This window comes from Bradyrhizobium tropiciagri, from assembly GCF_018130545.1.
Taxonomy (GTDB): domain Bacteria; phylum Pseudomonadota; class Alphaproteobacteria; order Rhizobiales; family Xanthobacteraceae; genus Bradyrhizobium; species Bradyrhizobium tropiciagri_A.
In genome coordinates this window covers 114,162-212,693 of record NZ_JAFCKF010000011.1, presented here as the reverse complement: position 1 = coordinate 212,693, position 98,532 = coordinate 114,162, and the positions used below count along the sequence as shown (strand labels likewise).

88 protein-coding genes (1 of these 88 cut by a window edge) are annotated in these 98,532 nt (G+C 64.7%); 35 read left to right on the top strand and 53 right to left on the bottom strand.

What is annotated here, in order from left to right; genetic code table 11:
* The coding region (locus JQ616_RS36150) for a CorA family divalent cation transporter (protein WP_283812711.1) at positions 1–560 on the bottom strand (560 nt) is incomplete at its 3' end.
* A gap of 338 nt (positions 561–898) precedes the next feature.
* Between JQ616_RS36150 and JQ616_RS36145 the strand changes: the two genes are divergently transcribed.
* Positions 899–1,576, top strand: a complete 678-nt coding sequence (locus JQ616_RS36145) for a L,D-transpeptidase (protein ID WP_212022937.1) — start codon at positions 899–901, stop codon at positions 1,574–1,576.
* Between the two features lie 24 nt (positions 1,577–1,600).
* Here the strand turns inward: JQ616_RS36145 and JQ616_RS36140 are convergent, their stop codons facing one another.
* Positions 1,601–2,788 carry an extensin family protein gene (locus tag JQ616_RS36140; protein ID WP_433996034.1) on the bottom strand — a complete coding sequence of 396 codons (1,188 nt, stop codon included), beginning with the start codon at positions 2,786–2,788 and terminating at the stop codon, positions 1,601–1,603.
* Between the two features lie 76 nt (positions 2,789–2,864).
* Between JQ616_RS36140 and JQ616_RS36135 the strand changes: the two genes are divergently transcribed.
* Positions 2,865–4,493, top strand: coding sequence for a fatty-acid--CoA ligase (locus tag JQ616_RS36135; protein ID WP_212022936.1), 1,629 nt, complete (start codon positions 2,865–2,867; stop codon positions 4,491–4,493).
* 463 nt (positions 4,494–4,956) lie between these two features.
* The gene (locus tag JQ616_RS36130; RefSeq protein ID WP_212022935.1) at positions 4,957–5,814 is read left to right on the top strand and encodes a DUF1499 domain-containing protein; all 858 of its coding nucleotides are present in this window, start codon (positions 4,957–4,959) and stop codon (positions 5,812–5,814) included.
* 150 nt (positions 5,815–5,964) lie between these two features.
* Here the strand turns inward: JQ616_RS36130 and JQ616_RS36125 are convergent, their stop codons facing one another.
* The 4 genes from JQ616_RS36125 to JQ616_RS36110 form a co-directional block, all read right to left on the bottom strand.
* Entirely contained in the window at positions 5,965–6,882 is a 918-nt protein-coding gene (locus JQ616_RS36125) for an MBL fold metallo-hydrolase (protein WP_212022934.1), read from the bottom strand.
* Between the two features lie 141 nt (positions 6,883–7,023).
* Positions 7,024–8,238 (bottom strand): acyl-CoA dehydrogenase, encoded by a 1,215-nt coding sequence (locus tag JQ616_RS36120; protein ID WP_163156649.1) that lies wholly within the window; start codon positions 8,236–8,238, stop codon positions 7,024–7,026.
* Positions 8,239–8,368: 130 nt separating this feature from the next.
* Positions 8,369–9,445 (bottom strand): 3,4-dihydroxy-2-butanone-4-phosphate synthase, encoded by a 1,077-nt coding sequence (ribB, locus tag JQ616_RS36115; protein ID WP_212022933.1) that lies wholly within the window; start codon positions 9,443–9,445, stop codon positions 8,369–8,371.
* Positions 9,446–9,586: 141 nt separating this feature from the next.
* Complete coding sequence (locus tag JQ616_RS36110; RefSeq protein ID WP_212022932.1) at positions 9,587–11,332, bottom strand: cation:proton antiporter; 1,746 nt, start codon at positions 11,330–11,332, stop codon at positions 9,587–9,589.
* A 58-nt stretch (positions 11,333–11,390) separates the two neighbouring features.
* Between JQ616_RS36110 and JQ616_RS36105 the strand changes: the two genes are divergently transcribed.
* Both JQ616_RS36105 and JQ616_RS36100 read left to right on the top strand, forming a co-directional pair.
* Positions 11,391–11,933: a DUF3124 domain-containing protein gene (locus tag JQ616_RS36105; RefSeq protein ID WP_249137742.1), complete on the top strand. Its 543-nt coding sequence runs from the start codon at positions 11,391–11,393 to the stop codon at positions 11,931–11,933.
* A 60-nt stretch (positions 11,934–11,993) separates the two neighbouring features.
* Positions 11,994–13,232 carry a PLP-dependent aminotransferase family protein gene (locus tag JQ616_RS36100; protein WP_212022931.1) on the top strand — a complete coding sequence of 413 codons (1,239 nt, stop codon included), beginning with the start codon at positions 11,994–11,996 and terminating at the stop codon, positions 13,230–13,232.
* A gap of 115 nt (positions 13,233–13,347) precedes the next feature.
* Here JQ616_RS36100 and JQ616_RS36095 read toward each other — a convergent pair whose 3' ends face one another.
* Entirely contained in the window at positions 13,348–14,628 is a 1,281-nt protein-coding gene (locus tag JQ616_RS36095) for an amidohydrolase family protein (RefSeq protein ID WP_212022930.1), read from the bottom strand.
* 161 nt (positions 14,629–14,789) lie between these two features.
* On the opposite strand from JQ616_RS36095, the gene JQ616_RS36090 reads away from it, so the two are divergent.
* Complete coding sequence (locus tag JQ616_RS36090) at positions 14,790–15,008, top strand: hypothetical protein (RefSeq protein ID WP_212022929.1); 219 nt, start codon at positions 14,790–14,792, stop codon at positions 15,006–15,008.
* A 92-nt stretch (positions 15,009–15,100) separates the two neighbouring features.
* Here the strand turns inward: JQ616_RS36090 and JQ616_RS36085 are convergent, their stop codons facing one another.
* The 4 genes from JQ616_RS36085 to JQ616_RS36070 form a co-directional block, all read right to left on the bottom strand.
* Positions 15,101–15,919, bottom strand: a complete 819-nt coding sequence (locus JQ616_RS36085; protein WP_212022928.1) for an aldo/keto reductase — start codon at positions 15,917–15,919, stop codon at positions 15,101–15,103.
* Between the two features lie 217 nt (positions 15,920–16,136).
* Positions 16,137–17,717: an alkaline phosphatase D family protein gene (locus JQ616_RS36080; RefSeq protein ID WP_212022927.1), complete on the bottom strand. Its 1,581-nt coding sequence runs from the start codon at positions 17,715–17,717 to the stop codon at positions 16,137–16,139.
* 320 nt (positions 17,718–18,037) lie between these two features.
* The gene (locus JQ616_RS36075) at positions 18,038–18,409 is read right to left on the bottom strand and encodes a hypothetical protein (RefSeq protein ID WP_212022952.1); all 372 of its coding nucleotides are present in this window, start codon (positions 18,407–18,409) and stop codon (positions 18,038–18,040) included.
* A 181-nt stretch (positions 18,410–18,590) separates the two neighbouring features.
* Complete coding sequence (locus tag JQ616_RS36070) at positions 18,591–22,067, bottom strand: indolepyruvate ferredoxin oxidoreductase family protein (RefSeq protein ID WP_349630093.1); 3,477 nt, start codon at positions 22,065–22,067, stop codon at positions 18,591–18,593.
* Positions 22,068–22,282: 215 nt separating this feature from the next.
* On the opposite strand from JQ616_RS36070, the gene JQ616_RS36065 reads away from it, so the two are divergent.
* The 4 genes from JQ616_RS36065 to JQ616_RS36050 all read left to right on the top strand — a co-directional run bounded on the left by JQ616_RS36065 (position 22,283) and on the right by JQ616_RS36050 (position 25,094).
* A complete protein-coding gene (locus JQ616_RS36065) occupies positions 22,283–23,233 on the top strand; it encodes a hypothetical protein (RefSeq protein ID WP_212022925.1) in 951 nt (316 codons plus the stop codon).
* A gap of 47 nt (positions 23,234–23,280) precedes the next feature.
* On the top strand, positions 23,281–23,835 hold the full coding sequence (locus JQ616_RS36060; RefSeq protein WP_212022924.1) for a carboxymuconolactone decarboxylase family protein: 555 nt from the start codon (positions 23,281–23,283) through the stop codon (positions 23,833–23,835).
* A 1-nt stretch (position 23,836) separates the two neighbouring features.
* Complete coding sequence (locus JQ616_RS36055) at positions 23,837–24,637, top strand: SDR family NAD(P)-dependent oxidoreductase (protein WP_212022923.1); 801 nt, start codon at positions 23,837–23,839, stop codon at positions 24,635–24,637.
* A gap of 238 nt (positions 24,638–24,875) precedes the next feature.
* Positions 24,876–25,094 (top strand): hypothetical protein, encoded by a 219-nt coding sequence (locus JQ616_RS36050; RefSeq protein WP_028334528.1) that lies wholly within the window; start codon positions 24,876–24,878, stop codon positions 25,092–25,094.
* Between the two features lie 37 nt (positions 25,095–25,131).
* On the opposite strand, the gene JQ616_RS36045 is transcribed toward JQ616_RS36050, so the two are convergent.
* Both JQ616_RS36045 and JQ616_RS36040 read right to left on the bottom strand, forming a co-directional pair.
* On the bottom strand, positions 25,132–28,314 hold the full coding sequence (locus tag JQ616_RS36045; protein WP_212022922.1) for an efflux RND transporter permease subunit: 3,183 nt from the start codon (positions 28,312–28,314) through the stop codon (positions 25,132–25,134).
* A 23-nt stretch (positions 28,315–28,337) separates the two neighbouring features.
* A complete protein-coding gene (locus JQ616_RS36040) occupies positions 28,338–29,582 on the bottom strand; it encodes an efflux RND transporter periplasmic adaptor subunit (RefSeq protein ID WP_212022921.1) in 1,245 nt (414 codons plus the stop codon).
* A 204-nt stretch (positions 29,583–29,786) separates the two neighbouring features.
* On the opposite strand from JQ616_RS36040, the gene JQ616_RS36035 reads away from it, so the two are divergent.
* Positions 29,787–30,386 carry a TetR/AcrR family transcriptional regulator gene (locus tag JQ616_RS36035; protein WP_212022920.1) on the top strand — a complete coding sequence of 200 codons (600 nt, stop codon included), beginning with the start codon at positions 29,787–29,789 and terminating at the stop codon, positions 30,384–30,386.
* A 51-nt stretch (positions 30,387–30,437) separates the two neighbouring features.
* Positions 30,438–32,162 carry a SulP family inorganic anion transporter gene (locus tag JQ616_RS36030; protein ID WP_212022919.1) on the top strand — a complete coding sequence of 575 codons (1,725 nt, stop codon included), beginning with the start codon at positions 30,438–30,440 and terminating at the stop codon, positions 32,160–32,162.
* A 2-nt stretch (positions 32,163–32,164) separates the two neighbouring features.
* Here the strand turns inward: JQ616_RS36030 and JQ616_RS36025 are convergent, their stop codons facing one another.
* From JQ616_RS36025 to phnG, 9 genes are read right to left on the bottom strand one after another with little or no spacing between them, the layout of a single operon-like run.
* Positions 32,165–32,776, bottom strand: coding sequence for a pyridoxamine 5'-phosphate oxidase family protein (locus JQ616_RS36025; RefSeq protein WP_212022918.1), 612 nt, complete (start codon positions 32,774–32,776; stop codon positions 32,165–32,167).
* 22 nt (positions 32,777–32,798) lie between these two features.
* A complete protein-coding gene (gene phnN, locus JQ616_RS36020; RefSeq protein WP_212022917.1) occupies positions 32,799–33,395 on the bottom strand; it encodes a phosphonate metabolism protein/1,5-bisphosphokinase (PRPP-forming) PhnN in 597 nt (198 codons plus the stop codon).
* Complete coding sequence (locus JQ616_RS36015) at positions 33,392–34,546, bottom strand: alpha-D-ribose 1-methylphosphonate 5-triphosphate diphosphatase (RefSeq protein ID WP_212022916.1); 1,155 nt, start codon at positions 34,544–34,546, stop codon at positions 33,392–33,394. The genes phnN and JQ616_RS36015 overlap by 4 nt, the downstream gene beginning before the upstream one ends.
* 12 nt (positions 34,547–34,558) lie before the next feature.
* Entirely contained in the window at positions 34,559–35,257 is a 699-nt protein-coding gene (gene phnL, locus JQ616_RS36010) for a phosphonate C-P lyase system protein PhnL (protein WP_212022915.1), read from the bottom strand.
* A gap of 8 nt (positions 35,258–35,265) precedes the next feature.
* The gene (gene phnK / locus JQ616_RS36005) at positions 35,266–36,063 is read right to left on the bottom strand and encodes a phosphonate C-P lyase system protein PhnK (protein ID WP_212022914.1); all 798 of its coding nucleotides are present in this window, start codon (positions 36,061–36,063) and stop codon (positions 35,266–35,268) included.
* Complete coding sequence (locus tag JQ616_RS36000) at positions 36,056–36,940, bottom strand: alpha-D-ribose 1-methylphosphonate 5-phosphate C-P-lyase PhnJ (protein WP_212022913.1); 885 nt, start codon at positions 36,938–36,940, stop codon at positions 36,056–36,058. Before JQ616_RS36000 ends, phnK begins: the two co-directional genes overlap by 8 nt.
* Complete coding sequence (locus tag JQ616_RS35995) at positions 36,937–38,040, bottom strand: carbon-phosphorus lyase complex subunit PhnI (RefSeq protein WP_212022912.1); 1,104 nt, start codon at positions 38,038–38,040, stop codon at positions 36,937–36,939. Before JQ616_RS35995 ends, JQ616_RS36000 begins: the two co-directional genes overlap by 4 nt.
* A 3-nt stretch (positions 38,041–38,043) precedes the next feature.
* Complete coding sequence (gene phnH / locus JQ616_RS35990) at positions 38,044–38,652, bottom strand: phosphonate C-P lyase system protein PhnH (protein ID WP_212022911.1); 609 nt, start codon at positions 38,650–38,652, stop codon at positions 38,044–38,046.
* 4 nt (positions 38,653–38,656) lie between these two features.
* Complete coding sequence (gene phnG, locus JQ616_RS35985) at positions 38,657–39,118, bottom strand: phosphonate C-P lyase system protein PhnG (protein WP_212022910.1); 462 nt, start codon at positions 39,116–39,118, stop codon at positions 38,657–38,659.
* 104 nt (positions 39,119–39,222) lie between these two features.
* Between phnG and phnF the strand changes: the two genes are divergently transcribed.
* A complete protein-coding gene (gene phnF, locus JQ616_RS35980; RefSeq protein ID WP_212022909.1) occupies positions 39,223–39,948 on the top strand; it encodes a phosphonate metabolism transcriptional regulator PhnF in 726 nt (241 codons plus the stop codon).
* A gap of 146 nt (positions 39,949–40,094) precedes the next feature.
* On the opposite strand, the gene JQ616_RS35975 is transcribed toward phnF, so the two are convergent.
* The 3 genes from JQ616_RS35975 to JQ616_RS35965 form a co-directional block, all read right to left on the bottom strand.
* Complete coding sequence (locus JQ616_RS35975; protein ID WP_212022908.1) at positions 40,095–41,549, bottom strand: GntP family permease; 1,455 nt, start codon at positions 41,547–41,549, stop codon at positions 40,095–40,097.
* Positions 41,550–41,553: 4 nt separating this feature from the next.
* Positions 41,554–42,606 carry a patatin-like phospholipase family protein gene (locus JQ616_RS35970; RefSeq protein WP_212022907.1) on the bottom strand — a complete coding sequence of 351 codons (1,053 nt, stop codon included), beginning with the start codon at positions 42,604–42,606 and terminating at the stop codon, positions 41,554–41,556.
* 628 nt (positions 42,607–43,234) lie between these two features.
* On the bottom strand, positions 43,235–43,735 hold the full coding sequence (locus JQ616_RS35965; protein WP_212022906.1) for a DUF1269 domain-containing protein: 501 nt from the start codon (positions 43,733–43,735) through the stop codon (positions 43,235–43,237).
* A gap of 414 nt (positions 43,736–44,149) precedes the next feature.
* Between JQ616_RS35965 and JQ616_RS35960 the strand changes: the two genes are divergently transcribed.
* On the top strand, positions 44,150–45,856 hold the full coding sequence (locus JQ616_RS35960) for a Na/Pi cotransporter family protein (RefSeq protein ID WP_212022905.1): 1,707 nt from the start codon (positions 44,150–44,152) through the stop codon (positions 45,854–45,856).
* Between the two features lie 39 nt (positions 45,857–45,895).
* Here JQ616_RS35960 and phnE (JQ616_RS35955) read toward each other — a convergent pair whose 3' ends face one another.
* The 4 genes from phnE (JQ616_RS35955) to phnC all read right to left on the bottom strand — a co-directional run bounded on the left by phnE (JQ616_RS35955) (position 45,896) and on the right by phnC (position 49,527).
* Positions 45,896–46,744 (bottom strand): phosphonate ABC transporter, permease protein PhnE, encoded by an 849-nt coding sequence (phnE, locus tag JQ616_RS35955; protein ID WP_212022904.1) that lies wholly within the window; start codon positions 46,742–46,744, stop codon positions 45,896–45,898.
* Positions 46,741–47,625, bottom strand: coding sequence for a phosphonate ABC transporter, permease protein PhnE (gene phnE / locus JQ616_RS35950; RefSeq protein WP_212022903.1), 885 nt, complete (start codon positions 47,623–47,625; stop codon positions 46,741–46,743). The genes phnE (JQ616_RS35955) and phnE (JQ616_RS35950) overlap by 4 nt, the downstream gene beginning before the upstream one ends.
* A 79-nt stretch (positions 47,626–47,704) precedes the next feature.
* Positions 47,705–48,634 (bottom strand): phosphonate ABC transporter substrate-binding protein, encoded by a 930-nt coding sequence (gene phnD, locus JQ616_RS35945; RefSeq protein WP_212022902.1) that lies wholly within the window; start codon positions 48,632–48,634, stop codon positions 47,705–47,707.
* Positions 48,635–48,711: 77 nt separating this feature from the next.
* The gene (gene phnC / locus JQ616_RS35940; RefSeq protein WP_137477271.1) at positions 48,712–49,527 is read right to left on the bottom strand and encodes a phosphonate ABC transporter ATP-binding protein; all 816 of its coding nucleotides are present in this window, start codon (positions 49,525–49,527) and stop codon (positions 48,712–48,714) included.
* A gap of 201 nt (positions 49,528–49,728) precedes the next feature.
* On the opposite strand from phnC, the gene JQ616_RS35935 reads away from it, so the two are divergent.
* The 3 genes from JQ616_RS35935 to JQ616_RS35925 are packed head-to-tail and all read left to right on the top strand — an operon-like array spanning position 49,729 to position 52,276.
* On the top strand, positions 49,729–50,394 hold the full coding sequence (locus JQ616_RS35935) for a chloramphenicol acetyltransferase (RefSeq protein WP_212022901.1): 666 nt from the start codon (positions 49,729–49,731) through the stop codon (positions 50,392–50,394).
* Positions 50,391–51,563: an alpha-D-ribose 1-methylphosphonate 5-triphosphate diphosphatase gene (locus JQ616_RS35930; RefSeq protein WP_212022900.1), complete on the top strand. Its 1,173-nt coding sequence runs from the start codon at positions 50,391–50,393 to the stop codon at positions 51,561–51,563. Before JQ616_RS35935 ends, JQ616_RS35930 begins: the two co-directional genes overlap by 4 nt.
* Positions 51,564–51,583: 20 nt before the next feature.
* Positions 51,584–52,276 (top strand): DUF1045 domain-containing protein, encoded by a 693-nt coding sequence (locus JQ616_RS35925; RefSeq protein WP_212022899.1) that lies wholly within the window; start codon positions 51,584–51,586, stop codon positions 52,274–52,276.
* A gap of 6 nt (positions 52,277–52,282) precedes the next feature.
* On the opposite strand, the gene hemC is transcribed toward JQ616_RS35925, so the two are convergent.
* The 14 genes from hemC to JQ616_RS35855 form a co-directional block, all read right to left on the bottom strand.
* Positions 52,283–53,254: a hydroxymethylbilane synthase gene (gene hemC / locus JQ616_RS35920; RefSeq protein WP_212022951.1), complete on the bottom strand. Its 972-nt coding sequence runs from the start codon at positions 53,252–53,254 to the stop codon at positions 52,283–52,285.
* A 103-nt stretch (positions 53,255–53,357) separates the two neighbouring features.
* Positions 53,358–53,978 (bottom strand): bifunctional nicotinamidase/pyrazinamidase, encoded by a 621-nt coding sequence (gene pncA / locus JQ616_RS35915; protein WP_212022898.1) that lies wholly within the window; start codon positions 53,976–53,978, stop codon positions 53,358–53,360.
* A complete protein-coding gene (locus tag JQ616_RS35910) occupies positions 53,978–54,796 on the bottom strand; it encodes an aspartate dehydrogenase (protein WP_212022897.1) in 819 nt (272 codons plus the stop codon). Before JQ616_RS35910 ends, pncA begins: the two co-directional genes overlap by 1 nt.
* Complete coding sequence (locus JQ616_RS35905; RefSeq protein ID WP_212022896.1) at positions 54,796–56,214, bottom strand: M20/M25/M40 family metallo-hydrolase; 1,419 nt, start codon at positions 56,212–56,214, stop codon at positions 54,796–54,798. The genes JQ616_RS35910 and JQ616_RS35905 overlap by 1 nt, the downstream gene beginning before the upstream one ends.
* A gap of 130 nt (positions 56,215–56,344) precedes the next feature.
* Positions 56,345–56,833 carry a Rid family hydrolase gene (locus JQ616_RS35900; protein ID WP_249137737.1) on the bottom strand — a complete coding sequence of 163 codons (489 nt, stop codon included), beginning with the start codon at positions 56,831–56,833 and terminating at the stop codon, positions 56,345–56,347.
* Positions 56,834–56,861: 28 nt separating this feature from the next.
* Positions 56,862–57,248, bottom strand: a complete 387-nt coding sequence (locus JQ616_RS35895) for a c-type cytochrome (RefSeq protein WP_349630090.1) — start codon at positions 57,246–57,248, stop codon at positions 56,862–56,864.
* A 20-nt stretch (positions 57,249–57,268) separates the two neighbouring features.
* Positions 57,269–58,861, bottom strand: a complete 1,593-nt coding sequence (locus tag JQ616_RS35890; protein WP_212022895.1) for an NAD(P)/FAD-dependent oxidoreductase — start codon at positions 58,859–58,861, stop codon at positions 57,269–57,271.
* A 124-nt stretch (positions 58,862–58,985) separates the two neighbouring features.
* Positions 58,986–59,738, bottom strand: a complete 753-nt coding sequence (cnbZ, locus tag JQ616_RS35885) for a 2-amino-5-chloromuconate deaminase CnbZ (RefSeq protein ID WP_212022894.1) — start codon at positions 59,736–59,738, stop codon at positions 58,986–58,988.
* An 892-nt stretch (positions 59,739–60,630) separates the two neighbouring features.
* The gene (locus JQ616_RS35880) at positions 60,631–61,851 is read right to left on the bottom strand and encodes an ABC transporter substrate-binding protein (protein WP_212022893.1); all 1,221 of its coding nucleotides are present in this window, start codon (positions 61,849–61,851) and stop codon (positions 60,631–60,633) included.
* A 232-nt stretch (positions 61,852–62,083) separates the two neighbouring features.
* On the bottom strand, positions 62,084–63,511 hold the full coding sequence (locus tag JQ616_RS35875; protein WP_212022892.1) for an amidase family protein: 1,428 nt from the start codon (positions 63,509–63,511) through the stop codon (positions 62,084–62,086).
* A 38-nt stretch (positions 63,512–63,549) separates the two neighbouring features.
* A complete protein-coding gene (locus tag JQ616_RS35870; protein ID WP_249137736.1) occupies positions 63,550–64,968 on the bottom strand; it encodes an amidase family protein in 1,419 nt (472 codons plus the stop codon).
* Positions 64,969–64,993: 25 nt separating this feature from the next.
* The gene (locus tag JQ616_RS35865; RefSeq protein WP_212022890.1) at positions 64,994–65,788 is read right to left on the bottom strand and encodes a FadR/GntR family transcriptional regulator; all 795 of its coding nucleotides are present in this window, start codon (positions 65,786–65,788) and stop codon (positions 64,994–64,996) included.
* A gap of 125 nt (positions 65,789–65,913) precedes the next feature.
* On the bottom strand, positions 65,914–67,035 hold the full coding sequence (locus tag JQ616_RS35860; RefSeq protein WP_212022889.1) for an amino acid ABC transporter permease: 1,122 nt from the start codon (positions 67,033–67,035) through the stop codon (positions 65,914–65,916).
* A gap of 1 nt (position 67,036) precedes the next feature.
* Positions 67,037–68,224, bottom strand: a complete 1,188-nt coding sequence (locus JQ616_RS35855) for an amino acid ABC transporter permease (protein WP_212022888.1) — start codon at positions 68,222–68,224, stop codon at positions 67,037–67,039.
* Between the two features lie 98 nt (positions 68,225–68,322).
* Between JQ616_RS35855 and JQ616_RS35850 the strand changes: the two genes are divergently transcribed.
* The 4 genes from JQ616_RS35850 to JQ616_RS35835 all read left to right on the top strand — a co-directional run bounded on the left by JQ616_RS35850 (position 68,323) and on the right by JQ616_RS35835 (position 72,395).
* Positions 68,323–69,198 (top strand): MurR/RpiR family transcriptional regulator, encoded by an 876-nt coding sequence (locus tag JQ616_RS35850; protein WP_212022887.1) that lies wholly within the window; start codon positions 68,323–68,325, stop codon positions 69,196–69,198.
* A 5-nt stretch (positions 69,199–69,203) separates the two neighbouring features.
* A complete protein-coding gene (locus JQ616_RS35845; RefSeq protein ID WP_212022886.1) occupies positions 69,204–70,553 on the top strand; it encodes an aspartate aminotransferase family protein in 1,350 nt (449 codons plus the stop codon).
* Positions 70,554–70,565: 12 nt separating this feature from the next.
* A complete protein-coding gene (locus JQ616_RS35840) occupies positions 70,566–71,576 on the top strand; it encodes an amino acid ABC transporter substrate-binding protein (protein WP_212022885.1) in 1,011 nt (336 codons plus the stop codon).
* Positions 71,577–71,759: 183 nt separating this feature from the next.
* Positions 71,760–72,395, top strand: coding sequence for an aspartate/glutamate racemase family protein (locus tag JQ616_RS35835; protein WP_212022884.1), 636 nt, complete (start codon positions 71,760–71,762; stop codon positions 72,393–72,395).
* Between the two features lie 113 nt (positions 72,396–72,508).
* Here the strand turns inward: JQ616_RS35835 and JQ616_RS35830 are convergent, their stop codons facing one another.
* Complete coding sequence (locus tag JQ616_RS35830) at positions 72,509–72,913, bottom strand: DUF1330 domain-containing protein (RefSeq protein WP_249137733.1); 405 nt, start codon at positions 72,911–72,913, stop codon at positions 72,509–72,511.
* Between the two features lie 125 nt (positions 72,914–73,038).
* Here JQ616_RS35830 and JQ616_RS35825 point away from each other — a divergent pair, with 125 nt between their 5' ends.
* Together JQ616_RS35825 and JQ616_RS35820 are read left to right on the top strand one after the other, a co-directional pair.
* Entirely contained in the window at positions 73,039–74,019 is a 981-nt protein-coding gene (locus JQ616_RS35825; protein ID WP_212022883.1) for a LysR family transcriptional regulator, read from the top strand.
* A gap of 145 nt (positions 74,020–74,164) precedes the next feature.
* Entirely contained in the window at positions 74,165–75,115 is a 951-nt protein-coding gene (locus JQ616_RS35820; RefSeq protein ID WP_433996033.1) for a YiiG family protein, read from the top strand.
* A 198-nt stretch (positions 75,116–75,313) separates the two neighbouring features.
* Here JQ616_RS35820 and JQ616_RS35815 read toward each other — a convergent pair whose 3' ends face one another.
* Together JQ616_RS35815 and JQ616_RS35810 are read right to left on the bottom strand one after the other, a co-directional pair.
* Positions 75,314–76,054: a metallophosphoesterase family protein gene (locus tag JQ616_RS35815; RefSeq protein WP_212022882.1), complete on the bottom strand. Its 741-nt coding sequence runs from the start codon at positions 76,052–76,054 to the stop codon at positions 75,314–75,316.
* 282 nt (positions 76,055–76,336) lie between these two features.
* Positions 76,337–77,671 (bottom strand): MFS transporter, encoded by a 1,335-nt coding sequence (locus tag JQ616_RS35810; RefSeq protein WP_212022881.1) that lies wholly within the window; start codon positions 77,669–77,671, stop codon positions 76,337–76,339.
* A 306-nt stretch (positions 77,672–77,977) separates the two neighbouring features.
* Here JQ616_RS35810 and JQ616_RS35805 point away from each other — a divergent pair, with 306 nt between their 5' ends.
* Positions 77,978–79,177 (top strand): multidrug effflux MFS transporter, encoded by a 1,200-nt coding sequence (locus JQ616_RS35805; RefSeq protein ID WP_249137762.1) that lies wholly within the window; start codon positions 77,978–77,980, stop codon positions 79,175–79,177.
* A gap of 62 nt (positions 79,178–79,239) precedes the next feature.
* Here the strand turns inward: JQ616_RS35805 and JQ616_RS35800 are convergent, their stop codons facing one another.
* Positions 79,240–79,701: a DUF983 domain-containing protein gene (locus tag JQ616_RS35800; protein WP_212022879.1), complete on the bottom strand. Its 462-nt coding sequence runs from the start codon at positions 79,699–79,701 to the stop codon at positions 79,240–79,242.
* Between the two features lie 94 nt (positions 79,702–79,795).
* Here JQ616_RS35800 and JQ616_RS35795 point away from each other — a divergent pair, with 94 nt between their 5' ends.
* The 3 genes from JQ616_RS35795 (at position 79,796) to JQ616_RS35785 (ending at position 84,058) form a co-directional block, all read left to right on the top strand.
* Positions 79,796–81,172, top strand: coding sequence for a PLP-dependent aminotransferase family protein (locus tag JQ616_RS35795; RefSeq protein ID WP_212022878.1), 1,377 nt, complete (start codon positions 79,796–79,798; stop codon positions 81,170–81,172).
* A gap of 108 nt (positions 81,173–81,280) precedes the next feature.
* A complete protein-coding gene (locus JQ616_RS35790) occupies positions 81,281–82,579 on the top strand; it encodes a serine hydrolase domain-containing protein (protein ID WP_433996032.1) in 1,299 nt (432 codons plus the stop codon).
* A gap of 411 nt (positions 82,580–82,990) precedes the next feature.
* Positions 82,991–84,058, top strand: a complete 1,068-nt coding sequence (locus JQ616_RS35785) for a hypothetical protein (RefSeq protein ID WP_212022877.1) — start codon at positions 82,991–82,993, stop codon at positions 84,056–84,058.
* A gap of 196 nt (positions 84,059–84,254) precedes the next feature.
* On the opposite strand, the gene JQ616_RS35780 is transcribed toward JQ616_RS35785, so the two are convergent.
* Positions 84,255–85,487: a rhodanese-like domain-containing protein gene (locus JQ616_RS35780; protein WP_212022876.1), complete on the bottom strand. Its 1,233-nt coding sequence runs from the start codon at positions 85,485–85,487 to the stop codon at positions 84,255–84,257.
* Positions 85,488–85,732: 245 nt separating this feature from the next.
* On the opposite strand from JQ616_RS35780, the gene glgC reads away from it, so the two are divergent.
* Together glgC and glgA are read left to right on the top strand one after the other, a co-directional pair.
* Positions 85,733–86,995, top strand: a complete 1,263-nt coding sequence (gene glgC / locus JQ616_RS35775; RefSeq protein WP_212022875.1) for a glucose-1-phosphate adenylyltransferase — start codon at positions 85,733–85,735, stop codon at positions 86,993–86,995.
* Entirely contained in the window at positions 86,992–88,446 is a 1,455-nt protein-coding gene (gene glgA / locus JQ616_RS35770) for a glycogen synthase GlgA (RefSeq protein ID WP_212022874.1), read from the top strand. The genes glgC and glgA overlap by 4 nt, the downstream gene beginning before the upstream one ends.
* A 12-nt stretch (positions 88,447–88,458) precedes the next feature.
* Here glgA and JQ616_RS35765 read toward each other — a convergent pair whose 3' ends face one another.
* From JQ616_RS35765 to JQ616_RS35745, 5 genes are all read right to left on the bottom strand, one after another.
* A complete protein-coding gene (locus tag JQ616_RS35765; protein WP_212022873.1) occupies positions 88,459–88,776 on the bottom strand; it encodes a hypothetical protein in 318 nt (105 codons plus the stop codon).
* A 151-nt stretch (positions 88,777–88,927) separates the two neighbouring features.
* A complete protein-coding gene (locus tag JQ616_RS35760) occupies positions 88,928–90,058 on the bottom strand; it encodes a serine hydrolase (protein WP_212022872.1) in 1,131 nt (376 codons plus the stop codon).
* Positions 90,059–90,237: 179 nt separating this feature from the next.
* Positions 90,238–90,405, bottom strand: a complete 168-nt coding sequence (locus JQ616_RS35755; protein ID WP_212022871.1) for a hypothetical protein — start codon at positions 90,403–90,405, stop codon at positions 90,238–90,240.
* A gap of 182 nt (positions 90,406–90,587) precedes the next feature.
* Positions 90,588–91,076 carry a YkgB family protein gene (locus JQ616_RS35750; protein WP_212022870.1) on the bottom strand — a complete coding sequence of 163 codons (489 nt, stop codon included), beginning with the start codon at positions 91,074–91,076 and terminating at the stop codon, positions 90,588–90,590.
* Positions 91,077–91,243: 167 nt separating this feature from the next.
* Positions 91,244–91,879: a TetR/AcrR family transcriptional regulator gene (locus JQ616_RS35745; RefSeq protein WP_212022869.1), complete on the bottom strand. Its 636-nt coding sequence runs from the start codon at positions 91,877–91,879 to the stop codon at positions 91,244–91,246.
* A gap of 249 nt (positions 91,880–92,128) precedes the next feature.
* Between JQ616_RS35745 and JQ616_RS35740 the strand changes: the two genes are divergently transcribed.
* The 6 genes in view from JQ616_RS35740 to JQ616_RS35715 are tightly spaced (at most 5 nt apart) and all read left to right on the top strand, a layout consistent with a single transcriptional unit that may run on beyond the window.
* Positions 92,129–93,439 (top strand): phytoene desaturase family protein, encoded by a 1,311-nt coding sequence (locus JQ616_RS35740; RefSeq protein WP_349630089.1) that lies wholly within the window; start codon positions 92,129–92,131, stop codon positions 93,437–93,439.
* A 5-nt stretch (positions 93,440–93,444) separates the two neighbouring features.
* Positions 93,445–94,299 (top strand): ABC transporter ATP-binding protein, encoded by an 855-nt coding sequence (locus JQ616_RS35735; RefSeq protein ID WP_212022867.1) that lies wholly within the window; start codon positions 93,445–93,447, stop codon positions 94,297–94,299.
* Positions 94,296–95,090 (top strand): ABC transporter ATP-binding protein, encoded by a 795-nt coding sequence (locus JQ616_RS35730; protein WP_212022866.1) that lies wholly within the window; start codon positions 94,296–94,298, stop codon positions 95,088–95,090. Before JQ616_RS35735 ends, JQ616_RS35730 begins: the two co-directional genes overlap by 4 nt.
* Positions 95,090–97,024, top strand: a complete 1,935-nt coding sequence (locus JQ616_RS35725; RefSeq protein ID WP_212022865.1) for an AMP-dependent synthetase/ligase — start codon at positions 95,090–95,092, stop codon at positions 97,022–97,024. The genes JQ616_RS35730 and JQ616_RS35725 overlap by 1 nt, the downstream gene beginning before the upstream one ends.
* Positions 97,025–97,897 carry a branched-chain amino acid ABC transporter permease gene (locus tag JQ616_RS35720; RefSeq protein ID WP_212022864.1) on the top strand — a complete coding sequence of 291 codons (873 nt, stop codon included), beginning with the start codon at positions 97,025–97,027 and terminating at the stop codon, positions 97,895–97,897.
* Positions 97,897–98,532, top strand: the 5' portion of a protein-coding gene (locus tag JQ616_RS35715) for a branched-chain amino acid ABC transporter permease (protein WP_212022863.1). It continues 411 nt past the right edge of the window; 636 of the gene's 1,047 nt are visible here — the first part of the coding sequence; the start codon lies at positions 97,897–97,899; its stop codon lies off the right edge, out of view. Before JQ616_RS35720 ends, JQ616_RS35715 begins: the two co-directional genes overlap by 1 nt.

Genomic DNA, 98,532 nt, shown 5'->3' with positions numbered 1-98,532 from the left:
TTGCGGCCGATCGTGATCAGGATTTGCGAATATTGCTTGGCGTGGCCGTGGCGTTCGCTCTCGGGCTCGAAGATGTCGTGGGAGACCTGGTCGATGTCGGCCCCGCAACGCTCCAGCAGGTCGGCACAGCGATCGATCACGGCGTCCAGCAGTTCCATCAGCACCTGCTCGCCGGTGATGCCGGGGGAACAGGCGCGGGCCAGCTTGTTCTCGACCAATGCGAAAGGCTTCGGCAGGTCGTAGCGCACCGTGACCAGCCGATGGCTGGTCAGGATGAAGGTGACCGCCGTGGTGCGCGGCATGTCGGTGTCGGATTGGCACATCAGCGTCGCAGTCATGTAGCGCGCGCTGTTCTCGATATAGAGGCGGCTGGAGATTTCGATCTCCTGCATGTCTTCCCGGGTCGGAACCGCGATCCCCGCGAGCTTCTCGACGGCCCGGTCCTCCTCCACGGTCGGGTTCACCAGGTCGACCCAGACCGCGCCCTCGGGCAGCGCGCCGAGGTCGGTGGCGGCGGCCTTCTTGAGGGAGAAATCGGAGGGAACGAACACCGACAGCATCACGAACTCCACAAAACAGGGCTGGCAGGACCCGTCGCCTTAGCGCGATTCTGGGTGGCGCTTCATGACCGGGGCATTAACCGGGCGTCCATATTTGTGGCAGCCGGGTGGCAGTGAGGTAGCTCCGACTCGACGACCGTTGCCTGTTTGCACAAAAAATCGACCCACGCCAGAACAGTTGCGGCAAAAAAGCCACAGATCACGTCCCGCGATGCGGGAAAGCCATCTAAAGTCTGGGAAGAATGGCGGGTTTCAGCGATAATGCCCTTCATGGAATCGTGGCGTTTGGGGCGTAATGTTGGCGCTTTCGGGCGCGGATTTTCGATTGGAATGTAATCATGTCGTCGCTCAAAGTTACTTTCGGGATCCTGGCCGCTGGCCTGATGTTGTCGGGCTGCATGCAGGCCACGACCTATGAGGCAACCAATACCGCTGCCTTCAAGCCGCATGACAAGGAACTGCTGGCCAAGACCACCTACGTCAAGACGCCGGTCGCCGAACCGTTCCGCCGCGCCATCGTCGAGTACCACCGCAAGGAAGCCCCCGGCTCCATCGTGGTCGATTCCGACAACCATTACCTCTATTATGTGATGAACGACGGCAAGGCGATCCGCTACGGCATCACCGTCGGCGAAGAAGCCATGGCCTGGTCCGGCATCGCCAAGGTCGGCAGCATGACCGAATGGCCGGCCTGGCATCCGACCCCCGGCGAGATCTCGCGCCTCGGCGTGCCGAGCTTCGTGGCCCCGGGCCCGGACAATCCGATGGGCTCGCGCGCGATGTACCTCTACTCGGGCGGCAAGGACACGCTGTTCCGCATCCACGGCACCAACCAGCCGGAATACATCGGTTCGTCGATCTCCTCGGGCTGCATCCGCATGACCAACGAGGACGTCATCGACCTCTACAACCGCGTCAAGCTCGGCACCATCGTCGTGGTGCTGGAGCCGAAGCATGGCGACTCGCCCTACAAGCCGCAGATGGCGCTGCAGGGCGGCAGCATGGCCACCTACTGAACCGCACCTGATACGCGGACGAGATCAAAGGCGCCGGCTCTGCCGGCGCTTTTTTGTTGGCTGCGGTTGCGGCTTGGTCTCGGCAGCACCATCGGACCCGGCCGCATCGTCTGATTTCGCCGCATCCGGCTCATCGGCCGTGCCGCGGTCGGCCTTGGATCCGTCCGGCTTAGATACGTCCGGCTTGGACACGTCCGATTTTGCGGCGACCTCGCGCGGGGGCGCCTGTTCGGGCCGCTCGGCCGGCAACAGCGGCGCGACCTGCGGCAGCGGGTCATACACGTTCCACTGGCAGATCCGGAAATTGTTGCGACGCTCGATCAGATCGAGATGGATGTGATCCTCGTGGTACCAGTCCGAGCCCGGACCGAGCACGGTGGAGAAGCGGGCGCAGACCGAATGCAGCACGGTCTCACGCAAGGTCCGCGGTACGCTGCGGTCGGTCAGCGAGATCGACTTGCCATTGGCGAGACCGAATGCGCGCACGTCGAGGGCATTGGCGCGGCCGTGCTCGGAGAGCTGCGCGCCGACGATGCGATTGCGGCCGCGGCATTCGAACGAGTCGAAATTGTCGAGATTGCTGATCCCGCCGCCGAGGCTCTGCGCCAGCGGCGCGATATCGGTGCGGACCCAGTCCGCGACCGCGGCTGCCATCTTGCAGCGGAGGATCGCCGCGGGTTTGACCGCGACCTTGCGCTTGTCCGCCAGCACGACGGCCTCGAGCCGCACCAGATCCTCGCCACCGCAGCCGCCGGCGCCGTGAATATCCGGAATGCTCGGCGCGATCGCGATCTCCTCGGTGAGCGCCTGCCGGCAGGCTGAGAGCTGCGGCCTGGGCGGCTCGGCCGGCTTGGGCGCTTCAGCCGGCTTGGCGGCTTCGGCAGGCCGCTGCGTCGCGGCCGCGGGCGGTTCAGGCTCGGTGGTCGCCGGCGCCACGGACGCCGCCGGTGCCTCGTTTGCCGTCGGCGCCTCGGCAGGGCGCGGCTTCGGCAGCGGCACCGCGGAGCGGCGCACGGTCTTGTGCGGTCGGTGCGGCCGGGTGCCGAACAAATCGTCCCACGGGAAGCTCGGCGCGCCTCGGGCGGCCTCCGCGGGGCCTGCCTGCATGCCAAGGCAAAGCAGCGCGGCGGCAGCGGTAACCATTGCCGCGCAGGCGCGACGAAACGCGCCATCAGGCCATTTTCGGCTTGCTTTCTCCGCGCTACAGTTCATGTCAGTTCCATGATTTTACTGCCGGCCGTCCAAGATGCCGGCAGATCATGCGTGAGGATCGAGGAGGGATTTGCGTATGCTTGGCTTGATGCAAGATTGGCCCTTGCTGTGCCACAAGATTATTGAGCACGCCGCGAAATATCACGGCACGCAGGAAGTCGTGACGCGGTCGGTCGAAGGCCCGATCCATCGCACCACCTACGCCCAGATCCATGCGCGCGCGCTGAAGGTGTCGCAGAGCCTGGAGCGCGACGGCATCAAGCTCGGCGACCGCGTCGCCACCATCGCCTGGAACACCTGGCGCCACCTCGAGGTCTGGTACGGCGTGATGGGGATCGGCGCGATCTGCCACACGGTCAACCCACGACTGTTTCCGGAACAGATCGCCTGGATCGTCAACCACGCCCAGGACCGCATCGTCATCACCGACCTCACCTTCGTTCCGGTGCTGGAGAAGATCGCCGGCCAGCTGCCGAGCGTCGAGCGCTACGTGGTGCTGACCGACAAGGCGCACATGCCGCAGACCACGCTGAAGAACGCGGTCGCCTATGAGGACTGGATCGCGGCATCCGACGGCAAGTTCGAGTGGAAGACCTTCGACGAGAACACCGCGGCGGCGATGTGCTACACCTCCGGCACGACGGGCGATCCCAAGGGTGTACTTTATTCGCACCGGTCCAACGTGTTGCACGCGCTGATGGCCAACTCGAAGGACGCGCTGGGCACCTCCGCCTCCGACACAATGCTTCCGGTGGTCCCCTTGTTCCATGCCAACAGCTGGGGCATCGCCTTCTCCGCGCCGTCGATGGGCACCAAGCTGGTGATGCCGGGTCCGAAGCTCGATGGCGCCTCGGTGTACGAGCTGCTGTCGACTGAGAAGGTCACCCATACCGCGGGCGTCCCGACGGTGTGGCTGATGCTGCTGCAATACATGGCCGCCAACAATCTGAAGCTGCCGGACCTCCAGATGGTGATCTGCGGCGGTTCGGCGATGCCGCGCTCGATGATCAAGGCGTTCCTCGACATGGGCAGCCAGGTGCGCCACGCCTGGGGCATGACCGAGATGAGTCCGCTCGGCACGCTGGCAACGCTGAAGCCGCCGTTCACCGATCGCAGCGGCGAGGAGCGGCTCGACATCCTGCAGACCCAGGGCTATCCGCCGTTCGGCGTCGAGATGAAGATCACCGACGATGCCGGCAAGGAGCTGCCGTGGGACGGCAAGACCTTCGGCCGCCTCAAGGTCTCGGGTCCCGCGATCGCCAAGGCCTATTTCCGGGTCGATGCCAACATCCTCGACGATGCCGGCTTCTTCGACACCGGCGACGTCTCGACGATGGACGAGCACGGTTACATGCGGATCACCGACCGCTCCAAGGACGTGATCAAGTCCGGCGGCGAATGGATCTCCTCGATCGATCTGGAAAACCTCGCGGTCGGCCATCCGGCGGTGGCGGAAGCCGCGGTGATCGGCGTCCATCACCCGAAATGGGATGAGCGGCCGCTCCTGATCGTGCAGCTCAAACAGGGCCAGAGCGCCACCCGCGAGGACATCCTGAAGTTCATGGATGGCAAGATCGCCAAATGGTGGATGCCCGACGACGTCGCCTTCGTCGACGGCATTCCCCACACCGCGACCGGCAAGATCCTGAAGACGGCGCTGCGCGACCAGTTCAAGGACTACACCTTCCCGACCGCCGCGGCGTGATGCTTCACCCTCCCCTGAAAGGGGAGGGTCGGCTCACAGCGAGCAAAGCGAGATGTGAGGCGGGGTAGGTGATCTCTCCACCCCACCTCGGTTCGCATGTCCTGCGAACCGATCCCAAGAGCGAGCTTCGCTCGTCTCACCCCCTCCAGGGGAGGGAAATCGCAGATGGCTACAGCCACGCCTGCTTTATTTCTGAATAATAGAATTTCACCCCTGATTTGCCCGACATGTCATGTTGCCGTGTCGAATGTCGGCACGCCGCCGGCTACTGTGCATGGGGTTGTTTTCGATGTTTTGACAGTGCGCCCCTGCGGAGGCTGGCCATTTGCGATAGCCCTCCCCTCCAGGGGAGGGTGAATAGCACCGCCCAAATCCCTTGAATTCGCCGCAGGTCCGTGGTCTCACACGATGATTGGCGGCGGCTGAGGTCGCCGGGGACATCCAACCGGCAGATTTTTCGACGATGGCGCGCAGGTTTTCCGCTCCCTACCAGCAGGAGCCCGTGTCCGGTCTTGCCACCTGGTCGCGCAACCTTGCGATCTTCTCCGTCGTCGCGGTGGTGGTCTCGATCCTGATCGTTCGCTTCGGGTTCCTGGAGGTTAAACCGGCGCTGGCGACCTTCTTCGGCGCGCTGGGCCTGGCCGGCCTGTCGATCCTGCTTGGGCTCGCCGCCTTCGCCGCGATCTGGCAGAACGGCACCCGCGGCATGGGCCGGATCCTGCTTGCATTCGTGATCAACGCGGCCGTGCTCGCCTACCCGGCCTACCTCACCTATCAGTACCGCAAGCTGCCGCGGCTCTACGACGTCACAACCGACCCGATCGACCCGCCGAAATTCGAGGCGCTGGCGCGGCTGCGCACCGGGGAAGGCACCAATCCCGCCGCCTACGCCGGCCTCGCTTCGGCCGAGCGGCAGCGCACCGCCTATCCAGACATTGAGACTGTCGAGCTTGAGGTCCCGGCCGACCGCGCCTACGAGATGACCTTGCGGCTGGTGAACCGGCGCAAATGGCTGGTCATCGACGCCCGCGCGCCGCAGCCGCCGCGCCGCATCGGCCGCATCGAGGCGGTGGCGCGCACGCCGATCATGGGCTTTCGCGAGGACGTCTCGATCCGGGTCACACCCGACGACGAGGATTCGCGGGTCGATATCCGCTCGGCCTCGCGCTATTTCGACACCGATCTCGGCAGCAACGCCGCGCGGGTCAAGAGGCTGATCGAGGACCTCAACACAGCCGCGGAGAACGACAACTCCAAGCCCGCGAAGAAGGCGGCCCCGGTCGCGCCGAAGACGCCGCCGGCGAAGACGGTGAAGAAATAATCTCTCGCCGTCATTCCGGGGCGTGCGTAAGCACGAGCCCGGAATCTATCGGGCGGCAAGCTCCACGGTGAGATGGATTCCGGGCTCTCGCAGAGCCTGTCATCGGGCCGCGCCTTGCGCGGGCCCGTTGGCGAGCCCCGGAATGACAGGTCAGGCCATCCGGTAGGTGCCGCCGATCACGGGATCGCCGTCGGTCGCCACGACACCGCGCGCGACCAGGTCCTCCAGATGCGCCAGTACCGAATAGCCGGCGGCGTTGGCGAGGCGCGGATCGAGCCCGATATAGATCGCCCGCACCATGGTCGGGATGTCGGCCTCGCCCTTGCCGAGCCGATGCAGGATCGACGCCTCGCGCGCCCGGCGATGCCGCGCCAGGAAGCGGACGTAGCGCGGGCCTTCCGGGATCTCGGGGCCATGGCCGGAGAAATAGAGCTGCTCGGGCCGCTGCTCCAGCCGCTCCAGCGAGGCCATGTAGTCGATCATCGAACCGTCCGGCGGCGCCACGATCGAGGTCGACCAGCCCATCACATGGTCGCCGACGAAATTGATGCTGCGCTCGGCCCATGCGAACGCCAGATGGTTGGCGGTGTGGCCGGGGGTGGCGACCGCTTCCAGCGCGAAGCCACTGCCCTCGATGACGTCGCCGTGCTTGACCTCGATGTCGGGCCGGAAATCGCGGTCGGCGCCGGATTCCGGATTGTGCTTCTCGCTCTCGAAGCGCGGCCGCGAGGCGCGGTGCGGCCCCTCGGCATAAACCGGCGCGCCGGTCGCGGCCTTGATGCGCGGCGTGTTCGGCGAATGGTCGCGGTGGGTATGGGTGACCAGGATGTGGGTCACGGTCTCGCCCTTGACCGCATCGAGCAGCGCTTTGGCATGCGCCTCGTCGTCAGGACCGGGATCGATGATCGCGACCTTGCCCTCGCCCACGATGTAGCTGACCGTGCCGGTGAAGGTGAACGGGCTCGGATTGTTGCAGAGGACGCGGCGGACGCCGGGGCGGACCTGCTCGACCACGCCGGGCTTCAGCGGAAAGTCGCGGTTGAACGGGATGTCGTCGTTGTCGGCCATGGCTTCTGTCCGTGATATCCGGCTTCTCTTTGACCTCGTCATGCCCGGGCTTGTCCCAGGCATCAACGTCTTCCTTTGCGAGCCCAACACGTGGATGGCCGGGACAAGCCCGGCCATGACAGCGTTTTGGGTGAGCACTCGTTAAGAGAACGCCTGGATGCCGGTGATCGCGCGGCCGAGAATCAGCGCGTGGACGTCGTGCGTGCCCTCATAGGTGTTCACCGTCTCGAGGTTCGCGGCGTGACGCATCACGTGATATTCGATCTGGATGCCGTTGCCGCCGTGCATGTCGCGCGCCATGCGGGCGATGTCGAGCGACTTGCCGCAATTGTTGCGTTTGACGATCGAGATCATCTCGGGCGCCATCTTGCCTTCGTCCATCAGGCGGCCGACGCGCAGTGAGGCCTGCAGGCCGAGCGCGATCTCGGTCTCCATGTCGGCGAGCTTCTTCTGCACCAGCTGGGTGGCGGCGAGCGGCCGGTTGAACTGCTTGCGGTCGAGCGTGTATTGCCGCGCGCGATGCATGCAGTCCTCGGCGGCGCCGAGCGCGCCCCAGGAGATGCCGTAGCGGGCACGGTTGAGGCAGCCGAACGGGCCCTTGAGGCCGGAGACGTTGGGCAGCAGCGCGCTTTCCGGCACCACGACATTGTCGAGCACGATTTCGCCGGTGATCGAGGCACGCAAGCTGAGCTTGCCGCCGACCTTCGGTGCCGACAGGCCCTTCATGCCCTTCTCGAGGATGAAGCCGCGGATCTGGTTGTCATGCGCTGCCGACTTCGCCCACACCACGAACACGTCGGCGATCGGCGCATTCGAGATCCACATCTTGGCGCCGTTCAGCTTGTAGCCGTCGGCGACCTTCTCGGCGCGGGTCTTCATGCCACCGGGATCGGAACCGGCGTCCGGCTCGGTCAGGCCGAAACAGCCGACCCATTCTCCAGTGGCGAGCTTGGGGAGATATTTCTTGCGCTGGTTCTCGTCGCCATAGGCGTAGATCGGATACATCACCAGCGAGGTCTGCACCGAGTTCATCGAGCGGTAGCCGCTATCGACGCGCTCGATCTCGCGTGCGACGAGGCCATAGGCCACGTAGCTCGCATTAGCGCAGCCATACTCTTCCGGCAGTGTCACACCGATCAGGCCGAGCTCGCCCATCTCGTTGAAGATCTCGCGGTCGGTCTTCTCTTCCAGATATGCCTTGGTGACCCGCGGCAGCAGCTTGTCCTGCGCATAGGCTCGCGCGGTGTCGCGGATCAGGCGCTCGTCTTCAGTGAGCTGATCGTCAAGCAGGAAGGGATCATCCCACTGGAAGCTGGCGGCAGCCGGCTTGTCCTTGGACTGGGGGCGCACGCTCATGAAACATCCTTTCGCATCGTCACTCGGAAATTGGCGGATAAATTAAAGCGCTATGCTGCGAAGCGCAATTGAATTGGGCGGATGCCGGGCCCGGGGCGATGCGCTGGTATCGCGCCCGGAATGACCCGCATCAGCCGTCGAACTTCTCGTTCGACACGATCTCGATGCCGAAACCGGACAACCCCTTGTAGTCGTGCACCGACGAGGTCAGGTGCCGGATCGAGGTGACGCCGAGATCGCGCAGGATCTGGGCGCCGACGCCGACCTCGCGCCATTGCTTGTTGCGATCGGCCTCCGCCGACTTCTGCTCACCCACCGGCTGGACCGGAACACCGGCGGCACCGTCGCGCAGATATACCAGCACGCCGCGGTCGGCAGCCTTGAAGTGCCGCAGCACGGCTTCCATCCGCGCCGGCCCGGTGAAGAGGTCTTTCACGATGTTCGGCTTGTGCAGCCGGGTCAGCACGTCCCGGCCGTCACCGATGCCGTTATAGACGAAGGCGGCATGCATGATCTCGTCGAACGGCGAGCGATAGGCGTAGCCCTGCAGCGGACCGATCGGGCTCTCGGTGGTGAAGGTCGCGACCCGCTCGATCAGCTTCTCGCGCGCCTGGCGGTAGGCGATCATATCGGCGATCGTGACGTGCTTGAGGTTGTGTCGGGCGGCGAATTTCGCGACCTGCTCGCCCTTCATCACGGTTCCATCGTCGTTCATCAGCTCGCTGATGACGCCGACCGGCGGCAGGCCCGAGAGCCGGCACAGATCGACCGCGGCTTCGGTATGGCCGGAACGCAGCAGCACGCCACCGTCGCGCGCGATCAGCGGAAAGATGTGGCCGGGGCGCGCGAAGTCGTTGGCGCCGGCATTGGGATTGGCGAGCGCGCGGCAGCAGGAGGCGCGTTCCTCGGCCGAGATGCCGGTGCCGCCATCGGGCTTGTAGTCGATCGAGACGGTGAAGGCCGTGGTGTGGTTGGACTCGTTGTGTGCCACCATCGGGTCGAGCCGCAACCGGCGGGCGTCCTCGGTGGTGATCGGCGCGCAGACGATGCCGGAGGTGTGGCGGATGATGAAGGCCATCTTTTCCGCTGTGCAGAACGACGCCGCGACGATCAGATCGCCTTCGCCTTCCCGATCGTCATCGTCGGTGACGACGACGAGTTCACCCTTCGCAAAGGCTTGCAGCACTTCCTGGATCGTATCGGCCATTGTCCTGACATCTCGCTTTATGCAGGCAGTGGATTAGCCGGGTTCCGATGGCAGCGCCAGTATCATTATGCAACCCGCCATGCGTTTGGCAGGCATCGTCGTCAGGCATGCCAGGACGGTGACAGCTCCCATAGCCGGCTTCTACGGCAGTACCTCGCGCCGGTCGCTGAGCTGGGCATCGAGCTCGGCGCGCTTGTCGTCGAGCAGGCCGGCATCGGCAGCCTCGATCACCGAATAGAGCTCGCCGGCGTCACTGAGCCGGGTCACCGTCACGTAATTGGCGCCGGCCGTGTAGAGGTCGTCGACGCCGCTCAGGAGATCCGCGGTGGCGACGATTTGCGCGGTCGGATTGAGCGCGCGAACGTGGCGCACCAGCTTCTCATTGTCGGCGCCGACCAGGAGGAAATCCGGCACGCTCAGGATGATGATCTCGGCCTTGCCGATGCCGGCGTGCACCAGCGTGTCGACATTGCTGATGTCGCCATAGATCACGTGCATGCCGCGGTCGGACAGCGTGCGGAACACCAGCGGATTGAAGTCGACGACGCTGATCTGCTCGAGCAGCGACTGGTTCTGCCGCTCGATCTGGCTGATCAGCGCGCTCGCGGCGCGGAAAAAGCCGAGGATCACGATGCGCCGGATCTCGCCGTGTCCCCCCTCCTGGCCTCCATCATGCCCGGCCTCGCCGCGGCCCTGACCTTCCTGGTCGAGGTCGCGCAGCCCGATCCGCTTCAACGGACCGATCAGGCCGCGCACGATCTGGTCGCTGCGGCCCATCGCGAAGGTCGAGAGCACCGCCAGCACCACGAAGGCGAACGAGGCCGCGTTCGCGGTTTCGGTCCCGATATGGTTGGCGGCGATGCCCGTCTGGATCACCACCAGCGAGAACTCGGAGATCTGCGCCAGATTGATCGCCGGCAGCAGGCTGGCGCGCAGGCCCTGCTTCATCAGATAGAGCGGCGTGAAGGTCGTGACCAGACGGCTCGCCACCGTGAAGGCCGCGATGACAAGCGCCAGCCCGATCACCTGTAGGCCCGGGATCGGGATCGTCATGCCGAGCGCGACGAAGAACAGCGTGATGAAGAAATCCCTGAGCGTCGTGACCTTGGCGGTGACGTCGAGCGCGTAGGGAAAGGTCGAGATCGAGACGCCGGCAACCAGCGAGCCCATCTCGCGCGACAGATGCAGCCGCTCGGCGATCTCGCCGATCAGGAAACACCAGGCAAGCGCGCCGAGCAGCACGAGCTCAGGCCGCCGCGCGATCTGGTGGAACAGCCGCGGCAGCACGTAGCGGCTCAGCACCAGCGCGGTCGCGACCAGCACCGCAACGCGGGCGACCGACAGCAGCACGACGCTGATCTGCAAATTATCGAGGCTCGGCTGCACCGCGAGGAACAGGATCGCGAAGATGTCCTGCAGCACCAGCACGCCGAGCGTGATGCGGCCCGGCAGCGTATCGAGCTCGCGCTTCTCGTAGAGCACCTTGACGATGATGACGGTCGAGGACAGTGCACAGGCGACGCAGAGATAGACCGCATCGAACTTGCCGCCGCCGATCGCAAGGCCGATTCCGGCAAAGAACGCCACGCCGATCAGGCAGCCGCCGATCAGCTCGCCGGCGCCAGCGAACAGGATGACCTTGCCGGCGCGGATGATCTTCTTGAGGTCGATTTCGAGCCCGATCATGAACAACATGAAGATCAGGCCGAGCTCGGAGATGACGCTGATCGATTCCTGGGACTTGACCCAGCCCATGCCGAATGGACCAATGAAAAAGCCGGCGATAAGGTAGGCCAGTATCAGCGGTTGCCGGGAGAAATGGGCAAGCAGCCCGATTCCCCAGGCAAACAGGATACAGAGCGTGATATCGCGAATGAGTTCATGCATGCGTCAACGACTTCCTTTGCCGCAACCTAGAGGGCCGGGCGTGAGGATCAACCTAGCAATGTGTCACATCCGCGCAGGCGGCATTTTTCTGGCAGTTCTGCTCTGCCTGCTCACCGTGCGCGCGACGGTGGCGCTAGCACAATCCCCGGCGAGTATTGAACAAAATTTTGCGAACTCGCTGACCGCGGTACCATCCGAAGGCCTCACCGCCTCCGGCGCATTCTATGTGCCGGTGTATTCCAGCGTGTCGATGAGCCACGGCAAGCTCAGGGCCGATTTCTCGGTGACGCTCAGCGTGCACAACGCCTCCGAGACCAAGCCGCTGGTGCTGAAGCGGATCGCCTATTTCGACACATCAGGCAAGATGGTGGAGAGCTACCTCAAATCGCCGATCGCGCTAAAACCGTTTGCGACCATCGAGGTCGCGATCGCCACCACCGATACCCGCGGCGGCACCGGCGCGAATTTCGTGGTCGATTGGGCGGCCGCCGGCGAGATCGCGGAACCGGCAGTCGAGGCCTTAATGGTCGGCAGCGTCGGTGCCGGGCACTATGCCTTCATCAGCCAGGGCCGCCCGATTCGGCTGACCGGCAAGAACTGACTTCACGGATGGCCGCTTCCGGCGGCCCTCTCAACGAAAACAACACGGAGCGAAACGTCCATGTCCACCTCAGCCCAGTTCGATTTTGCACCGCTGCTCCCGGCCGGCCTGCCTGCGCCCGCCGCGCGCTGGACCGGGCTCGCCAAATACAGCTTCGTCGGCGGCAACAACGATCCCGACCAGGTCCCGGTCGACGGGCTGCTGGAGGCCATGAACGCGGTGCTGAAGCGCGAGGGCAGGAATCTCGCGACCTACAACCTCGCGCACGGGCCGCAGGGCTATCTGCCGCTGCGCCAGTTCCTGACCGAGAAGCTGAACCGCGATGCCGGAATTGCCTGCACGCCGGACGAGATCATGATCGTCTCCGGCTCGCTGCAGGCGCTCGATCTGGTCAATCACACCCTGCTCGCCAAGGGCGACACGGTGCTGATCGAGCAGGAGACCTATCAGGGCTCGCTGAACCGGCTGACACGGCTCGGCGTCAATGCCGTCGGCATTCCCCTCGATGGCGAGGGCATCCGGATCGACGCGCTGGCCGCGGCACTCGCCGATCACAAGCGGCGCGGCATCACGCCGAAATACATCTACACCATCCCGACCGTGCAGAACCCGACCGGCTCGATCCTGCCGGAGAGCCGCCGCGCCGAGATGCTGAAGCTGTCGAAGGAATACGGCGTGCCGATCTTCGAGGACGATTGCTATGCCGATCTGATCTGGAACGGCAAGCGGCCACCCGCGATCTACGCCATGAGCACGCATGGCGGCGTCATCCATATCGGCTCGTTCTCGAAGTCGATCGCGCCGGCGCTGCGAGTCGGCTTCATCGTCGCGCCCTGGGCAATCATGTCGCGGATGCTGCCGCTGAAGACCGACGCCGGCTCCGGCGCGCTGGAGCAGATGGTGCTATCAGAATATTGCGCGCCGCATTTCGCGACCCACGTGCCGCGACTGACCAAGGGCCTGCGCGCAAAACTCGACACGCTGATGGAGGCGCTGAACGAGCAGTTCGGCACCGCAGCCGAATTCGAGGCGCCGAAGGGCGGCATCTTCCTCTGGGTCAAGCTGCCGGACAATGTCGATACGTTGAAGCTCTACCAAGCGGCGCTCGCCGCCGGCGTCTCGATCAATCCGGGACCGGAATGGTCGACCAGCAAGGCGCATTCCGGCAGCCGGCTGCGGCTCTGCTTCGCGAGCCCTTCGCACGACCAGATCCGCGAGGGCGTCGCGGTGCTGGCCGAGGTGTGCCGCAAGGAATTCGGCGTGCCCGCGCGCAGCAGCAATGTGGAGAAGCGCGGCTAGTCCTCGCTATGCCGCGCGATGGATTGCTTCGTCGCTATGCTCCTCGAAATGACAGCCAGTTACCTCGTCATTGCGAGCGAAGCGAAGCAATCCATGTCTCCGCTTGCCCGGAGGCTCACCGCACCGAAAATGGCGCCTGGTACGGCCGCCCGAACGGCACGCCGTTGATGACGGTCTGCACCGGCTTCAGCTGCAGATTGCCGTCGCGCTTGTTGTTGCGGGTGTCGACGAAGGTGACCGGGCCCTCGACGAGATCCATGATGGCGACGTCGCCGGGTGCGCCGCGCTGCAGCGTGCCGATCTTCGGTGTGCGGTTGATGATCCGCGCCGGCACCGAGGTCGCCATCGCCACCACCTGATCCAGCGAGGAGCCCATCGCAAGGAACTTGCTCATCACGTTCGGCAAGAACGGGATGCCCGGCGAATTGCCGGAGAAGACGTGGATGTCGGAAGAGATCGTATCCGGCGTGCAGCCCGCCGGAATTGCGATCTCCGCCACCGTGAAATCGAAGCTGCCGCCGCCATGGCCGACGTCGAACAGCACGCCGCGCTGCTTGGCCGCGAGCGCCGCCGGGAGCAGCTTGCCCTCCTGCACGATGTTGGTGAACGCGCCCGACATGTTCGGCGCGCCGGAATAGGCATGGGTGAGGATATCGCCCGGCCGCAACAGGTCGAGGATGTCGGACATCAGCTCCTTGGTCTCGACGCCACCGATATGCACCATCATCCGCGCCGGCCAGCCGCACATCTCGCAGGCCTGGATGCCGCGTTTCAGCGGTTCGACGCCGTGCTTGAAGATCACGTTCTCCGACATCCGCACCTTGACCCCGATCAGGAAGTCCGGGTTCTCGGCCAGCGCCGTCGCGCAGGCTTCGACCTGGGCATTGTCGATGTTGTAGAGCTCGGCCACCGGGAATGCCGACAGGCCGTTATTGGCGATGTGGACGAAAGCGTAGATCCGCGTCCGCGACTGCGCCACGATGAAGCGCCGCAGCGCCGCGAGATTGTTGACGCCGGCATCGCCCGCCGAGACGACGGTCGTGGTGCCCTGGAATTGCACCAGCTCGTCGGCGGGAATGCCGATCGCGGATCCATAGGGGTAGACGTGGCAATGCAGATCGACGAGGCCCGGCATCACCAGCTTGCCCGACGCGTCGATGGTCTTGACGGCGCGCGCGGCCGGAATCTCATCCTCGATCGCCTCGATCAGACCCCAGCGGATGCCGATGTCGCGCTTGCCGCGCAGCGACTGGCTCGGATCGATCACGTCACCGCTCTTGATGACGAGGTCGAACTTGTCGTCCGGCCCCATTGCGGCTGCGGCCGGCCCCGTAATGGCGGCAGCAGCAGCCGATCCCGTAGCTTTCAAAAAATCCCGGCGTGAAAATCCACCCACGGCAACGTCCCCCCGAACATTGATTTTTGTGGCGCGATGATGCGTCGGACGCCGTAGTTAGGCAAGGCCACCTGAACATCCGTTCAGAAAACTCCTCCAGTTCCTGAGGAACGTTTCGATCCGTGTACGGTTGCCTCCTCGCATCATTTGAGGAGGATGAAATGAAAAAGATTGGTTTTGTTCTTGCGGCGATTGGTGCGCTTGCAGTGGCTGTTCCGTCGATCGCGAGCGCCGAGACCGTCGTAATCAAGCGCGGCCATCACCATCACTGGGATCGTGGCTGGGGCGCGCGCGCCGAGATGCGCCATGACCGTGGTTGGCATCGCGGCTGGCATCACGACCATGACCGCGCGGTCGTGATCCGGCACGATCGCTACTAACCGCCGACATATCCAAGAGACCGACACAACGGAAAATGGCTCCTCACGGAGCCATTTTCTTTTTCAACATTCGTGTTCGGTGGTCGACGGGTTCAGTCCCATGCCGGCGCAAAACCCGGATTGACGCAGCGCATATCCTTGCGCAATGCCGCGATCGCCTTGCGGTCGTCATCGTCGAGCTTGAGCTTCAGCGCGTCAAGATTGGCCTGTTGGCTTTCGGCACGCGAAGCTTTCGGGATCGCCGCAACGCCGTCCTGATCTAGCAGCCATTTCAGCGCCACCTGGGCTGCGGTCGCATCATGCTTGCTGCCGATTTTCGCCAGCGTCTCATCGGTCGCGAAACGGCCCTGCGCCAGCGGGCAATAGGCCACCAGCGGGATCGATTTCGCGGCGAGATATTTGCGCACCGGCGTCTGGTCCAGCATCGCGTGATATTCGATCTGGTTGCAGGCGATCGGCGCCTTGATGTCATCGACCACGGTCTTGAGCAGCGCGGTGGTGAAGTTGGCGACGCCGATGGCGCGGACGCGGCCCTCCTCCTTCAGCCTCATCAGCGTCTCGAACACGGCCGGCAGCTTCATGTTCTTCGACGGCCAGTGCACCAGATAGAGATCGACGTGATCGAGCCGCAGCTTCTTCAGGCTCGCGTCGAACGCGGTCCGGATCGCATCCGGCGCCAAATTCTCGTGCCAGACCTTGGTGGTGACATGCAGGTCCTTGCGCGCGACCTTGGAGCCGGCGATCGCCGCCCCGATCGGTTCTTCGTTGGCGTACATCTCGGCGGTGTCGATGTGCCGGTAACCGAGCCCGAGCGCGCTCTCGACGGCCGCGCGGCAGGAATCACCCTGCATGCGGAAGGTGCCGAGCCCGAGCTGCGGCAGGCTGATGCCCTGTGTCTGCAGATTTTCCATGGATAGCTCCTGACGCGTGGGACGCCGATGAGATCGACGACGTCACGCCAGCAAATCGTTTCGTGGGAATGAAATGGCAGGACTGCCAACGCACAGTCTGCCCGCAAACCGCCCCTTCGGGCAAGGTATCCGCAAATCAAGATGTCGCGACGAATCCCGGTTTGACGCCTTTTCTTCACGCGATCCGGAACTCCACTTCGCTCGAAAACGCTACGGGCTAGATGTGCTGCGCCATGATCTGGCCGGGCCGCGCGTCCGGCCGCGGCTCGATGTCGACCGACCAGAGATCGTGGTTGTCGACGTCCTTCAGCGTCACCGTCATCACGGCGGTCCTGCCGTCGATGTCGACGCGGCCGAAGAATTGCAGGCCGAAGCACGGCGCGAGATTGTCGCCCTGCTCGGCCGAGCAACCGTTCTGGTACATCACCTTCGGGCCAAAGGTGTTGTCGAGCGCGCCCGGCGACCAGGTGCCGGCATGCAGCGGGCCGGAGACGAACTCCCAGAACGGCTCGAACTCCTGGAACATGGCGCGGTTCGGATCATAGTGATGCGCGGCGGTGTAATGCATATCCGCCGTGAGCCACACCGTGTTGCGGATGCCGGCGCGCTTCATGAAGGACAGCAGGTCGGCGATCTCGTGCTCGCGCCGCTCGGGCGGCCCGTCGCCGAGCGCAACGGCATCGAGACTGACGAGGCCGATCGGCAGGTCCGCCGCGATCACCTTCCAGACAGCATCGGATGCCACCAGCTCGCGCTTCAGCCAGGCAAGCTGGCTTTCGCCGAGGATGAAGGCCTGGTCAGGATCGCCCTGCTTGTTCCAGTTGGAATCGCGGTAGGAGCGCATGTCGATGATGAAGACGTCGAGCAGCGGCCCGTAGGCGATCTTGCGATAGACCCGGCCGTCGCGCTCCGGCATCAGCCGCATCGGCATGAATTCGTGGAACGCACGCCGCGCCCGCGCCACCAGGCGCGAGCTGCCGTCCGCGTCATAGCCGGTCGCGTCAGCGGTGCCGATCGGCGACCAGTCGTCGGCCACCTCATGGTCGTCCCACTGCGCGAAGACAGGCACTTCGGCGTGGAAGGCGCGGAAATTATCGTCGAGCCAGTTGTATTTGTAATTGCCACGAAACTCGTCGAGGCTGTGCGCGACGACGGATTTCTCGGCGGTGACGATGTTGCGCCAGACCTCGCCGTTCGGCAGCGCCTGCTCCGCGGGCACCGTGCAATCCGCATAGATGTGATCGCCGGAATGGATGAAGAAATCCGGATGCTCGTTCAGCATGGTGCGATAGCTACGCAGGCCGCCGCGCGCGGGGTCGATGCCCCAGCCCTGCCCGACGACGTCGCCGGACCAGACGAACGAGACCGAGCGACGGTCGGCAGGCGCGGTGCGGAAATGCCCGACGCGGCTTTCGCCGGCAATGCCGTCGTGATCCTCGAAGTGCACGCGATAGAACAAATCCTGGCCCGGCGGCAGGCCATCCAGCAGCAGCTTTGCGGTGAAGTCGCGCTCGGGCAACGCGTCAGCGGTCGCGCTGCGCAGGATGGTGGCAAAGCTCTCGACCGCGGCGCATTCGATGCGCATCCGCGCGGCGCGATCGGCGCGGGCCCAGATCACGGCGGAATCGCTTGCGACGTCGCCTGACTGGATCCCCGCGATCGCGGGCCGATCCGCCGCGCGGCTCAGATAGGGCCTTGCTAGCGCGCCCAATCCCGCCAGCGCGGCCGTGGACGCCGAGCGCACCAGAAGCTGACGCCTTGTGAGGCCTCGCCGCCTCGCGGAGATCGCTGTCGGCATCGAATAACCTTCGTCGAATCGCAACGAAGGTTTTGCCTGCGCCGTTTGACTCCGCCCTTACGGTTTCTTGACTCCCCGCCGACGGTTTTGCGACGGCGGGATGACTCAGGGGAGATCGAGATCGGAACAGTTTGGAGCGCTTGGCGCTTGGCCAGACCCGTCATCCTGAGAAGCGCGGAACGCGCGTCTCGAAGGATGGACGGCCCCCGTTCGTGGCCCATTCATCCTTCGAGACGGCCGCTTCGCGGCCTCCTCAGGATGACGGGTACGGTATTGGTGCGAACACGCGCGCAAGTTGGCGAGCGACGCCGAGCCGCGCCTCAGCGCTGCCAGTTGCAGATGCCCCCGGTGCGGCACGGCCAGGTCTGGATCCTGGTGTCGCGGGCTTCCGCATCGAGCGGGTTCGAATGCCGGCGTGCGAGCTTGGCGCGAGCGGGCACGTGTGCGGCCGCGCGCTTCTTCTCAGGCTGCGGCGTTACCCTGGTCGTGCGCACGGCCTTCTTCGGCGCGACTTTCGGCTGCTCGACCTGTGGCTCGGCGCTCGCATGCTGATCCGGACCATGGTCGGCCTTGGCCTCGACCGGAACCGGCTCGAACTGCGCCGGCGGACCAAGCGGTTTCGGCGACAGCACGGCCTGGGAGAGGTCAAGACTGAAGAACTCGCTTGGGCGGTAGTCGTCAGCGAACGCCACGCCACCCAACGCCAGGTACGCGGTACAAACAATTGCAACCAAAGCGCTTTTCAGGACCGTCAAAAGGGCCTCCTGAAATGACTGGAACAGAACGGCCTTTATGTAGGAGCGCGGCCGCACGAATCCAGCCGCGGCGACCGGCAGGGTTACCGGTCAACCAAGGCGGCCGTGGAAAGTTCCCCTACTCGGCCGCCTGTGCCAGCGGCTGGCCGATCGCGCGCTCCAGCCTTGCGCATTCGGTGCGGAAGCGGGCGACGTTGCCTTCCTTGATGTGGCCATAGCCGCGCACGAGGTCCGCAGCCTTCGCCAGCGCCACCAGGCGCGGCAAATCGAGCGGCTTTTTGCCGTCGAGGTGACGCAGGATCATCGCCGAATAGTCGACCGGCAACGCGCGCTCCATCTTGCGCTCGGCGGTGTAGCCGAAGATGTCGAACGCAGTGCCGCGCAGGCCCTTCAGCCCCGCCAGCAGGCCGAACGCCTTGAAGATCCACGGCCCGAATTCGCGCTTCTGCAAGCGCCCGGTCACGGGATCACGCTGCGCCAGCAGCGGCGGTGCCAGCAACACCTTCAAACCGGAATTGCCCTCGAACTGCTCCCTCAAGGCCTTGTTGAACTCGCCGTCGGAATAGAGCCGCGCGACCTCGTATTCATCCTTGTAGGCCATCAGTTTGAACAGACCTTTTGCAAAAGCCTCGGTCAGGTCCTGCGAGCCCGGCGCCGCCGCGGCCTCGGCCGAGCGGACGCGCGCGACGTCGTCGAGATAGCGCTTGGCGTAGGCCTCATCCTGATAGTCGGTGAGGAATTTGGCGCGGAACGCGATCGCCTCATCCAGCGTCTTCTTCGCCGGAGCTGTGCCCGCGTTCTTGAAGCGCGCGGCACTGACCACGCGCTGCAGATCGTGCGCGGCAAGCCGGCCCCAGGAAAATGCGGTCTTGTTCATGTCGATGGCGGCGCCATTGAGCTCGATCGCCTTCAGGATCGCCTCGAGCGACAGCGGGATCGCACCGCGCTGGAACGCGAAGCCGAGCATGAAGGCGTTGGTGGCGATGCTGTCGCCCATCAGCGCGGTCGCAAGCACTGTTGCGTCGAGGATGTCGAGATCGTCAGGCCGCACCGCGCCGTTCAGCGCATCGCGCATCGAGCTGGCCTCGAAGTCGATATCGGGGTCGATCACGAAGCTCGCGGTCGGCAGCAGATCGGCGTTGACGACGGCCCGGGTCACGCCGCGCTCGGCGCGGCTCAGCGCCGGCACGCTGGTGGCAACCACGAGGTCGCAGCCGAGGATCAGATTGGCATTGCCGGGCGCGATGCGGACCGTGGTCAGCATGTCCGACGTCGGCGCCAGCCTGACATGGCTCATGACCGCGCCGTTCTTCTGCGACAGGCCGGTGAAGTCGAGCGTCGAGCAGGCGATCCCCTCGACATGCGCGGCCATGCCGAGCAGCGCACCGATGGTGATGACGCCGGTGCCGCCGATGCCGGTGATCAGGATGTTGTAGGGGTTGCTCAACGCGTTCGCAGGTGGCGTCGGCAGGTCGGCGAACAGCGCCTTGGGATCGGCGGCAGTGCGGTCGGCCTTGCGCAGCTTGGGATCCTGCACCATCACGAAGCTCGGGCAGAAACCCTCGATGCAGGAGAAATCCTTGTTGCAGTTCGACTGGTCGATGCGGCGCTTGCGGCCGAGCTCGGTCTCCAGCGGCTGCACCGAGACGCAGTTCGATGCCACCGAGCAGTCGCCGCAGCCCTCGCAGACGCGCTCATTGATGAACACGCGCTTGGCGGGATCGGGAAACAGCCCACGCTTGCGGCGGCGCCGCTTCTCGGCGGCGCAGGTCTGGTCGTAGATCAGGACGGTGAGCCCCTCGATCTCGCGCAGGGTACGCTGCACGGCGTCGAGCTCGCGGCGATGATGGATGGTGGCGCCCGACGGGAAATAATTGGCGGGATATTTGTCGGGATCGTCGGAGACGATCGCGAGCTTCTTGGTGCCCTCGGCCCAGACCTGATGCGCGATCTGCGACACGGTGAAACCGCCCTCGGCGGGCTGGCCACCGGTCATCGCGACCGCATCGTTGTAGAGGATCTTGTAGGTGATGTTGACGCCGGCAGCCGCCGCCGCGCGCAGCGCCAGCAGACCGGAATGCGTGTAGGTGCCGTCGCCGAGATTCTGGAACACGTGCTGTTCGCTGGTGAACGGCGCCTGCCCGATCCAGCTCACGCCCTCCGCGCCCATATGCGAGATGGTCTGGGTGTTGCGGTTCGGTACCGACAGCGCCATGCCGTGACAGCCGATGCCGGCCATGGCACGGCTGCCCTCGGGGATCTTGGTCGACGAATTGTGCGGGCAGCCGGAGCAGAAATACGGTGTCCGCGACAGTTTCGCGGCAGCCGTGCCCTCGGCCGGGCGATCGAACGCCTCGAGCTTTGCCAAACGCTGCTCCAGCAGCGGACTGCGATGGCCGAGCTTGCGCAGCCGCGCGACGACGGCGGCGGCAACCATGGTCGGCGTCAGCTCGCCCTCGCTCGGCAGCAGCGGCGCACCGCTCTCGTCGCGCTTGCCGACCACTGAGGGACGCTTCGACGCGTCCATGTTGTAGAGGATGCGGACCAGCTGGTCCTCGATGAAGCCCCGCTTCTCCTCGACCACCAGCACGTCCTGCAAGCCTTCGGCGAAGGCCCGCGCGCCGTTTGCTTCGAGCGGCCAGGTCAGCGCCACCTTGTAGATGCGCAGGCCCAATTCTTGCGCATCGGCATCGGTGATGCCGAGATCGGCGAGCGCCTGGCGCAGGTCGAGATAGGCCTTGCCGGTCGCCATGATGCCGAGCCGCGCCGGCTTGGAATCCAGCACGATGCGGTCGAAGCGGTTGGCGCGGGCGAAGGCCGCAATGGCCTCCATCTTCGGACCATGCAGACGCCGTTCCGCCTCCAGCGGCGGATCCGGCCAGCGGATCGAGAGCCCGTCCGGCGGCATCTCGAAATCGTCGGGCATGATGATCTTGATGCGATCGGGATCGCTGACGATCGAAGCCGAGCTCTCTACTGTCTCGGAGATCGCCTTGAAGCCGACCCAGCAGCCGGAATAGCGCGACAGCGCGAAACCGAGGATGCCGAGGTCGAGATAGTCCTGCAACGTCGCCGGATTGATCACCGGCATCAGCGCTGAGGCGAACACCTGCTCGCTCTGATGCGCGAGGGTGGAGGACTGGCAGCCATGGTCGTCGCCGGCGAGCGCAATCACGCCGCCATTCGGCGATGTGCCGGCCGAGTTGGCGTGCTTGAGCGCATCGAGCGAGCGGTCGACGCCGGGGCCCTTGCCGTACCAGATGCCGAACACGCCATCGACCTTGGCGCCCGGGAACATACCGACCTGCTGGCTACCCCATACCGCGGTCGCCGCCAGATCCTCGTTGAGGCCGGGAACGAAGGCGATGTCATGCTGTTTCAGGAACGATTTCGCCCGCCACAGCGCGTGGTCATACATGCCGAGCGGCGAGCCGCGGTAACCGGAGATGAAACCGGCGGTGTTCAGCCCGTGCGCGCGGTCGCGTTCGCGCTGCAACATGGGCAATCGGACCAGCGCCTGGGTACCGGAGAGGAAGATTCGCTTGGTGTCCAACCGGTACTTGTCGTCCAGTCCAACGTCCATCAACGCCATCAGTCTCGCGCTCCCCGTCGGTTAAGTCACGCCGGTCCGAACCGGTCTTTTCTGCCGAATGATCATGCATCAGCATGCACTGATTTTGTTATGCATGAACAGCCCCGTTCCATGGCCGCAGCACATATCTCGTGCTGCGCCTGCGAGGCCTTGTTTCTCTGCGAGGCTTGCCGAACCCCGGCATCTTTGAAACGGTGGCGCGCAAAGGGAGACCAAGGATGATTACAGTCGAATCCGCGTTCACGACGGAAATCGTGGAGAAGGACAATCTGCTGGTGGGTCCCTGGCGCAGCCCGAAGCAGATGCTGCAGGCCCAGACCTACGACTCCCACGCGTCGATCCACGACGACGCAACCGCGCAGAAGCTCGGCTTCCGCGGCGGCACCATCGAGGGACCGACCCATTTCAGCCAATTCGCACCGCTGTGCGAGCGGATTTGGGGCCGGGCCTGGTTCATGACCGGCTGCCTGTCGGCGCATTACCGCAACCCGGTATTCGAGGGCGAAGAGGTGCAGGCCCAGATCGAGAACCCGAAGCCGGGTCAGACCGTATGCACGATCGGGATGATCAAGCGCGACGGCACCGAGATTTTGCGCGGCACCGCCTCGATCGATGGCGACGGCAGCGAGACGGCGCTGAGCCACCGGCTCGGCGAATTGAAGCCACTGACCGATCCCGTGATCCTCGCCGACATCAAGGTCGGCATGAAGACGGCGCGGCAGGCGATCAAGATGGACTTCGACCAGAACATGGGCGACCTCTATCCGTTTTCGCTGACCGACAAGCTCAAGGTGATCACCGAGCCGTCGGATTATTATTCGCTGGAGCACAATCCCTGGGGCCGCGCCATCATCCCGATGGAGATGCTGAGCGTGCTGTTCCAGTATCGCGCCCGCGAAGACCGCCTGCCGGTCCGCGGCCCCGCCGTCGGGCTGTTCGCCGACCAGGAGATCCGGCTTGTGCGTGGGCCGTTGTTCCCCGGCGAGACCTATTGGGTCGAGCGTGAGGTCGTGGCGCTCTCGGGCAGCAAACGCACCGAGAGCATGTGGGTGCGCTCGTCCGTGTTCGATGCCGACAACGCCGTGGTCGCGACCATGCTGCTGAACGGCGCCAGCATGAAGGATTCCTACGCCAACTATGAGCGCGAGCACAAAGCCCTCTACGGCTGACGCGACAGCCACATTTCCTGCAAGCCGCCGCAACAAGGACAACAACAATGGCCCGCCTGCCCTATCTCGAAGCCGACCAGGTCGCCCCCGAATATCGCGACATGCTCAAGCGCAACACCAATCTGCACAAGCTGTTGGTCAACTCGCCTGATATGGCGCGTGCCTTCAACGGAATCGGCGGCTACATCCGCTTCAAGAGCAAGCTCGATCCACGGCTGCGCGAGCTTGCGATCCTGCAGGTCGGCTGGCTCGAGAAGTCGGAATACGAGTTCACCCACCATGTGAAGATCGGCAAGGAGTTCGGCGTCACCGACGAGGACATCAAGGGCCTGATCGCGGAGACCGATGGCAAGCCGTCGACGCTCGAGCCGCTGGCGAGAGCGATCCTGAGGGGCGCCCGCGAGATGGTGCGCGAGCTCGCAATGTCCGATGCGACCTTCGCCGAGATCAAGCGGGAGCTCTCCGACGAGCACATGACCGATCTGGTGCTCACGATCGCGTTCTACTGCGCCGTGGTTCGGGTGCTCGCCACCATGAAGATCGACAACGAACCAACCTACAAAGAGGTACTGCAACAGTACCCGATCCCGGGAGTGAAATGAGATGCGCCTGCAAGATCGCGTCGCCATCGTCGTCGGCGCCGGCCAGAGCCCCGGCGAGGGTATCGGCAACGGCCGCGCCACCGCGCTGACCTTCGCGCGCGAAGGCGCCAAGGTTCTGTGCGTCGATCACAATCTGGATTCGGCGCAGGAAACCGTCGACCTGATCGCGGCCAAGGGCGGCACGTCAGTCGCCTTCAAGGCCGACGTCACCAAGAATGCCGACATCAAGGCGATGGTGGCGGATGCGCATGGCCGCTGGGGCAGCGTCGACATCCTGCACAACAATGTCGGCGTCAGCCTGTCCGGCGGCGATGCCGAGCTGCTCGATATCACCGAGGAAGCCTTCGACCGCTGCGTCGCGATCAATCTGAAGAGCTGCATTCTCGCCGCCAAGCATGTGATCCCGATCATGCGCCAGCAGCAGCGCGGCTCGATCATCAACATCTCGTCGATGGCCGCGATCACGACCTATCCCTACGTTGCCTACAAGGCGACCAAGTCGGCGATGATCGCCTTCACCGAACAGCTCGCGTACCAGAATGCGCAATATGGCATTCGCGCAAACGTGATCCTGCCGGGATTGATGAACACGCCGATGGCAGTGGACACGCGGGCGCGCGAATTCAAGAAGAGCCGCGCCGAGGTCGAGGCCGAGCGCGACAGCAAGGTGCCGCTGCGTCACAAGATGGGCACCGGCTGGGATGTCGCCAATGCCGCGCTGTTTCTTGCCTCCGATGAGGCGAATTTCGTGACCGGTGTCACGTTGCCGGTCGACGGTGGCGCAAGTGTGCGCCGCGGTTAATTGACACGGTTAACCCGGTTAATCGGGACGATTAACCTGTGTGACCATTCGGGATTAATCACTGTGACGAAATCACGCGTTATTGCGTCGCAATGATTCGAAAAAATTGAAATATTCCAATGACACGGCGATGTGACGGCGCGTCCACATAAATCGAAATCCTGACTCGTTGTGGTCGCACGAAATTCATCTGCGCTCTGTATCTCGCACGCCAAGAACTTCTGGAGTGCCTGAACCGATGAGCGAAGAATTCGAACTCAGACCCGATCAGTGGGATGCGCTGAAAGCGCTGCGGGCTCCCGCAGCAAACCCGTCACGGCTGAATCGATTTGCCGTCGAAAGCCTGATCACGCTCGGCTATGTCGCCGTGCGCGGCGATTCGTTTGAACTGACGCCCGCGGGCCGCAAGGTGCTGGTCCGCGGTTCGTCGCTTCTGCTGCTCGATATCGCAGCCTGACCTCTTTCAAAATGACACGAAGCTTACACACGCGGCATCATGCCGCGTGTGCTTTTCCGGGGATCGTGGTCTCGCCGTGCTGGGTCAGCGGCTTCATCCCGGTGAGGCTGCGCAGCAGCACATAGAACACCGGCGTCAGGAACAGGCCGAACACGGTAACGCCGATCATGCCGGAGAACACCGCGACACCCATCGCGCGCCGCATCTCCGAGCCCGCGCCGGTCGACAGCACGAGCGGCAGCACACCCATGATGAACGCCATCGACGTCATCAGGATCGGCCGCAGCCGCAGCCGGCTCGCTTCGATCGCGGCGCGGATCGGTGACCGCCCGGCGAATTCGAGCTCGCGCGCGAATTCGACGATCAGGATGGCGTTCTTGGCCGACAATCCGACCAGCACGATCAGGCCGATCTGGGTGAAGACGTTGTTGTCACCCTTCGACAGCCAGACGCCGAACATCGCAGCCAACAGGCCCATCGGCACGATCATGATGATCGAGAGCGGCAGCGCCAGGCTCTCATAGAGCGCGGCAAGCACCAGGAACACCAGGAGGATCGCGAGCGGAAACACCCAGAGCCCGGAATTGCCCGCGATGAACTCCTGATAGGTCAGGTCGGTCCATTCGAAGGCAAAGCCCGGCGGCAGCGTTTCGGCCGCGATCCGCGTCGCCGCCTCCTGCGCCTGGCCGGAGGAATAGCCGGGCGCGGCTGCGGCGTTGATGTCGGACGACAGGAAGCCGTTGTAGCGGATCGCCCGTTCCGGACCCGCGCTCTGGCGGACCTTCAGTAGCGCCGACAGCGGCACCATGTCACCGGACGACGAGCGCACCTTCAACTGCCTGATGTCGTCGGCACGCGCGCGGAACGGCGCGTCCGCCTGCACATAGACCGAATAGGTACGGCCGAATTTGTTGAAGTCGTTGACGTAGTAGGAGCCGAGATAGATCTGCAGCGTGTTGAAGACTTCCGTCACCGGCACGCCGAGCTGCAACGCCTTGGTGCGATCGATGTCGGCGAACAGCTGCGGCACGTTGACCTGGAAGCTCGAGAACGCGCCGGCGATCTCCGGCGCCTTCTGGATCGCGCCCATGAATGCCTTGGTGGCGTCGTTCAGCGCCTCATAGCCGAGGCCGGCACGATCCTCGATTTGCAGCTTGAAGCCGCCGATGGTGCCGAGGCCGTTGACCGGCGGCGGCGGGAACATGGCGATGAAGGCATCCTGGATGCCGGCATATTTCTTGTTCAGCGCCGCGGCGATCGCAGGCCCCGAGAGCGACGGATCCTTGCGCTCGTCGAACGGCTTCAGGGTCGAGAACACGATGCCGGCGTTGGAGGAGTTGGTGAAGCCGGAGATCGACAGGCCGGGAAACGCCACCGAGCTCTCGACACCGGGCTGGGTCAGCGCGATGTCGCTCATCTTGCGGATCACTTCCTCGGTGCGATCGAGCGTGGCGCCGTCGGGCAACCGGGCAAAGCCGACCAGATACTGCTTGTCCTGTCCCGGCACGAAGCCAGACGGCACCTGCTTGAACAGCACCCCGGTGACGCCAATCAGCAGCACATAAAGGCCGATCACCACGGCCTTGCCGTAGATCACCTTGGTGACGGTACGCCCGTAGTTCTCCGAGGACTTGATGAAGACCTTGTTGAAGCCGCGGAAGAACCACCCCAGCGACCTCTCCATGATCCGGGTCAGCCAGTCCTTCGGCTCGTGATGGCCCTTCAAGAGCAGCGCCGACAGCGCGGGCGACAACGTCAGCGAGTTGACGGCGGAGATCACGGTCGAGATCGCGATGGTCAGGGCGAACTGCTTGTAGAACTGTCCGGTGAGGCCGGAGATGAAGGCGAGCGGCACGAACACCGCGATCAAGACCAGCGCGATCGCGATGATCGGGCCGGACACTTCGCGCATCGCCTGGTTGGTGGCGTCGCGCGGCGACAGCCCGGACTCGATGTTGCGCTCGACGTTTTCGACCACGACGATGGCGTCGTCGACCACGATTCCGATCGCGAGCACCAGGCCGAACAGGCTGAGCGCGTTGATCGAGAAGCCGAACACATGCATCACTGCGAAAGTGCCGACGATCGACACCGGGACCGCGATCAGCGGGATGATCGAGGCGCGCCAGGTCTGCAGGAACAGGATCACGACCAGCACGACCAGCGCGATCGCCTCGAGCAGGGTGTGGATCACGGCCTCGATCGAGGAACGCACGAACTGCGTCGGATCGTAGACGATCTGGTATGACACGCCTTCCGGCATGTTCTTCTTGATCTCGGCCATGGTGGCGCGGACATGATCGGAGATCTCCAGCGCGTTCGACCCCGGCGCCTGGAAGATCGGGATCGCGACCGCCTGCTTGTTGTCGAGCAGCGAGCGCAGGCCGTATTCGGACGCACCGAGCTCGATCCGGGCAACGTCACGCAGCCGCACCACCTCACCGGCTGAGCCGGTCTTGACCACGATGTCGCCGAACTGCTCCTCGGTCGACAGCCGCCCCTCGGCGTTGACGGAGAGCTGGAGGTCGAGACCCTTGACGCTCGGCGAGGAGCCGACCACGCCGGCCGCGGCCTCGACGTTCTGCGCCTGGATCGCGCGCACCACGTCGCTGGCGGTCAACGCATGCTCGGCGGCCTTCTGCGGATCGACCCAGACCCGCATCGAATAATCGCCGGCGCCATAGAGCTGGACGTCGCCGACACCGTCGATCCGCGCCAGCCGGTCCTTGACGTTGAGCACTGCGTAGTTGCGCAGATACGTCATGTCGTAGCGGTTGTTCGGCGACAGCAGATGCACGACCATGGTGAGGTCGGGCGAGCTCTTCTTGGTGATGATGCCGAGCTGGCGCACCACGGCCGGCAGGCGCGGCTCGGCCTGCTGCACCCGGTTCTGCACCAGCTGGGTCGCCTTGTCGGGGTCGGTGCCGAGCCGGAACGTCACCGTCAGCGTCATCGCGCCGTCGGTGGTGGCCTGGCTCGACATATAGAGCATGCCCTCGACGCCGTTGATCTGCTCCTCGATCGGCGTTGCCACCGTCTCGGCGATCACCTTCGGGTTGGCGCCGGGATAGGTCGCGCGCACCACGACCGACGGCGGCACCACGTCGGGATATTCCGAGATCGGCATCGCCACCAGCGAGATCAGGCCGGCCAGGAAGATCAGGATCGATAGCACGCCGGCGAAGATCGGCCGGTCGATGAAGAATTTTGAGAGATTCATGGCTCCGCCCCCGCGCGCAGCGCCTAGCGCTGCACGACGTGCTGGTTGGTTTCAGTGGATGCCTGCTGCATGCCGCGCGCGCCCATCTCGGCGACTTCCATCTTCAGAAGTGCACCGGGACGCACGCGCTGCAGGCCATTGACGACGATGCGGTCGCCGGATTTCAGGCCGGCGGTGACGATCCGCAAGCCGTCGACCGAACCGCCAAGCGTGACGGAGCGATAGACCGCGCGGCTGTCGTCACCGACCAGCATGACGAACTTCTTGTCCTGGTCGGTGCCGACCGCACGCTCGTCGATCAGCACCATCGTCTGCTGCTTGGGCTGGCCCATGCGCACGCGGGCGAACTGTCCGGGGATCAACCGGCCGTCATCGTTCCCGAACACGGCGCGGACGCGGATAGTGCCGCTCTGCCCGTTGACCTGATTGTCGATCAGCTGGATGTGGCCCTTGGCGCTGAGACCGCCCGAGGTGACCATGTCGACCGGGATCTGATCGAGATTGCCGCGCTTGCCCGAGGCATCCGCGATCGAGTTCAGCGCGCGCAGCACGACTTCCTCGTCGGCATCGAAGCTCGCATAGATCGGATTGACCGAGACCAGCGAGGTCAGGACCGGCGACGAAGTGCCTGCCGCGACGAGATTGCCGACGGTCACCTCGATCCTGCCGACCCGGCCGTCGACCGGCGCGCGGACCTCGGTGTAGTCGAGATTGAGCTTTGCAGTCTGCAGCGCGGCCTCGGCGGCCTTGACGTTGGCGATCGCCTCGCGATTGGCGTTATCGCGCTGGTCGAAATCGCGCTTGGTCACGATGTTGTTGCCGACCAGCTGCGCACCGCGCTCGACTTCGCTGGTGGTAAAGACGACACGGGCCTTGGCGGCCTCGAGCTGGGCCTGAGCCCGGTCGACCTCCGCCGCGTAAGGTGCGGGATCGATCTTGAACAGGATGTCGCCGGACTTCACCAGCGCACCCTCAGTGAAATTGGTCGACAGGATCGCGCCCGCCACCCGGGGCCGGAGTTGGACGCGGTCGACGGCCTCGAGCCGGCCCGAGAAGTCATCGAACAGGGTGGTGGGTCGCGGCTGGATCACGGCCACGGTGACCGGCACCGCCGGTTCAGCGGCGGCGGCGGTCGCGGTCGCCTGGGCGGCATGGAAATAATGGCCGGTCGCGATCGAACCGGCCACCGCGAGGGCGCCAAGGATCACAACACCGCCGACGACGCGTCGGAACCGGCCGGAACGGGGATTTTGGGTTGACGAGGGCATTCACGCGCTCCAGATATCTGTAGTGTTCGCTACAGATGTGGAGCTGGACGCCGGTTCGCAAGATACTTATGTATCGAGCACTATGAATTTATTATCTCATTCGTGGGGAAATGGGAAGACGCGGAAAAACATCACGTGCAACAAGAGGATAAGCTAGGGACAATCCGTCATAGAAACGGCACCCGGCTTACGGAGCAACGAGAAATGGGAATGGGACGCCCCCGCGCCTTCGACGCGGACGCCGCTTTGGACCGGGCCATGGACGTGTTCTGGCGCCACGGTTACGAGGGCGCGACGATCGCGCAACTCACCGAGGCGATGAGCATCAATCCCCCGAGCCTTTATGCCGCCTTCGGCAGCAAGGAAGGCCTGCTGAAGGCCGCGCTCGACCGCTACACCGAAAAGCGCGACGCCTGGATGGACCGGGTGCTCGTTGCCCCGACCGCGCACGAGGTGGCCGAACGATTTCTGATGGAGCACGCGGACGCGCAGACCGACCCCGCCAACCCGCCCGGCTGTCTGCTGGTCCAGGGAGGACTTGCCTGCGGCACCGGTTCGGAGAATGTTCCATTTGAGCTGGCGGCGCGCCGCACCCGCACCGAGGATCAGTTGCGCGACCGCTTTGTCCGCGCCAAGGCCGAAGGTGATCTGGGCGAGAGCGTCGATCCAGCCACGCTTGCGCGCTATCTCTCCGCGGTGACATCAGGCATGTGCGTGATGGCCTCCTCGGGTGCCGACCGCAATGCACTGCGCGAGATTGCGGCGGTGTCGCTGAAGGCGTTCGAGGAGCAGACGAAGGGCTGAGCGGTTCACGCCGAGCGCACGCGAGCTCCAACGGGATGGGAGTGACCGGCGATGAACCATTGGACCGGCTGGCTGCCAGGTCTGACCACGCTCCGTCGATATGAAGCGGCGTGGCTCTCACGCGACATCTTCGCCGGGCTCGTGCTCGCGACCATGCTGGTGCCGGTCGGCATCGCCTATGCGGAAGCGTCGGGCTTGCCCGGCATCTACGGACTTTACGCGACGATCATCCCGCTCCTCGCCTACGCGTTGTTCGGGCCGAGCCGCATCCTCGTCCTCGGACCGGACTCGGCGCTTGCTGCCGTCATCCTGGGCGTCGTCGCTCCGCTGTCGGGCGGCGATCCCATGCGCGCGGTAACGTTGGCGGCGATGATGGCGATCGTCTCCGGAGCGATATGCATCGTGGCCGGCGTTGCGCGGTTGGGATTCCTCACCGAGCTGCTCTCCAAACCGATCCGCTACGGCTACATGAACGGAATCGCCTTGACCGTTCTGATCAGCCAGCTGCCAAAGCTGTTCGGCTTCTCCATCGACGGTGATGGGCCGCTGCGCAGCCTCTGGGCGATCGTCGGCGCGATCCTGGACGGAAAGACACATTGGGTCACGCTCGCGATCGGCCTTGCGACATTGGCGGCGATCCTGCTGCTCGCCCGCAACAAGCGGCTGCCGAGCATTCTGATTGCCGTCGTTGCGGCAACGGTCGTCACCGGTGTGCTCGGTCTCGGGGCGCGCTATGGCGTGAAGGTTCTGGGGCAGCTTCCCCAGGGCCTGCCGGGTTTCGCCATTCCCTGGATCAGCTATGGCGACATCGTGCAGGTGCTGATCGGCGGCTGCGCCGTCGCACTGGTGTCATTCGCCGACACCAGCGTGCTGTCGCGGTCCTATGCGGCAAGATTGGGCGATCGCGTCGATCCCAACCAGGAGATGGTGGGGCTCGGCGCAGCCAATCTGGCGGCCGGCTTTTTTCAAGGCTTTCCGATCAGCAGCAGCAGCTCGCGCACGCCCGTCGCTGAAGCCGCCGGCGCGCGCACCCAATTGACCAGCGTCATCGGCGCGCTTGCCATCGCCTTCCTGCTGCTGATGGCACCGAACCTGCTCCAGCATTTGCCCAATGCCGCGCTGGCCGCCGTCGTCATCGCCGCAGCGCTCGGCCTGTTCGAGATCAGCGACCTCATGCGGATCTACCGCATCCAGCAGTGGGAGTTCTGGCTGTCGATGGTCTGCTTCGTTGGCGTGGCCGTGCTCGGCGTGATTCCGGGCATCGGCCTTGCTATCGTACTCGCCATCATCGAGTTCCTGTGGGACGGCTGGCGGCCGCATTCCGCGGTGCTGGGCCGCGCCTCCGGCGTGAAGGGTTATCACGATATCACGCGATATCCGGGCGCGCGCCAGGTCCCCGGGCTGGTGCTGTTCCGATGGGATGCGCCGCTGTTCTTTGCCAATGCTGAATTCTTCAAGGAGCGTGCGCTGGACGCCGTGGCGAAATCACCGACGCCGGTGCGCTGGCTGGTGGTCGCGGCCGAGCCGGTCACCAGCGTGGACGTGACCGCGGGCGACATTCTGGCCGAGCTGGACGAGGCATTGCATGCCCAGAAGATCGACCTGTGCTTTGCCGAGCTCAAGGATCCCGTCAAGGACAAGCTGAAGAAATTCGGCCTGCTGGCGCAGCTTGGCGAGAACAACTTCTTCCCGACCATCGGCGTTGCCGTTGCGCGCTATCTCGAGATCAATAGCGACGTCAGCTGGGATGATTGGGAAGACCGGGCCGAAGCCTAGCCTCACCACATTGTCTGTCGCGCCCGCTCCGGCCATTCGCGATCGTACTTCTCGCCGCCGACCGTGTGCTCGCTCATTTCGGCGAGGATCTGGCCCGGTGTCGGCAGGCTCTTCGGGTCGATTTGCTTGTCGGGATTCCAGAGCTCGGAGCGCACGATCGCACGGGCGCACTGGAAGTAGATCTCGTCCACGTTCATCACGATCACCGTACGCGGCGCCTTGCCTTCCATCTTGAAGGAGGCGAGCAGCTCCGGCTCGGCGGTGACATAGGCGCGGCCGTTGACGCGCAGCGTGCTGCCGGAGCCCGGAATCAGGAACAGCAACCCGACGCGAGGGTCGCGCACAATGTTGCGCAGCGAATCGCAGCGATTGTTGCCGCGCCGATCCGGCATCATCAGCGTCTTCGGATCGTGGATGCGGACAAAACCCGGCAGGTCGCCGCGCGGCGAGCAGTCGAGCCCCTCGGGTCCCGAGGTCGCAAGCGACACGAATGGCGATTTCTCGATGAGCACACGATAGAGCGGCGTTACGTGATCGGCGACCTTCACGGTCGACGCGTCGTTCGGGAAGCCGTAGATCGCCTCAAGCTGCTCGATCGTAGAGATCACCGACATCAGTGCTGTTCTCCCTCTGTGGTTAGTCGTCCCAGCGTTCGCCCTTGATGATGCGGACGAGCTGTCGCGCGTGATATTCGGCGGTGCCGGAATTGACGATGGTGAAATCGGGCGTCGACGTAGTCTCGTCGACGGTACGAGACAGCCGCTGCGCGAGCAGACCATCACTGCTGCGCGCCCGCGCCGCCAGCCGCGCCGCCAGCACATCCGGCGGCGCCGTGATCGACACCACGACGGCATTGGCATAGTTGCGGCGTGCCGCCGCGATCACGGTGCGCGAAACATTCGCGATCACGGTGCGCCCGGCGCGGATCTCGTCGTCGATCGCGCGCGACAGCGCGTAGCGATGGCCGTGCGCTTCCCAATGCATGGCGTACTCGCCGGCGGCGGCCGCGCTCTGAAACGTTTCCGCGCTGACCTCTTCATTGTCTTCCGACGCCGAGGCCTGGCGGGTGATCAGGCGGCGGGAAAAAACGATGTCACGCTCACCGGCGCAGGCCGCTTTCGCGAGTCCCAGCAGCGTATCCTTGCCGGCGCCGCTCGGGCCGACCACCACGATCAACCGGCCGGGACCGATCGTGCTGGGATGCTGCCCGGCGATGACGGACGCGTTGGTCACGCGACCCTCCCTCCTTCGCGCCAGACGCTGCGCACGACCGGCAGATCGCGCGCGACGTGGACGCGGATCAGGTCGGCGCGCCGGCCGACCGCGATCTCGCCGCGATCGTCGAGCCCGACCGCTTCCGCCGGCGTCTTGGTGACGGTGCGGACGGCGGAGGCGAGATCGATCGCCGGCACATGCCGCGGCAATTGCAGCGCCGCCATCAGCAGGCTCGACGGAATGTAGTCCGACGACAGGATGTCGAGCATGCCCTCATTGGCGAGATCGACGGCGGCGATATTGCCGGAGTGCGAGCCGCCGCGCACCACGTTCGGCGCGCCCATCAGGATGTCGATGCCGGCTGCGTGCAGGCCCCGCGCGGCTTCCATCGTGGTCGGGAATTCCGCGACTGCGACCTTGTCATTGACGGCGTCGACCACGTTCTCGTCCGTGGTGTCGTCGTGGCTCGCCAGCGGGATCTTGTAGGCATGCGCCAGCGCGACGATCGCGCGGGTGTTGGCGACCGCATATTCCTTCTGGTAGGCGAAGCGGCGCGCGAACAGCACGTCGAGTTGGGCGTCGGTCATGCCGCCGCCCTTGCCGCGGTAGTAATCGCGCAGCTTGACCTCGTCGCGGAACTGACGCTGCCCCGGCGTATGATCCATCAGCGACATCAGCCGCACGTCCGGGCGGTCGATCAGTTCCTTCGCCTCGGCGACGACGTCGGGCATCGGCACTTCACAGCGCAGATGCAGGAAGTGATCGGCGCGCAGCAGATTCTCCTCGCGCGCCGCCGAGATCGCCGCCGCCAATACCCCGGCGCGGCCATCGACATCCTCGGCGCCGTCCTCGCGCCAGACCCTCAGCGAATCCAGCACCGTGGTGATGCCCGAAGTGGCGAGCTGCCCGTCATAGGAGATCACGGCGGCGACCGGATTCCAGAACACCTTCGGCCGCGGCACGTAGTGCATCTCGAGATGGTCGGTGTGCAGCTCGATCAGCCCGGGCATCAGAAGATCGCCTGCGGCATCCTCGGCCGCCTCGGGCGCCCTGCCCTCGCCGAACTCGGCGATCCTGCCATCCGCGATCGCGACCCAGCCCTGCTCGATCACGCGATCGGCGAGGACCAGCCGGGCGTTGCCGATGATGGTGTCTTGCTTGGCGGTCATTTCAACGGTCCTTCAGGCGGCAGCGGCAAACGAGGTGACATCGACGATCCGGTCGGCGATCAGATGACGGATTTCGTCGTCATGGACAATGGCGACCATCGCGACGCCCTTGGTTTTCTTCTCGGCAATCAGCTCGACCACCACGGCGCGGTTCGCCGCATCGAGCGAAGCGGTCGGCTCGTCCAGCAGCAGGATCGGCAGGTCCGAGATGAAGCCGCGCGCGATATTGACGCGCTGCTGCTCGCCCCCGGAGAAGGTCGAGGGCGGCAGGGTCCACAGCCGCTCCGGGATATTGAGCCGGCGCAGCAGACGGCCGGCGCGCTCGCGGGCCTCCTGGCGCGCCACGCCATTGGCAATCAGCGGCTCGGCGACGACGTCGATCGTCGCCACCCGCGGCACTGCGCGCAGGAACTGGCTGACATAGCCGATGGTCGAGCGGCGAATGCTCAGCACCTGGCGCGGCTCGGCGGTGGCGAGGTCGATCACCTCGCCGTGGTGGCGGATGCCGATCCGGCCGCTGTCGCAGCGGTAGTTGCCGAAGATCATCTTCAGGATCGAGGATTTGCCGGCGCCCGACGGGCCCGACATCACCACGCATTCGCCGGGATCAACGTGAAACGAAACGCCGCGCACCACAGGCAGCTCGACACCACCCTGCAGATGCATGGTGAAGGTCTTCTCGGCGTTGGCAAGTTCGATCATCGCGGTCATTGGCAAGCTCATGGCGGCAGAATCGAGGAGACGAGCAACTGGGTGTAGGGCTCGCGGGGATCGTCGAGCACCTGGTCGGTGAGGCCGGTCTCGATGACGCGGCCGCCTTTCATCACCATCACGCGGTGCGACAGCAGGCGCGCAACCGCAAGATCGTGGGTGACGACGATGGCGGCCAGCCCGAGCTCGCTGACGAGGTTGCGCATCAGGTCGAGCAGCCGCGCCTGCACCGAGACATCGAGGCCGCCGGTCGGCTCGTCCATGAACACCAGCCGCGGCTCGGTGACGAGGTTGCGCGCGATCTGCAGCCGTTGCCGCATGCCGCCGGAATAAGTTTTCGGCGCATCATCGATGCGGCCAACGTCGATCTCGACCCGCTCCAGCCAGGTCGACGCGGTGTCGCGGATCCGGCCGTAGTGATTCCAACCCACAGCCATCAGCCGTTCGCCGACATTGGCGCCGGCCGAGACGCCCATGCGCAGGCCTTGCGCCGGGTCCTGGTGCACAAAGCCCCAGTCGGTGCGGAACAGGAAGCGCCGCTCTGCTTCACCCAATTCGGCAAGATCGCGCAGCACGCCGTCGCGCATCCGGTACGACACCCGGCCCGCGCTCGGCGCGAGCTGCGCGGACAGCAATTGCAGCAGGGTCGACTTGCCCGAACCGGATTCGCCGACGATCGCCAGCACCTCGCCGGGATAGAGCGCGAACGAGACGTCGCGGCAGGCAGGAAGCCGGCCGTAATTCTTGGCGAGCCCTTCGGCCACCAGCAGCGGCTGGTCGTTGTCGAGGCTTGCGAGCTCAGACATGCGCCTTCTCCTTGTGCAGCGCGGCGCTCTCGGTGCCGTGATGGCCGGCGGCCTGGCGCTGCTCGCAGAAGTCGGTGTCGGAACAGACGAACATCCGCCCGCCCTTGTCGTCGGTGACGATCTCGTCGAGATAGGAATTATCGGCGCCGCACAGCGCGCAGGGCGCGTTGAAGCGGTAGCGCGTGAACGGGTGATCCTCGAAATCCAGCGACACCACCGTGGTGTAGGGCGGGATCGCGTAGATGCGCTTCTCGCGGCCGGCGCCGAACAGCTGCAGCGCCGCGCAATTGTCCATCTTCGGATTGTCGAACTTCGGCGTCGGCGACGGGTCCATCACGTAGCGCGCGTTCACCTTCACCGGATAGGCGTAGGCGGTCGCGATGTGGCCGAAGCGCGCGATGTCCTCGTAGAGCTTGACGTGCATCAGGCCGTATTCGGCGAGCGCGTGCATCCGACGCGTCTCGGTCTCGCGCGGCTCGAGGAAGCGCAGCGGCTCGGGGATCGGCACCTGGTAGACCATCACCTGGCCGGCGTGCAGCGTCGCCTCAGGGATACGGTGCCTTGTCTGGATCACGGTCGCGTCCGTCGTGGAGGTCGTGGTCGCGACGCCGGCGGTCTTGCCGAAGAACTTGCGGATCGAGATCGCATTGGTGGTGTCGTCCGAGCCCTGGTCGATCACCTTCAGCACGTCGTCCGGGCCAAGGATCGCGGCCGTCACCTGCACGCCACCGGTGCCCCAGCCATAGGGCATCGGCATCTCGCGGCTGGCAAACGGCACCTGATAGCCGGGGATCGCGATCGCCTTCAGGATCGCGCGGCGGATCATCCGCTTGGTCTGCTCGTCGAGATAGGCGAAATTGTATGTCGGCGCGTTCATTCCGCGGCCTCCTGCAGTTCGACCGCCGGATTGGCTTCGGCGAATTCCTGCCGCAGCTTGCGCAGCAGGCCGAGCTCGGACTGGAAGTCGACATAATGCGGCAACTTGAGATGCTCGACGAAGCCGGTCGACTGCACATTGTCGGAGTGCGACATCACGAACTCCTCGTCCTGCGCCGGCGCCGCCGCTTCCTCGCCGAGCTCGCGTGCTCGCAGCGCGCGGTCGACCAGCGCCATCGACATGGTCTTGCGCTCGCTCTGGCCGAAGGCGAGGCCATAGCCGCGGGTGAAGCACGGTGCCTCGGTGGTCGAGCCCTTGAACTGGTTGACCATCTGGCATTCGGTCAGCTCGATCGAGCCGAGCGGCACGGCGAAGCCGACGTCCTCCGCGAACAGCTCGACCTCGACCTCGCCGAAACGGATCTCGCCGGCGAAGGGGTGATTGCGGCCATAGCCGCGCTGCGTCGAATAGCCGAGCGCGAGCAGGAAGCCCTCGTCGCCGCGCGCCAGGTTCTGCAGCCGCAGATCGCGATCGGCCGGGAAGCTCAGCGGCTCACGCGTGAGGTCACCGACCGGCGCGTCGGCCTCGGCCTGCGGCGAGGATTCGATCAGGCCATCGCGGCCGAGGATGTCGGTGACCCGCGGCGTTGCCGCCTGCGACGCCTCCGCGGTGGCCGGCTGCTCCGGCACGAAACCTTCCGCGAGCTGCGGATCGAGCAGGCGATGGGTGTAGTCGAAGGTCGGCCCCAGGATCTGGCCGCCCGGAACGTCCTTGAAGGTCGAGGAGATCCGCCGCCGCACCTGCATCTCGCCGGTGTTGACCGGCTCGGTGGCGCCGAAGCGCGGCAGCGTGGCGCGGAAGGCGCGGACCAGGAAGATCGCCTCGATCATGTCGCCGCGCGCCTGCTTGATCGCCAGCGCCGCGAGTTCGCGGTCGTACAGCGAGCCTTCGGTCATGACGCGATCGACGCCGAGCGCGAGCTGTTCGGAGATCTGCGCCAGCGTCACCTCGGCCACATCGCGATCGCCGCGCCGCTCATGCGCCAGCAGACGATGAGCGTTCTCGATGGCGCGTTCGCCTCCCTTGACGGCTACATACATCGCTCACACTCCGCTTGCGATCAGCCGCGTGGTGCGCGGGATCGCGACAATCGCATCATCATGGACCAGCACGACGTCGATGCCGCGCGGGAACAGGGCCTCGTTGATTGCCAGCCGCTGGAACAGATCGCGCGGCTTGATCATCGCCTGCAGCACCGCGCTGCCGTCGATCCCGGGCCCTTTCAGCTCGAACGCCGGCCCCTGCGTCAGGCTGTCGACCTGCAGGATCAGGGTGGTCGAGCGGTCCGGATATTCGCTGCTGCCGAACGCGAAACGCTCCAGCGTCGGCAGGTTCGCCGCATCGCCGATCAGCGCGAAGCTCGCGATCGAGGAATCCCCGACCACCGGCGCGCTGGCGTGAAACTTCAGCCAGCGGGCGACGTCAGGCGTCGCCGACGTCGCACCGTCGAGCCAGATCGGCGTGTCGTGATCGAACAGCGTCAGCGCGATCGCGGCCGCGCCGCGCATCATGCCGGCGGGCGTGCCGACATCAGCGGCGACGCGCTGCACGCTGCCCGGGCGCGCCATCGCATCCATCACGGAACGGAAGGTGGATTGCGCCGACAGCACCTTGTCGGCAAAGCCTGCGGGCATTTCGGCAATCGTCGTCATTGCATCACCCCTCACCGCGCACCATCGTGTAGAAATCGACCCGCGTCGCCGCCGTCTCTGCGGCCTTGCGGGCGCGTTCGGCATTCATCGCGGCACGCAGCGGCGCGATCACCTTGGCTTCAACCTCGCCGGACAACGCCGCCGATTGCACCATGGCATCACACAGCGCGATCATCCGCGCCTTCTCCGCATCGCGGCCGAGCGTGTAGCCGAAGCCGACCTCGCCGGTCGCAAGCCGCACCGCCGCACGCGACACCGTCGCCTCGCCGAGATTGAACGGCGCGCCGTCGCCACCGATCCGGCCGCGCACCATCACAAGGCCGTTTTCCGGTTCGCGGAGGTTCTCGTGGCTTGGCATCGCGATCGCCGCGAGCCTGCCGGCGATATCCGCAGCGGCGGCGTGCGCCAGCACCGTCATCGCAGCCTTGCGCTGGGCCTGTTTGCTGTCTGATCCGATCGAACTCATTGGCAACCTTGCTCGCATCAAGTTGTCTATGATACTAGACAACTTGATAGCGGACCGCCATGACTGTTTCGTGACAAACCGAAGATTTCTGGTATCACCGCGCGATGAGCATGCAGGAAAGTTCCGGCGTCGCCTTGTGGCGGCAGGTCGCCGACGGCATCGAGCGCGGCATCGCTGACGGCCGCTTTGCCGCGGGCGAAAAGCTGCCCGGCGAGATGGAGATCGCCGAGACTTACCGCGTCAATCGCCACACCGTACGGCGGGCGCTCGCCGCATTGGCGGAGCGCGGATTGGTGCGCGCCGAGCGCGGCAGCGGCACCTATGTCGAAGCGCAGCGCCTCGCCTACCCGCTGCGCTCGCGCACGCGATTCTCGGAGATCGTCGGCGCCGGCGGCCACGAGCCGCGCGGCCAGTTGATCGAGGCCGGTGAGGATACTGCCAACCGCGAGATCGCGCGCGAGCTGGGCCTGAAGATCGGTGCGCCGCTGATCCGGATCGAAGCGGTGCGGCTTGCCGACCGGACACCGATCTGCGTCTCCACCACATGGCTGTCGGCCGAACGATTTCCCGATGCTGGCAACGTGTTCGCCAACGTGCACTCGATGACGAAGCTGCTCGGGCACTACGGCGTCAAGGATTACCACCGCGCCTCGACCCGGATCACCGCGGCAATCGCCGATGCCACCGATGCGGCGCGGCTCGACCTGCCGCTGGGACGGCCGGTGCTGGTGGTCGATGCAACCGATGTCGACATGCTGGACCAGCCGCTGGTGACCAAGCGCTCGCGCTTCGCCGCCGAGCGCGTGGAGTTTCTGGTCGAGAACGGCTGACGATCCCCTTTGTAATCCGAACTGGATGGCCGAGCCCTGCAAGGCCCGATGTCTTGTGGCGTAGAGCGTGCGGGAGCTGCTGTTGCGGTCTCGCATTGACCTTGAGCAGTCGTCGCTGGCTAGCGGCATCACACCGCGCGCGCCAGCTAAAAGGATCCGAGTACCGAGCCCAATGCGATAACGACGACCAAGGCGATGATCGGTCCAACGATATTGGCCATCACCATATCGAGGTAGCTTTCGCGATGGGTCGAGCCGCACACCGCGAGCAGCGTCACGACGGCGCCGTTGTGCGGCAGGCTGTCGAGGGTACCGGAGCCGATCACGGCAATGCGGTGCATGAGCGCCGGGTCGACGTGGGCCGCCTGCGCAATTTGCAGGTAGGTCTCGCCAAGGGCATCGAGCGCGATGGTCAATCCGCCGGAGGCCGAGCCGGTCAAAGCCGCAAGGATGTTTGTCGCGATGGCGAGAGAAACGAGTGGACCGCCTGAGATCGACAGCATCCAACCGCGCACCAACGCAAAGGCCGGCAGCGCAGCGACGACGGCTCCAAAGCCCACCAGGCTTGCGACGCTGAAAATGGGGAGCACCGAGGCGTTTGCGCCGGCATCCATGCTCGCCCTCAGATCCGTCAGACGGGTTCGGTTGAGCGCGATGAGCGTTGCCGTGGCGGCGGCGAGAGCAACTGCGACCGACCACACCCCGGCGACGCCGGCAAGGGATGTCCCGCCCCAGCGCTCCTGCGCGAGGAACGAGAAATCGAGCCGTGGCAGGATCAGGAGCGACATGAGCAGGTTCACGCCCACGACCACGAGGAGCGGGATGATCGCCGTGGCGATCGGTGGCGGCACGTCGCCGCGTTTGCCATGCGCTATTTCAGCCGGGTCGAACTCGTGGGACGACGTGGCGCGCTCGCGAATGAATTGGTCATCAGCGACCGCTCCGGTGACGAGCTCTTCGTCGTTGCCATAGCCTTCACCGGCCTTGCGTGCCGATCGCTCGGCGCGGCCGAGCCACCAGAGCCCGAATGCGAGCATGATCGCCGCAGCGACGATTCCCAATCCGGGCGCTGCAAAGGGCGTGGTTCCGAAGAACGGCATCGGAATCGTATTTTGAATCGCGGGCGTTCCGGGCACTGCCGACATCGTGAATGTGGAGGTGCCCAGGGCGATGGTGGCCGGCATGAGCCGATGCGGGATGTTGGCGACGCGAAACATCTCCCGTGCCATCGGCGCCAAAACGAAAAAGGCGACGAAAAGGCTCACCCCGCCATAGGTGACCAGCGCGCCAGCAAGCACGACAGCAAGAATCGCGCGACGCGGCCCGAGCTTGGTGCTCATGAAATGGGCGATGGCGTGGACCGATCCGCTGTCGTCCATGAGCTTGCCGAACAGCGCGCCGAGCAGAAATATCGGAAAGAATTGCGCGATGAACTGCGCGGCGCCGCCCATGAAAGTCTGCGTCCAATGGGCGAGCAAAGGCTCGCCGGCAAAAGCCGCAGCGACGATCGCGACAGCCGGCGCCAGCAGCAGCACGCTCCATCCGCGGAACGAGAGCCAGATGAGCAGGCCAAGAGCGACCAGGATTCCAACGAGACCCATGGCGTCAAACCTGCTGCAAAAGCAAATCCAAGTCTATCGAGGAGCGCTTGCCGATGTTCTGGTCGTTCGCGGCGAGGAATGCCTCCGCGGCACGACGGCCTTCGTCGCGCAGCATACAGAGAAAATCCCACTCGGCATTAAGCTTCGACGACACGCCGAGTTCGGCCAAAGCCTGGCTGGCGATAAGATGAATGCGCATGTCGGCCCATTTGCGTCCCTCGGAGCTCCCGGCGTCCACGACCTGCCGCAGCAGCGCGATCATGCGCAACTCCTTGAGCAGCGTTGCGTTGAATGCAACCTCGTTCAACCGATCGAGGATCTCGCGCGCGGAGCGCGGTGTTCCGGGTCGCTCGACCGGGTTGACCGCAACCAGAAGCGTGTCGTGGGAGTCGCACTCGCGCACGAGCGGCGTGATCGTCGGGTTCCCGGAGTAGCCGCCATCCCAATAGGGCTCGCCATCGATCTCTATCGCGCGGAACATGGTCGGCAAGCAGGCGGAAGCGAGCAGAACGTCGGGTGTAAGCTCGGCGTTGCGAAACACACGCCCGCGACCGGTATGAACGTTGGTCGCCGTCACGAACAAACGGATCGGGGAGCTCGCGATCTGTCGAAAATCGACCGACTCGGCGAGGACCTCTTGCAACGGGTTTGTGCCGGCAAGATTCAGGTCATACGGCGAGAACATGCGGCTCGCCAGATCGAAGGCGAGATAGAAGGGCGACGTATCAAGAGTCCAGCGGCCAAGGATGACGTCCAGAGGGCTTCGCCTGATAGGGCTGAACCGCGCCGAGTCGGCGACCCGCCGCCAGAAGGCACTCAATGCAGACTTGGCGCCGGCGGGGCCGTCGGTCATGAAACCGCTCGCCAGCACAACGGCGTTCATCGCGCCGGCCGACGTGCCCGATATCGCCTCGATGCGCAGCCACGGCTCATCCATGAGGCGATCGAGCACCCCCCAGGTAAAAGCGCCGTGCGATCCACCGCCCTGCAGCGCGAGATCGACAAGCACGGGATCGCGTGCCTGGCCCGCGCCTGTTTGCGGCTCCTTCAAGGACATGGCGGGCTCCAACTGGAGTGCGAGCACGTCGCGGCCGGCGAACGACCGACAAAGAAGCCCTCAGCTCCTGCCGGGGAGCGGTTGCGGGAGTGGCCGCGGACGCTCGATTCCCGGCCGACCAGGTCTCGGAGGCCGAGTGACCGGGCGGTGGCTTGGCCGTCGCCATCCGTGCCATCCCGCCGGACCACCCCAACCCATGCCGCGCCTTGAACCAAAACCACACCGATACCAGCCACCACCACGCCATCCCCTGCTGTACCAACAGTAGCGCTGGCCTCTCCAGGTGAACTGGATGGTTTCCGCGAGACGAAGCTCGTCGGCGGCCTGACGCAGGGCCAGCGGCGCAATGAGGCCAGCCTGCGAACGACTGCTGGTCGCCGTAATCCCCGCCGAAGCAATCCCAAGTGTGAGCCCCCATAGAAGCAATTTACGCATGATTTTCTCCCGGCTTTGACAGCGCAGAAGGAAACCGCCTGGGTTGCCGCGGAGCCGCACGGCTGCAGCCGGTCTCCTTCGCGGGCGATCCCGCCCTCGGGACCAATGCCGTTGGACACTGATCCCCAGCAAAACTGAGCGAGTGCCGATCGCGACGCTGCTTTGGCGCTGGCGCCAGGCTTTGGCTCACTCGCTAGGCAGCCTTGGCCTGGGTTGCGGCTGCGAGAGTGTCGCGCAGATGCTGCTCTTTCTTTTCATCGAGCGAGGTCGTCAGGACGATCCCTCCCGCATCCTTGATCGCATTGAGAACCTTGTCTGAGGTCATCGATTTGATCAGCAGGAATAGAACGGCATCGCCCGATTTCACCTTCGATGCGAGATCCTTCATGAACTGGTCTCTGATGCCGAAATCGGTCAGCGCGCCGCTCAGTGCGCCTGCGCCGGCTCCGAGAGCCACGCCGAGAAGAGGATTCAGGAAGACCATCCCCAAAAGCAGCCCCCAGAAGCTGCCACTTGCGGCGCCGGTCATCGTGGTGTTCACAAGTTGATTGAGCTTTACAGAGTCTCCGGTTTTGACTGCGATCACGGCATCGCTGATCGTGATCAGATACTCGCCCTGGAGCTTGAGTATTTTCTGCCGCACTTCCTCTGCTTTGACTTCAGTTGGATACACGATCGCAACGAGATCTGACATTGAACACTCCCTGATGACTTGAAAGTGCCGCCCCGATTGCGCATTTGATGCGCAGCCAAATTTTAACACAGACCCCAATGTCTCTTGCCGGCTAATCAGACTCGCAGGTTCACAATCCCGAGATGCTTCGCGCACTCGGTGCAATTGAGTAAGCGGCATTGTCGTATGTGTCTCGAACAAGGACTCGCAGCGAGCTTGTCTGCGGCGACCTCCTGACTTCGACCGATACTGCTTGCCATACGCAGCAAGCCCAACGTGCAACAGTCAGCGTTACCAGAATTCAGACAGGGCGGTCGCGACTGCCAGTCGCGGCTTGATCCGCCGGATGACGAATTCCCATCTCTTGCTGACTTCAAGCCGCCGCTGCTCTAGCTTGATTGGTCCAGTTGTCGGTGCACTGCGAAGAGAGCACGCATGTCGACGGCGATTTCGGTCCTCGGTGGAGTTGGTCTGTTCCTGCTCGGCATGAGCGTCATGACCGCCGGCCTCAAGGGACTCGCCGGTTCGAAGTTGCGGACAGTCCTCGGCAAGGCAGCGGCGACCCCGCTATCCGGTGCGCTCTGGGGCGCCATCGTGACCCTGATCGTGCAATCGTCCAGCGCAACGACCATGACCACCATCGGTCTGGTCAGCGCGGGCGTGCTGACCTTTCCGCAAGGGCTGGCGCTTGTGTTCGGCGCGAATGTCGGAACCACGGGAACCGGCTGGCTCGTTGCGCTGATCGGTGTTCGCGTATCCCTCACGGCCGCGTCGCTCCCGATGATTTTCGTCGGCGCGCTGATCAAACTGTTGGGCCGTGGCCGTCTATCCGCAGCGGGAGCGGCCCTTGCGGGGTTCGCGCTGGTGCTGTTCGCGCTCACGACCCTGCAGCAGGGCATGGGAGGACTAGCCGAACAGTTGCACCCGGCGGACTTGCCGGCTGTTCTCGGCACCACGTGGCGGGCCGGCTTGTACGGGGTGATGATGCTGACGGTCGTCGGACTGGTGATGACCGCCGTGATGCAATCATCGACCGCGGCTATCGCAGTGACTCTCTCGGCAAACTATGCGGGGGCCATCGGCCTGGACCAGGCATGCGCACTGATCATTGGGCAGAACATCGGAACGGCGACCAGTTCTGCCATGGCGGCAATCGGCGCGAGCAGCACCGCCAAGCGCTTGGCCCTCGCGTACATCTTGTTCAAGCTGATTGCGGCGGCTATTGCGCTGGTGCTCTTCCCCGTGACTATTCCCCTTCTGGTCCGCGCCTCAGACAGCATTGCAGGCGTCACGCTGCTTGCCGCCTATCACTCCGCCTACAACGTCGTCGGCGTCCTGGTGCTGTTGCCTGTGATCAATGGCTTTACCCGGCTCGCCGAGCGCATCCTGCCCGAACGCGGCTCACCGCTAACCCGGTGTCTGGATCCAGCAGCGCTTGCAACTCCGATAGCAACCGTCGAAGCAGTGCGACGCACAGTCGCGCGTGCGCTTGAAACAATGTGCGGATCACTGGCGATCGCACTGTCAGCAGTGAATCAAGACGCCTCCGTCCCGGCGAGACTGACTACAGCGCCAGCGACGGAAGCTGCCTCTGCCCTGCGCCAGGCGCAGGAGTTCATATCGGAGGTAAGCGGACCTCCTGAATCGCAGGATGAGCAGCGGCGACTCACCAGCACACTGCATGCACTCGACCACGCATCTCGGCTGGCCGAAATCCTCGGCGAGGAAACCGAATTCGGGATGCCGCCCGGCGGCTCCCAGGACATGCGCGCGGTGGAAATGTGCGTGGAAGCCATGCGTAGTGCGGCCTCGCTCGCGGCTGAAGTCGCCGTCGTGCCCGACACGTCCAATTGCGAAACGGAAATCGAGCTGAAGACTGCGCCGACGCGGTCACCCACCCCGGAGAAGGAATTCGCGGCCGCCCGAACATCGACCGAACAGGTCCTCGCGCACCTGGAACGCTCCGCGAAGGCACTCGGCGACGTGCGGAGACACCACCGCAAGACAACGCTCGGCTCAGTGGCGAGCGGAGCGGTGAGCGCGGACGACGCAATCGCTCGCGTTGAAGCCGTACGGCGCCTCGAAGCGCTCGCGCATCATGCCTGGCGCTCTGCCGTGCACCTTCTCGGTCGCAGCGCATAGCGCGGTGCAAGAACTCGGCTGTCTCGCAAGTCGTGTAAGCTACACCACCGCCCTTTGCCCGATGATCGCGAACCGCAGCTTGCTCGAGATGAAATCGATCACTGCGACCGCGATCAGGATCATCAGGATCAGGAACGACACCTTCTGCCATTCCAGCACGCGGATCTGCTCGGCGAGTTGCAGCCCGATGCCGCCGGCGCCGACGATACCGATGATGGTGGCCGAACGGGTGTTCGACTCGATGAAATAGAGCACCTGTCCGGCGATCACCGGCAGCACCTGCGGCAGCAGCCCGAAACGAATCTCATGCAGCGCGTTGCCGCCGGATGCCCTGATACCCTCGACCTGCTTGCGGTCGGCCGCCTCGATCGCCTCGGAGAACAGCTTTCCGAACGCACCGAAGTCGGAGACCATGATCGCGAGCACGCCAGCAAACGGGCCGAGGCCGACGACATTGATCCAGACCAGCGCCCAGATCAGCGTATCGACGCCGCGGATCGAATCCAGGAAGCGGCGCACCGGAAAACGGATCAGGTTCGACGGGATGATGTTGCGCGCGGCGAGCAGGCTGACCGGGAGCGCGAATAGCGCTGCGAGCGTGGTGCCGAGCAGTGCGATCGACAGCGTCTCGCCGAGCGCCTGCATGTAGAGCGGGAACGACGAGCCGGGATTCGGCGGGATCATCATCATGGTGATCCAGCCGAGCTGGCTCATCCCCGTGATCAGCTTGGTCGGCGAGAAGTCGAGATCGACCAGGCCGTAGACGAAGATCGCGAGCGCCGCCACGATCATCGCCGGCAGCGCCAGCCGTGCCGACGCGGGACGCTCGAACACGCCGGGGTATTTCGCACGCAGTCCCGAGGTGTCCGGCTTCGGCATCTGGCTCATCGGTGGGTCTCCTTGCCGAACAGCCGGCCGCGCAGCCAGCCGGTCGAGATGTCGATGATGAAGACGGTGACGATGATGGTGACGAGGATGGCGCTAACGTCGGAGTAATAGAACTTGCGGATCGCGACCACGAGCTCCTGACCTATGCCGCCGGCGCCGACGAAGCCCATCACCGACGCTTCGCGGACATTGATCTCGAAGCGCAGCAGCGCATAGCTGGCGTAGCCCGCCGAGACTTGCGGCAGGATGGCAAAGCGCATGCAGGACAGCCAGCTCGCGCCGGTGGAGCGGATGCCCTCGACCGGCTTCATGTCGGCATTCTCGACGATCTCGGCAAACAGCTTGCCGAGCGCGCCTGTGGTGTGGATCGCGATCGCCAGCACGCCGGCCATCGGCCCGAGGCCGAACGCGATCACGAAGATCAGCGCGAACACGATACCGGGCACGGTGCGAGCGAATTCCAGCAGACGGCGGATGATGAAGCGCACCCAGGGCCCCGGCGAGGTGTTCTGCGCGGCGAAGAAGTTCAGCGCGAAGGCGAACACGGCGCCGGTCAATGTACCGACATAGCTGATCAGCAGCGTCTCGCCGAGCAGGCGGAGCCATTTCTTCAGGCCCCAGAACCACTCCAGCGGATCGGTCCACACCCGCGCCCCGGAATCCAGCGTCAGGATGCGGTCGAAATAGCTGAGGAAATTGCCGAAATAAGTGAAGAAGGTGCGCAGATTGACTTCGGCGCCGAGTGCCGCGATCACCAGCGCGGCGCAGAACACGGCGGTGGCCAGCGTCGCCTTCAACCGCTTGCGCGCAATCGCCTTGCGGTAGGCATCGTTCAGCGCCGCCAGTTGCTGCGCTGGAAGGATGGAAATGGCGGTCGCCATCGATGCGGACCAGTCTGCTCGAGGGATAAACGAAAAGGGCCGGGTTGTCGAAACCCGGCCCAATTCAGCGGCGATGCGATCAGGACGCTTTCTTGCGCAGCGCGTCGACGAACTTGATCAGCTCGATGGTCTTGTCGTAGTCGGCGTTGGTGACCGGCTGCCACGGCAGGTTCTTGCCGTCGGACAGTTTCTTGAAGGCTTCCGGATCCTTCTTCGGCATGTCGAGGAAGGCCTGCTTGATCTTCGCCTTCATGTCGTCGGGGAGGCTCTCGAGATAGGCGTAGGGCGAGTTGATGATGAGGTCGGACTTCACGATGATGCGGAAGTCTTCCTTCTTCAGCGGCGTGCCGTCGCTCGACTTCACCATGTTCTTGGCGAGCATGCGGGTCAGGTTGGAATCGTCATCGGCATTCCACCAGTTGGCGGCGACGTCGACGGTGCCCTGCGCCAGCGCCAGCACGGCGTTCTCGTGGCTGCCGGTGAACACGACCTTGGAGAAATAGGCATCCGGATCGATGCCCATCGCGTTCAGCTTGAAGCGCGGCATGTTGTTGCCGGAGGTCGAGTTCGGATCGACCAGGCCGAGGTTCTTGCCTTTGAGGTCTTCGACCTTCTGGTACGGGCTCTTGGCGAGCACGTAGAACACCGAATAGTAGCCCTTCGAACCGTCGGCGTTGACATCGATCACGAACGCGTCGGTCTTGACACCGGTGAGGCGGGCGCGGGCGAACGACGCCGGGCCGTAATAACCGATGTGGATGTTGCCGGCGCGCTGGCCTTCGATGACGGCCGCATAGTCGTTGGCGACGCGCAGGTTCACCTTGATGCCGAGTTCCCTGGTCAGATACTCGGTGAGCGGACCGTAGCGCTCGGTGACACCGGAGCCGTTTTCAGCGGGGATCACGGCGAAGGTGATCTCCGGATATTTGGTCTTCCAGTCCTCGGCCGAAGCCGAGCCTGCGAACGCCAGCGCGGCTGCGCCGGCCAGAATGATGCGACGAGTGATCATGTTACCCCTCTTTTTGGTAGTTACGCCTGTTGGCCGGGCGAAATGCCCGGTTGCCCAGATTTCCGGTAATGCGACGCTCAGGCCGCGGCAGCGGTGCCGAGTGCCGGAGCAGTTGCGCCGTCGGGCGCGGGCAACGGCGCCGCACCGATGACGTCATTGGCCTCGAGGTCATAGAGCTCGCGGGCGATATGGTCGGTCAGCGCCGCAGGCGCTCCGTCGAACACCACGCGACCCGCAGCCATGCCGACCAGGCGATCGCAATAGGTGCGCGCAAGGTCGAGCGAGTGCAGATTGCAGAGCACGGTGATGCCGAAATGCTTGTTGATGCGCAGCAGCGCATCCATCACGATCTTGGTGTTGCGCGGATCGAGCGAAGCGATCGGCTCGTCGGCAAGGATGATATCGGGCTCCTGCACCAGCGCGCGGGCGATCGCGACGCGCTGCTGCTGCCCACCGGAGAGCTGGTCGGCGCGCTGCGCCGCGAGCTGGGCGATGTCGAACTGCTCGAGCGCCGACAGCGCAAGCGCCCTGTCCTGCTCCGGCCAGACCTGCGCCAGCGAGCGCCATGACGGGATCTGGGCGAGCCGGCCCATCAGCACGTTGGTCAGCACGTCGAGACGACCGACCAGATTGAACTGCTGGAAGATCATCGCCGAACGCGCCCGCCACTGCCGCAGCTCCTTGCCGCGCAGCGCGGTGACATCGGTGCCTTCAAACAGAATGCGGCCGGAGGTCGGATCGGCAAGACGGTTGATCATCCGCAGCAGCGTCGACTTGCCGGCACCGGAGCGACCGATCACACCGACGAAGCTGCCCGGCGCGATCGAAAACGACGCGTTGTCGACTGCGGCTTTCGTGCCGAAACGGCACGTCAAACCTTCCACCACCAGCATGTAATGCTCCAACCGCGTCTCGTTGGGCCATCGCTATCCCCAGCGTTTTACAGTTATGTGACGTGACGTTGCGGTGCGGCGATCGTCCACACCCGCTCGCATGTCGTCATTGTAACGTCATGATGTCGTCATCAAGCATCCCGATGACGGACGCGCATCTCCCCGGAAGCCAACGATTTGCAAGAATTGCGGAGGGCCCTGATGGCCGGAAAAACACTCTCGGTTGTACCGACCGTCGACCCGACTGCGTCGGTCCGTGAGAGCAAGCTCGGCAAATATACCGAGGTCGGCGCGCGCACGATCCTGCTTGAAGTCAGCATGGATGACTATTCCTACGTCGTGAACGACAGCCAGATCACTTACACCTCGATCGGCAAGTTCTGCTCGATCGCGGCGATGACCCGGATCAACCCTGGCAACCACCCGATGCATCGCGCGACGCAGGCGCACTTCACCTACCGCGCCAGCGCCTATTTCCCCGGAGAGAGCGACGACATCGATTTCTTCAACTGGCGACGTGCGCATCACGTGCATATCGGCCATGACGTCTGGATCGGTCACGGCGCGATCCTGCTGCCGGGACGCAACGTCGAAACCGGCGCCGTGGTCGCTGCCGGTGCGATCGTGACCAAGGATGTCCCCGCCTATACCATCGTTGCCGGAAATCCGGCGCGTCCGGTCAAGCGCCGCTTTTCCGGGACCACAGCGGATCGCCTCACGGCGCTCGCGTGGTGGGACTGGGATCACGAAACACTTCGTCGTGCGCTGCCCGATTTTCGCAAGCTCGCGGTGGAAGAATTCCTCGACAAGTATGAGGCCGAGGCCGTATCCCGATCACAGGACAAGCAACGGAGCGCCGCATCGTGACTGACATTTTCATCGAAGGCGGGCGCGCGCTGGTCGACGGGGCATTGATCGAGAGTTCGCTGCGGACCGCCGGCCGCGACATCGGCGCACTCGACGCCGAGCAGGGCCGCGCCGCGCTCCACATCGATGCCAAGGGCCTGCTGGTACTGCCCGGCATCATCGACCTGCACGGCGATGCGTTCGAGCGGCAGATGATGCCGCGCCCGAGCGTCGACTTCCCGACCGACGTGGCGATTATTGACAGCGACCGCCAGGCGATCGCCAACGGCATCACGACCGTATTCCATGGCACGACCTGGTCGTGGGAGCCCGGCCTGCGCAGCGCGGAGAATGCGCGCAGGCTGCTCGATGCGATCGAGGCGCTGCGGCCGCAGCTCGCCGCCGACACCCGCTTCCATTTGCGTCACGAGACCCACAATCTCGACGCCGAGGCCGAGATCATTCAATGGCTCACCGAAGGCCGCATCGACCTGTTTGCCTTCAACGACCACAGCAACGTCAAGCCGAAGAAGCGCAACCAGCTCGCCGAACGCACAGGACTCTCCGTCGACGCCGTCAACGACATGCTCGATCGGATCGTGGCGCGCCGTCCCGAGGTGCCGGCTTCGATCGTGCGGCTGGCTACGGCTGCACGCGCGGCAAATATCCGCATGCTCTCGCATGACGACAACAGCCCGGCGATGCGTCAGGAGTTTCGTGCGCTGGGCGCCACGATCGCCGAATTCCCCGTCAACGAGGAGACCGCGCGCGATGCCGCCGCTGCCGGCGACTTCATCGTGTTCGGCGCGCCCAATGTGGTGCGCGGCGGCAGCCACACCGGCTGGACCAAGGCGTCCGACATGATCGCGCAGGGCCTCTGCTCGGTGCTGGCGTCCGACTATTACTATCCGGCGCAGCTGCTTGCGGCGTTCCGGCTCGTCGCCGACGGTATCCTGCCGCTCGTCAAGGCGTGGGACTTGATCTCGTCGGCGCCGGCGCGCGCCGCAGGGCTCGCCGATCGCGGCGTGCTCGCCGCAGGCCGCCGCGCCGACATCATCGTCGTCGACGACAAGGTGCCGCTGCGGCCGCGCATCGTCGCCGTGATCGCGGCCGGGCGGCTGGTGCATCTGGCGGACGCAAGCTGCCTCGTTCACACGCTCGCGCCGCGCAAGACGGTTGCGGCGGCGTAGTCAGGCTCTATTCTGCCGCCATGACCCCCGCCCCGCGCTACGCGATCTACTACGCGCCGTCCCCTGACAGCGCCCTGCACCGCTTCGGCTCGACGCTGCTCGGCTACGATGCCGTCGAGGGCAACGACCTGCCGTTTCCCGACGACGTCACGCCCGACTGGCGCGAAGTGACGGAGGATCCGCGCAAATACGGTTTTCACGCCACGCTGAAGGCGCCCACCGCGCTCGCCGACGGCAGGAGCGAGTCCGAACTTCTCGACGCCTGCGCCGCCTTCGCTGGCCGCGCGCGGCGCATTCCCCTGATAGAACCGGTGGTCGATGCGATCAGCGGCTTCATCGCCGTGATCCCGGCCAGCCGCTCGGACGAATTGCAGCAGCTTGCCGCCGATTGCGTCACCGAATTCGACGCATTTCGCGCGCCGCTTACGCCGGACGATCGCGCGCGGCGCAAACCCGAACGGCTCACGGAACGGCAGCGCGACTATCTCGACCGCTGGGGCTATCCCTACGTCATGGAAGAATTCCGCTTCCACATGACGCTGACCGGGCGGCTGAGCGACGAACGGCGCGGCCCGATCGTGGCGCGGCTGCGCGAGCGGTTCGCGGCGATCGAGCTCACGACACTCGCAATCGACCGCATCGCGCTGTTCAAGCAAGCCGACAACGCATCCCGCTTCCGGATCATCGGCAGCTGGCCGTTGCGCGCGCAATAACGGACGCTACTCGTCCACCCTAGTGCGCGCGATGATCTCGGCGGCGCCCTTGTCCAACAGCTCCATGCCGACGGCGCGGCCGAGTTCGCGCGGGCGGTCCGCCGGTCCGCGCCGCGTCACCTCGATGAAGCCGGCGCCGGCCTCATCGAGCACGGAAGCGCGCAGCGTCATCTCGCTGCCCGTGAGCGTGGCGTGGCCGGCGATCGGCGAATTGCAATGGCCGTTGAGCACCCACAGCACCTCGCGCTCGGCCTCGGCGGCAAGCCGCGACGGCGCGTTGTCGATTGCAGAGAGGCGCGCGCGCGTCGCCCAGTCGGTCTCAACGCATTCGACCGCGACGATGCCCTGGCCAACTGCCGGCAACATCTCGCCGACGGAAAAATCATGCGCGATGCGCGCGGTCATGCCGATGCGCTCGAGACCCGAGCGCGCCATGACAAGCGCATCCGCCGGCCCGACCTCGCCGCCATCCGGCAGCCGTTGCTTGTCGCCGCGATCGAGTTTGGCAACCCGCGTATCGGCGGCGCCGCGATAATGGATCACGGTCGCTTCCGGAAACAGCCGGCGCAGATAGGCGGCGCGGCGCACGGCGTTGGTGCCGATCATGAAGCCCTTGCCGCGCGCGGCGCGCAGGGTCTCCAGCGACAGGCCGGGCCGCAGCACGAGGCTGTCATTGGCAGCATCGCGCGCCAGCATCGCCGCAAGGACGAGGCCCGGCGTCTCCTCATTGCCCGGCACATCCTTCAGCGAATGCATCGCGGCCTGCAAAATGCCCGCGCGCATCGCTTCGCGGATCTCGGCGACGAAGGCGCCGCCCTTGCCGCCGTGACGCAGCAGCTTGCTGGTCTGGTCCTGGTCGCCACGGGTCTCGAACTTGACGATGTCCACGGCAAGGTCGCCCGCCGAGGCGCGCAGCAGCCGCGCGACCTCGTCCGTCTGCGCGAGTGCCATCGCGCTCTTGCGCGTCCCTATCCGCAAAACCTGTCCCGACACGAAAGCTCCGCTGCGTGATCATCAACGGCTGGGGATTAGAACAAAAGGCCAGTCAAAACAATGGTTTTTGCCCCCCGCCTGGCGAGGCTCAGACGATCTCCTCGACAAGCTTCACGCCGGCCTCGCGCATCGCTGCGATGGCGGCCGCAAGCGAACCGCCGAGATCAATCGCCCGGCAGCCCGGCAACACGACCACCGTCTCGAAGCCGAGCCGCCGTGCATCCAGGGCTGAATACTGCACGCAAAAATCCGTCGCGAGCCCCGTCATCAGGACGCGCCTGAGGCCGCGCTCGCGCAGATAGCCGGCGAGCCCGGTCGGCGTGGTCCGGTCGTTCTCGAAGAACGCCGAATAGGAATCGATCGCGCTGCGGAACCCCTTGCGGATTACGAGCTCGGCGCGGTCGGTGGCGAGGCCTGAATGAAACGCGGCGCCCGCGGTACCCTGGATGCAGTGATCCGGCCACAGCGTCTGCGGCCCATAGGGCATGGTGATTGAGGAGAACGGCGCCGCGCCCGGATGCGAGCTCGCAAACGAGCTGTGGCGAGCCGGGTGCCAGTCCTGGGTCAGTACGACATGGTCGAACCGCACCGCGAGGCGGTTGATCACCGGCACGACGGCATCGCCGTCGGTCACCGCCAGCGCGCCGCCGGGGCAGAAGTCGTTCTGCACGTCGATGATCAGCAGGAGATCGTCGGGCTCGATCTTCATCAGGTACCGATCCGCAACGAGGCGCGCAATTTGCGCAAGCAGGCGATCACCGACAGCGCGGTGATGCGGCCGGTCTTGGGATTCTCCGAGGGGATGTTCTCGATCATCATCGAGAACCGCGCGGAATCGGAATCGACCTCGATGCGGTGGGTGTTACGCGTCACCGTCGGATCGGCCCAGATCTCGACCCGGGTCCGGTCGGGGCCGATGCCGGCGAGCGACAGCGCCACCGCAACGTTGAGGTTGGCCGGAAAGCCCTTTGCGGCATCGCGCGCGCTGCCTTCGAAGATGCGCAGCGGTTCGGTGATCCCCTCGATCTTGATGTTGTTCTCGACCAGATGCGGCGCGCCGAGGAGACCCGCGACCGGCTTCCGCGTCACGAGCTTCGCCGAATGGATGGTCCCGATCGCCGCCGCGGTCACCGCGTCGAGCCCAATCAGCGCGCCGGTCGGCACGATGATCTGGCCGCCATGGGCTCGCGCGAGATCGACCAGGTCCTCGTTCTGCAACAGCGCACCGACGCTGAGCACCACCGCGGTCTTGCCGCGCTCGACCACCGGCGCCACGATCGAACGGACCACCTTGCTCGGCGCGCACTCGACCACGATGTCAGCAACATCGGCGAGCTGCTCGATCGATACCAGCTGCGGTGCGGATTTTAGCTGCGCGACCCAGCCGCGGTGCTTGTCCGGGCTGTTCGCCGACACCGCAACCAGCGTCAGGCCCTCGATACCCTGATCGAGCGCCTTGACGACGTCGGTACCGATCGCGCCGAGGCCGGCGACCGCGACCCGCAACTTTGCTTTACCGTCTGCCATCATTTCCCACCGGCGAGCATCTTGACCAGGCGATAGAGATATTCCTCGCCTTCGTAGAAGGACTTTACGAGCACCCGCTCGTCCTTGCCATGGTTCCGGTTGTCATCGACATCGGCGCCGAGCCCGGAATGGCCATAGGTCGGAATTCCCGCATTGCGCAGATAGCTGCCGTCGGTCGCGCCGGTGCTCATGACAGGAACGATCGCCGCGTCCGGCCAGAACTCCTTCGACAGCTTCTCGATCGAACCCATGATCTCCTCGTTCAGGGGCGATGGCGGGCTCAGCACCGCCTTGCCGGTCGGGGTCACCTCGATCTGCTTGTCGGCGAGCACGCGCTCGATCGTTGCCTGGACACCATCGACCGGCTCGCCGGGGAGGATCCGACAGTTCACCTTGGCCGTCGCCAGCTGCGGCAATGCGTTGATGGCGTGGCCGCCCTCCAGCATGGTCGCGACACAGGTGGTACGGAGCTGGGCGTTGTAGCCCGGACTCTCCGACAATCGCGCCAGCGCCGCCGGGTCAGGCTGCGGCGCTAGAATTGCCTTGATGTCGTCGGCATGCGACTTGTCGACGTCGGCCGTCTTGGTGAAATAGATTCGCGTGGTCTCGTTGAGATTCATCGGGAAGCTGTAGTTGGAGAGCCGCACAAGGCCCTCCGCGAGCCGATAGATCGCATTGTCCTTGCGCGGCAGCGACGAGTGGCCGCCGCGATCCTTCACCGTGAGCTGATAGCCGACCGAGACCTTCTCGCTGGTCTGCACGCTGTTGCGGATCGCCTTGCCGTTCTTCAGGCCGACGCCGCCGCCCTCGTTGAGCGCGAACTCGGCATCGATCAGGTCGCGGTGGTTCTTGATCAGCCACTGCATGCCAAGAGCGTTGGAATCGAGGATTTCCTCGTCGGTCTCCAGCGCCACGATGATGTCGCGGTCGGGGTTGTAGCCTTCCTTCTTGTAGCGGATCAAATTGGTGATGAAGGCGGACGCCATGTATTTGTCGTCACTCGAGCCCCTGCCGTAGAAATAGCCGTCCTGCTCGGTGAGCTTGAACGGATCGACCGACCAATCCTCGCGCAACGCGGGGACGACATCGATATGCGCAACCAGCAGGATCGGCTTGCGCGCACCGGAGCCGTGCAGCCGCGCCACCAGATTTCCCTTGTGCGGCGCGGGCGAGAACACATGCACATCGGCCTCGGGGAAGCCAGCGGCGCGGAGCCGCGCGCCCATCGCCTCCGCCGCCTTCTGGGTATCGCCGGTCGCGGTCGTGGTGTTGATCTCGACCAGCTCCTGGTAGATGCCCCGAGCAAATTGCTGCTGTTCGGTCAGTCCTTCCGCGCTGGCGCCGGTTGCGAGCAGAACCGGAGCGAACGCTGCCGCGAGTTGCAGTGTTCGAACCATGTTTCGGGTCTTTTGCGACATCGTGCTCTCCCGGAATTCCACCACCTGATTGGAGATGAATTCAGACAGGCGACGCGCGCTTTGGCAAGACGGCGAGCCCTTCAAATTCCGCGCGCATGCTCCGCAGTTTCGTGCACGCTATTTGGAGTCCTTATTTGGAATCCTTGGCCGCGATCACCTCGATCTCGACCAGGAAGCCGGGATTGGCAAGCGCCGCGACGCCGACCACCGAGCGCGCCGGCAGGTTCGGCTGGCTACCGCCGAAGAACTGGGTGTAGCCCTCCATGAAGGCCTTGAAGTCCATCGGCGCGGACGCGTTGTGCACCAGGAACACCTGCATCTTGACGACATCGCCCATGCCAAGCCCCTGGCCTTCCAGAATGGCCTTGATACGGTTGAGCACGCCGACGGTCTGGGTCTTGGTGTCGCCATAGGCCTGAGGGCTCGACGGATCCGCGTCCTTGTTGACGACCGGCGGCACCTGGCCGCTGACATAGACCGTCGTGGTGTTGCCGGTGACGGTCACGGCCTGCGCGATCGGGAATGTCGAGTTGGGAATCGGATGCCTGACCACATCCGCAGAGGCCGCAGTCACCATCGCCGACAGCGCGACACCCAACACGATAGCGGTGAACTTCATCAAACTCTCCCCAGAATAGGCAGTGCGGTCAACGGCGGGCGTCCTGGACGTCCTTGGTCGTCACCGCGTCCTGATAATTGTTGCCGAAGTGCGTCCGCAGATAATTCACAACGGCGGCGACTTGACCATCGGTCATCATGTCGCCGAATGCCGGCATGCCGCGGCGACCGTTGACGACCAGGAAGATCGGATAGCTGCCGGTTTCCAGATTCTTGTTGCCGGCGAGCGACGGATAGGTGCCGGCGCCGCTCGCACCCGTGGCATCCGGCATGTGACAGCCCTGGCAGACATTGCCGAACAGCTCCTCGCCGGTCATCTCCACGAAGCGGTAGCCCGAAGAGAAAGTACGTTTGCCCGCCCCGCTGTCCTGCCCAAGGGCCGCGGGTGCCGACAACAGCGCCAGCGCGGCGATCACAGATGTTCCTGTCCGCATCATCACGTCTTCACCACACGTTCGTGCAATCGGGTAATGGCGTCGAGCGCGGACAGGATCGCCCCCTCCTGCCAGGCCGGCAGCTGCGAGGCATGCTCGCCCGCCAGCGCGATGCGACCGTCGATCTGGCAGAGATTGCGGTAATGCTGCGCCCGCCCGGCCTCGGTCCATTCGCCGGCGCAGCCGAGCGTGAACGGCACGCGATGCCAGGCCACCGCGACGCCGTTCTCGAACTCGCTTTTGTACTGCGGATGAATCGCGGCACCGAACTCGACTGCGCTCGCGACCCGCTCGGCCGGCGTCATCGCGGTGAACTCGAAGGAATTGGCGCCCTCATACAAATAGGCGCCGAGCAGAACGCCACGGCCGCCGCGGTTGAAGCCATAGTTCGGATAGCCGATATTCCGGATCGGCAGGTCGGTGTAGCTGATGCCGCCATAGATCGCGTCATCCTCCTCCCAGAACCGCCGCTTGAACTGCAGCCCGACCTTCACCGAGGCGGCGTAAGGCAGGGAATCGATCGCATTCTTCATCGGCCCGCTGACGTCCAGCGGGAGCTGGCTCAGGATCGGCAACGGAATGGTGCAGATGCACCAGTCGGCGGTGGCCTGCTGCACCGCCGAGGGATTGGCGGTGTCGACATAGCTCACGGTGACGCCGGAGCTGTTCTGCTGGATCTGCGTGACCTTGGCGTTATAGCGGATGAGATCGCCGACCTCGCGCACGAACGCCTTGCCGATCATGTCCATGCCGCCGACCGGCTGGAACATGGAGGGTTGGAAATCGTAATGCGCGAAGTTTTGGACGTAGCGCCACATCCGCGACCGCAGCAACTCCTGGAACGGGATCGGATCGCTGGGCAGCGGATCGCCCATCAACCCGCCGCCGGGATCGCGCGCATATCCGCGAACGTCGGCGGAGCGCAGATTGGCGTTGTACTTGTAGTCGCGATCCAGCGCGCCCCAGTCGCGCAGCGCCTGTAGCAGGATCTCCTGGTCTTCCTTGCCGACGAACTCGTCGAGCCTGCCCTGCTGGCTGACTTTCGCAAGCAGCTCGGCCACGCCGCCCTGGAAATCCGCCTTGATGCTGCGAAAGCGCTGCGGCTTGCCGTCGAATGCACGCGTCGCGTGCAGATAGGCGTTGTGGTTGAGCTGGATGAAGGGTTCCAGCGTCACATTGAGCCGACGGCAGTAATCGAGCAGCGCGCGATGATGATAGGGAATCCGCCACGGGCCAGGATTGAGATAGAGCCCCTGCTCGAACTGGCAGGTCTGCTTGAATCCGCCGAGCTCGGTAAAGCTGTCACCGCCGCGGATCGTCCAGTTGCGGCCGCCGGCGCGGTTGTTGAATTCAAGGATCTGGACCTTGTAGCCGGCCTTGCGCAGTTCCAGCGCCGCCGTCATGCCGGCCAGCCCGGCGCCGAGAATCAGCACCGAAGCCCCCTTCACGTCGCCCGCAAGCTTGAGCGGCCCCTTGTAGGCGGACTCCGATGCGAAGCCGAGGCTCGTCATCGCATGATACATCGCCGAACTGCCGGCGATGGTCCCGATCAGCGCCAGCAAATCCCGCCGCCTGATCACAGATTCGTTCTGCACCCGCGCTCACCCAGCCGCTGACGTCGATGGCGAAGGGAAACGGTTGAGGCGATCCGTGTCAAGAAAGGCTGCACGCTTCAACATCCACCCACACGCGCTTTTGATGCGTCACGCGACCGACCCATCACACCACGCGCTCGCGGTGCACGCGCCGGCAATCCATTTCGAAATCGAGCCCAACCACCGGTGGCCGGTCGAAATGCCAGGTAAGGCCGTTGCGAAGCACGCCACGGCGGCCGAATTCACCTTCGAGCACCGGATAGGCATCGTGCACGGTGTAGAGCTGCACCGCGGTGGTATCCCGCCAGGACGCGCCGAACGCGCCCATGCGGCGTTCCATCTCGCCAAGCACAAATTTCGCCTTCGCCAGGATGCCGGCCGGGCTGGTGTCGCCGAGGGCGACGGTATGATCGCGATAATTCGCCTTGCCTTCGACCGACTCGCCACTGCCGGCCACGACGAAGCTCGTCGGTGCGTCCTGCGCCGCCGGCACCGTGTAGCAGAAGGCGTGGAAGCTCGGCTCGCTGGGCGGATCGAGTTTCGGGCAGACATTGCTGCGCGCCACCGGATTAACGCCGTCGCGCATCACACCCCAGTTGATCAGGGTCTTGATATAGATCTCGTTGAAGGCCCTGAAGCCCTCCTCGGTGAACGGCGCCGGCGAGCGCAGCTCGCAGGCCGCAAACGCGGTCAAAGGCCGGCCGGCGGCCTTGAGGATGTCAGCTATCCTCTCGAAACCCACGCTCAGCGGCACCGGTTCGGCAAACCGGACGCGCTCGATGGCAAAGCCGGGCAACGCACCGACGCCGCAGGAATACTGACTGACGCCGGGCATGAAGCGGTAGCCGCCGTCGGAAGCTTCGATGGTGCTGGTCATGGTGCCTCTTGATGTGGACACGGTGATGCGGCCGTCGCGATGACGTCGCGGGATGGAGGATACACACGCATGGCCCGATTTCATCACAGCCGTCGTCCTGGCGAAAGCTCTCGAACCGTCATCCTGAGGTGCGAGCGGAGCGAGCCTCGAAGGATGCGCGGCCCGACCGGTGGCCGTCGATCCTTCGAGCCTCGCCGAAGAGGCTCGCACCTCAGGATGACGGTTCGATTTCTGCTGCGCTTATCAAACAGTGATGATCACGTGAATCCGCATTCTCGCGACATGATTTGTCCGAGCCTTGCTGGTCTTTTCCGCCCTCCTCGAACAGAGGGCGCAGGGAAAGCCGGGTGCCGATCGCACCCATGGGCCCCGAGCAAAAGGGTAGAAAGCTCGGGGGGTAGGACCACAGGTGTAACTGGAAACAACCCGGCTTTCCCTGCGCGATGGGTTACGGCTTACTTCGTGCTCTCCCCGGCGAGACTGGGCTTTTTTGTCACCGCCTTCGCAACGCGCATTGCGCAATACGAAGAGACACCTACCACTAGGGCGTCAGGACCACACGACTTCACCGTCCACCTCATGCGCATTCGTCGACTGCGCTATCGGCGTCCACCGCATCTCACCGCAACACCCTCGATCGGGTGAGACGGGCGTCGTTATACACCGAGTCGCTATTCGGATAAAACGAATTATTTTAGCTCGCGAGGATTGACAGGTTTTGCTGAGTTGCCCGTCGGGTTGCTTTGTCGCACCCCTTTCCGTCAGTCCGGGGCTCGCGAAGCGAGAGCCCGCAATCCATTCGTGTCCACTGATAATGCGGCTTAGTGGATTCCGGGCTCGCGCCAAGAGGCGCGCGCCGGAATGACGAAAGAGAGAACAGTTGCCTCGCGTCCTAATGCGCCTTGCCGACGTAGGGGCAACCACCCTCCTCGAGCGGACGGAAGGCCTGGTCGCCCGGCACGGTCGCGAGATATTCGTAGAGGTCCCACTTGCTCTTGGACTCTTCCGGCTTCTTGATGCGCATCAGATACATGTCGTGCACCATGCGGCCGTCCTCGCGCACGACGCCGTTCTGGGCGAAGAAATCATTCACCGGGGTCTTGCGCATCTGCGCGATCACGGTTTCCGAATCCACCGAGTTGGTGGCGGCGACCGCCTTGAAATAGTGCCGCAGCGCCGAGTTGACGCCGGCCTGGTAGGCGGTCGGCATCGCACCATGCCGCTTGAAGAACTCCTGGGCGAAGGCGCGCGTCTCGGGCGTGCGATCCCAGTAGAAGGAATCGGTGAACAAGAGATCGTGCGCATGCGCGAGACCAAGCGCCGGCACGTCGGTCAGCGTCACCTGCAACGCGACGACCTGCATGCTGGCGCGGATGTTGAACTCGTCGGCCTGCGACACCGCATTGCGGAAGTCGGAGCCGGCATTGGCGAGCGCCAGGATTTTTGCGCCGGAGGACTGGGCCTGCAACAGGAAAGACGAGAAATCGGCGGTGTCGAAGGGATGACGGACCGCGCCGAGCACCTTGCCGCCGGCTGAGGTCACGGCCTTGCTGGCATCGCGCTCCAGCGCCTGGCCGAACGCGTAGTCCGCGGTGAGGAAGAACCACGGCGTGCCGCCGCGCGCGACCACCGCCTTCGCCGTCGCGTTCGACGAGGCGTAGGTGTCGTAGGTCCATTGCACGCTAGTCGGCGAGCATTGCTTGCCGGTGAGATCGGACGAACCGGAGCCCGAGATCAGGAACAGCTTCTTGCGGTCGCGCGTCACGGTCTGGATCGCGAGCGCCACCGCGGAATTGACGCCTTCGGCGATCACGTCGACGCCCTTGGTGTCGATCCAGTTGCGCACGATGCCGGTCGCCACGTCAGGCTTGTTCTGGTGATCGGCCGAAATGATCTCGATCTTGCGTCCGGCGACGGTGCCGCCGATCTCCTCCGCGGCCATTTGCGCCGCGATCACCGATCCTGTGCCGTTGCCGTCGGAATATTGCCCGCTCATGTCGGTGATGATGCCGACCCGCAGCACGCCATCCTCCGCGCGGGCAACGCCGGCGGCAAATGACAGACACGCGGCGGCAATTGCGGCAAGGACAGACGAGCGTTTCGTGATGGACATTTCGTTCCCAGGGTTTCGGATGGTTCGTCGAACTCCTGAAGCAATCAGGGATCACCGACAACCCCGTTCGCCGGCATGGCGCTCTGCGATTCCACGTCAAAATTCCGGGAGAAGGAACGCGGCGAATGCGCCGGTTCGCGCATCGCCGATCATGCGAACGCCGCGACGAGATTTCGCCGCGGCGTACCCTGGATCATACGAATGGATAATGCGTTGTGGCTCCGAGGCCGGATCAGCGCCGCTCCCACAATTGCCTTGCCAGGATGCCGACCTTGCGCTCGATCGCCTCGGCGGCGTCGAGGCACATGTCCTCGCGATAGCGCGAGCCGACGATCTGGACACCGACCGGCAAGCCCTCGTGCAGGCCGACCGGCACCACGGCCGCCGGCAGCCCCAGCACGTTCATCGACGAGATGAAGCGCAGATCGTTCCAGAACAAATCCTTGACGCGCTGGTCGCCGCCGAGATCGGCATTGACCTCCGGCGTCTGGCGCACCGAGGTTGGCATCAGCACCAGCGGATATTGCTCGAGGAAGGTCATCCAGGCCCTGATGTGGCGCGACCGCTCGGCGATCGCCTTCATGTAGCCGGCCTGATCCAACGGATTTGCCAGCGCCATGAAGCCGTGGAACGTCTTCTGGAAGTCGGCGCTGGAGGCCGCCAGCATCTGATCCTGCTGCAACACGCGGGTCTCGGTCATGATCAGGTCACACCAGAGCTGCCAGACCTTGTTGAGCTCGGGGACCTCGACCTCGCTGACGGCGTAGCCGGCATCGGCCAGATGATCGGCCGCTTTGCGCTGAAGCGCGATCACGCCGCGATCGGTCACCATGTCCTCGGGGATCTTCGCGAGCGCGACCTTGACCGGCGCGGCGGGCTTCGGCCCCGTGAGCGGCGCCGGCACGTACCAGGGATCACGCGGGTCGCGCTGCGCCATCACCTCGAGGCCGAGCCGGACGTCGGCGACGTGGCGCGCGAGCGGTCCTTGCGACGACATGAACTGTGCCATCAACGGCCGCTCCGCCGTGGCAGAGGGATTGAACGCCGGAATCCGGCCCTGGGTCGGCTTGATGGTGGCGATGCCGTTGCAGTGCGCCGGCCAGCGCAGCGAACCGCCGATGTCATTGCCATGCGCGATGGTGCCGATGCCGGCCGCGATCGACGCGCCGGCGCCGCCCGAGGAACCGCCGCAGGTCACGTCCGCATTCCAGGGATTGCGCGTCAGGCCGTGCAGCGGATTGTCGGTGAAGCCGCGCAGCGAGAATTCCGGCGTGTTGGTCAGGCCGATGATGATTGCACCGGCCTTCTTGAGATTGGCCGTCACCGGCGAGTCGCCCGGCGCGATGTTGTCCTTGAAGGCGACCACGCCATTCGAATTGGCCTGGCCCTCGACGTCGATGTTGATCTTGATCGTAACCGGCACGCCATGCAGCGGCCCGACGGCGCCGCCGCGCTTGCTGGCAGCCAGCGCCTCGTCAGCGGCCTTGGCGGCTTTCATCGCAGTGTCGCCGAGGTCGACGACGACGGCGTTGAGCGCCGGGTTTGCCTCCTGCTTGCGGTCGAGATGAGCACGCACGACCTGCTCCGAGGTCGCCTCGCCGTTCCTGATCGCCGCCGCCGTCTCCACGGCGGACCATTGCCAGATCGGTGCATTCGTCACTGTCGTTCTCCCGTTATGTTCAGTGCTTTGTCGTTGGTTCAGTCGCGTGGATCGATCGGCGTCAGCGTCGAGGCGCGCGCCTCGATCACGGCGGCCACGGCAAGGCAGACATCCTCGCGGAAACGGCCGGCGATCACCTGCACGCCGACCGGCACGCCGCCGGCGGTCCCGGTAGGCACCACGACCGACGGGAAGCCGAGCGCAGGCACCGCGAGCAGCGGTCGCTGCGCGTCGAGCAGCGCGTGCACCACGTCAGCGTCTTCCTGATCCTGATCGAAGCGGAACGGCAGCTGCGCCGAGACCGGCAGGATGATGACGGGGCAACGCTCCTGGAACAGCTGCCAGGCCCGCACGATCGCGAGCCGCTGTTCGAAGCAGGCCAGCACCTGATCACCGTCGAGCTCGGGCGCATAAGCGATATGGCCCTCCAGATTGTAGCGGCTGCGATCGTCCCCGAACTTGCGGATCATCGGCGCCAGCACGCGGCGCTCCTCATTGATGACGAGGCGATGCCAGAGATCGGCGGCCTCCGCGAGCCGCGGCGGTGTAGTTTCCTCCACCGCAAAGCCGGCTTCCGCGAGCCAGCGTCCGGCAGTGCGCACGGCTGCGCTGACCTCCGGCGCCTCGTCGCCGAATGGCGCCGCTGCGATCGCAACGCCGATCGGGCGCTTGAGCTTTGCTCCTTGCAGCGGCACCGGCAGCCAGGTGCCATCGCGCGCGTCGGCCTGCGCCATCGCGGCAAGGCCGAGTCCAAGATCGGCAACCGAGCGCGCGAGCGGCCCCTGCACCGACATCATCTGCGCCGTGATCGGACGATCGCCGGTGGCCGACGGATTGAACGCGGGGATCCGCCCCGGCGTCGGTCGGAGGCCGGCAACACCGCAGGCGTAAGCGGGATAGCGGATCGAGCCGCCGAAATCATTGCCATGCGCGATCGCGCCCATCCCGGAAGCGACCGCGGACGCAGCGCCGCCGCTGGAACCGCCCGGCGTCAGCCGTCGGCCCCATGGATTGTAGGTCGCGCCGTGCAGATCGTTGTTGGTGAACCAGCGGTGCGAGAAGGCCGGCGTGTTGGTGCGGCCGACAATGACGGCGCCGGCCTTGCGGAAATTCGCGACCACCGGGCTATCCTCGGTGGCGATGATGTCGCGGAAGGCGACGACGCCGTTGGTGGTGGCGTGACCGCGCTGATCGACATTGACCTTGATGGTGACCGGCACGCCGTGCAGCCGGCCTAGCTCCGCGCCGGATTTCACCGCTCCATCCGCCGCATCTGCCGCGGCCAGCGCCTCATCCGCCAGCACCTCGACAACGGCGTTCAATGCCGGATTGACCTCTGCGATGCGGTCGAGGCTGGACCGCACGGCCTCGCGGCTCGAGATCGCCCGCGTCGCGATCGCATGCGCCAGATCGACCGCCGACCAGCTCCACAACTCATTCTCGCGCCGCGTGACCATGACCATTTTCTCCAACGCTACTGCTTCAGTCGAGCCGCAACGGCTCGTAGAACACCGGCTGGTCCATCCGCCGGTCCTCCTTGGGAACGACGACCGCCTCGGCGCTGAGCACATGATCGAGCATCACGCGCCGCGCGCGCGCAGCATTGCCGGAGCGGAACGCGGCCATCAGGCGCTTGTGAAATTCGATGTTCTCGCAGGTGAAGCTCGACGAGAACTCCTGCACGCCGAGCTTGCTGATCAAATGGCGGATAGCCTCGTTGACGAACCGGCACATCAGGCCGAGCAGCGGATTGGGACAGGCTTCGATCAGGATGTCATGGAAATCGATCTCGGCGTGGCGATGATGCTCCCAATCGGCTTCGCCACCGGGATGATGCTCCTGCACCGCGATCGCCTTGTCGAGTGCCGCAAATTGCTCCGCCGTGAGATGTCCGACCACGCTGAAGGCGAGCTCCGGCTCGATCAGCCGACGGATCTGGTAGATTTGCGCGGCATTGACCGACTGGAAATAGAAGTAATTGCTGAGCAGGCCGACGATCCGGTTGATCGACACCGGCGCCACCCGCGCGCCGCCGCCGGGGCCGGTGGTGTTCTGCACCAACCCCTGCACTTCCAGTGACTTGAGCGCCTCACGGATGGTCGAGCGGCTGCAGCCGAACATCTCGATCAGCTCCGGCTCCTGCGGCAGCCGGTCGCTCGGCTGCAAGCCGGCCTGGAAGATGTGGCTGCGGATCAGGTCGGCGACCGCGTCTGAGCGCTTGCGCTTGATCGAGGCGCGGCGGGAGGGGTCGAGGCTGGGTAGAGCCGATTTATCCATTTTATGATCATAAATAGGATCAAGGCGGCTTGGCAAGGGGGATGGCGGGACGCAAGCGAGCGGGAGCGGTCCCTGGGACGGCTCGCTGAGATTGAACATTCAGGAATTGGCGGAGAGCCGGTCGCTCAGCCTTGCGTGCGCTGCGCCTCGAGGCTGCGGCTGTAGCGCGACATCGCAAAGCAGAACACGAAGTAGATCACGCCGACGAACAAATAGACCTCGACGCTGAAGGACTGCCAGGCCGGATCGACGATCGCGGTTTTCGCAGTCGTCAAGAGGTCGAAGATGCCGATGATCAGGACCAGGCTGGTGTCCTTGAAGAAGGCAATGAAGGTGTTGACCAGCGGCGGGATGACGTGGCGGATCGCCTGCGGCAGCACGATCAGCGCATGCTTCTCCCAGTACGACAGGCCGAGCGCGTCGGCCGCCTCATACTGTCCGCGCGACACCGCCTGCAAACCGCCGCGCACGACTTCGGCGAGATAGGCGCCGGCATAGAGGATGAAGGCGATCTGTGCGCGCAGCAGTTTGTCGATGTTGACGCCGTCGGGCATGAACAGCGGGAACATCACGCTCGCCATGAACAGCAAGCTGATCAGCGGCACGCCACGGATCAGCTCGACATAGAGCACGCAGAGCGAGCGGATCGCCGGCAATTTCGAGCGGCGGCCGAGCGCGACCAGGATTCCGAGCGGGAAGCCGAACGCCAATCCGAAGGTCGCGAGGATCAGCGTCACCGGCAGCCCGCCCCAGCGGTCCTGCGTAACGAAGCTGAGACCAAGAAAACCACCCCACATCAGGCAGCCGATCACGATCAGCGCCGCGGCCCACAGCAGGAACAGCTCCTTGCGCCAGAAGCTGCGGCGGCTCGAGACCACGAACAGCGCGATGAAAATCAACACCGCGAGCGCCGGCCGCCACTGCTCGTCGAACGGATAGGTGCCGAACAGGATGAAACGGTACTTCTCGGGGACGACGGCCCAGCAGGCGCCGACACCGCGCAGCGCGCGGCAGGCGGCGGTGTCGTTGCCGGAGACGATCCAGACCGCATTGGCAATGCCCCATTGCCAAAACGCGATGCAGGCCTTGCCGAGCACGAACAGCAGCAGCAAGGTCATGATGCTGGACGGGATCGAGGCGAACAGATTGGCGCGCAGCCAGGCGGTGAGATGACCGCCGAGCGCGCGCGGTGCGGGGCGCGGGCCGATCGGCAGCGGATCCTGCGGGACATGTGCGACCGAGCTCATGTCAGCGCTCCACCAGCGCGATCCGCGCATTGTACCAGTTCATGAACAGGCTGATACCGAGGCTGATGGTGAGGAACACCATCATGATCAGCGCGATCGACTCGATCGCCTGCCCGGTCTGGTTCAGCGTGGTGTTGGCGATCGAGACGATGTCCTGGTAGCCGACCGCGACCGCCAGCGAGGAGTTTTTAGTCAGGTTGAGATACTGGCTGGTCATCGGCGGGATGATGACGCGCAGCGCCTGCGGCAGCACGATGTGCTGCAGCACGAAACCGCGTTTCAGGCCCAGCGCCTTGGCGGCCTCCGACTGGCCGCGTGGCACCGCCTGGATGCCGCTGCGCACGATCTCGGCGATGAAAGCCGAGGTGTAGGTGACGAGCGCGATCAAGAGCGCGAAATATTCCGGCGCCAGGGTCAGCCCGCCGACGAAGTTGAAGCCACGCAGCTCCGGCAGCGTGATGCTCCAGCTCGCGCCCGAGAGGAACGACACCAGCACAGGCAGCGCGACGACGAGGCCGAGCGCGTAAGGCCAGGCGGGCCGCGCCCGGCCGTCAAGCATCTGCTGCGCGATCAGGCGGCGCCTGAGGAACGTGAAAACGATCAGACCTGCGACCAGCGCGAGGATGGTCCACCAATTGGCTTCGTGCAGCGGCACCGACGGCAGGATCAGGCCGCGATTGGAGAGATAGACGCCCTCGACCGGCTTGAACGCCTGGCGCGCCGCAGGCAGGCCCTGCATCAGCACGTACCAGAACAGCAGCTGCAGCAAGAGCGGCAGGTCGCGCAGCACCTCGACATAAACGGCGGCGAGGCGCGCCAGCAGCCAGTTCGACGACAGCCGCGCGATGCCGACCAGCGTGCCGATCACGGTCGCCAGCACGATGCCGATGACGGCGACGCGCAGCGTGTTGACGACGCCGACGATGAAGGCGCGCAGGTAAGTGTCCTTCGGCGTGTAATCGATCCAACTATCGGCGATCGGCATGCCGGCTTCGCGGCCGAGGAAAGCGAAGCCGGTCGAGATCCGCCGCACCGAGAGATTGTGGATCGCGTTCGACCACAGGAAGGCGACGATGGCGACCGCGATGGCGACCACCAGGATCTGCCAGAACAGGCCGGCGACGCGGGGATCGCTGAGCGAGAGCCGCCAAGGCCGGGCGGGAGGGCGTTTCGGCGTCGATGTCGTCACAGCACAAGGATCCTTGTGAGGATTGCATCGGAACGGGAAGCTCCAGACTGCGCACTTCATATGTTGCACCAAATTAAGATTCATGCAACATATGTTTCATGGCCCAGGCTCAGCCGAAACCATCGCCCCTCCACGAATTGTGCAGCGCACTGCCGTCGCTGCCAATGCGGTTGCAGGAGGTTGGTCGGTTTGTCGCAGCCAATGATTACGACGCCACTACCCGCTCGATGCGCGAGCTTGCCTCCGTCGCCGGCGCCGATCCAGCCTCCTTTACGCGCCTGGCAAAAGCGCTCGGCTATTCCGGCTGGGACGAATTGCGCGCCGCACTCACCGAGGCGCGACGACCCGCACAGGGCTCACCGTTCTCCGGCCGTGCCAAGAGCCGCCGCGCCGGGCCGAATGCCGATGTCAAACTGGTTCACGACAAGCTCGAGGCGGAAGCAGCAGGCCTTGCGCGCATATCCGCGAACGCGATTGCGGATGCCGCGCGTGCGCTGCACGCGGCGAACCGGATCTGGATCACTGGCTTTCGCAGCTGCCGCAGCGTCGCGGAACTGCTGACCTATCAGCTTCGCCTGTTCCGTCCCGACGCGGTGCAGATGGTCGGTGGTTCCGGCCCGTTCGATCTCGACCATGGCGCCTTCCGTGCCGACGACGCCGTGGTCGTGATCGGCTTTGCGCCCTACACCCTGGTCAGCGTCGAGACCGCGCGTGCAGCGCATCAGGCGCGCGCCGCGCTGATCGCGATCGCCGACACGATCAGTGCGCCGATGGCCGAGGGCGCCGATCATCTCTTGCTGTTCGAGGCCGCCTCCTCTCCCGGCTTCTTCCCGAGCCTCACCGGCGCGATCGCAGTCGCCCAGTCGCTCGCCGCCGTCGCCTTCACGCTCGGCGGCACTGGGGCAAAACGCAAGCTGGAGGAGACCGAAGGCCGGCTTGCCAGGATGTCGCAATATACTGTCGAGAAAGGATAAGTATCATGGCCGCCAACAAGAGCCGCGTGATGCATCGCAGCCTGCGCGAAACCCCGCCGAAAGCGATCGGCGGCGACGGCGTCTGGTTGATCGCGGAGGATGGCCACCGCATTCTCGATTCCTCCGGCGGCGCCGCGGTGTCGTGCCTTGGCCATCAGCATCCGCGCATTCTTGCCGCGATCGCAAAGCAGGCGTCGACAATCGCCTATGCTCACACCGGCTTCTTCTCCTCCGAGCCTGCCGAAGAGCTCGCTGAGCGGCTGGTCGGCCACGAGCCCGGCGGCCTCGGCTATGTCTACTTCGTCAGCGGCGGATCGGAGGCGATCGAGGCCTCGATCAAGCTGGCGCGGCAATATTTCATCGAGCGCGGCGAGCCGAAGCGCGCGCGCTTCATCGCCCGCCGCCAGAGCTATCACGGCAACACGCTCGGCGCGCTGTCGGCCGGCGGCAATGCCTGGCGCCGCGAGCCCTACGCGCCGCTGCTGTCGCCGTCGTTCAGCCACGTCACGCCGGCCTTCGCCTATCACGAGAAGCGCGACGATGAATCCGAAGCCGCGTTCGTGGCCCGGCTCGCCGCCGAACTGGAAGCCGAATTCCAGCGGCTCGGCCCCGAGAATGTCGCAGCCTTCATCGCCGAGCCCGTGGTCGGCGCCACCGCCGGCTGCGTGCCGGCGCCGGAAGGCTACTTCAAGGCGGTACGCGAGATCTGCAACCGCCACGGCGCGCTGCTGATCCTCGACGAGGTGATGTGCGGCATGGGCCGCACCGGCACGCTGCATGCGTGGCAACAGGAAGGCATCTCGCCGGACATCCAGGCGATCGCCAAGGGCCTCGGCGGCGGCTATCAACCGATCGGCGCGATGCTCGCGAGCGGCAGCATCGTCGACACCGTGCGCAACGGCTCCGGCGCGTTCCAGCACGGCCACACCTACCTGGCGCATCCGCTCGCCTGCGCCGCAGCCCTCGAAGTGCAGAAGACGATCGCCGAGGAGAAGCTACTCGACCAGGTCAAGGAGCGCGGCCGCCAGCTCGAGCAGCGGCTGATCGAGCGCTTCGGCAATCACCGCCATGTCGGCGACATCAGGGGCCGCGGCCTGTTCTGGGGGATCGAGCTGGTCGCCGACCGCGGCTCGCGGCAGTCGTTCGATCCGAAGCTGAAGCTGCATCAGCGGATCAAGTCCGCGGCGTTCGCCGGCGGCCTCGGCTGCTATCCCTCGGGCGGCACCGCCGACGGCCAGCGTGGCGACCACGTGCTGCTCGCCCCGCCCTATATCGCAACTTCCGGCGACATTGACATGATCGTCGAAAGGCTCGGCGCTGCGGTAGACAGCGTATTGAAAGACATTGGTCATTAGGAGGAGGACAGAATGTACAGGGTATTGATCACTGCAACCGTTCTTGCCGCAAGCATCGCGGGCGCAAGCGCGGCGACGCTCGACACCATCAAGCAGCGCGGCACCTTGGTGTGCGGCGTCTCGACCGGCTTTGCCGGCTTCTCGGCACCGGACTCGCAGGGCAATTTCAAGGGCCTCGATGTCGACTATTGCCGCGCGCTCGCCGCCGGCATCCTCGGCGACGCGAGCAAGGTGCGCTACGTCGCGCTAACCGCGCAGAACCGCTTCACCGCGCTGCAGTCCGGCGAAATCGACGTGCTCTACCGCAACTCGACGCAAACCTATCTGCGCGGCACCACGCTCGGGCTGCGCCAGGGCCCGGTCAATTTCTACGACGGCCAGGGCTTTGTGGTGAAGAAGGACCTCGGCGTGAAGGAGCTGAAGGATCTCAAGGGCGCCACCGTCTGCGTCGCGCAGGGCACCACGCATGAGGTGACGCTCGGCGACTACGGCCGCGCCAACGGCATCGACTGGAAGCCGCTGGTGTTCGATCGTCCCGACACGATGTACCAGACCTTCTTCGGTGGCCGCTGCGATGCCATGACCCAGGACGCATCGGCGCTCGCGGGCGCGGTCGCAACCGCGGCGCCCAAGGCCGACGACTATGTCGTGCTGCCGCAGACCATCAGCAAGGAGCCGCTCGGTCCGTTCACGCGCAATGGCGATGAGGTCTGGAGTGACATCATCACCTGGCTGCATTATGGGCTGGTCGAAGCCGAAGAGCTCGGCGTCACGCAGGCCAATGTCGACGAGATGACGAAGTCGCAAGTTCCGGCGATCCAGCGCCTGCTCGGCGCATCCGGCGATCTCGGCTCGCGGCTCGGCCTCGACAACAAATGGCTGGTCGCAGCGATCAAGGCCGGCGGCAATTACGGCGAGATCTTCGAGCGCAATGTCGGCAAGGCAAGCCCCCTGAAGCTCGAGCGTGGCCTCAACGGCCTCTGGAGCAAGGGCGGGATGATGTACGCGATTCCGTTCAAGTAACCGAAGCACCTCGCCCCACCTGCGGGGAGAGGTCCGGCTGCTCTCGGCGATGAGAAGCATCGTCCGGTGCAATCCGGGTGAGGGGGAGCCTCCGCGCATACTCCCCTCACCTGTTACGACGACAGAGCCCCTCACCCCAACCCTCTCCCCGCGAAGAGCGGGGAGAGGGAGAAGAAAGAAGTCATGCGCATCACGCTCATTCACGCCCTGAAGCATTCGATCGTGCCGATCGAGGCGTCATTCGCACAGCATTGGCCGGAGGCACGGCTGATGAACCTGCTCGACGACAGCCTGTCGGCCGATCTCGCGCGTGACGGCAAGCTCTCCGAACGCATGACCGACCGCTTCCTCACCATGGGCCGTTATGCGGCTGATACCGGCGCCAACGGCATTCTCTTCACCTGCTCGGCATTCGGCCCCTGCATCGAGGCGGTGGCGCGCGCGCACGCGCCGATGCCGGTCTTGAAGCCGAACGAGGCGATGATCGAACAGGCGGTCGCCAGGGGAAAGCGGATCGGCCTGCTCTCGACCTTCCCGCCGACGCTGGTGTCGATGCCGCCGGAATTTCCGTCGTCAGTGACGCTGGTGCCGAAACTCGCCGAGGGCGCGCTAGCCGCACTCGATCGCGGCGACCGCGCCGAACACGATCGTATCGTGGTCGAGGCATCCAAGGACCTGCGCGACTGCGACCTGATCGCGCTGGCGCAATACAGCATGGCGCCCGCCGCCGCGCGCGTCGCCGAGGTCACCGGCCGCGAGGTGCTGACGACGCCGGATAGCGCGGTCAAGAAGTTGAAGGCGATGCTCGGAGCCGGCTAGGCTGGTACTCGCATGCGTTGGTCGCGTGCCGGTGGGACGCTGCCAGGTTATGTCGCAACATCCATTGCGCAGAACCTCTGCTTTCCTGATCCCGGTGCGCAAGCCGATCGGGACTAATTGGTAACCGAACCCTCGACAGCGAATGTGTGATACCTGGCGTATTTTTCGCCAATGGCCCGGACCTGCACGTAGGCTGGATCGTTTCGCCAAGCCAGAAGCGCTGCCATGCTCGGATACATGTAGATGACCACGCGTTTGGGCGGCTCTCCGTCAACGGCAACGACCTGCGAACCAGTCGCCGCCGCGCCAGCGGCCGCAACCAGCTTCCCGCCGTGCGCCTTGATGATCTCCCTCGCCCTGGGCAGATATTCCCTGGCGTAGCCATCGGGATCGATGACATCGATCTGGCCGATCAGATAGGCGGGGGGCCCGGGTTCGCCATGCAGTGCCTCCCTGCCCAGAGCACACAAAGTCGCGCATGTCAGCACGACCAGACCGATCTTGCTTCGGGCGTTCATGCGGGCCTCCCTCCATGTTTCATTGCTGCCGCGAACCGCAGCCGAACCGGACTCTCCGCCTCGGCTCAAGATGTGTCCAATGCATATATCTTCCGAAAGTTCATGCCGAAATGGTATAAGCGGGCATGAACCTGCGACAGGCCCTCACATTCCTGACCGTGGCCGAGCTCGGCACCGTCTCAAAGGCCGCATTGCGGTTGCGGGTCGCCCAGCCCGCTCTGTCCAGGCAAATCATCGGACTTGAGGAGGAGCTCGGCCTGCGGCTGTTTGATCGTGTCGGGCGCCGCCTCCTGCTGACCGGTGAAGGCGAGCAGTTGATTGCAGGTTGCCGGCTACTGCTCAACAGCGCCAGCTCGCTGAAAGAGCAGGCTCAATTGCTCCGCCGCGGAGACACCGGAGTTCTAAAGATAGCCGGGTCGCCGCAACACATCGAAAGTGTCCTGTCCCAATTCCTGCACCGGTATGCGAAGCGCTATCCCCGGGTTGAAGTAAGGATCCGAGAGGGGACGGGCAACGAAATATTGGCGATGCTCGAACGCGGTGAAATTCATCTCGGCCAAAACCTGCTGCACGCAGTCAAGCTGAACGAGCAGCACTTCGGCAGCCTCCCGCTTGGCTCTGTAGAGCTGCTGGCTGCCTGCCATCCCTCGATGCGGCTTGGCCCTCAGACGACGATCGAGGTAGCTGACCTCGCTGAGTTTCCGCTGCTGCTGATGGATAGCGGGTTCGGATTTCGCCGTGCTTTCGATGCGGCGAGCCGCCTGGCCGGACTGAAGCCTGCGATCATGTTCGAGAGCCGGAACCCGCACACTTTGCTGGCACTTGCCGAAGCGGGGCACGGCGTAGCAATCGTTCCCTCTCAGCTGCAATGCCAGCGTTACGAATTGCGAATCGTCGGTCTCACGCACAGGCGCCGGATGCTGCAGGAGCCGCTGACCATCTCATGGGACAAGCGGCGCCCGTTGCCTCGTTTCGCGACCGACTATTGCGCCATGCTCGCGGAGCATATGCGCGAGACCTTTCCGATCACGCGCCCGACGGAGCCGGCCTCAGCAACCACGAAAGGAAAGCGTCGGCTGCGCACACGGCGCACGGTCCGCAAGTGAGCTTCTGGCCGTAGCCGACAAACCAGTCTATCGATAGTGTGTCGCGCGGCCTCGACGAAGGCTCGTGTGACGTCACGTTCGGCCGTCACATAATCTTTCGAGGCTGAGGCGGCCGACTTCCGGCTGACATGAGGGCAAACTCCCGATGCGAAAGACCTGTTTCCTTGTGATTGCAGCCATCGCTGCTTTTCTTGAGCCGGCCGCCGCCCAACAGGCCCCGCCTGCGTCATCGGAGAGCGCCGCCTCCGCGCAACTGACGCACAAGATGAACGCCTATGTCGGGTGCATCAACCGTCTCTCGTCGCGATCGTACGAATCCCGCGACCGCTACTTTTCCTGGGCTGCCAAGAGCGGCCCTACCGGCAAGGAGCGGATCATCTACGGCACCTACACGATCTACGACACGTCCGACTGCAAGACGAACGTTGCGGCCGCCAATGGGGCGGATCCGCACGATGCCGGGCTTGAGGCCGCGGCAAATGCGTATGTTACGGCGGTCACCACGCTCGAGCCGCTGTTGAAGGAGGCAGACGACTACTACAGCCAGGAAAACTACAAGGACGACAAGATGGCGAAGGGCAAGGCGCTGCATCCGCGCCTGGTCGCGGCTTGGGATGCGTTCGCCAGCGCCGACAAGGGGCTGCGCGCCGGCGTCGAGGCGATCAATGACAAGCGCTCAGCCGAGCAGCTGGCCGCGATCGAGGCGAGCGAAGGCCGCAAGTCTCATTACTATGTCGAGGCCCTGATGATCCAGGCCAAGCGCGTGCTTCGCGCGCAGCAGGCCGACAAGCCCGACCTCGACGCGATCACCCAGGCGCTCAACGAATATGAGGCGACGGTGAAGGCAGCCGAGGACGCCTCGGGCAAGGACGGCGACGTCAAGCTCGGCTCGATGTTCATCGGCAGCGCCAAATCATTCCTCACCACGGCCAAGCAGCTGATGCGCCGCGTGCGCGACAAGGTGCCTTACAGCTCCGGTGAGAAGATGATGCTGAGCAATGCCGGCGCCGGCTGGATGGTGGAAGGATCGCCGGCGCGGCTGATGCGCGACTACAATCAGCTCGTCGACGGCTACAACCGCGGCGCCCGCATCTGAGCGACCACCGCTGCGTAGGGTGGATTAGCCGACGGTCCACCCGAAGGGCGGCCCGATGACAGGCTCCCCGTAATCCACCGCGATACAGAGACAGTGGCGGATTACGCCTCGCGGCTAATCCGCCCTGCAGTGCTGATGTGCACGACGTATGGTACTCAGCCAGCTGTGAAATTGGTTCGCATGCTCAGTGACAGTGCGCTACAGGATCCAGCCGCTGGCCAGCGCGCTCGCCCATTCGGCCCGGCCATTGCGGCGCGCTAATTCAGCCATTGAGAGATGATCGTAGGGCACATACCGAAACATGGCACCCCAGCCTTGCTGCGATCGCTCCAAGACTGCGTAACACGCATCTGGAGTACCGGTCTCCATTTTGTGCGGAACGGGCACTGCATCGTCATAACCGGGGCAGCCAACGCTTCCTGGGTTGATGATCAGCCGACCGTCTCGCAGGCGAACGACCCGCGGGATATGGGTGTGCCCGCAAAGGATGAGTGATGCGTTGATTCCGGCCGCGCGATGTTCGATCTCCTCGATCGGTGTCGTGCAAATACGTCCGTCGCTCGTCACCGTCTCCAGCCAGTAAGTTGTGTCGCTGTCGGGTGTGCCATGACAAAGGAATACCTCATCACGAAACGTCGTGCTTGCCGGAAGACCGGTCAGCCATTCGAGATGGCACTTCTCCAACTGACGGTAAGCGTGTCGGTCTGACGGCCCCATGACATCGAGCGGGAGCTCAACCAACTGGCGGTCATGGTTTCCTCGAATGCTCGTGATTGACAGCCTCATCAGGAGATCGGCCGTTCGTCGCGCCTCAAGGGGGCCACTCAAATGATCACCGAGATTGACGATATCCCGGATACCTAGCGCTTCGATGTCGCGAAGCACCGCTTCGAGTGCGGCACAGTTTCCATGTATGTCGGCAATTGCAGCAAACTTCATCCGTCAGCCTTCCATTGGATGGCCGATGACGGTCTCGCGGACAGACAACAGTGAGCATTCGCTTTAGCTGTACTTGTTGAAGCGCCCGCAAGCTGATCGTCAAATCGGCGCTGAGCCAATCGGTAACAGGCTCCCGACAATGCCGCAAGAGGTGTGCTGCGCACGGTGGATTAGTCCGCCGGGTCCGCGCAAAGCGCGGCCCGACGACAGGCTCCGGCGTAATCCACCGTGACACAGAGACAGTGGCGGATTGCGCCTTGCGGCTAATCTGCCCTACCGCGCCTACGTCCCCGCGTCCTTCACATTCAGATCGACACCTCGCGGATCCCTGATCGTCGACACCGTGATCAGCGAGATCAGCGACAGCACCGCGATGTAGACGCCGACGCGCCAGGACTGGCCATAGGTGCCGATGATCCATTGCGCGATCATCGGCGCGAAGGCGCCGCCGAAGATGGCGCCGAGCGCGTAGCCGATCGAGACGCCGGAGTAGCGCACCTTGGCCGGGAACAGCTCGGCATAGAGCGCGGCCTGCGGACCATAGGACAGGCCGAGCGCGATGGTGAGGCCGACGGCGCTGATGAAGAACAGCAACAAATTCTTGCTGTCGATCAGGAACCACATCGGCACCGCCCACACCACCATCAGCGTGTAGCCGATCTGGAAGCAGCGCACCCGACCGATCTTGTCGCCGAGGATGCCGCCGAGCAGCGTGAAGATGAACCAACTCACCGCCGCCAGCGTGCCGATCAGCAGCAGCTGCTCCGACGGCAGCTTCAGCGTGTTGGCGCCATAGCTGATGATGAACGCGATCAGGATGTAGCCGGCCGCATTGTTGGCCATGAAGATCAAGGCGGTGCGCAGGATCTCCTTGCTGTGATTGCGCATCAGCTCGCGCAGCGGCGCGGAGGATTCCTTGTGCCGCCGCTGCATCGCCTGGAACACCGGCGACTCTTCCACCGTGCGGCGGATCACGATGCCGACGACGATCAGCAGGATCGACAGCAGGAACGGAATCCGCCAGCCCCATTCGATCATCGCCTGCTTGCCGAGCGTCGTGGTGAGCACCCACAACACACCGGTCGCCAGGATCATGCCGAGCGGCGTGCCGATCTGCGGGAACGAGCCGAAGAAGCTGCGCTTGTCGACGGGCGCCGACTCGACCGCCATCAGCGCCGCACCACCCCACTCGCCGCCGGCCGAGAAGCCCTGCAGGATGCGCAGAAGAATAAGGAGTGCCGGGGCCCAGGCGCCGATCTGCGCATAGGTCGGCAGCAGGCCGACCAGCGCGGTCGCAGCCCCCATCAAGAGCAGCGTGACGACCAGCATGTTCTTGCGCCCGAAGCGGTCGCCGAGATGGCCGCAGACGATGGCCCCGAGCGGACGGAACAGGAAGGAGAGGCCGAGCGTCGCGAACGAGATGATCTGCGCCAGCAACGGATTGTTCGCGTTCATCGGTGCGAAGAACAGCGCGCCGAACACCAGGCCGGCGGCCTGGGCGTAGACGAAGAAGTCGTACCATTCGATGGTGGTGCCGACGAGCGTAGCGGTGAGGACCTTGCGTTCCTCATCCGACAGCGTAGCGCCGCGCGAGCGCGCGGACAGTTCGATGGACATGTGGCCTCCCCAAGTGCGGTTTTTGTCCGTGCGGGGGTTCGGGCGCGATGGCCCCGCCCCGGCACGGGTGCTGGTACCGGGATAGCAGAGCTCCAGGCCGAGCACGAGCAAAATAGTTGCATTCGCAACGATATTCGGACAATTTCGGCGCCCCGGACCTGACTACCTCACGCGCGATCGGCGGGCAGCCATCCCGAAACGTCGATTGTGCACCGCAGCAAGATTGCTACGATGCGAGGATTCCCAAGAGGTTGCTAAGTGTCTGACATCAATGCCGATGCCTGGGTCTCTTCAGGCCACCGCCCGATGGGCTTTCCGGAATTCGTCGTCGTTATCGCTTCCATCATGGCGCTGAACCCGCTGGCGATGGACATGATGCTGCCGGCGCTGCCGAACATCCGCTCCGCGTTCCAGATCGCCGACGCCAACCGCCCACAGATGGTGCTGTCGATCTTCCTGGTCGGCTTCGGCGTCGGCCAGTTCGTGATGGGCCCGCTGTCGGACCGCTTCGGCCGCCGCCCGGTGCTGCTCGGCGGCATGACCGTCTACACCATCGCAGGCCTGCTCGCGATCATGGCGCCCTCGTTCGAGACGCTGCTCTTGGCGCGCGCGCTGCAAGGGCTCGGCACCGCGGCAACCCGCGTGATCGCCACCTCGATCGTGCGCGACTGCTACGCCGGACGGCGGATGGCGAGCGTGATGTCGCTCGCGATGATGGTGTTCATCGCGGTGCCGGTGATCGCGCCGTCATTCGGCCAGGCGGTAATGCTGCTGACGCACTGGCGCGGCATCTTCGTGCTGTTGATGATCTATGGCGTGATCGCGCTGGCATGGAGCGCGATGCGGATGCCTGAGACGCTGCCGCTCGAACTGCGCAAGTCGCTGGCGATCCCGGAGGTCTTGTCCGCGTTCCGCCAGACCGTCACCAACCGCCAGACGCTCGGCTACGCGCTCGCCGCCGGCGGCGTGCAGGGCTCGCTGTTCGCCTTCGTGTTCTCATCGCAGCAGATCTTCACCGAGGTCTTCAAGCTCGGACATTACTTCCCGGTTGCGTTCGCGGCCTGCGCGGTCGGCGTCGCGATCGCGGGCTTCCTCAATTCGCGCATCGTCGGCCGCATCGGCATGCGGGTGATCTCGCACGCCGCGCTGACCGGCTTCGCCGTGGTCGCCGCGGCACTGTTCATCGCCGTGAAGACCAACACGCTGTCGCTGCCGCTGTTCATGGTGCTGTCGGGCCTGATGATGTTCGCGTTCGGGCTGATGATGGCGAACTTCACGGCATTGGCGATGGAGCCGCAGGGCAAGATCGCCGGCACCGCCTCGTCGCTCTACGGCACCATCACCACGCTGCTCGGGATCGGCATCGGCACCACGATCGGCCAGGATTACAACGGCACACTGCTGCCGTTCGCGACCGGCTTCTTCCTGTGCACACTTGCCGCGCTCGGGGTGGTGCTGGTGACGGAAAAGGGCCGGATGTTCCGGCCCCATCATCATCCGATTTGATCTTGTAGGGTGGGTTAGCCGAAGGGGTAACCCACCATCTTCGTCGCGATCGGCGCGGCGGATTACGCTTCCGCCTTCGCTCTTCGAACTACGGCGGACAAGTCGCTAATCCGCCCTGCAGAGCCCACGCTGTTCCGCACCGGCACCACCGCACGCCGCGTCGCGGCAAATCCTTCCATCCCGAGCTGCCACTGCAACCCGACAATCGCGCCCTTGGTCGGCTGCAGCAGCGCGAGCGCGCTGAACAATGTCACCGGCAGCCAGATCGCCAGTTGCAGCCAGGCCGGCGGCGCGTAGGTCATTTCCATCCAGAGCAGCGCCGGCACCACGACGTGGCCGACCACGACGATCACGAGATAGGCCGGAAAGTCATCCGCGCGCTGCGGGGTGAAGTCCTCGCCACAGACCTCGCAATGGTCCGCGACCTTGAGGAAGCGCCCGAACAGATGGCCGCGCCCGCAGTTCGGACACTTCATCGAAAATCCGCGCAACATCGCCTTTGGCAGGGAAACCGTCTCGGTCATCGCAGTCGTCCTTGGTCGTTGTCCTTGACCTGATCTGATGATCCATACAATATGCTCCCTAGAGCATACAATCAAAGACAAAGCGCTGGATTGCATGGATTGGATCCCTACGGTTTCGGAATGGCACGGCCCGATGTTCCTGCGCATCGTCGATGCGCTGGCCGCCGACATCGCCAGCGGTCGGCTGGTGCGCGGTCAGCGGCTGCCGACCCATCGCGCGCTGGCAACCGCGCTCGACATCGACCTCACCACGGTGACACGCGCCTATGGCGAAGCCCGGCGGCGCGGGCTGCTCGACGCCCGCGTCGGCCAGGGCACCTTCGTCTCGGAGACCACCGCGCGCGCAGCGTCCGAGCTATCAGCGCCCGTCAACATCGACCTGTCGATGAACCTGCCGCCGCAGCCGGTCGAAGCCAATCTCGATCTGCGGATCGCGCAAGGGCTCGCGACCATCCGCTCCGAGGCCGGGTTTTCCGCCTATCTCGGCTATACGCGTCCCGGCGGCACCGCCGACGAACGCGAAGTCGGTGCCGCATGGCTCGCGCCGCGCGTGCCCAACGCATCGGCCGACCGCATCGTGATCTATCCGGGTTCGCAGGCGATCATCTTCAATGCGCTGCTGGCGCTGACATCGCGCGGCGACGTGGTGCTGACGGAGGCGTTGACGTTTCCCGGCATCAAGGCCGCGGCGGCGCGGCTCGACGTCCGCCTGGTCGGCGTTGCGATGGACGCGGAGGGCGCAAGGCCCGACGCGCTCGATGAAGCCTGCCGCAAGCATAAGCCGAAGGCGGTCTATCTGGTGCCGACGCAGCAGAACCCGACCACGGCGACGATGGGCGCGGCACGCCGCAAGGCGATTGCCGACATCATCCGAAAACGCGGCTGCATCCTGATCGAGGATGACGTTTACGGCCCACTCGAACCCCAGACGGTGCCGATCGCGACCCTGATTCCCGAGCACACCTACTATGCCGCGAGCATCGCAAAATGCATCGCGCCGGCCCTGCGCGTCGCCTATCTGCTGGCCCCTGATGCGAGCGTCGAGCAGCGCATGCGCGCCAGCATGCAGGCCACCATGCAGATGCCGCCCTCGCTGATGGTCGCGCTGGTCACGCAATGGCTGCGCTCCGGCGTCGCCGCCGACATCATCCGCGCCATCCGCAACGAAGCCGCCGCGCGCCAGCAGCTCGCCGCCCGCTTCCTCAAAGGCGTCACCTACGCGGCGCGCCCGGCGAGCCACCATCTCTGGATGCCGCTGCCGAAGCATTTCGACGGCACCGATCTGCTGTCGCATCTGATGCGCAACGGGCTTGCCGTGGTCGGCGAAGATGCCTTTGCGGCAGGCGATGCCGCGCCACGCGGCCTGCGCGTCTCGCTCGGCGCCGCGCGCAACCGCGCCGAACTGAGCCAGGCGTTGCAGGTGCTGTCGAATGCCGTGCGCACGCCGGTCGGCGCCACCCAGATTGTTTAGAATTCGACCATCGTTCGGGAATAAACTCGCTCGAAAATGATTATGGTGCGGGGGTGCCTGCGCTAGAAATACCGGCGTTCAGGGCATCGGGCAGGGGCAGGCTAATCAATGTCATGTGGATATGATCGGGCGATCCGCCTTGCCGTGCGGACGCTTCACGGGGCCGCCACCGCGATCGCGTGTCTTGCATTTGTCACATCGGGCCCCGCACGCGCCACCGACGCCCCTGCCCCGTCGCCGGAGAAGCTCGAACGCATCACCGAATTCTTCAACAATGAGGTCAACAGCGGCAAGCTGCCCGGCGCTGTCATTCTGATCCAGCAGCACGGCAAGCCGGTCTATCTGAAAACCTTCGGCTATCGCGACGTCACCACCAAATCGCCGATGCGGCCGGACACCATGTTCGCGCTGCATTCGATGACCAAGCCGATCACCAACACCGCCGCGATGATGCTGGTCGACGAGGGCAAGCTGTCGCCGCAGGATCCGCTGTCGAAATACATTCCGGCGTTCGCCGACGTGAAGGTCGCGATCGAGCCGGATGGCGGCAACGATCCGGCCAAGGTCGAGCTGGTGCCGCCGATCCGCCCGGTGACCATCGAAGACATCATGCGGCACACCTCGGGCATCACCTACGAATATATCGGCGCCGACTGGATCCAGAAAATCTACCGCGCGGGGCATCTGTTCGACGGCAAATTCGACAACAAGGAATTCACCGCACGGCTGGCCAAGCTGCCGCTGTCGCGGCAGCCCGGCACGCTGTGGCGCTACGGTCATTCCACCGACGTGCTCGGCCGGGTGATCGAGATCGTCTCAGGCAAGACGCTCTATCAGTTCGAGAAGGAGCGCATCTTCGATCCCCTCAAGATGAACGACACCAGATACGTGCTCGATGTCGAGACCGAAAGGACGCGACTGGCCGAGCCGCTGCCGACGGACACGATTCTGATCGACGGAGAAAACGACCGGCGCGCACATCCGGAATGGGAATCCGGCGGCGGCGGCCTGGTGTCGACCATCCTCGATTATGCACGCTTCGCGCAGATGCTGCTCAACGGCGGCGAACTCGACGGCAAGCGCTACCTCAGCCCTGCCGCCTTCAAGACCATGACGACGGATCATATCGGGCCCGGCTCCGGCGTCGGCCGCGACTATTGGTATTTTCCTGGCGACGGCTTCGGTTATGGCTACGGCATCGCGGTGCGCACCGATCCCGGCATTGCCAAGCCGCCACCGCCCGGCTCGATCGGCGAATTGAAATGGGACAGCGGCAGCGGCACCTATTTCGGCGTCGATCCGAAGCTCGACATGATCTACATCATGCTCGAGCAGACCCAGAACGAACGCCAGCGCATCACGCCCGCGTTCCGCAAGCTGGTCTACGACGCGTTCAGCCCGGACTGAGTTCCAGCAGCACTCGCCTATTTGCGACGAACCGCTTCCTGCCGGCGCCGTGCTGCATCCGCGATCAGGCTCGCGGTGCATTCGTTGCAGACGAACGCACACGCATCCGTAAATAAGCCGATCCGTGCATCGAATGCGATCGCAGCATCGTCTGCGAGTCCATCGATAGCGCCACCGCAGCACACGCATGGGTGGTGCAACGCCCATTCCCGTTCCATGACGCGCCCTCCGGTGCTCGCCGCTTCCCGCTTCAGCTTCCCTCGCGCTATATACTATCGTATATATCGATGGCGACAAGGCAGGCGGGTGAACAATCCGGTCGGGAACCCTGCAGACAACAACCATCGACCGGAGACGATCGCCTCAACAATTCCTGCCTGGTCCAACCAGGATCATCGAGGAAACGCGATCATGACAAAGAAGAATGGCGACGCGGGACATCCGCGTGCAACGGGAGAACTGCTCAAGATCCGCCGCGCATCGCTGGAGCGTTTTCCAGCGAAGTGGATACCGGTTCGCGTGAAGAAAACGCGTCAAACCAGGAATCTAGCGAGCGCTGCGGCCATCGTTGTTGCTCTCGGCATGGCCGGCGCAGCACGCGCCGAAACCGCGCCGGTCGGCGTGCCCAACAAGAGCTTTCCGGAGAGCGTGACCTCGACCTCCGACGGCGCGCTTTATGTCGGCAGCTTCAACCATGGCGGCGTGACCAAGATCTCGGGCGGCAAGGCCGAGCAGCTGGTCAAGCCGGGTGCCGCCGATAGCCGCTCGACGCTCGGCGTGCTCGCCGACGAGAAGAGCGGCACGCTCTATGTCTGCTCCAACGACATCTCCGGCTTCGGCGTCGCCGGACCGAGCGACACCAAGGGCGCCTGGCTGAAGACCTTCGACCTCAAGAGCGGCGCGCCGAAAGGCAGTTTCGCGCTGAGCGATCCGAAATCGCTGTGCAACGATATCGCAGTCGGCGCCGACGGCACCGCCTATGTCAGCGATTCCTTCACGCCGATCGTCTACAGCCTGAAGCCCGGCGGCACCGCGCTTGCGACCTTTGCCACCGATCCGCAACTCGCGCCGGCCAAGGACGGCGTCGGTCTCGACGGCATCGCGATCGGCGCAGACGGCAATATCTACGTCACGACCTTCATTCCCGCGAAGCTGTTCAAGGTCGAGGTCAAGGACGGCAAGGCGGGCGCAGTGACCGAGCTGAAGCCGTCGCGGCCGCTCGACCATGCCGACGCGCTGCGTGCCCACGGCAGCGGCTTCCTGCTGATCGAGGGCAACGGCAAGCTCGACAAGGTCACCGTGAAGGGCAGCGAGGCCACCATCGACACCGTCAAGGATGGGCTCGCCGAGCCAGTTTCGGTGACGCAGGTCGGCAATGTCGGCTGGATCGCCGAAGGCAAGCTGTCCTACATCATCGGCGACAACAAGGGCAAAGACCCCGGCCCGTTCACGCTGACGCCGGTGGCGTTGCCGAAGTAGCAGCTGGTCTCACGGCAAACTCGGTGCACCTCTCCCGCTTGCGGGGGAGGTCGCATCGCATCGAGGATGCGATGCGGGTGGGGGCTCTCTCCACGGTGAGACGCGCCGAGAGAGCCCCCACCCCAGCCCTCCCCCGCAAGCGGGAGAGGGGGCGCAATCTCTGTGCGGCCAAAGCTCGACCGCATCTCATCGCTCATCAGATTACATAAAACCCGTGGCTTCCGTCGCGGCGAAGCTGCTCGACGAGGCCGTACTCCCAATCGAGATAGGCCTGCATCGCCTGCTCCGCGACGCCGGTGCCTTCGTAAGGGCGCCGATAACGATGCGCGGGATCGGGACGCGGCACCACGTGCGGCGGGCCGACCTCGAGCCGGCCGTCATAGCCGCCTTCGAGCACGTAGACCTCCCACGCCATCTGCGCGAGCCAGGACGCCGTCATGTCGGCGCGGATGCCTTTGTCGTCGCTCAGCACGATGCGCGCGCCGCGCACCGGCGCGGCCATATCGATTTCCTGCACCAGCTGGCCGCCCGCATAGTGCCGGAAGCCGGCCAGATGACCCGCGGCATATTCCTCCGCGTCGCGTACGTCGAAGCGATAGAGCGTGCGCTGCGCGTCGCTCTCCAGCGCGGCGAGTTCGGCCGGACCGATATGACGGACACCGGCGCGATAGGCGACGTCGCGCGCATTGCCGGCGGCGCCCTCGAACGGCCCGACCGCGCCGCGTTTGCCGGCGCCGTGTTCGAGAGCGCGCTTCGCCAGCGTCCAGCCGATCGTGCCGTTGCGCAGTGCCCGCACCTTGTTCGGCAGCCCGGCGTTGATCAGCGACTGCGTGCCGATGATCGAGCGGGTGCGGCCGGCGCAGTTGACGATGATGGTGGTGTCCGGATCGGGCGCCGCGCGGCCGGCGCGCAGCACCAGCTCCGCGCCGGGCACGCTGACCGAGCCCGGAATGTTCATGGTGGCGTATTCGTCGAACCGGCGCACATCGAGGATCGCGATGTTGGCCTTGTCCGAGATCAGCTTGGCGACCTCGTCGGCGCTCAGCGATGGCGTATGCCTACGCGTCTCGACCAGTTCGCCGAACGCCTTGGCATAGGAATTGACGTCCTCGAAGACCTCGTAGCCGGCGGCCTTCCAGCCTTGCAGGCCGCCCACGAGCGCCGCGACGTTTCTGTAGCCCAGCGCCCGCAACTGCTCGACGGCAGCTGCGACCAGTCCTTCGCCATTGTCGTAGAGCACGACCGGAACGTCCTTGCGCGGCAAGCGCAGCTCGGCTTCGAGCGCGATCCGGCCGGCGGCCATGTTGGCGGCGAACAGCGGATGACCGGTGGCGAACTCCGCCTCGTGCCTGACGTCGAGCAGCGCGATCTCCCGGCGCAGCAAAAGCGTCGCACGGACGGCCTGGGGTGTGACGGACAAATCTGTCATGGAATGCGGACCTGGCAGGAAATGGGCACGCCTGCTCTAGGCCGAAATCGCGCCTCGTCAATAGGCTTAACCAGCCTGCAACCCCGATCTTCACGAGCCGGGGTCGGGGGAACGAAAATTGATCATCCGCTTTGCTCAACCGGGGCGCGCTTGCTACGTTCCCGATCGGCCCCGTTGGCGCCCGATCAGGCCTTCCGGACAAGAGAAGGTAGCGGGGCCACGCCTGAAGTTCTGGGAGGATGACCATGAGAACCGTCGGAAATGAACCATTGTCGCGTCACGCCCTCGCCTTCGTGCTGGCCGGCGGACGCGGCAGCAGACTTCAGGAGCTCACCGACAGGCGCGCCAAGCCTGCCGTGTATTTCGGCGGCAAGTCGCGCATCATCGATTTCGCGCTCTCCAATGCGGTCAATTCCGGCATCCGCCGCATCGCGGTGGCGACCCAGTACAAGGCGCACAGCCTGATCCGGCATCTGCAAGGCGGCTGGAACTTCTTCCGCCCGGAACGAAACGAGAGTTTTGACATCCTGCCCGCGAGCCAGCGCGTCTCGGAGACGATGTGGTATGTCGGCACGGCGGATGCGGTCTACCAGAACATCGACATCATCGAGGCACACGGCACCAAGTACATCCTGGTGCTCGCCGGCGACCATGTCTACAAGATGGACTACGAGATCATGCTGAAGCAGCATGTCGAGAGCGGCGCCGACGTCACCGTCGGCTGCCTGGAAATGCCGCGCGCGGAATCCTCCGGCTTCGGCATCATGCATATCGACGAGAACGGCCTGATCCAGTCCTTCCTGGAGAAGCCGGCCGATCCGCCGCCGATGCCGGGCAAGCCGGACAAGTCGCTGGCGAGCATGGGCATCTATGTCTTCAATTCGGAATTCCTGTTCGACGAACTGCGCCGCGATGCCGCCGACCCGAACTCCAGCCACGATTTCGGCAAGGACATCATTCCCTACATTGTGAAGCACGGCCGCGCGATCGCGCATCAATACAATGATTCCTGCGTCCGCTCCGGCGACGATCCTCGCGCCTATTGGCGCGATGCCGGCACCGTCGATGCCTATTGGGCCGCCAATATCGACCTCACCGACGTGGTGCCGGAGCTCGACCTCTACGATCGCTCATGGCCGATCTGGACTTATGCCGAGATCACGCCGCCCGCCAAATTCGTCCATGACGAGGACGGCCGGCGCGGACAAGCGGTGACCTCGCTGGTCTCGGGCGCCTGCATCATCTCCGGCGCGTCGCTGCGCCGCTCGCTGTTGTTCACCGGCGTCCACGTCAATTCCTACGCCAATGTCGAGAACGCGGTGATCATGCCCTATGTCAATGTCGGCCGCGGCGCGCAGCTCAAGAACGTCGTGATCGATCGCGGCGTGCGGATTCCGGAGGGGCTCGTGGTCGGCGAAGATCCCGAATTCGACGGCAAGCGCTTCCGCACCACCGAGCAGGGCATCACGCTGATCACCCAGCCGATGATCGACAGGCTCGGGACATGACGCAACTGCGCGTCCTCGCGGTCGCCTCGGAAGTCTATCCGATCGTCAAGACCGGCGGCCTCGCCGACGTGGTCGGCGCGCTGCCCTCCGCACTGCAAGAGCACGGCGTCACGACGCGGACGCTGGTGCCCGGCTATCCCGCCGTGCTCGACGCGCTGGCCTCCGCGGAGACGCTACTGCACTGGGGGGAATTCTACGGCGGGCCGATCCGCGTGCTCGGCGGCAGCCATGGCGGCCTCGACCTGTTCGCGCTCGACGCGCCGCATCTCTATGCCCGCCCCGGCAATCCCTATGTCGGCCCCGACGGACGCGACTGGCCCGACAACGGCATCCGTTTTGCAGCGCTGTCGCGGATGGCGGCGGAAATCGGCCGGGGTGCGATCCCGTCTTTCGTTCCCGACATCGTGCATGCGCATGACTGGCAGGCCGGCCTCGCGCCGGCCTATCTGCACTATGGTGGACACAAGCGGCCGGGCACGGTGATGACCGTGCACAACCTCGCCTATCAGGGACAGTTCTCGCCGGACATGCTCGCTGCGTTCGGCCTGCCGGAAGAAGCCTATTCGCTGCACGGCGTCGAATATTACGGCACGATCAGTCTCCTGAAGGCCGGCCTGCAATTCGCCGACCGCATCACCACGGTGTCGCCGACCTATGCGCGGGAGATCCAGAGCGACGAAGGCGGCATGGGGCTCGGCGGCCTGCTCCGCGAACGCGCCGACGTGCTGAGCGGCATCCTCAACGGCATCGACATCGACGTGTGGAATCCGGCCACCGATCCCGATATCGCCGCGCGCTTCAGCGCCGAGCACATGGCGGAGCGCGCCGCCAACAAGGCGGCGCTGCAGCGGCGCTTCGGGCTCGATCCGTTGCCGGACGCGATGCTGCTCGGCGTCATCAGCCGGCTGTCATGGCAAAAGGGCCTCGACCTCTTGCTCGAGAACATTCCGACATTGCTCGGTGAAGGCATTCAGCTTGCGCTGCTCGGCAGCGGCGATCGCGAGCTGCAGGATCGCTACACCGCCCTGGCGCACGACAATCCCGGCCGGATCGCGGTGGTGATCGGCTATGACGAGGCGCTGGCGCATCTGATCCAGGCAGGCTCCGATGCGCTCGCGGTGCCGTCACGGTTCGAGCCGTGCGGCCTCACCCAGCTCTGCGCGCTGCGCTACGGCGCCGTCCCTGTTGTCGCCAATGTCGGCGGCCTTGCCGACACCGTGCTTGGATTCGACGAAGCCGCGGTCACAGGCAGTGCCGCAACCGGCGTCAAGTTCGCACCGGTGACCTCGGAGGCGCTCGCCCACGGCTTGCGCACGGCGAACCTGCTGTTCAACGACAAGGTGACCTGGCGCCGGCTGCAGCAGGCCGGCATGGCCACCGATGTCTCGTGGCGCAATCGCGCCGGCCACTACGCCGCGCTCTATCGCGAGCTCGCCGCCGCACTCAAGTAACTCAGGCCACGATCAGTTCAGGAGATCGCAGGACGCGATGCGGTTGATGTCGGCCAGGCGGCGGTCGGAATTTCCCTTGAAATCAAGGCTTGCGACGAGATCGAGCAACCGGCCATAGGCGCGGTCGGCGACCGCCACGGGCAATGGCTCCTCGTCGAAGGCCTCGATGTAATTGCCGACAAGACCGCTGAGCAGCCGGCACATCGCCCGCTGCTCGGGCTCATGCCTGCTCAAGATCTCGAGCTTGTCCTGGAGGGTTCGGTAGGTTCGCAAGCCGTGCGGCTGTTGCGAAAGCCACGCATGTAAATCAGGATTTTGTAAATCAGTCATAGCAGCCTCTTCAGAATGGAGAAGAAGCTACCGGCTTATACAGCCGATCGTGGTTCCACGCCATGACGATTTTTGCATGCAGCCCCCTACGCTGCCGCGCGGGCCGTGTCACCGGATTGGCACGCAGTATTGCTAGGATATCGGGGTTTGATCAGAGCCGCGCGAGCGCCGGCAGGATTTTGTAGCGCGCGATCTCGTGCGGATAGTCGCCGCGGTTGGCAAGCAGCACGATGCCGAACCTGCGCGCAGGCACCAGGCCGATATAGGCCGAGGCATTGTTGAGACCACCGGGCTTGTCGATGACGGTGACGCCGTCGAGCCGCACATGCTCCCACGCCATCGCCTGGCCGAACTTCGCATCGACACGAAAACTCTCGCGCATCGTCGTCTGCAATGCCGCGCGCAATTCGGGATCGATCGCCGCGCCGTCGAGACAGGCGCCGAGCAGGATGCCGAGATCGCGCGCCGACGAGAACATCTGGCCGGTGCCCGGAAAATCGTAATAGCTCTGCTGATTGCCGGGCGGGCCGATCGGTGTGCCGTCATGGGAGTAGCCCTGAACCATGCGCTGCATGATCTCGGGCGCGAGCACCGCGCGATTGTCCTCGGCACGGTCAGGAATGAAGGTCGAGGTCATGCCGAGCGGCGTGAGGATGCGGCTCTCGATCAAATTCGCGATCGGCATGCCGTAGCGCCGCTCCAGCACCAGTTGCAGCAGGACATAGCCGGCATGGCTATAGATGCGCTGCTTGCCGGGCTGCTCTCCTGCCGGTGGCGTCCAGGCATTGAGCATCGCAATGAACTGATTGCGGCTGAATGTCTCGTTCGGCCATGGCGGATGATCGGTCGGCAGCAGCAGCCCGGACGTATGGTTGACGAGCTCGCCGACGGTGACGCGGCTGATGTAGTCGCCGTGCAACTCGGGCAGATACTTTTCGACGGGATCGTCGAGCCGCAATTCGCCGCGCGCTGTGCCGAGCGCGACCAGCGTCGCCTCGAACAGCTTGCGCAGCGAGGCGAGGTTGAACAGCGTGTCCGGGGTGACCGGCTGCTGGCGCGCAACGTCGGCGAAACCGTAGTTGAAGAAGGTCACCTGGCCGCCGGCATAGACAGCCGCGGCAAGTCCGCCGGGATCGGCGGCCGTTGCCGTCGGCGCGAGTTCCGACGTGACGATATCCCTGATCTGCGCATCCATGTCGGAATCCGCGCGCGCCCCGGCAAGCGCGCTAACAGCTGCGGCGAGCAGGACCGCGACGATCCGGACGGGAAGCCATTGTCTCATAAAGATTGAAATCGGGACGATGTTGCGATGTGACCCGCAGGCGGGCCTGTTCAGCCATCAAGAGATGACGACATCGCGATTCTAGCTATGGAACCGGTGGGTCCGCATTCACGATTGCGCGCGTTCCACCGTGATCCGTCCCGGCTGGAGAACGGGCGGCCCGATCGCGGTTCCGGCGGTCACTGCCGAACGTCGCGATCGCGACCGCCCTCCCACTCCAGCCACGGCGCGGGAACTGCAATCACATTAAAAAATGCGAGACGTTTGAAATTGCCGGGAGGTTGCTTCAACGGACAGGCAAGACCAACGCTTGCCGGGCCGACCGTCGACATGTCTGACTTCGTCACATTCAGCTCCCAACCGGGGACCGTTTCCTACTAGCAACAATTCGTCAATCAACGGTTGCATAGCCGGGTCGGATTCGACTGACAAGACATTGCTGTCTGCGACGAATTGTCCTGTTCCAGATGCCGGATGCGCGCGATGCCATGATTAAGCATGGATTAACCATCGACCGCGCCGGACGAGACTATGCCGCGCGCGAGCGAACGACCTGACGCGGCAACGACGCCAGCAGCAGCACGAGGCAGACGCAGAGCAGCATGATGTCCTTGAACAGGAACTCGCCGGCCAGGTTCCAGGCCATCGGGTCGGTCGATAGACTCCATTTGACCACCCCGGGTGTCGTGAAGAAGAACGACCAGGTCACCGCAAAGGTGATCACGCCCATCAGTGCGCCGATCGCGGACAGGATCGGGTTGAAGGCGCCGGCGGCAAGCAGCAGGGCGATGCCGATCTCGGCCACGCCGAGCACATAGGCCTCGCCGCGGAGGCCGAAGACCGACAGCCACGAGATGAACGGGCTGTTGCTGATGAACTGCACGATGCCTTGCGCCGATTGCAGCGTGAACTTCTGCATGCCGAACGACACGAAGATCACGACCATGACCCAGCGCAGGATCGCGAGCAGACGATAAGACCCCTCGCCCTGTTCGGCGATGTTGAACGACAGATTCATCTGGATGTCTCTTCCCTCGCTGCGATGCCACCATCGGCCGCGGTTGCGGCGTTCGTGGCAGCACTACGCCGCGCGCAGCGCGTCTGTTACGCGCGAGGCGCGGTCAGCCCCTTCACAAGGATGTGCGGGCAAGGTGATGAAGGCTGTCGCCAGCAGCGGCAATGGCCTCACGCGCGCTGCCGCAGCGGGCGGGCGGCATCCTTTGCCGGCACCGGCGAGGTGAAGCCATACAGGAACAGGTCCACCACCATATCGGCGAATTCGGTCGGATCGATCCCGCCTTTCGGGTCGTACCAGGTGTGGCTGAAGTTCAGGATACCGAACAGCATCATGCTGTAGATCTTCTTGGTGCGCTTGACGATCTTGCCTTCCTTGTCGAGCTTGACCAGAAGATCTGACACCGTATCGACGATCTGGCGCTCCAGCGCCTTGATCGCATCCTGCTCGGTCTCGCCGAGGAACGAGAGGTCGTTGAGGATCACCCGCTGCTCGTCGCTGGAGCGCGCATTGAGCGCGACGATGGCCTGGATCGCGGCGCGGAACTGCTCCAGCGTCGTCGCCTTGCCGGCCATCGCGGCCTCGACATCGGCGATCATCTCGCGGATATGCGCATCGAGGATCGCGAACAGGATCGCTTCCTTCGAGTCGAAATAATGATACAGCGCGCCGCGCGACAGCTTGCAGGCATCCGCAAGGTCGGCGATCGAGGCGCGCATATAGCCCTGCCGCGCGAACAGGCCGCAGGCCGTGGTGAGAATGCCCTGCTGGATCTCGTCGTAATTTTCCGAGCGCGTCCGCGCCATTACATTCTCTTTCGTGCACCATCGGCGCCGCCGGAATCGGCCGGCACCCGTCTCTCTATACTACCGCCGCTCCGCGCTCTCCTCCTCTTTGCGGGCACCATCCACCAGAACTCTTCCATCGCGCGCTTGGCGGCGGCCTGCGTCAAAAAATAATTTGAACGACCGGTCGGATTATATTAGGGTGCCTGCCGTCAAGCAAGCGGATTGCGCACGCCGGGACCAACCCGGCGGCATCGAGGGAGGGTGCGCGTGGATTCTCATAAGGTCGATGCTGTCGTGATCGGAGCCGGCGCCGGCGGGCTGTGCGCCGCGGCGCGCCTCGCCCATGGCGGGCTGCATACGCTTGTCGTCGACGACAAGGACCGGCTCGGCGGCCGCGCCTCGACCGAGGAGATCGACGGCTTCAAGGTCAATATCGGCGCGATCGCGATCGAGTTCGGCGGCGTGTTCGAGGAGACCTTCCACACCGTCGGCGCACCGCTCGACATTCGCGCGCCGGAGCCCGCGAGCTCGTTCTTCATCGACGGCAAGGTGATCGATGTCGGCCGCGGCGGCTGGTCGCTGCTGCTCGGGCAGCTGACCAAGCAGGCCTCGCGCATCCTGGAGAAATTCGCTGACGCCCGCTCCGGCAATCTGCCCGACGGGCGACAATCGACCGAGGACTGGCTGAAGGGCTACACCAGCAACGCCACCGTGCACGCGCTGTTCCGCAATCTCTGCGCGGCGATCTTTGCCTGCAACGCCGCCGAGCTGCCGGCCCGCGCCTTCCTGACCTATTTCACCAGCAAGGGCGCCTTCAAGAAGTTCGGCTTCTGCCCGCAGGGCACGATCGGCGTCTGGAACAGCCTGGGCAACGCGGTCAGGCGCAATGGCGACATCTGGCTGGAAACGCCGGCGACGGCGATCCACACTTCCAACGGCAAGGTCGAGGGCGTCACCGTGCTCAGGAACGGCGAGCGGGTGCGGATCGACACCGATCTGGTCATCAGCAATGCCGGGCCGAAGGCCACCGTCGCGCTCGCCGGCAGCGACGCTTTTCCGGCGGACTATATCGTCAAGGTGAAGAACGACCTCCGTCCGGCCGCCAACATCGTCATCAATGTCGCGAGCCGGGAGCCGCTGATCAACCATCCCGGCATCGTCACCTTCGGCAAGACGCGCCGGCTCTGCAACATGGCGAACCTCTCGGCCACCTGTCCGGAGCTCGCGCCCCCGGGCTGGCATCTCTATGTCGCCTATGCCGTGCCGGTGCCCGCGCTCGGCGATTTTGACAGCGATGCCGAGGTCGCGCTGGCGCTCGAGGATCTGCGCGAGCAGTTCGCCAATTTCGACCAAGCAAAGATCCTATCGATCCGGGTGATGCGCGACGACTGGCCGGCGCAACGCAGCTGCGCCGGCTACGATCTGCCGCGCGAGACCGGCATCGAGGGCCTGTGGTGCGTCGGCGACGCGGTGAAGCAATACGGCAATGGCGGCACCCAGGCCTGCGCCGAGACCGCCAAGATTGTCACCGATGCGATCCTTGCTGCGCGGCCGCGCTGCTCGGCAGGCCGGGTCTGAGCGCGATGCCGACGACGATCCCGCATCCGACGCAGCAGGCAGCGCAGCAAGCCGCGCCGGCGCAGGATGCCTTGCTCGAATTCCGCAACATCCGGATCGTCTACGACAATGCGATCGAGGCGATCCGCGACGTCTCGATCGCAGTGCCAGAGGGCAATATCGTCGCCCTGCTCGGCTCCAACGGCGCCGGCAAGTCCACGCTGCTGAAGGCGATGTCAGGCATCCTCTATACCGAGGAAGGCGTGATCGAAAACGGCAGCATCCGCTTCCGCAATGACGAGGTGCATCACCTTGCACCGGACGAGCTGGTCCGTCGCGGCATCGTCCAGGTGCCGGAGGGTCGCCGCGTGTTCGCGGCGCTGACCATCGACGAGAACCTGCAGATGGGCGGCTACACCAGGACCAGCGCGGAGGCGCGCGAGCGCCGCGACAAGGTGTTCGCGCTGTTTCCGCGGCTGCATGAGCGGCGCGACCAGATCGCCGGCTACATGTCCGGCGGCGAGCAGCAGATGCTCGCGATCGGCCGCGCGCTGATGACCGATCCCGTGCTGCTGGCACTCGACGAGCCGTCGCTCGGCCTCGCGCCGCTGATCATCGATCGCATCTATGAAGTCATCGTCCGGCTGCGCGACGAATTGAAGATGACGGTGCTCCTGGTCGAGCAGAACGCGCAGCGCGCGCTCGACATCGCCGACTACGGCTACATCCTGGAGACCGGCCGTGTCGTGCTGGACGGCACCGCGCAAAAGCTGACCTCCAATGAGGACGTCCAGGAATTCTACCTCGGCGTCTCATCGACGGGGCGCAAGAGCCTCCGCGACGTCAAGCACTACAAGCGCCGCAAGCGGTGGCTCTCGTGACCGCGCTGCTCACGGTCGAGAACCTGTCAAAGCGCTTCGGCGGCCTGCAGGCCGTCGCCGATGTCAGCCTTGAGGTCTCGCCGGGCGAGGTCTGCAGCGTGATCGGCCCGAACGGCGCCGGCAAGACCACGCTGTTCAACATGATCTCGGGTGTGCTGCGGCCGAGCGGCGGCCGCATCACCTTCGACGGCATCGACCTTTCGACTATCTCGCCGTGGAAATTCGCCGCCGTCGGCATCGGCCGTACCTTCCAGAATCTGGCGCTGTTCAAGCACGGCACCGTGGTCGAGAACATCCTGACCGGTCGCCACACCCATCTGCGCTCGACTGTGCTCGACGCCGTGGTGTTCTTCGGCCGCACCCGGAACGAGGAGATCGCGGCTCGGCAGCGCGTCGAGCAGATCATCGAATTCCTCGAGATCGAGCACATCAGGGACGCCGTCGTCGGCACATTGTCCTACGGCCAGCAGAAGCGGGTCGAGCTCGGCCGCGCGTTGGCCAGCGAGCCGAAGCTGCTGCTGCTCGACGAGATGGTGTCCGGGATGAACCAGGAGGAGACCGAGGACATCGCGCGATTCGTACTCGATATCCGCGATGAGCTCGGCATCACCGTCGTCATGATCGAGCACGAGATGCGCATCGTGATGGACATTTCCGACCGCATCCATGTGCTGAACTTCGGCCGCAAGATCGCCGAAGGCACGCCCGATGCGATCAGGCTCGATCCGGCGGTGGCGGAGGCCTATCTCGGCGGCCAGCGCGCCGAGGCCATGGCAAAGGCAGGCGCGTGATGTCGACGCTCGACAGTTTCCGCACCAGCCATCCGCCGCTGCAAGCGAGCGCTCAGCGCAGCCCGCCGGCAACCGGCGCCGACACGTTCCAGACCGCGCTTGAAGATGCCGCCATCACCATCCCGCAACTGCTGCGGCAGCGCGCCGCCATGCACGGCGATGCGCTGGCGCTGCGCGAGAAGGACTACGGCATCTGGAATCCCTATTCCTGGCGGCACTATTACGAGACCGCGCGTGCGGTGGCACTCGGCCTGCTGTCACTCGGCATCAAGCCCGGCGACCGCGTCGCCATCGCCGGCGAGAACACGCCGGAATGGTTCTATGCCGATCTCGGCACCCAGATGATCGGCGCCGTCGCGGTCGGCATCTATCCGACCAACCCCTGGGTCGAGTTGCAATATATCGTCAAGCATTCGGGCGCACGGATCGTCGTCACCGGCGATCAGGAGCAGACCGACAAGGTGCTCGACGCGATGGCCGATAATGGCGGCCTGCCTGATCTCGAGGCCATCGTCTGCATCGATATGAAGGGGCTGCGGCACTACCGCCAATCCGAGCTGATGTCGTTCGAGGCCCTATGTGAGCGCGGCAAGACCTATGCCGAGGCGAACCCGGAGGCCAACGCGACGCTCGACCGGCTGATCGGCCAGGGCGCGCCCGACGATGTCTGCATCCTGGTCTACACCTCGGGCACGACCGGACCGCCCAAGGGCGCAATGCTGACCCATCGCAATCTCGTCTACGCGGCTTATGCCTATGCGAGAACCGTCGGCATCGCCGACAAGCCGTTCGAGGCGGTGAGCTATCTGCCGCTGTGCCACGTCGCCGAGCGCTGCTACGGCACGGTAACCCATCTGGTGCTCGGCGGCACGGTCTCGTTTGCCGAATCGATCGACACGGTTGCGATCAACATCCGCGAGATCGCGCCGACCTTCTTCGTCGGCGTGCCCCGCATCTACGAAAAACTGCAACAGGGCTTTCTGTTCAGGCTCGGCGAGAGCGGCTGGCTGCGACAGGGCTTTACCAAAACCTGCCTCGCCTGGGGCCGCACGCTGTCGGACCGCCGCCAGGCCGGCAAGGCCAATTGGCTCGATCACGCCGCCTATGGGCTGCTCTACCTCCTGATGTTCCGCAATCTGCAGCGCCATCTCGGCTTCGCCTATAGCCGGCACCGGCTGTGTGCCGGCGCTTCGATCTCGCCGGAGACGCTGCGTTTCTTCGACATCATCGGCCGACCGGTGTCGCAGGGCTATGGCCTCACCGAAAGCGGCGGCGTCGCCTTCATCCAGACGGAGAGCCATCACCGGATCGGCGGCTGCGGCGTGCCTCTGCCGAAGACCGAATGGAAACTCGATGCCGACGGCGAGATCCTGCTGCGCAACCCCGGCGTCTTCAAGGGCTACTTCCTCGACGAGAACGCCTCGACGGCCTCGCTGGAACAAGGCGGCTGGCTGCGCACCGGCGACATCGTCGACATCCTCGACAATGGTGAGATCGCCGTGGTCGACCGCAAGAAGGCGATCATCATCACCGCCGGCGGCAAGAACATCGCACCATCCGAGATCGAGAACGCGCTGAAAGATTCCGAATTCATCAAGGAAGCGATCGTGGTCGGGGAAGCCAAGAAGTATCTCGGCGCCATCATCCAGGTCGATTACGACAATGTCGGCCGCTGGGCGCGCGACCGGACGCTGGCCTATACCAACTACAAGTCGCTGTCGCAGCTGCCCGAGGTGCACGAGCTGGTCGAGCGCATCGTCAACGAAACCAACAAGCGCTTCGCCCGGGTCGAGAACATCAGGCGCTTCGCCATCCTCGAAAAGGAACTCGACCATGACGATGGCGAGCTGACCGCGACGCAAAAGGTGCGCCGCGCCATGATCGAGAAGAAGTTCGCGCGCGAGCTCGCCATCATCTACCAGGCGGAGGGCTGAATGCAGTATCTCATCCAGCTGCTGATCTCGGGCCTTGCGATCGGCGCGATCTACGGCCTGATCGCGATGGGCTTTGCGGTGATCTACAAATCAACCGGGCTGGTCAATTTCGCGCAGGGCGAAATGACCATGATCACGGCCTATATCGCCTGGACGATCTCGACCACGGTCAGCGGCAACGTTTTCGTAGTCGCGATCGGCGCGATTCTCGCTGCCGTCGCACTCGGGCTCATCATCGAGCGGCTGGTGATGCGGCCGATGCTGGGCGAGCCGGTGTTCGCGACCGTGATGGTCACGATCGGGCTCGCCGTGATCCTGCGCTCGGCCATCAACTTCATCTGGGATGCCTATCCGCACGGCCTCGAACTCGGCATGGGCCGCGGCATCGTGCATCTCGGCGGCATCGGCGTGCGCACCGGGCAGCTTGCCGTCATCGCGACACTGCTGTTGCTGCTTGCCTCGATCTGGGCGTTCTTCCGCTACAGCAAGGTCGGCGTCGCGATGCGCGCGGTCGCGGCAGACGATCGCACCGCGCTGTTGATGGGCATCAGCGCCACGAGAGTTCATGCGCTTGCCTGGGCCGCCTCCTCGGTGATCGCCGGCATCGGCGGCGTGTTCTTTGCGCTATCCTACGATCTGTCGCCGGCGATGTTCCAGCTCGGGCTGAGGGCGTTTCCGGCCACGATCCTGGGCGGGCTCGACGCCGTGCTTGGCTCCGGCCTCGGCGGCCTCCTGATCGGCATCACCGAGAACCTGGCGGGCGGCTATCTCGGGTCCGGCATGAAGGAGGTCGCGGGCTTTGCCATGATCATCGTCGTGCTGATGGTCCGCCCGTTCGGCATCTTCGGCGAACGCGATATCGAGAGGGTGTGATGCGGACCGGCGATTACAAGCAGAGCTATGGCGAGCTGGTCGCGCTGATCGATTCCCCGCCGGTGTGGCTATGGTCGGCCGTGCTGCTGCTGGCGCTGATCGCCGCACCTTTTGTGTTGAACTCCTACGCGCTGTCGTTCCTGATGATCATCCTGATCACGGTGACCGGCGCGCTCGGGCTCAACATCCTCACAGGTTACACCGGCCTGATCTCGCTCGGCCATGTCGGCTTCCTCGTCACCGGCGCCTATGCCTATGCGGTGCTGGTGTCGCGATATCACATGCCGCCGCTGGTCGGCTTCCTCGGCGCCGGCGTGGTGCCGGCGCTGGCCAGCCTGATCGTCGGCGCGCCGTCGCTGCGGCTGAAGGGGCTCTATCTCGCGATCACCACGCTCGCGTTCTCCTTCATCATCAACACCGTGATCCTGGAGATGCGCTGGCTCACCAACGGCGCGCGCGGCATCCAGGTGCAGCGGCCGGAAATGTTCGGCATCAGCTTCGACAGCGATGCGGCCTTCACCTATCTCTGCCTCGCGATCGCGGCGCTGACGCTGCTCGGCACCCTCAACATCCGCCGCAGCCGGGTCGGCCGCGCTTTCGTCGCGATCCGCGACAACGACACCGCGGCCCGCGTC

Coding starts and splice junctions, on each gene's coding strand:
- phnK (WP_212022914.1), bottom strand. CDS start 36,063: ATGTCTGAGCTCGCAAGCCTCGACAACGACCAGCCGCTGCTGGTGGCC.
- JQ616_RS35850 (WP_212022887.1), top strand. CDS start 68,323: ATGGCCCAGGCTCAGCCGAAACCATCGCCCCTCCACGAATTGTGCAGC.
- JQ616_RS35745 (WP_212022869.1), bottom strand. CDS start 91,879: ATGGCGCGGACGCGCTCGGAAAATTACGACGAGATCCAGCAGGGCATT.
- JQ616_RS35995 (WP_212022912.1), bottom strand. CDS start 38,040: ATGTATGTAGCCGTCAAGGGAGGCGAACGCGCCATCGAGAACGCTCAT.
- phnG (WP_212022910.1), bottom strand. CDS start 39,118: ATGAGTTCGATCGGATCAGACAGCAAACAGGCCCAGCGCAAGGCTGCG.
- phnF (WP_212022909.1), top strand. CDS start 39,223: ATGAGCATGCAGGAAAGTTCCGGCGTCGCCTTGTGGCGGCAGGTCGCC.
- glgA (WP_212022874.1), top strand. CDS start 86,992: ATGACGCAACTGCGCGTCCTCGCGGTCGCCTCGGAAGTCTATCCGATC.
- JQ616_RS35830 (WP_249137733.1), bottom strand. CDS start 72,913: ATGAACGCCCGAAGCAAGATCGGTCTGGTCGTGCTGACATGCGCGACT.
- JQ616_RS36130 (WP_212022935.1), top strand. CDS start 4,957: ATGGCGCGCAGGTTTTCCGCTCCCTACCAGCAGGAGCCCGTGTCCGGT.
- JQ616_RS36080 (WP_212022927.1), bottom strand. CDS start 17,717: ATGCCGACAGCGATCTCCGCGAGGCGGCGAGGCCTCACAAGGCGTCAG.
- JQ616_RS35810 (WP_212022881.1), bottom strand. CDS start 77,671: ATGTCCATCGAACTGTCCGCGCGCTCGCGCGGCGCTACGCTGTCGGAT.
- JQ616_RS35835 (WP_212022884.1), top strand. CDS start 71,760: ATGCGCATCACGCTCATTCACGCCCTGAAGCATTCGATCGTGCCGATC.
- JQ616_RS35975 (WP_212022908.1), bottom strand. CDS start 41,549: ATGGGTCTCGTTGGAATCCTGGTCGCTCTTGGCCTGCTCATCTGGCTC.
- JQ616_RS35845 (WP_212022886.1), top strand. CDS start 69,204: ATGGCCGCCAACAAGAGCCGCGTGATGCATCGCAGCCTGCGCGAAACC.
- JQ616_RS36140 (WP_433996034.1), bottom strand. CDS start 2,788: ATGAACTGTAGCGCGGAGAAAGCAAGCCGAAAATGGCCTGATGGCGCG.
- JQ616_RS35815 (WP_212022882.1), bottom strand. CDS start 76,054: ATGAAGTTTGCTGCAATTGCCGACATACATGGAAACTGTGCCGCACTC.
- JQ616_RS35800 (WP_212022879.1), bottom strand. CDS start 79,701: ATGACCGAGACGGTTTCCCTGCCAAAGGCGATGTTGCGCGGATTTTCG.
- JQ616_RS36125 (WP_212022934.1), bottom strand. CDS start 6,882: ATGGCCGACAACGACGACATCCCGTTCAACCGCGACTTTCCGCTGAAG.
- JQ616_RS36085 (WP_212022928.1), bottom strand. CDS start 15,919: ATGGAAAATCTGCAGACACAGGGCATCAGCCTGCCGCAGCTCGGGCTC.
- JQ616_RS36100 (WP_212022931.1), top strand. CDS start 11,994: ATGTCCACCTCAGCCCAGTTCGATTTTGCACCGCTGCTCCCGGCCGGC.
- JQ616_RS36090 (WP_212022929.1), top strand. CDS start 14,790: ATGAAAAAGATTGGTTTTGTTCTTGCGGCGATTGGTGCGCTTGCAGTG.
- JQ616_RS36015 (WP_212022916.1), bottom strand. CDS start 34,546: ATGACCGCCAAGCAAGACACCATCATCGGCAACGCCCGGCTGGTCCTC.
- JQ616_RS36110 (WP_212022932.1), bottom strand. CDS start 11,332: ATGCATGAACTCATTCGCGATATCACGCTCTGTATCCTGTTTGCCTGG.
- JQ616_RS35865 (WP_212022890.1), bottom strand. CDS start 65,788: ATGGATAAATCGGCTCTACCCAGCCTCGACCCCTCCCGCCGCGCCTCG.
- JQ616_RS36035 (WP_212022920.1), top strand. CDS start 29,787: ATGGGAATGGGACGCCCCCGCGCCTTCGACGCGGACGCCGCTTTGGAC.
- JQ616_RS36025 (WP_212022918.1), bottom strand. CDS start 32,776: ATGTCGGTGATCTCTACGATCGAGCAGCTTGAGGCGATCTACGGCTTC.
- phnC (WP_137477271.1), bottom strand. CDS start 49,527: ATGCTGGTGGTGGAAGGTTTGACGTGCCGTTTCGGCACGAAAGCCGCA.
- JQ616_RS35720 (WP_212022864.1), top strand. CDS start 97,025: ATGCAGTATCTCATCCAGCTGCTGATCTCGGGCCTTGCGATCGGCGCG.
- JQ616_RS35925 (WP_212022899.1), top strand. CDS start 51,584: ATGACCCCCGCCCCGCGCTACGCGATCTACTACGCGCCGTCCCCTGAC.
- JQ616_RS36000 (WP_212022913.1), bottom strand. CDS start 36,940: ATGAACGCGCCGACATACAATTTCGCCTATCTCGACGAGCAGACCAAG.
- JQ616_RS35870 (WP_249137736.1), bottom strand. CDS start 64,968: ATGGTCACGCGGCGCGAGAATGAGTTGTGGAGCTGGTCGGCGGTCGAT.
- JQ616_RS36060 (WP_212022924.1), top strand. CDS start 23,281: ATGGCCCGCCTGCCCTATCTCGAAGCCGACCAGGTCGCCCCCGAATAT.
- JQ616_RS36040 (WP_212022921.1), bottom strand. CDS start 29,582: ATGCCCTCGTCAACCCAAAATCCCCGTTCCGGCCGGTTCCGACGCGTC.
- JQ616_RS35860 (WP_212022889.1), bottom strand. CDS start 67,035: ATGAGCTCGGTCGCACATGTCCCGCAGGATCCGCTGCCGATCGGCCCG.
- JQ616_RS35805 (WP_249137762.1), top strand. CDS start 77,978: ATGGGCTTTCCGGAATTCGTCGTCGTTATCGCTTCCATCATGGCGCTG.
- JQ616_RS36105 (WP_249137742.1), top strand. CDS start 11,391: ATGTGTCACATCCGCGCAGGCGGCATTTTTCTGGCAGTTCTGCTCTGC.
- phnD (WP_212022902.1), bottom strand. CDS start 48,634: ATGATCACTCGTCGCATCATTCTGGCCGGCGCAGCCGCGCTGGCGTTC.
- JQ616_RS35785 (WP_212022877.1), top strand. CDS start 82,991: ATGACAAAGAAGAATGGCGACGCGGGACATCCGCGTGCAACGGGAGAA.
- ribB (WP_212022933.1), bottom strand. CDS start 9,445: ATGGCCGATACGATCCAGGAAGTGCTGCAAGCCTTTGCGAAGGGTGAA.
- JQ616_RS36145 (WP_212022937.1), top strand. CDS start 899: ATGTCGTCGCTCAAAGTTACTTTCGGGATCCTGGCCGCTGGCCTGATG.
- JQ616_RS35970 (WP_212022907.1), bottom strand. CDS start 42,606: ATGTCCTTGAAGGAGCCGCAAACAGGCGCGGGCCAGGCACGCGATCCC.
- JQ616_RS35965 (WP_212022906.1), bottom strand. CDS start 43,735: ATGTCAGATCTCGTTGCGATCGTGTATCCAACTGAAGTCAAAGCAGAG.
- JQ616_RS35725 (WP_212022865.1), top strand. CDS start 95,090: ATGTCGACGCTCGACAGTTTCCGCACCAGCCATCCGCCGCTGCAAGCG.
- phnH (WP_212022911.1), bottom strand. CDS start 38,652: ATGACGACGATTGCCGAAATGCCCGCAGGCTTTGCCGACAAGGTGCTG.
- JQ616_RS35765 (WP_212022873.1), bottom strand. CDS start 88,776: ATGACTGATTTACAAAATCCTGATTTACATGCGTGGCTTTCGCAACAG.
- JQ616_RS35960 (WP_212022905.1), top strand. CDS start 44,150: ATGTCGACGGCGATTTCGGTCCTCGGTGGAGTTGGTCTGTTCCTGCTC.
- glgC (WP_212022875.1), top strand. CDS start 85,733: ATGAGAACCGTCGGAAATGAACCATTGTCGCGTCACGCCCTCGCCTTC.
- pncA (WP_212022898.1), bottom strand. CDS start 53,978: ATGAAGATCGAGCCCGACGATCTCCTGCTGATCATCGACGTGCAGAAC.
- JQ616_RS35825 (WP_212022883.1), top strand. CDS start 73,039: ATGAACCTGCGACAGGCCCTCACATTCCTGACCGTGGCCGAGCTCGGC.
- JQ616_RS35795 (WP_212022878.1), top strand. CDS start 79,796: ATGGATTGGATCCCTACGGTTTCGGAATGGCACGGCCCGATGTTCCTG.
- JQ616_RS35790 (WP_433996032.1), top strand. CDS start 81,281: ATGTCATGTGGATATGATCGGGCGATCCGCCTTGCCGTGCGGACGCTT.
- JQ616_RS35780 (WP_212022876.1), bottom strand. CDS start 85,487: ATGACAGATTTGTCCGTCACACCCCAGGCCGTCCGTGCGACGCTTTTG.
- phnL (WP_212022915.1), bottom strand. CDS start 35,257: ATGACCGCGATGATCGAACTTGCCAACGCCGAGAAGACCTTCACCATG.
- JQ616_RS35880 (WP_212022893.1), bottom strand. CDS start 61,851: ATGTCCATCACGAAACGCTCGTCTGTCCTTGCCGCAATTGCCGCCGCG.
- JQ616_RS35935 (WP_212022901.1), top strand. CDS start 49,729: ATGGCCGGAAAAACACTCTCGGTTGTACCGACCGTCGACCCGACTGCG.
- JQ616_RS36030 (WP_212022919.1), top strand. CDS start 30,438: ATGAACCATTGGACCGGCTGGCTGCCAGGTCTGACCACGCTCCGTCGA.
- JQ616_RS36045 (WP_212022922.1), bottom strand. CDS start 28,314: ATGAATCTCTCAAAATTCTTCATCGACCGGCCGATCTTCGCCGGCGTG.
- JQ616_RS36055 (WP_212022923.1), top strand. CDS start 23,837: ATGCGCCTGCAAGATCGCGTCGCCATCGTCGTCGGCGCCGGCCAGAGC.
- cnbZ (WP_212022894.1), bottom strand. CDS start 59,738: ATGACCAGCACCATCGAAGCTTCCGACGGCGGCTACCGCTTCATGCCC.
- JQ616_RS35840 (WP_212022885.1), top strand. CDS start 70,566: ATGTACAGGGTATTGATCACTGCAACCGTTCTTGCCGCAAGCATCGCG.
- JQ616_RS35905 (WP_212022896.1), bottom strand. CDS start 56,214: ATGTCGCAAAAGACCCGAAACATGGTTCGAACACTGCAACTCGCGGCA.
- JQ616_RS35760 (WP_212022872.1), bottom strand. CDS start 90,058: ATGAGACAATGGCTTCCCGTCCGGATCGTCGCGGTCCTGCTCGCCGCA.
- JQ616_RS35910 (WP_212022897.1), bottom strand. CDS start 54,796: ATGGCAGACGGTAAAGCAAAGTTGCGGGTCGCGGTCGCCGGCCTCGGC.
- JQ616_RS35735 (WP_212022867.1), top strand. CDS start 93,445: ATGCCGACGACGATCCCGCATCCGACGCAGCAGGCAGCGCAGCAAGCC.
- phnE (WP_212022904.1), bottom strand. CDS start 46,744: ATGAGCCAGATGCCGAAGCCGGACACCTCGGGACTGCGTGCGAAATAC.
- JQ616_RS35820 (WP_433996033.1), top strand. CDS start 74,165: ATGCGAAAGACCTGTTTCCTTGTGATTGCAGCCATCGCTGCTTTTCTT.
- JQ616_RS35900 (WP_249137737.1), bottom strand. CDS start 56,833: ATGAAGTTCACCGCTATCGTGTTGGGTGTCGCGCTGTCGGCGATGGTG.
- JQ616_RS36065 (WP_212022925.1), top strand. CDS start 22,283: ATGATTACAGTCGAATCCGCGTTCACGACGGAAATCGTGGAGAAGGAC.
- JQ616_RS36120 (WP_163156649.1), bottom strand. CDS start 8,238: ATGAGCGTGCGCCCCCAGTCCAAGGACAAGCCGGCTGCCGCCAGCTTC.
- JQ616_RS36135 (WP_212022936.1), top strand. CDS start 2,865: ATGCTTGGCTTGATGCAAGATTGGCCCTTGCTGTGCCACAAGATTATT.
- phnE (WP_212022903.1), bottom strand. CDS start 47,625: ATGGCGACCGCCATTTCCATCCTTCCAGCGCAGCAACTGGCGGCGCTG.
- JQ616_RS35750 (WP_212022870.1), bottom strand. CDS start 91,076: ATGAATCTGTCGTTCAACATCGCCGAACAGGGCGAGGGGTCTTATCGT.
- JQ616_RS36050 (WP_028334528.1), top strand. CDS start 24,876: ATGAGCGAAGAATTCGAACTCAGACCCGATCAGTGGGATGCGCTGAAA.